The sequence below is a fragment of the Brevundimonas goettingensis genome (assembly GCF_017487405.1).
Lineage (GTDB): Bacteria > Pseudomonadota > Alphaproteobacteria > Caulobacterales > Caulobacteraceae > Brevundimonas > Brevundimonas goettingensis.
In genome coordinates this window covers 438,881-549,698 of record NZ_CP062222.1, presented here as the reverse complement: position 1 = coordinate 549,698, position 110,818 = coordinate 438,881, and the positions used below count along the sequence as shown (strand labels likewise).

The window sequence follows — 110,818 nt, the reverse complement described above, 5'->3', positions numbered from 1 at the left end:
ATAGCGCGCCATGACTTCCTTACCGACGCCGCTTTCCCCGGTGATCAGGATCGAGGCTTCCGAGCGGGCGACCTGGTCGGCCAGCTTGACCACCGCCTGCATCGACGGATCGGCCGAGATCATCGGGCGCTCGTCGTCGGCGACGGCCGACAGGACCGCGGCGATCAGATCGGCCTCGGGCGGCAGGGGGATGAACTCCTTGGCCCCGGCCCGGATGGCGGCGGCGGCCTTGTCCGCGTCGTTATCGACGCCGCAGGCCACGACCGGAACGAAGATCCGCTCGGCGTCATTGGCCGCGATCAGGCCGGAGATGTCGAGGTTGTAGTCGACCATCAGCAGGTCGGCCCCCTGCCCGCGCCGGAGCTGCTCCGTCGCCTGATCGGTGCGCTCGACGTGCTGGACCTTGGCGCCGTGCGCCATGGCCATCTTCACCGCCGCCGCGAGCTGTCCGCTCAGCCTGCCAACCACCAGAAGCCGCATCGGTCTTCTCCTTTAAACTCTTACGCAGAACCGGCGGCCTAGGCCGCCGAGTCCTCGGTCTTGATGATTTCCGTCATGGTCACGCCCAGGCGGTCCTCGACGACGACGACCTCCCCGCGGGCGACCAGACGGTTGTTGACGAAAATATCGATGGCCTCGCCGACCTTGCGGTCCAGCTCCAGCACGCTGCCGCGGTTCAGCTTGAGCAGCTGCGCCACGGTCATATGGGCCTTGCCCAGCACGGCCGAGATGTTGACCGGCACGTCGAAGACGGGGGCCAGGTCGACGGCGCTCTTGTCACCGCCCTCGTCCATCGTCGCCAGTGCGGTGGAGGTCCCGAACTCCTCCAGGGCGAAATCCTCGGCCATCAGAAGTTGCTCCCATTGATGTTTTCAGCGTGCCCGGCCTCGGCGGCCAGGGCGGCATGCAGGGCCTCGCTCATGCGCGCGGCGGCCTCGGCGGGGTCGAAATCGGCGCGGCCGTCGGCCCATTCCAGCTGGAAGGCGGCGGCCGCCATGCCGGGCTCGTCGCGGAAGGCGACCAGACCGGTGAAGCCGGCGTCGACGCAGATGGACTGAAGCTTCGCCTGAACACTCTCGTCCAGACCGCGGGCGCGGATGACCAGACGCGGCGTGGCGTCGATCTCGGAGCCCAGGGCCTCGAGCGCGGCCTGGATCGGGCCGGCGGGGAAGCGTTCCAGGGCGCCGGCGGCCAGGACGCGGGCCGCGGCCAGGGCCAGTTCGGCCGACTGTTCGCGGTGGGTCTGGGCCACGGCGCCGAGCGAGGGGGCGGCGGCCGCGACAGCCTGGCCCAGGGTGACCAGGGCCATGGCGTGCAGGCTCTCGACCTCGGCCAGAGCCGTCTCGCGGCCTTCCAGCCGGGCCTGGGCGATCAGGGCCTCGACCTCGGCCGGCAGATAGGCGCGCTTGGTCGGCTTGAAGGCCTGACCGGGGGTCACGCCACCGGCGTCGTCGAACTCGGTGTCGAAGCTGAACGGGCGGCTGTTGATGGCGGATGTGATCATGTCAGTAAATCAGCTCGTCGTCGGCGCCGCCGGCCCCGGCCAGCATGATCTCGCCCTTGGCGGCGAGGTCCTTGGCGGCCTGGACCATGGCCATCTGGGCCGCATCGACGTCCTTCAGACGCACGGGGCCCATCGATTCCATGTCCTCGCGCATAATCTTGGACGCGCGTTCGGACATGTTGGTGAAGAACATCTCGCGCAGGCCTTCGGAGGCGCCCTTCAGGGCCAGCCCCAGCTGGTCTTTCTCCACAGCGCGCAGCAGGGTCTGGACGCCGCCGGGATCCAGCTTGTTCAGGTCCTCGAAGACGAACATCAGGGCGCGGATACGCTCGGCCGCCTCGCGGTTGCGCTCTTCCAGGGCGCCGATGAAGCGGGCCTCGGTCTGGCGGTCGAACGAGTTGAAGATGTCGGCCATCATCTCGTGGCTGTCGCGCTTGGAGGTGCGGGCCAGGTTGGACATGAACTCGACGCGCAGGGTCTGTTCGATCTTGTCCAGGATTTCGCGCTGGACCGGCTCCATGCGCAGCATCCGCTGCACGCACTCCAGGGCGAAGTCCTCGGGCAGGGAGGTCAGGACGCGGGCGGCGTGGTCGGGCTTTACCTTGGACAGGACCACGGCGACGGTCTGGGGGTATTCGTTCTTCAGATAGTTGGCGAGGACGGCCTCGTTAACATTGCCCAGCTTGTCCCACATGGTCCGGCCGGCCGGACCGCGGATTTCCTCCATCAGTCCGTCGACGCGGTCGGCGGGCATGAAAGCGGCCAGCAGGCGCTGGGTCTGTTCGAACGAGCCCATGACCGCGCCCGAGCCGGTCATGCCCGACACGAACTCCAGCAGCAGCTCCTCGACCACCGTCGCGCTGACGGTGCCGAGACCGGCCATGGCCTGGGAGATTTCCTTGATCTCCTCGTCGTCGAGGTTCTTCCAGAGCTGGGTGTGCTCCTCGCCGAGCGACAGCAGAATGACGGCCGCCTTTTCGGGGCCGGTCAGCTTTTTGGCGTCGTCGACGGAAGGCTTCTTCGTGGTGGCCATGCGCGGAGCCATCAGGTGTCGTGCAGCCAGCCGCGCAGGATCGCGGTCGACTCATCGGGATGGTTCTCGACAAACTCGGCGACCTTCTTGACCGAGGACGCCTTCACCTGACCCTCGATGCGGGCGATGTCGAGCCGCTGGTCCATGTCGGACTGGGGCGCGACCAGTTGCGGCACGCCGTCGACCATCACGGTCTGCAGGTGGGTCACGCCGGGCGCGCCGCCCCCGGCCGCGCCGGCCAGGGCCGGGACGCCCGTCGTATTGGCGGTCTTGAGCAGCGGACGCAGCACGAAGAAGATCAGCAGCAGGCCGGTCACCAGCAGGACCAGCAGCTCGACGCCGCGCATGATGTCGTTCTTGTCGAAGTCCAGCAGCGAGGAGCCGGTCTCGGTGCCGCCGGCGGCCGAGGTGTCGTGGCTGAACCTGGCGTTCTCGACTTTCACCTGGTCGCCACGCTGGGGGTCGAAGCCGATGGCGGCCTTCACCAGGGCGTCGATCTTGGCGATGTCCTCGGCCGAGCGCGGCGCATAGGTCGGCTCGCCCTTGCCGTCCTTGGCCGGGGTCCAGACGCCGTCGATGGCGACCGCGACGGCCAGCTTCTGGACCTGGCCGGCTTCCTTGATCGTGGTCGTGGTGGTGTTGGAGATTTCGTAGTTGGTGGTCTCGGTATTGGCCTTGTCCGACGAACCGGCCGGGGTCGTGGTCGGCGCCGCGCCGCCCGGGATGTTGTTGGTCGCCGTCGCACCGCCCGAGGGGTCGCCGGTGGTGTCGGTCTTTTCCGAGCCGTTGGTCGAGGTCGAGCGGACGACCTGGCCGTCGGGATCGAACTTCTGTTCCTGGGTGGTGGAGCGGCTGTGGTCGATGTCGGCGGTGACCTGGACCTTGGCGGCGCCCGGACCGACGACGCCCTCGACGATGTCCATGATCCGGGCCTGCAGCTGGGCCTCGGTGGCGTTCTTGGAGTCCTGGGCCGAGGCGGCGGAGAAGCCCTCCTCGCCCGAACCGGCGGCGAGCGTCCGGTTGGCGGTGTCGGTGACGGTGACCTTTTCAGGCTTCATGCCCGGCACCGAGGAGGCGACGACGTTGCGGATGGCCTGGATCTGGTCGCCGGTCAGCGGACGGCCGCCGACCCCGACCACGACCGCGGCGGTGGGCTCCCCGGCGGCGGAGGCGAACATCTCGCGACGCGGCAGGGCGATCAGCACCTTGGCCGAGGAAATGCCCCGATAGGACAGGATGGTCCGGCCCAGCTCGCCTTCCAGGGCGCGCTTTTCGTTGAGGTTCTGCTGGAACTCGGTCTGGCCGAGCACCGACTGGTTGTCGAAGATCTCATAGCCGACCGAACCGGTGGTCACGAGTCCCTTGGAGGCCACCATCATCCGGGCGGTGCCGACGTCGTCGCGGTTGACCATGATGGTCGAGCCGTCGCCCTGGGTCTTGTACTTGATGCCGGCCTGTTCCAGCGAGGCGGTGATGTCGCCCGCCTCCTTCAGGTCCAGGTTGGAATAGAGCAGCGCGTCCGGCGCCTGACCCATGCGCAGCATGACGGCGACCAGAACGGCGGCGACGCCGGCGGCGACGCCCAGCACCGCGGCCAGTCGGCCGATCCCAAATCTCTGCAACGCCGCCGTGAAGCCGCCCACGCGTTCCCGCCTACTGAAAATCGGCGGGAAGCCCAACCACGCCCGCTAGGCAGAAACTGCCGCCTGCGTGGTAAATGGCGCGTTAATAGAGGTTACCTTCCTTTGGTTAGTGGCCTTTTTTCAACGCCGGCAGCACCGGAGGCGCCCCCGACGGCAGGGGCGCTGAGGCGTCGCGCAGATAGGCCTCGACATCGCGGTACACCCGCTCGGCGCCGAGGTTGCGGTTCAGCAGATGCCAGCCGTCGTCATAGAAGGCGGTGCGCAGATTGGGCGGCGTCCCGGCCCGCTCCAGCGCCCGCCGCATCGGCCCCGGCTCCACCACCTGATCGTGGGTGCCGTACATCAGGATCACCGGCGCCTTGATCAGGCCGATGCGGTTCGAGGCGCTCTCCATCAGATCGACCAGACCCGAGATGGCGTCGAACCGGGTCGACAGCAGGCTGTCAGGATCGCGGCCGTTGCGGATCAGCTCCAGCACATTGTCCGAGGCCAGGATATGGCGGGCGATGAAGTCCGGCGGCTCGACCGACAGGTCGCCGACGACGCGCGAGGTGATCCACAGACTGGTGCGGTTGAAGATGTTCTGGCTGGACCAGCCCCAGACGCCGGGGGCCAGCAGGACCACGCGGTCGGCGTCCGGCGGACGGTCGGAGCCGAAGGCGGCGGCGGTCACCGACCCGCCCATGCTCTCGCCGACGACGGCCAGGGTCGCCTCGGGACGCCGCGCGCGAACCAGGGCGGTGATGGTGCGCAGATCCTCGGTCATCAGGGCCTCGCCGCCCCAGACGCCCTTCTGCGGCGCCTGGCCGAAGCCGCGCTGGTCGAAGCTCCAGACCTCGATCCCGTGCGCCGCCCACCAAGGCCCGGCGAGGCGGAAGGAGGCGTCGTGGTCGTTCATCCCGTGCAGGGCCACGATGGTCGCCCACGGCTTCCCGTCGGCGGGGGCCCAGTGCAGGAAGGGCAACCGCGCTCCGTCCTGAACGATAAAGGCGCCGGTCATCCCGGGCGCGGGCGCGTCCTCGATGCGCGGCCCCGAAAAGCCCGCCGGCGGCGTCAGCGGCGACTGGACCAGAGGCGTGGCGCAGGAGGCCAGGGCGAGCGCGGAAAGGGCGGCCGCGATCAGCCCGGATATGCGAAAGGTCATGATCTCAGAATATCCGACACGCGTCGGCGCAAGTAAGGCACGATCTCCGCCTCGAACCACGGATTTTTTCTGAGCCAGGCCGTGTTTCGCCACGAGGGGTGCGGCAGAGGCAGAATGTCGGGCGCGAAGGCCCGCCAGTTCCGGACCGTCGCGGTCATGTCGCGGCCGAAGCCATCGCCCAAAGCCCACTTCTGGGCATGGCCGCCGACCAGCAGGGTCAGCTCCATCCGCGGCAGGGCGTCGAGAAGCCGGGGCCGCCACAGCTCGGCGCAGCGACGCGGCGGCGGATAGTCTCCACCCTTGGGCGCCGTGCCCGGATAGCAGAAGGCCTGGGCCGCCACCCCGATGCGGTGATCGGCGTAGAAGGTCGCATAGTCGACGCCCAGCCACTGGCGCAGCCGGTCGCCGGACGGATCGGTGAAGGGCAGACCACTCTCGTGCACCCGCCGCCCCGGCGCCTGGCCGCAGATCAGCAGCCGGCTCTCGGGAAAGACGCGGACGACAGGTCGTGGGGTGTGCGGCAGTTCGCCCAGACAGGCGCGGCAGGCGCGGATGTCGGAAAGGACGTCGTCCAGATCGGATCCCGAAGGATCAGGCGAAGTCGCCATCGTCCTCGTCGGTGACGGGCGGCAGCGCAGCCTTCGCAGCGGCGGCTTCCTCGGCCGTCGGCAGGCGCAGACGGACGACGCCCTTCATGGCGTTCGGATCGATCGCCTTGCCCTTCTTGGTGATGGTCAGCTTGCCCTGACGCATCAGGCCCAGGGCCACGGCGCGCACCTTGGGCAGCATCCGCTGCCACTGCTCGGGCTGCAGATCCTTGGCCACGTCGGAGGGCTCGATGCTCTTGCCGTTGTCGCCCTTGGGGTCGATCCGGGAAAGTTTTTCGAAGATTGCGGTTTCGATGGGGTCGCTCATCGCGCCTGTATGCTGCATTGCAGGTCCGGAAAGAAGGCGGAGTTCAAAATGGTCGCGAAAATTACCGTAGAGGAAGGCGAGTTCGCCGGCTGGCAGACCTATGACCTGCACGGGACCTTCGACCAGACTGTGGGTCCCTTCTACTTCAAGCCCGACCCCGACGGCCGGATGCGCTGCGCCTTCCGGGCCGAGGGCAAGCACATGAACGCCGGGCATCGGATGCACGGCGGCTGCCTGATGACCTTCGCCGACATCGCCCTGTTCCAGACCGCCTATCAGGAGATGGAAGGCAAAAGCGGCGTCACCGTACAGCTCGATTCCACCTTCATCGACGGCGCCCGTGTCGGCGAACTGGTCGAGGCGACAGGGGAAGTGGTCCGCGCCGGCGGTTCGCTGATCTTCGTGCGCGGCCAGATCACCACCGGCGACCGGACCCTGATGACCTTCTCGGGCGTGATCAAGAAATTCACGCCGCGGGTCTGACTGCGCGGCCGGTCAGGCCAGCAGGACGGAGACGCCGTACTCCAGCAGGATTCGGTCGCCGGTGACCAGGGTCATCTCCTCCACCATCGCTTGGGCGACGATGATCCGGTCGAACGGATCCTTGTGGATCGGCGGCAGGTTCTGAACCAGCAAAGCATGCTCAGCCTCCACAGGCAGCCAGGTCGAGATCGTCTGCAGATCAGCCAGCATCCCTGCTGTGAAGTTGAGCCGTCCCGTCGCAGCCTTGGCGGTGATTTCCAAAAGTGACGCGGTGCTCACAAACACCGCATTGTCTTCCGACCGGATTTGGTCACGCACCGTCTCCCGAACGCGTGCCGGCGCAGACAGAAGCCAGATGACGATGTTCGCGTCGAGCAGAAGCCGCATCAGCGCTTGAAGGGCTTGCCGTCTTCAGCGGCATGCGCCGGGGCGGTCTCCTCATCGCCGAACCATTTCCGCTCCATCTCGGCGTCGAACGGAGAGTCCTCCCAGTCGTCAGACAAGATCATTTGGCCTTCGTACTTGCCGAAGATCGCCCCGCGATCCACCGCCACCGGCTTCTCGACCGGCACGAGCCGCACGGTCGGCTTGCCTGCCTTGGCGATGATGACCTCTTCACCCGCGAGGGCGCGTTCGATCAGCTTCGACAGGGTGGTCTTGGCTTCGTGGATATTCGCGGTGACGGCCATTCGCCTAAGCTAACCTAGCTAAGGCGAAACTTCAACCACCGGATGCAGCCTTAGATCCCCGCCGCCGCCGCCGGACGGGCCCGGCAGGTCTCCAGCCAGCGCGCCAGATGGGTCAGCTCCGCCGGCGGCCGGTATTTGACCAGACGGGCGAAATCCAGCCCGATCACGGCGACGATGTCGGCGATGGTGAAGCGATCGAGGGCGATGAACTCATGCTCGGCCAGACGGTCGTCCAGGGTCTGCATGAACCGCTCGGCCCACAGGCGGTTGTAGGCGGCCACCTCGGCGACCTGGGCCCCTTCCAGCGCCGCCATCAGCGGATGGGTGTGGCGCACGTTCAGCATGATCGGATTGGCGAGGTAGAACTCGTTGCGGCGCGTCCACATCTCGACGATGGCCTGTTCGCGGGCGTCGACCCCGAACAGGTTGGGCTCGGGATAGAGGGCCTCAAGATAGCGGCAGATGGCCACCGATTCCGAAATGGTGGTCCCGTCGTCGAGCTCCAGGGCCGGGACGTGGGGCACGCCGACCCGCTCGCGGTATTCCGCCGTCTTGTGGTCGCCGGCCATGATGTCGACCTCGACCAGTTCGACGTCGGTGATGCCCTTCTCGGCCATGACCCAGCGGACCCGACGCGGATTAGGCGCGCGGTGGGAGGTGTAGAGCTTCATCGGCGTTTCCTGTCCCGGATGACCCGGTGTTGTGTCAGCCGAAGATAATCGCCGGCATGGCTCCGACAATGGCCGCCGTCATCAGGGTCGACAGGAAGCCGGCGAACAGGGCCTTCCAGATCAGGCCCAGAACCTCTTCCCGGCGCTCGGGCATCAGGACCGACAGGCCCGAAACGGTGATGCCGACCGAGCCGATGTTGGCGAAGCCGCACAGGGCGTAGGTCATGATCATCCGGGTGCGCTCGCTCATCTCGGCGGCGGGCACCTTGCCCAGGTCGATGAAGGCCACGAACTCGGTCAGGGTCAGTTTGACGCCCAACAGCCAGCCCGCGCGGCCCGTCTCGGACCACTCGACACCCGTCAGCCAGGCCACCGGCATGAAGATCCAGCCCAGCATCCGCTCCAGCGTCAGCGGGGCGTCCATGATCACGATGCCGCCGATCATGATGTTCACCAGGGCGACCAGGGCCACGAAGACGATCAGCACCGCCGAGATGTTCATCACCACCATCAGGCCGTCGGCCGTGCCCTTGGAGATGGCGTCGATGGCCGAGTCATATTTCAGCGCGGTGTTGTAGTCGGCGACCGCCCCGCCCTGCCCAGGCTTCTCAGGGATGATGATCCGGGCCAGCAGCACCCCGGCCGGCGCCGAGACGATGGAGGCGACCAGGACGTGGCCCGCGGCGTTGGTCAGGACCGGCGACAGGATGGCGGCATAGGCGACCATGGTCGATCCGGCGACGGTGGCCAGACCCACGACCATCATCAGGAAGATTTCCGACCGGGTCAGCTTGTCCAGATAGGCGCGGATGACGATCGGGCTCTCGATCATTCCCAGGAAGATGTTGGCCGCGACCGCCAGAGCCGAGGCGCCGCCCAGACCCATGGTCTTCTGGAAAAGGAAGCCGAAGCCGTGGGTGATCCACTTCAGGATCTTCCAGTGCCACAGCAGGGCCGACAGGGCCGAGATCACCAGGATCATCGGCAGGACGTTGAAGGCGAAGGTGAAGGGCGCCGTGACCTTGGGGTCGGCGTTGGTCAGGTAGTAGGGCGCGTCCTGCTTGCCGTCGACGAGGAAGCCGAACACGAATTTGGCGCCTTGGGCCGTAGCGACCGACAGGCCGTCGACGGCGCCGGTGATGGCCGCCAGCACGACCTGCGAGCCCGGGATGGCGAACAGGGCCAGCACCAGAAGCGCCTGAACCCCGATGGCGCCGAGGGTCAGCCGCCAGGGGAAGGCCTTGCGGTCCTCCGAAATGGCCCAGCAGGCGAAGACGATGACCACGAGCCCGAACAGGCTCTGAAGGTTCAGCAGGCTGAACATGAAACGACAATCCCTGACCTCTCCCCCTCGGAGAGCCATTTCCCGCTTGAACGCGAAGGCGCGCCGGGCCGCAAGTCCCTGAGGACCAGGATCACCTGACAAAGGTGCGAAATCTCAGGCCGCTCGGGTTTCGCTTTCGGGCACATAGGTCATAGGCGCGTTGCTTGAGGTCCAGAAGCGCCAGCGGGACATCCACATCTCGCCGTCGCGCAGATATTGCTCGCGGCGCCGTTCGTCTGGCTCGGCGACCGCGTGAGCGAAACACTCGCGTGCCTGATCGCGGCAATCTTCGGCTGACAACTCGACGTACATAACCCATACCTGTCTGACAGGTGCACAGTCGCAGCAAACTATTAAGGTTGTATCTACGGCAGACGCCTACTCCTGGGAGAGGCGCGGGGCGGCTATGCGGCCCGTGGCGTCACAACGGCGCGAAAGCCGAAACTTGGCCTGGGACGCCGGTCCGTCGTATAGATTCGTCCGTCCGGCTGGCGCGCGGCCGGATGGCGACTGGGGTATGAGATTCGACCATGAGTACTGATTCACGGGGCGGCCGGTCGGGCCCGGTCGCTGGAGCCGGAGTGGGCCGTCATCTGCTGATCGTCGACGACGACGACCGCATTCGCGAGCTGCTGAAGGAATATCTGGCGCGCGAGGGCTATCGCACAACCGGCGCGGCCCATGCCGCCGCCGCGCGTCGCCTGATGGAGCTGATCGAGTTCGACCTGGTCGTGCTGGACGTCATGATGCCGGGCGAGAGCGGGCTGGAGCTGACCAGCTGGGTCCGCAACAAGGCGCAGCTGTCGCGCACCCCGGTGTTGCTGCTGACCGCCCGCGGTGAAGCCTCGGACCGGATCGAAGGCCTGTCGCGCGGCGCCGACGACTATATGTCCAAGCCCTTCGACCCGAAGGAGCTGTCGCTGCGCGTCGACGCCATCCTGCGCCGGACGGGCGGCAAGCCCCTGACCCCGCGCGAGATCAAGCTGGGGCCGGCGTCCTTCGACATGGAGCGGCTTGAGCTGACCCGCGACGGCGCCCCGATGCGCCTGACCGAGGCCGAGGCCCAGCTGCTGAAGACCCTGGCCATCCACGCCCACTCGCCCGTCGAGCGCATGGACCTGTCGCCCGACACCGCCGACATCACCGGCCGCGCCGTCGACGTCCAGGTGACCCGCCTGCGCCGCAAGCTGGAAGCCGATCCGAAGAACCCGCGCTACCTCCAGACCGTGCGCGGCGTGGGATATATGCTGGCGCCGGACTGATGCGCTTCACCCCCCTCGCCGTCTGGGGGCGTTTTCTGAAGCGCCGGGTGCCGTCGTCCCTGTGGGGACGGTCGCTGCTCATCATCGTCGCGCCGATCCTGATCATGCAGGGGGCGGTGACCTGGGCCTTCTTCGACGCCCACTGGCAGAGGGTCACCGCCCGCCTGTCCGACGGCCTGGCCGGGGACATCGCCTGGGCGTCCGAGAGCTATCGCGACGACCCGACGCCGCAGAACCTGGCCGTGATCACCGAACGGGCCCAGAAGTCGATGCAGCTGTCCGTCGCCCTGATCGAGGACGAGACCCTGCCGACCGAGCAGAGGCGCGGGGCCATCGGCATCGTCGACCGCACCCTGGAGAAGGCGCTGGACGCCCGCGTTGATCAGCCCTTCTGGTTCGATACGACCCGCTATCCCGCCTATGTCGACATCCAGGTGCAGGAGCCGAACGGCGTCCTGCGCATCATCGCCCCGCGCGAGCGGGCTGTGGCGACCCAGGCCCACATCTTCGTCCTGTGGCTGATGCTGGCGACAGTGCTCCTGATGTCGGTCGCCATCCTGTTCATCCGCAACCAGGTCCGGGCCATCGAGCGGCTGGCCGAGGCGGCCGAGGCCTTCGGTCGCGGCGAGATCCAGCCCCGGTTCAAGCCGCACGGCGCACGCGAGGTGCGTCAGGCCGCGACCGCCTTCATGGCCATGCGCGACCGCATCCAGCGCCATATCGACCAGCGCACCGCCCTGCTGGCCTCGGTCAGCCACGACCTGCGCACGCCCCTGACCCGGCTGCGGCTGGAGCTGGCCCTCGCCCCGCCGTTCAAGCGGGCCGAGGACATGAAGGGCGACATCGACGAGATGGAGCATATGATCGACGAATACCTGGCCTTCGCGCGCGGCGAGGCCGGGGAAGCGGCCCAGACGGTCGATGTCGGCGCCATGCTGCGCGCCGCCGGCGACGACGCCCGCCGGGTCGGGGCCGTGGTCGAGGTCTCCGCCCCCAACGGCCTGACGGCGGCGCTTCGCCCCATCGCCTTCCGCCGCGCCATCAACAATCTGGCGGGAAATGCGGCCTCGCATGGCGAGCATGTGCGGCTGACGGCGCGGACGTTGCCTTCGGGCGGGCTGGAGATCGCGGTCGACGACGACGGTCCCGGCATCCCCGAGGACATGTACGACGAGGCCTTCACCCCCTTCTCGCGCCTCGACGAGAGCCGCAACCAGAACTCCAAGGGCGTCGGCCTGGGCCTGGCCATCGCCCGCGACGTAGCGCGCGGCCACGGCGGCGACATCACCCTGGCGCGCAGCGACATGGGCGGGCTTCAGGCGCTGATCCGGCTTCCTGGCTAGATCATTTTGTCACGCCCTCTGGCGCAGCGAGGCCGCGAGGATCATCTTCTCCTCCGGTTGGGCCAGTCTTCAGGCTTCATGGAGTTGATCATGCGCCGCTTCGCCTTCTTCGCCCCCCTCGCCGCCGCCGCCGCCGTGGCCTCTCTGGCTCACGCCGAGCCGACCGACCAGCCCGCGGAGGTCCAGGTCTCGGTGGAGATCGGCGGCGACCTGATCAAGGACGCGCCCAAGCTGGGTCAGCGCGACGTCGACTATCAGCGCGACGAATTGGCCCAGGCCGTCAGCCGCGCCCTGAACCATGCCGGGACCTACCCGGGGGCCCAGGTCAGACTGGTCCTGACCGACCTCAAGCCCAACCATCCGACCATGCAGCAGACCGTCGATCGCCCCGGCCTGTCGATGATGGACAGCGTCTCCATCGGCGGCGCCACGATCGAGGGTGAAATCATCACCGCGGACGGCCGGCGTCTTCCGGTCCAGTACTCCCGCTATTCGACCAGCATCGCCGACGTCCACGGCTTCAACACCTGGGAAGAAGCCGACCGGGCCTATGACGACTTCGCCCGCAACCTGGTGCGCGGCCGTCTGGTCGAGCGGTAGACCTAGGGGACCTTCGCCACACGGCCGCCGCCGCTCTCGAGCGAGTCCAGCAGGTCCATGACCGAGGCCAGGGTGTCGGCCTCGCGCGCGGGCTTGTCCCAGCGGATGCGGCTGATACGCGGAAAGCGCATGGCGACGCCGGACTTGTGGCGCGGCGACCGGTTCAGCCCCTCGAAGGCGATCTCCAGAACCAGGCCGAAGTCGCGCTCGGCCCGCACCGACCGCACCGGGCCGAAACGTTCGATGGTGTGGTCGCGCACGAATTTGTCGAGTCCCTTCAACTCCTCGTCGGTGAAACCGAAATAGGCCTTGCCGACCGGGGTCAGCACGCCTTCGTCGGTCCAGACCCCGAAGGTGAAGTCGGAATAGAAGCTCGACCGCTTTCCGTGCCCGCGCTGGGCGTACATCATCACCGCGTCGATGGTGTGGGGATCGCGCTTCCACTTGAACCACGGCCCCTTGGGACGCCCCGCGACATAGCCGCTGTCCCAGCGCTTGAGCATCAGCCCCTCGGCCGCCGCCCCGACCGGCGGGTCAGCCCGCAGCAGGCCCAGCCCCTCCCAGCTGTCGTAGTCGACCACCGGCGACAGATGCAGCCGGTGACCCTCATGCACGGCGATCAGGGCCTCCAGCCGGGCGCGGCGCTCCCTGAGTGGCAGACCGCGCAGGTCCTCGCCGTTCTCGGCCAGCAAATCATAGGCGACCACCGCCGCCGGATGGGCCGCCATCAGTTTCGCATCGACCGTCTTGCGGTTCAGCCTTTGCTGCAGGTCGCCGAAGGGGGCGACCTCGCCGTCCCGCCAGACCAGCAACTCTCCGTCGATCGCGCCCTCGAACGTCAGCCCGGCCATGACGTCGGGAAAGGCGCCGGAGATTTCGTCGCCGGTGCGGGAATAGAGTTTGGCCACCCCCTGTTCGCGCACCGCCTGCACCCGGATGCCGTCCCATTTCCATTCGGCGGCATAGTCGGCGGGGCTCAGCTTGGGGAAGTCCGCCGCCTCGTCGACGGCCACGGCCAGCATGACCGGGCGGAAGCGGCCGGGCGCATCGGGGCTGGGCCGCTCTCCCCGCCCCTCCAGCCAGGCGAACAAATCGGCATAGGGCGGCTCCACCGCGTGCCAGACCTCCTCGATGTCCGAGGCGTCGACAGGCTCCAGGACCGTGACCGTCTCGCCGCCCTCGGGCTCGGGCGGTTCGGTCACCGAGGCGGGCCGGATCATGGCCGCCGCCGTCTTGGCCAGCCGCGCCGACATGCCGACGCGCAGGGCGCCGGTGACCAGTTTCAGCAGGGCCCAGCGGCCCTTGGGCGCCAGGGCGTCCAGCCAGCCCTCGATCAGCCCCTGGACCTCGCCGCGCTTCGCCGCCTTCAGGGCCTCGATCACCTCCGACAGCTCGGGCTCGCGGTTCGGCCGCCGGTCAGGGTCGCCGGGCCAGATCAGGGCGACCGTCTCGGCCAGGTCGCCGACATAGTCGTAGGACCAGCCGAACAGCACGCTGTCGACGCGCGCCTCCACCGCCCTTCGGATCATCGCCGGCTTGGCCGCGTCGAAGCTCAGATCGCCGGTCAGGGCCGCCAGGGCCCAGCCCCGGTCCGGATCAGGCGTCGCCTTCAGATAGTCGCGCAGCAGCACCAGCTTCGCATTGCGCGAAGACGTCAGCGACAAACGATCCAGAAGCTCGGCGAAGGCGCGCAAGAGGCGGGTGATCCGGACAAGGTCGCCAGTCGCGACCCGAGGCCAACGAGTCTGGCCGGTAATCGTTTCGGATCAAGGTGCTTCCCCCTTCTCCAGGCTCATCCCGGCGAATGCCGGGATCCAGATACAGACACCGTAAGGGCCGCAAGAACGCCAACTGCACACAACTTCACACACCGCATGTGCATCTGGATACCGGCATTCTCCGGGATGAGCGGTGGGAGGGTGAAGACCAAGGCCCAGCTGCGCATTCGCCGGTCGCCGAAATCCTTCCTGATCAATCCCCTGCGCGTTTCTCAACCCCGCCGACCTGGCGCCCGCCCACGCGGGTGTATCCTGGCCCATTCCGGTCTTTGACATGGCTGTTCGCGGACGAACCGAAATGCACGCGCGTGCATGCGAGTGCAAAGGACGCCCGAAAATCGTACCCGGAGGAGTTCTGATAATTCAGGTTTCTACAGACGGAATCTAAGGTCCCGCTTCCGAATTGCACTTTTTGCACTCGTGTTTCTGGAGTGCAAACGCCGCCTGCGGAAAGACGAGGTCGGCGGCCCGGGCGCACGGCTTGGAGGGAGAGCGATCCGGGCCGCCTGCGATCACCCGGGATCAGTCGGGTGATCGGTCTGGAGACCCGGCGACCGTCCCGTCGCCGAGTCGAAATAGGGCTGGCAGACGCGGCGCATCTCGCGCGTGGCCAGGGCGGCGTCTTCGAGATTGTCGCGCTGGGCGACGCGGACGGCAAAGTCCTGGGCCTCGGAACAGGCCATCAGGGCGTCGGCGTGGGATACAGGCGCGGCCTGCGGAGCGCGCCCCTGACGCAGGACGGCCAGGCGCGCCTCGATCGCCGCGTCTTCAGGCCCGCCCTGCAGTCGCGCCATCAGGCCTTGGGGCCAGCCGGATTTGAACAGGATCAGGACCAGCGCCGCGATGACGATGACCACGACGGAGAAGATGACGCCCGGCGGAATCTCCGGGACCTTGAAAGCCCTGCGACGCATCCCTGTCCTGACACAGTCTTGCGGAAACTGATGAGTGGTCTCGCTGCGCGAACCTCAGCCCGAGGCGGCGCGGCGATGAGGGGGCTTCTATCCGACCAAAGTGATAGGCGTTGTAAAATGGTGTAAAACTTCAGGCAGTTGATCCGCCCCCTTCAGCGAGAAGCGAGCCTGACGGCCGTCAGCCCGGCCCTCCCCTCGCGGGCAGGACCGGGCGACGCGGGCCTCATCAGTTGAACAGGCCGGCGATGACGGCGGTGATCAGGCCGGTGGCGACGGCGGTCAGGACCACGTCATTGCCGCTGCGGACATACTGGTAGCCGCGCGGCGGGGCGCGCAGACCGTAGTGGCCGTAGTCGGTCACGACATAGGTCCGCGTCCGGTACTGGGCGGGCATCCGCTGGCCGTAGCTCCAGGCCCGGGCCTGAGAACCACGCGGGGCGACATAGCGGGGCGCCGAGTAGCGACGCGGTGCCTGTTGCCAGCGACCGTAGGCCTGGGGCGCCGGGGCCGGACGAACCGCCGGCGGCTGCGGGTGAGCCGGCTGGGCGTGCGCCGGAGCGCGGTGCTGGGCCGGGGCCGGGGCGGCCGAGGCGACCCCGAAGCTGGCGCTCGCGATGACGGCGGCGAGCGCGGCGGTGATGACGGTCTTGTTCATGGCGATCTCCTTTGTTCCAGAGCCATGAACAGACCTTGGGACCCGCCACCTGAGCCGTTCCTGAGGCCGCCGTTTTTCTCGGTTCAGCGGAGGACCGAACATCCGCCCCTCTGTTTCCGGACGGACAAGTGCGGACATAGAGCGACACACGCCAACCGCCCCCTACCCGTCATCCTCGGGCTCGTCCCGAGGACCCAGGGGTCAGCAAGCGGGACGCTGGATCGAGGTCACCGCCCTCACCATCTTCCGTGTGGCGGAACGATGGGTCCTCGGGACAAGCCCGAGGATGACGGACGGGAAGGCATACGAAAACGCCCCGGAGGCTTCCCTCCGGGGCGCTTCTTCAGGCTTCAGGGGCGACAGGCCCTGGTTCCGGGCCTCAAGTCGCGCTCAGCGCGGCAGGCCCTAGTTGAACAGACCCGCGATCACGGCGGTGATCAGACCCCCGGCGACGGCGGCGAGGACCACGTCATTGCCGTTGCGGACATAGTGGTAGCCGCGCGGCGGAGCCCGCAGGCCGTAACGGTTGTAGTCGTTCACGACATAGGCGTTGTACGAGCTCGGCAGGCGCTGGCCGTAGCCATAGACCTGATAGCGGGTGCCACGCGGTTGCTGCCAGCGACCGGCGTTATAGCGGCGTTCGGCCCGTTGATAGCGGTCATAGGCGCGCTGGTCCTGACGGTACTCGCGACGGTCGTCACGACGGTCGTCACGGACGTCCCGCCGGTCATCGCGACGGTCGTCGCGGTGATCCTGGCGCTGTTCCTGACGGTGGTCATTGCGCTGATCGGGGCGGCCATACGACTGGGCGCTGGCGGCCGAGGCCAGGCCCAGCGAACCGGCGGCGATGGCGGCGGCGACGGCGGTGGTGATAAACTTCTTCATGGTGACGAGATCCTTGGACAGCCGAACCTTCGACCTGCCCTCAGACTAGTCACCGGCCCTTGAGCCGGGTCTGAACACCTCTGGTAAGGTTAGGTTCAGGCGGCCGCCGCGGTTTCGCCCTGTTCACTGCCGGCGCGCACGGCGGACCGACCGCCGCCGACCCTGTTCATCAGAACGGCCAGGGCGGCGAAGTCGATGGGTTTGTTCAGATAGGCGTCGGCGCCGGCGTCCAGACCCGCGGCGTGATCCTCGCTGCGGGCCGAGGCCGACAGGACGGCGATCGGGGTCTCGGCATTGGCGCCGCCCTCGCGGATCAGGCGGGTGGCGCTGAGGCCGTCCATCACGGGCATGTTGACGTCCATGATGATCAGGTCGAACGCCTGGTCGGCGGCCATGTCCACGGCGATCTGGCCGTTCTCCGCCGAGGCGGTGGTATGGCCGGCCGAGCCCAGCCAGGCCTCCAGGATCATGCGGTTCACCGGGTGGTCCTCGACCACCAGCACATTCAGGGCCTGGCCCTCGTCGATCTCGGCGGCGATGGCCACGGCAGCTTCGACCGCGCTCCATTCGACGACCTCGGCCTGGACCGAGAAGGTGAAGGTCGAACCCTCGCCCACGGTCGATTCCACAGTGATGTCGCCGCCCATGATATTGGCCATGCGCCGCGCGATGGTCAGACCCAGCCCCGTGCCGCCGAAGCGGCGCGTGGAGGAGGCGTCCACCTGGGTGAAGGGCTGGAACAGCCGCGCCAGGTCCTCGGGGCTGATGCCCGAGCCGGAATCGCGGATGGCGAAGTCGAAGGCCACGCGCCGGTCCGACAGGCGGGTCGAGCGGATGGTGTAGGTGATCGCGCCCCGTTCGGTGAACTTCACGGCGTTGGACAGCAGGTTCTGGATCACCTGACAGACGCGCAGCGGGTCGCCGCGCACGATCGACGGGGCCTCGCCCTCGAACTCGGACACGAACTCGATGCCCTTGGCCTCGGCCTGGGCCATGAAGGGCCCGGTGACGCGGCGGTGCAGGTCTTCCAGCGAGACGTCGACCGTCTCGAAGGTCATCTTGCCCGCCTCGATCTTGGTCATGTCGAGGATGTCGTTGAGCAGGCTCAGGAGGTTGTCGCCCGAGTTACGGATGATCGACAGATAGTCGCGCTGGGTGGTCTCGAGGCGGGTGGCGCTGAGCAGCTGGGCGGCGCCTAGGACACCGTTCATCGGGGTGCGCAGTTCGTGCGAGATGACGCCCAGGAAGCTGGACTTGGCGTTGTTGGCGGCGTCGGCCTTGTCGCGGGCGCCCTCGAGCTCCTCGATCAGATGGGCCTGATGCTCCTGGAAGGCGCGGATCCGCTCTTCGCGCAGCATGTTCATGGTCACCAGGACGAACATGCCCGCGGCCGTGAACGGCAGGACGCTGAGGAAGGGCCAGAACAGCGGGCCGCCCCACAGGCTGGCCAGGATCACCAGGCCGGCGACGCCATAGGGCGAGGAGATGACGATGGCCTGACGCGGCGCGCCGCGCAGCTGGGCGAACACCAGGACATAGCCGGAAATCAGCAGGGCGACGGCCAGGGCCTGGCCGAAGGGCTCGCCCGAGAACCAGGCGAGAAGGGGCGCCGAGGCCCAGGCGCCCGTGGTCACGGTGGCGACCGCCGGAAAGACGAAGCCCCAGCCCGCCCCGACCTTGTCGGCCATGCGCTTTTCAAAGGCGCCGCGGATGGCGCCGGCGGCCAGGGTGACCGCGAACCAAGCCAGCGCCGTGCGCCAGCCGACGGTCCCCAGCAGGCCCACGGCCCAGCTGGCGATGATGAGGTAACGCAGATACTGGGTCTGCAGGATCGCGGTCAGGGCCTGGGCCGCGTCACCCGCGCCCCCGCCAAGCCCTTTGCCGATACCCTCGGATCCGACCATTGATATTCCCGGAAAACTGAACCGCCCGGGCAGCACGCTACGTAAAAGTGTCTAAGACGAAGTGAACGCTTTGTTTTCGGTTTCGGAAGGCGTCAGGGCCCGGATCGAAAGCGCGTGCACGGGCCCGGCCAACTCTTCGGCTAGCAGGGCGTTGATGGTCCTCTGACGCGCCACACGCCCCTGCCCCTCGAAAGATTCGGAGACCACCGTCAGGTTGAAGTGGCTCTCGCCGCCGGGTTTGGCGTCCATGCCGCCCTCATGATGGTGACCGGCGTGCCGCCAGCTGTCGTCTTCGAGCTCCAGATGGGTCGGCGACAGGGCTGAAACCAATTTTTCCCGGATAATCGTCGCGATAGGGCCGTCCGGCATCGATGTGTCCTTGATGAGGTCCAAATCCACCCTACACTTGGGACAATGGCTGCGTCATTCGAATACAAACCCCGTTTCAAGGACATGCGGATCAAGCCGTCGAAGCCCGGAGAGGCTGAGGCGGAACAGGATGTGCTGCGCCTCAAGCCCGGCGAGAAGCCGTGCGACCACCCCGACTGCTCCAAGGCGGCGACCGCGCGCGCCCCGAAATCGCGCGAGCGGCTGAACGACTTCTATAATTTCTGCCAGCCTCACGCGGCCGAGTACAACAAGGCCTGGAATTTCTACGCCGGGATGAACGAGGCCCAGATCCGGGCGGCCAAGGAAAACGAGGCCATGACCGGCGGGCGGCCGACCTGGGACATGAAGGCCTCCAAGAACTCCCGCGAGGCCGCGACCTTCGCCGCCAAGATGGGTACGGCCAACACGACGGGCGAAGGCTCGTGGCGCGACAGCTACGGCCTGTTCGGCCGGCGCGGCGAACATGCGCCCGCCCCGGCCGAGCCGGTCCACCGCGTCGGCAAGATCGAGGGCGGCGCCCTGCGCGACCTCGACCTCGAGCCCGGCGCGACCAAGGAAGAGATCAAGGCCGCCTATCACGCCCTGCTCAAGCGCTGCCACCCCGACCACAATGGCGGCGACCGCGGCGCCGAGGCCAAGCTGGTCCGCGTCATCAAGGCCTACAAGACGCTGAAAAAGGCGGGCCTCGCCGCCTGAGGACGGGGCGGCTTAAGCCTCGGCCCAGGTCGCGTTCAGGAGCCTGAGCGCGATCTGGTCCATGACCTGCTGGGACATGTCGGTGTTGTTGAGCACCACCACCGTCCTGTGGTCGTCGAACAGATGGCCCAGCACCGAGCGGTAGCCGTCGGTGCGCCCGGTCTCCCAGCCGCCGCGCCTCACCTGGCCGTCGATATTCACCACCGCGACCCGCCCGCCGAGGGAATAGTGCTGATCGGGCACGGTGATCCGCGCCATCTCCTCGCGTGAGGATGCGGACAGCAGGTCGCCGTCGAACACCCCGTGGGCGGCGCGCAGCAGATCGGCGGCGGTGCTGTAGAAGCCGCCCGCCGCGGCGATGAAGGTCGGGCGCGGCCACATCTTGAGCACCGGCGGCGACAGGGTCTTGTAGGCCTTGGCCACATCGCCCGCCTCCAGGAAGGCCGCGTCGCACAATCCGGTGTCCGGCAGGCCCAGGGGCGTGATCACCAGCCGGTCCATGAGGGCCGGATAGGCCTCGCCGGTCGCCGCCTCCATGATCGCCATGACCAGGATCCAGTTGGTGGGGACATAGTCGAACCGGGCGCCGGGCGCGAAGATCGGGTCGCCCGAGCAGAACCGTTTGACCGCCTCGGCGGCAGGCATGGTCGAGGTGTTGAGCGTCGGATCGGCCCCGACGGCGGCGTTGAGCAGGTTCGGAATGCCGCTGGTGTTGTTGAGCAGGTGGCGCAGGGTGACCGTGCCGCCGGTGTCCGTGCGATAGTCCGGCAGCCAGGTGTTGATCGGCGCATCCAGCGCCAGCCTGCCCTGATCGACCAGCTGCAGGATCGCGGTCACCGTCAGCCATTTGGAGATGGAAGCGATGGCGTAGCGGTCGCCGACCGAGGCCGGCCGCCCGGTGGCGACGTCGGCGACGCCGTAAGCCTTGCGGAACTCCGGCCGCCCGGCCCGGCCCAGCAGGATCACCCCGTTGAAGCCGAACTCCTGAGCGATGGCGTCGACGCGAGTGTCTTCGGTAGGATCGGGACGCAACACCGAACGGGCGAAGGCCGGGGCGGTGATCAGGGCCGAGGCGCCGACGGCGGTCAGCAGGGCATGGCGGCGTGTGAACTGGGTCATGACAGGTCTCGGGGGAGGACACCGGGGGAGACCCCGACCATCGCCGCCGACGTCGCGCCGACCCAGTGAATTCGCGGTAAGGCGGCCACTTCCCGCCTCAGGCCGCCTCAGGCCGCCACCTTGCCCCGGAACTCGCGCACCAGATCGCGCAGCCTGCCCAGATCACTCACGGCCATGTCCGACTTGGCCAGCAGGGCCTCGGCGAGACAGGTCGAACGGGCGATGACGTCCCTGCCTGTTTCGGCCAGCCGCACCTGAACCTCGCGCTCGTCCTTGAGGCTGCGCGTGCGCGTGACCAGGCCCGCCGCCTCCAGCCGCTTGACCAGGGGGGTGATGGTCGAGGGCTCCAGCGCCAGCCGTGACGCCAGGCCGCCGACGGTCAGGAAGCCGTCCTCATTCGCGCCGACATCTTTCAGGGCGTTGAGCACCAGATACTGGGGATAGGTGATGCCCAACTCGTCCAGCATGGGCTTGTAGAGCCGCGTCACCGCCATGGAGGCGGAATACAAGGCGAAGCACAGATGGTCGTCGAGCGACATCGAAGCAGGCGAAAGGGTTTGGGACGTCTCCATACCCAATCATTTATCACAATAACGGTTAGCGTCACAAACTTTCGCTGGACTCGGCGAGAGCGCAGGCCTAGAAGATGTTTATCGCGATAAACAACTCGCCGCCGCGACGGCCACGACAGGAGATCCCCCGATGAACGTTCTGTACAAGGCGCACGCCACCTCCACCGGCGGCGGCCGCGACGAAGGCCGCTCGGCCACCGACGACGGCAAGATCGACGTCCTGCTGTCCCTGCCCGCCGAAATGGGCGGCAAGGGCGGCGCCGGCACCAATCCGGAACAGCTGTTCGCGGCCGGCTACGCCGCCTGCTACATGGGCGCCCTGCGTCTGGTCTCGGGCAAGGCGGGCACGCCGGTCGGTCCGGACACGAAGATCCACACCACGGTCGGCATCGGCCCGAACACCCGCGGCGAGGGCTTCAACCTGGACATCGCCATCAAGGTCACCGACCACGGCCTCGACAAGTCGACCATCGACGGCCTGATCGCCGCCGCCCACCAGGTCTGCCCCTACTCCAACGCCACCCGCGGCAATGTGGACGTGGACCTGACCGCGGAATAACCTCCGGCGCATGAGCGCGCCCGGCCCGCAGGTCCTGATCGTCGGCGCCGGTCCCACGGGACTGGCGGCGGCGCTGTTCCTGACGCGGGCTGGCGTCGCCGTGCGCATCGTCGATGCGGCACCCGCGCCGACGACGACCTCCAAGGCCCTGGCCGTCAATCCGCGCACGCTGGAACTGCTGCAGCCGACGGGGGTCGCCGACCGCATCCGCACGGAGGGCCAGAGGATCAGCACGATCCGCGTCGCCCACGAGGGCCGGGTCAGCGCCACGATCCGTCCCGACTGGGATCGGGTCGCCCCGGGCCGGCCCATGACCATCCTGCCCCAGGCCGAGACGGAACGGCTGCTGGCCGAGGCGCTGGCCGACCTCGGCGTGCGTCCTGAACGCGGCGCGGGCCTGACCGGCCTTACCCAGACGGACGACGCCGTCATCGCCGTCCTGTCGACCGGCGAAACGGTCACCGCCGCCTTGCTGCTCGGCGCCGACGGAGCCCATTCGGCTGTGCGCCACGCCCTGGACCTCGGCTTCCCCGGCGACGCCTCGGACCTGCCCTGGCATCTGATGGATGTCGATATAGCGGGCGCGGCCCCGGACGAGGCGCGCATCGACTTCCAGCGCGCGGGACCGCTGATCGCCCTGCCCTTCTCCGGCGGGACCTTCCGACTGATCGGCTTCGGCGAGCCCCTGCTGCCGCGCCTGCCCGCGAGCTGGACGGCGGAAAGGTCCGCTGGCAATCCGAGTTCAAGGTCTCGCATCGGATGGCTCCGACCATGGCCGTCGGCCGGGTCGCCCTCGCCGGGGACGCCGCCCATATCCACTCGCCCATCGGCGGACGCGGCATGAACCTGGGCATCGAGGACGGCTATGTCTTCGCCGCCTGCGCGGTGGACGCCTTACAGGGCGACCTTTCTCGCATCGCCGACTACGCCCGGCTGCGTCACGCCGTCGATGCGGCCTGGGTGAAGACGTCCCGCGGGCTGACCGGCTTCGTCACCGACCAGTCTGCGAAAGCCCGTTTCCTGAAACGCATCGCTCCCCCGATCGCCGCATCCCTGCCCGGATTGATCAATCAGGCGCTCAAGCGCGGTCTGGGTCTCGACCACCCGACGGCCGTGCGCTAATCGCACACTCATGGCCTCCCTCCTCGACGCGACTCCCGATCCCCTCCTGACGTTCGAACCGCACCGCAAGGTGACCGTGCGCGAAGCCTTCGGCGTCGATTCCGACATGGTCGTGCCGATGTTCGACACGGTCGACAGCCATGTGCCCGAGGTCGATCCGGCCTATCGCTTCGACCCGCAGACGACGCTCGCGATCTGCGCCGGCTTCGCCTACGACCGCCGCGTCATGGTCCAGGGCTATCACGGCACCGGCAAGTCGACCCATATCGAACAGGTCGCCGCCCGGCTGAACTGGCCGCTGGTCCGGGTGAACCTCGACAGCCACGTCTCGCGCATCGATCTGGTCGGCAAGGACGCCATCGTCCTTAAGGACGGCAAACAGATCACCGAATTCCGCGAAGGCATGCTGCCCTGGGCCCTGCAGCGCCCCATCGCCCTGGTCTTCGACGAATATGACGCCGGCCGTCCCGACGTGATGTTCGTGATCCAGCGCGTGCTGGAGGCGCAAGGCCGCCTGACCCTGCTGGACCAGAACCGCGTCATCCGCCCGAACCGCTGGTTCCGCCTGTTCTCGACCACCAACACCATCGGCCTGGGCGACACCTCGGGCCTGTATCACGGCACCCAGCAGATCAATCAGGGCCAGATGGACCGCTGGAACATTGTCACCACCTTGAACTACCTCGAGCACGACGTCGAAGCGGGCATCGTCGCCGCCAAGGTGCCCGAGTGGTCCGACGCCGAGGGCCTGCGCCGCATCGCGGCCATGGTCCGCGTCGCCGACATGACCCGCAACGCCTTCATGAACGGCGACATCTCCACCGTCATGTCGCCCCGCACCGTCATCACCTGGGCCCAGAACGCCATCATCTTCGGCAACGACGTCGGCCTCGCCTTCCGCCTGACCTTCCTGAACAAGTGCGACGAGCTGGAACGGCCGACCATCGCCGAGTTCTATCAAAGGGCCTTCGGGGAAGATCTCCCCGAGGCGGCGACGCGGGTGAAGGTGGGCTGAGATGCCCGCTGCGCTCCTCGCACTGATCGCCCTGGGCCTTCAGGCGGAGGCTTCGCGACCTGTGCGTCCCGGCGACGATCAGCTGATCGCCGCCGTCCAGACCGAACGGCCTGCCGGGCGGATCCTGTCGCAGGATTTCAAGGAAAGCCCGCGCGGCGGCGCCCGGATCGGCTGCGGCCTTATCGAGATCGAGGGGCATATCGAGCCCTATTCGGTCATGGCGTTCTGGGAGACCCCTTCCGGAACCACGGTCTATCTGACCTCCCCGGACGGCGCACGCCTGCCCGGTCAAGGCGACCGCACGCCCGAGCCCGCGCATTGGGACATCACCGTCAGCGCGCCGGGGCGAGCCGATAATGACGGCGACGGCGACATCGATCGGATGGACCGCAATCGTGACGTCATGAGCCGACTGCACACGAGGACGTTGTGCCGCGACCTCCATCCTCCGGCCGGTGTCGTCTGGTCGATGGAAATCGAGCCCAACCCCGATCCGGCCAAGGCGGCCGAAGCCGAGGCGCGCGCGGCCATGGTGACGAACCTGATTTTCGGGCCCGCCTCGACGCCGGGCGAACCGCACTAGCCCTCCAGGCCGCCCTTGGCGTGACATGCTCGAGGACGATCTCATCGGACCTGCCATCCACCGCTCATCCCGGCGAATGCCGGGATCCAGACTCACATGCGACGGCAGAAGTTTCGCGCTGTTCGTGACCTCCAGCGGAGATAGCGTCTGGATCTGGATCCCGGCATTCGCCGGGATGAGCGGTAATAGATGTAGACATTCCCGAGCCACACATCGTTCTTCGAAATTCCCCCGCCTCACCCCCTAGGAAACCGGTGTCATCGGTGCTTGTATCCGCGCCGTTGAAGGGCCGCCAAGAGCTCTCCCCGGGAAATGGAAACACCGTCATGCAGATGAATCGCCGCGCCCTCCTGTCCGCCGCCGCCGCCACCGCGGTCGCCTCGGCCACCCCCGCCCTCGCCCGCACCGTCCAGACCGCACCGCCCGCCGACCGGGCCGCCGTGCTCGCGGCGATGAAGAAGGCCACGGCCTTCATGACCGACAAGGTCGCCGTGGGCGGCGGATATGTCTGGCAGGTCTTGCCCGACTTCTCGCGTCGCTGGGGCGAGCTGGAGGCCAAGCCGACGATGATTTGGGTCCAGCCTCCGGGCACCGCGACCGTCGGTCACCTCTATCTCGACGCCTATCACGCCACCGGCGACGAGCAGTTCTACAATGCCGCCAAGGCCGCCGCCGACGCCCTGGTCGCGGGCCAGCATCCGCGCGGCGGCTGGAACTATGTCATCGACACCGCCGGCGAGGAGAGCCTCAAGGACTGGTATGCGAAGATCGGCGGCAACGCCTGGCGGCTGGAGGAATTCCAGCGCTACTACGGCAACGCCACCTTCGACGACGCCGGCACGGCCGAGGCCTCGCAGCTGCTGCTGCGCGTCTATCTGGAGAAGCGCGAGCGGAAGTATCGCGCCCCGCTCGACAAGGCGATCCAGTTCGTCCTCGACGCCCAGTATCCGAACGGCGGCTGGCCGCAGCGCTTCCCCTTCGTCGAGAACGGCGGCCTGCATGGTCACGCCGACTACACGCCCTACATCACCTTCAATGACGATGTGGCGGGCGAGAACCTGGAGTTCCTGCTCTATGCCCATCAGGCGCTCGGCTCGAACGACGCCCGTCTGGTCGACGCCATCGAGCGCGGCATGGACATCTATGTGAAGACCCAGCAGCCCATGCCGCAGCCGGCCTGGGGTCTGCAGCATTTCCCCGACACCCTGAAGCCCGCCCCGGCCCGCACCATCGAACCCCAGGCCTTCGCCACCCACACGACGGCGGCCAACATCCGTTCGATGATCGGCTTCTACAAGCTGACGGGCGACCGCAAATTCCTGGAGCGCCTGCCCGAGGCCCTGGACTGGCTGGATCAGGTCAAGACGCCCCAGAACCTGATTGCGCCCGGCCGGACCCATCCGACCTTCATCCTCGAAGGCTCGAACACCCCGGTCTATATCCACCGCAAGGGGTCCAACATCGCCAACGGCCACTATTACGCCGACGCCAACCCCAATAATCTGATCGTCCACTACGGCTCGTTCCGCAGCATCGACACCGCCGCCATCCGCCGCGAGTACGAGGCCGCCTTCGCCATGGATCCGGCCGCCCTGATCGCCGCCTCCCCGCTCAAGGCCAAGGCCGGGACGCTGAAGCTGCCGAAATACTTCACCCTGCGCGACGTCAGCGTCTGGGACATGTCGACCGACGCCCGCCGCGAACGCGCCCCGGCGCCCGAGGCGATCGCCGCCGTCCTGTCGAAGCTGGATGACAACGGCGCCTGGATCACCCCCCTGACCACCACCTCCAACCCGTACAACGGCCCCTCGCCCGAAGCCGTGACCGGCGGAGAGTATCAGACCACCCGCGTCGGCGACCTGTGGGACGTCTCGCCCTACAACACCGACTTCCCGGTCGACGGCATCTCGACCGCCGTCTTCATCAGAAACATGGGCGACCTGATCGAGGCGCTTGAGGCCTAGAGCATGATCGCCTTGGAGGAGCCGCCGCGCGGCTCCGGCACAAGCGTGAATCATGCTCTCACTTCCCATCCGGAGCCCGTGGGGCTCCGGTGGCCCTTGACGGCGCGTCCTGTTCCCGCCCCATGGGCTGACTGAGGGGATCGGACATGGACGCGTCGGGCAGGCTGGAGATCGCGGCGGGGTTCGCCACCGCCCTGGGGCCGCGCGCGGACAACCAGGACTTCGGCGCCGTCCATCTGGGCACGCCGTCGGAACAGGCGCTGCACGGCATCGTCGCCGTGGTCGCCGACGGGGTCTCGGGCTCGAAAGGCGGCCGTATCGCCGCCGAACTGGCGACCCGCAGCTTCATCGACGGCTATCTGTCGAAAAGTCCGCTGGGCGGGATCGCGGCCGCCGGCGTCGCCTCCCTGCTCGGCTTCAACCGCTGGCTCCATTCCAAGGGCCGCACCGATCCCGAGATGAAGGGCGCCGCGACCACCTTCACCGCCCTGGTCCTGCGCGGCCGCGAGGCGACCGTCCTCCACGTCGGCGATAGCCGGGCCTGGCATTTCCGCGACGGCGTCCTGACCCAGCTGACCGAGGACCACGTCCTGGCCCAGCCCGGGCTGAGCCACGTCCTGTACCGCGCCGTCGGCATCGAGGCCGATGTCCGGCTGGACGTCCGGCCGGTGCCGCTCAAGCCCTACGACCGGCTCCTGCTGACCTCAGACGGGGTCCACGGCGTGGTCGACCCGGAGACCCTGACCCGGCTTCTCGGTCGCATGGCCTCGCCCGACGCCGACGCCCAGTGCGTCGTCGATCAGGCCACCGCCAACGGCGCGACCGACAACGCCACGGCCATCGTCATCGACGTTATCCGCCTCGGCCCGCTCGACTCGGAGGCGATCGGGGTCGAGGCCGAGGGTCTGCCCATCCTCCCTCCCCCCGACGCTGGCGACAACGTCGACGGCTTCCAGATGGAGCGGCTGTTGTCGGACGGCAAATACACCCGCGTCTTCCTGGCGAAGGACGGCGCAGACCCGACGCCGATCGTGCTGAAATTCCCCAAGCCGGCCCTGCTCAGCGAGCACGGCGCCCGGCTCTCCTTCCTGCGCGAAAGCTTCATCGGCCGCCGCATCGACAGCCCCTATGTCGGCAAGACCCTGACGCTGGATCCCGGCCGCCAGAGCCGGCTCTACATCGCCCAGCCCTTCTATGAGGGCCGCACCCTGCACGCCCGTCTGGCCGCCGACGGGCCCCTCGACATCCAGCCGGGCGTGCGCGAGGCCATCCGCCTGTCACGCGGCGTCGCGGCCCTGCACCGTCAGGGCATCGCCCACCGCGACATCAAGCCGGACAATGTCATCCTCGAGAAGAATGGCGGGTTGAAGCTGATCGACCTCGGCGTCGCCCGGCTGCCCAAGGTCGAGGACTTCACCGAGGGCGAGGCGCCGGGCACGGCCGGATACATGGCGCCCGAGCTGTTCGACAGTAGTCCCGGCGACGCCCTGACCGACCAGTACGCCCTGGGCGTCACCCTCTACCGCCTGTTCGCCAAGGACTATCCGCGCGGCCAGGTCGAGCTGCCGCAGCGGCCGAAGTTCGAAAAGCCCATCCCGCCGACCCAGCTGCGTCCCGACATGCCCGCCTGGCTGGAGGCCGCCATCCTGCGCGCCATCGCCGTCGATCCCGCCGACCGGTTCGCCGACGTGGAGGAGCTGATCCATGTGCTGGAAAGCGGCAGCGCCGTCGCCGTCACCCCGCCCCAGCCGCCGTCCCTGATCGAGCGCGACCCGGTGCGCTTCTGGCAGGGCGTCTGCATCCTGCTGGTCATCGCCCTGATGGTCTCGCTGGCGACCCGCTAGGAGGCGACCCGGTGGCTACTCTGACGGCGCCGGCGGCTCCCCTGCCCCGGCCTCGTCCCGATTGATCCGGCGATGGACGCGGACGATGGATGAGGCGATCTCGGTGCGCGCCGCACCTGGATTGCGGTTGATCCGCAGGGAGTCGTAGAGCCCTTCCAGATAGGCAATGTCCCACTGGGTCAGCCCTTCAACCTGGTCCGGCTCGCGGAACAGGTTGAGCACCGTCGCATAGCCCGAGGTGTCGGCGTCCGGGTTGACCTGGGCCAGGGAGACCATGGCCAGATAGTCGGCCAGCTGGGTCAGGCTGACCCCGGCGACCCGGTCCATGTCGACGATGACGAAAGCGCGCTTGCTGTCGTCGACGATGGTCGTGGTCAGCAGCCCGCCCGCACCGCGCAGGTTCAGCTGCGGCGCATTCTCCCCGGGCAGGCGCACGGCGATCGTGCCGGTGTCCTCCTCGACCGGGACGCTGACGTTCCACCAACGCACGGGCCGGTCGGTCGTCTGGAACCGGCGCAGGGCGTTGTGGCCCTGATCCATGCCGGAGCCGCCGACGATGAACAGCCGGGGCCGCATGGCCACGAACTCGCTCGTGAAGGCGTTGGCGTCGACCGTGGCGATGATGATGACGCTGGGCCGGCAGCCCGGCTGCCCGGCGCGCAGCCCCAGATCCCGCGCCACGGTGGAGACGCGGTCGACGATATACTGGGCGGTCTCCGGCTGGAGATTGACCACCCCGACACAGACCCCGTTGCGCCAGCGAGCGAGACCGCGGCCGCGCGCGGGCGAACCGACCTCGCGCACGAAGGTCTCGGTCGCCTCCTGCAGCCTCTGCCCCTCGACGACGATGTCGCCCAGGTCGGTCGGCGCGCCGGTGTCAGGGACCTGTGTCTGGACCTGCGGCGCTGCGCGCGACGCGGCGGGCAGGTCTTCAGCGAGCGGAGCGGTCGCCAGAACGGCGGCCAGAGACGTAGCCAGAGCGAGTGCGAGCATCCCGAACCCTTCCAATCAGACCTGGACGATAACACCGGTCGATTTCATCAGCCAGCGGTCGATCCCGCGACCAGAGAACGCAGCGGACCTTGAGCCCTAAAGCTTCGGACGGGGCGGCGGCGGCAGGGGCGCCGGCGGCGAGGACGGCCCCGCGACCCAGGGCTGGCTTGGCGGGCTATAGCGGCCCGAATGGTGGCGGCGCCCATAGTCAGCGCACCCGGCCAGGGTTGCGGCGGCGACCACGACCGTGATCGACAACTTGGCGAGGGCGGCGAGGCGGCGCTGGGTCATAGGGTTAAAGAACACCGCTACGGTTCGCCGTCAACGGCGCCGGCGTCCTAGAGATAGGCGCCGACCGCCCAGGGCACGAACTCGTTGTCGCCGATGCCGAGCGCCTCGGACTTGGAGGGCTCGCCCGACGCGACCGCCAGCATGCGCTCGAAGATCTCGCGGCCCACCTCGGCCATCGGCGTGCCGGTCAGGACCGGCGAGGCGTCGATGTCCATGTCCTCATCCATCCAGCTGGCCAGTCTGGCGTTGGAGGCGACCTTGATCGAGGGCGCCGGCTTGGCCCCGAAGACCGAGCCCCGACCCGTGGTGAAGACGATCAGATTGGCGCCCGAGGCGATCTGGCCGGTCGCGGAACAGGGGTCGTAGCCCGGGCTGTCCATGAAGGTCAGGCCTTGCGTCTTCAGCGGCTCGGCATAGCCGATGACGTCGGTCAGGGGCGTCGAGCCCGACTTGGCCACGGCGCCCAGGGACTTCTCCAGGATGGTCGTCAGACCGCCCTTGAGATTGCCCGGCGACGGATTGTTGTTCAGCTCCATCCCGTGCTTGTCGGCATAGGCGCGCCACCAGTCGAGGCGGGCGTTCAGCTTGTCGGCGACGCCTTGCGAGGTCGCGCGGCGCAGCAGCAGATGTTCTGCGCCCCAGATCTCGGGCGTTTCCGACAGCATGGCCGAGCCGCCGTGGGCGACCAGCAAATCGACGGCGGCGCCCAGGGCCGGGTTGGCCGTGACGCCGGACCAGCCGTCCGAACCGCCGCACTGCAGGCCGACGGTCAGGTGCGACGCCGACACCGTCTGGCGCTCGACCTTGGACGCCTCCTCGACCAGTTCCCTGACGATCTCGATCCCGGCCTCGATGGCGCGGGCGGTGCCGCCGGCCTCCTGGATGGTCATGGCGCGCAGGGTGGTTCCGGTCTCGAGCTCGGACTTCCTGAGCCAGTCGGGAATCTGGTTGGCCTCGCAGCCCAGGCCGACGATCAGGATGGCGGCGAAGTTGGGATGGCGGGCGTAGCCGGCCAGGGTCCGCTGCAGCAGTTCGACATCGCTCGACAGGGATGACCCGCCGCAGCCGCCCTGATGGGTGAAGGCCACAACGCCGTCGACGCCCTTGGGCAGGCTGGAATCGGGGAAAGCGTCGGCGACGCGCCGGGCGACCGTCGCCGAACAGTTCACGCTGGTCAGGACGCCGATGTAGTTGCGCGTGCCGACGCGGCCGTCCTTGCGCACGATGCCCTGGAAGGTCGCACCGTCGAGGGCTTTGGGCGGATGGACGTCGGCGCCGACCTCGGCCTCGCGCCCGTCGTCGGCCATGGCCAGGTTGTGGACGTGGACGTGGTCGCCTGGTTCGATCGCCGTCTTCGCCCGGCCGATGACCTGGCCGTAGCGACGGACGAGACCGCCCTCGGCGACGGCGTGACGCGCGATCTTGTGGCCTTGGGCGATGTCGGCGCGGGCGGGGGCGTCCAGACCCTCGGGCGTCTCTCCGGCAGTGATGTCGTCAAGGGCGACCGCGATGTCATCGGCGGGGTTCAGGATAAGGACGCGGGACATGGCTTACTCCGTCACCAGACGGGCGGCCTCGACCGCGCCGTGGGTGCTGAGCGAGAGATAGGCAGCCGTCACCGCTTTTACGAACGCCGGGTCAGCGGCCAGGGCGGGCGGGAAGACGGCCGAAAGGGTCAGCAAGGCCGCGACGCGAGCCTCGTCTGTGTCGGCGCCGGCCAGAAGTTCGGCGGTCTTCGCCGCCAGCGGATCGTCGACGACGAAGGTCTCGCCGGTCTCGGTCACGCCCGACTGCCACTTCATCCAGGCGGCGACGCCCAGGGCGAGGGCCTCGATCGACTGCCCCGCCGCCAGACGTTCGGCGGTCCCGGCCAGCAGGCGCTGCGGCAGTTTCTGCGAGCCGTCCATGGCGATCTGGCGCGTGCGGTGCATCAGGGCCGAGTTGGAGAAGCGGGCCATCAGCTCTTCTCGATAGGCGGCGATGTCGAGCCCGGGCGGCGGGTTCAGCGTCGTCTCCGCCTCGTCCCACAGGGCCTCGACGAAGGCCTTGAGCACCGGATTGGCGACGGCCTCATGCACATGTTCGTGCCCCGACAGGGCGCCGAGATAGGAGACGGCCGAATGGGCGCCGTTGAGCAGGCGCAGCTTGGCGTCCTCCCAAGGGGCGACGGCGTCGGTCAGTTGCACGCCGAGCGCGGCGAAGTCCGGACGCGGACCGGCGAAGCGGTCCTCGATCACCCACTGGGTGAAGGGCTCAGCCTTAACCATGCCTTCGTCGCGGACCCCGATCCGGCCCGCCAGCTTGTCGATGTCCTCGGGGATGGTAGCGGGCACGATCCGGTCGATCATGGTCTGGGGAAAGGCCCCCTCGGCGGCGACCCAGTCGGCCAGTTCGGGGTCGATGCGCTTGGCCATCTCCAGCACCCCGGCGCGGATGCGGGCGCCGTTGTGCGGAAGGTTGTCGCAGGAGATGACGGTGAAGGGCGCAAGCCCCACCGCCTTGCGAGCCCGCAGCGCTGCCACGACAAAGCCGGGCGCGGTACGGGGCGCGGAAATGTCGGCGAGGTCGGCGGCGACTTCCGGGTCCTCGACCATCACGTCGCCGGTCGCGGGATCGAGGCGATAGCCCTTCTCGGTCACCGTCAGGGTGACGATGTGGACGTCCGGATGCGCCATGGCCGCGACGAGGGCGGCAGGGTCCTCCGGCCCGACCAGAACCCCCTGCCCCGCCCCGATGACGCGCAGATGTTCGTCGGCGCCGTCGCGGACCACCAGCGTATAGAGGCCGTCCTGCGGGTTCAGCTGATCGCGTACGCCCGGCGATCGCAGCGAGGCGCCGAGCACGCCCCAGCGCAGGTCGCCGCTCGCCAGAGCATCGTCGAACACCACCGCCTGGTGCGCCCGGTGAAAGGCGCCGATGCCGAGGTGGACGACGCCGGTCTTCACCGCCGCGCGGTCATAGGCGGGTTTGGCCGCGGGCGTCGCGGCCAGAGTGGCGTCGGAGAGCCGTGTCACAGCTTGTAGGCCGCCTTGACCAGACCATAGGTCAGGGCGTGGGCCAGTTCGTGGGCCTCGTCCTCTTCCATCCGGTGTTCGACCACCAGCTTGGCGAGGAAGCCGCAGTCCATGCGCCGGGCCACGTCGTGACGGGCCGGGATCGACAGGAAAGCGCGGGTGTCGTCGTTGAAGCCGACGGTGTTGTAGAAGCCCGCCGTCTCCGTGGTCTGCTCGCGGAAGCGGCGCATGCCCTCGGGGCTGTCGTGGAACCACCAGCTCGGGCCCAGTTTCAGCGCCGGATAATGGCCCGCCAGCGGGGCCAGTTCGCGGCTGTACGAAGTCTCGTCCAGGGTGAACAGGATCAGGGTCAGGCGGGTGTCCGAACCGAACCGGTCCAGCAGCGGCTTGAGCGCCCGGACGTAGTCGGTCTGCGTCGGGATATCGCAGCCCTTGTCGCGGCCGAAGCGGTTGAACACCGTCGCCGAGTGGTTGCGGAACGAACCCGGGTGCAGCTGCATCACCAGACCGTCCTCGACCGACATGGCGGCCATCTCGGTCAGCATCTGGCCGCGGAACAGCTCGGCTTCGGCGGCGGAGACCGGGCCGGTCGAAACCTTGGCGAACAGAGCCTCGGCCTCGGCCTTCGACAGGTCGGCGGTAAAGGCGGTCGGGTGGCCGTGGTCCGTCGAGGTCGCGCCAATCTCAGCGAAGAAGGCGCGGCGGGCGCGAAGGCTGTCGAGATAGCCGGCCCAGGTGGTGGTGTCGCAGCCGGTCTGTTCGGCCAGGACCTTCAGATTGTCGCGGAAGCCTTCGTAATCCGGGTCCAGCACCGGGTCGGGGCGATAGGCGGTCAGCACCCGGCCCTTCCAGCCCGAGGCGCGGATGGTCTTGTGGTGCTCCAGCGTATCGGTCGGGCTCTCGGTCGTGGTCAGGACCTCGATGTTGTAGCGATCGAACAGGGCGCGGGGCTTGAACGCATCCGTCTTCAGCGCGGCGTCGATGACGTCATAGTAGTGGTCCGCCGTCTCGGCCGAGAGGCGCACGTCGATGCCGAAGGCCTCGGCATAGACCCAGTCGTGCCACATGCGCGACGGCGTGCCGCGGAACAGGTGATAGTTCTCGGCGAACCGGCGCCAGATGGTGCGGGGATCGGTCTCGACCGGACCGCCGTCGGCGCGCGGAACCCCCAGATCCTCCATCGCCATCCCCTGCGAGTGCAGCATGCGGAAGACATAGTGGTCGGGCGTGATCAGCAGCTCGGCCGGATTGGCGAAATTCTCGTTCAGCGCAAACCACGACGGATCCGTATGGCCGTGCGGGCTGATGATCGGCAGATCCTTGATCTCGGCATACAGGCGACGGGCCAGGCCGCGCGTGTCGGCGTCGACCGGGAACAGGCGGTCGGGGTTCAGCTTCAGCGGATGGCTCATCGGTACGGCTCTACTGCGCGGCCGGCGCAGGGCGCGCGCTTCCTGGGGTGATCGCGGCGACGGCGAAGGACCGTGTCTGACGACGGTCTCGACGGTTCGTCGGGTGTCTATGACACCGGTGGCATTCCTTTGGCAAATGCGTATGACGCATCGGTCGCGCCATGTTGCGCGAAGGGCGGACGGAACGCCAGTTTCGAGACGTCAGATGGGCTTCAGCTGGCCGCTGGCGACGACGGGGCCGGTCGGCAGGCCGGTGGGCGAGCCGCCCAGCGGCTCGACGGAGACGGCCAGGGTGGCGCGCGAACCGTCAGGTCCGATCAGCTTGTCGGTGTCGATGGTCACGACCTCCTTGCCGTCCATGACGCCCAGCGAAATCGGGTTCTGACCCTCGGGCAGGACCCACATCTCGAACGACTTGTCGTTCAGGCCATCCGAACTCACCGGCGCGATGGTCAGGCGTCGGTTGGCGCGGTCGAGGGTGACGACGAAGCTGGCGGGCCCCTCCTCGCCCTTCAGCAGGCCGACCGAGGTCAGGGAGGCGTCCTCGACCGCCGGCGGGGCAACCGTCGGCGTCGTGGTCGGGGTGGGTGTGATCAGGACGATGGCAACAGCCGCTGCTGCGGCCACGCCGAAGACGCCGGTCGCGGCGCGCCACAGATTGATATTGCCCCAGGCGGTGGGCTTGCTCGGCGCCAGACCCAGCTGGGCCGCGATCCGCATCCAGACCACGCGCGGCGGGGTCTTCTCCGGAATGGCGTCGATCAGGGGGGCGAACCGCTCGTCCCAGGCGCTGACCAGGCCAGCGAAGGCGGGGTCCGAGGCAATGCGGCGCTCGGCCTCGCGGCGCTGGTCGGCCGTGGTCACGCCCAATGCGTATTCGGCGGCGTCCTGGTCCGGGGTCGAGGCAGTCGGTTGAATGTCGGTCATCCGCCGAGACAAGCCTTCAGCTTGATCAGGGAGCGGCGGATCCAGCTCTTCATCGTGCCGGTCGGCACGCCGAACAGGGTCGCCACGTCCTCATAGGTGCGGCCGTCGAAGAAGGCGGTCTTGAGCGCCTTCTGCTGCTGGTCCTCCAGCTCGGCGATACAGCCGTCCAGCCGGGTGGAGGTTTCGGCGCGCAGGACGGCGTCGAGACCGTCCTCGCCGTCATCGGCGACCTCGCCCGCATCCTCGATCGGGCGGCTGACGCGGCGGCCCACCTGACGCTGCCGGTCGATGGCGCGGTTGCGCGCGATGGCGGCCAGCCAGGTGATCGGGCTGGCCCGACTTTCGTCGAACTGACCCGCCTTGGTCCATACCGAGATGTAGACTTCCTGCAGCACGTCCTCTGCCTCGCTTCGATCGTTCAAGATACGAAGCACCACCCCGAATAGTTTCGATGAGGTGGCGTCATACACCGCCTGCAGGGCGCCCCTGTCTCCACCGGCCACGAGCCTGAGGTTGGCGTTCAGGGCCTGGCGGCTGAGGTCGGCGTCCATGCGTCGGCTTTTACACTGCTTTCAAGACGATGCATCGGTCGCACGGCTTCGCATTCGCCGCAAGACGCCGCCCGAAACAGAGCCGTGATCACTTCACCAGAAGGCGCGATCCGTAGTAGCCGGCGGTGGCCGCCGTCAGGCTCAACACCGTGCCCCAGGCCATGTCGGCCAGGGTGATGGTCGTGCTCCACCGCGTCAGGGTCGCCTGGTTGGTGAGGTCATAGGTCGCATAGGCGACGAAGCCGAAGACGGCCCCGTTGACGACCGCCCGCATGACGGAAGCCTCACGCAGGGCCGGAACGGTCGCCAGGAAGGTCAGGCCCGCCAGATAGATGAAATAGAAGGCGACGGCGGCCGGCAGATTGACGGACTTGGCCATGAAGTCGCCGAGCACGGGCCGGTACAGTTTGTCGCCCATCACCGTCAGCCAGACCCAGTCCATGACGAGGACGACGAGGGCCGAACAGCCGTAGGCGGCGAGATATTTCAGCATGCTCAGGCCCTCTTCAGACGATAGTGGCTGACGCCCCAGACCTGGCCGTCGCTGTCGCCGAACAGGCCGGCGGTAGCCATGAAGAATCGCCGCCAGCGACGCATCCACAACGGCGCGTTGGCAGGGCCGTAGACCGAGGCCATCAGCCCCCGGATCTCCTCCTCGTGCATGTCGAAATTGTCGAGCCAGTCATCGGCGGTGCGCTGGTAATGGGTCCCCGACCAGCGCCATTCGTCCTCGACCGTCAGCAGGTCGCCGTACTGGCGCATCAGGCCGTGGCTGGGCATGACGCCGCCGGTGAAGAAATGCTGGGCGATGAAGTCGCTCTGGTCCGAGACCTCGAACCGGTACGGCGCGTCGATATGGCTGAAGACATGGATGAACATCCGCCCCTCGGGCTTCAGCCAGCCGCGCGCCTTGCCCAGCAGGGCCCGCCAGTTGGCCATATGCTCGAACATCTCCACCGAGACGATGCGGTCGAAGGTCCGGTCGATCATGAAGTCGTTCATGTCGGCCGTGATGATGGTCAGGTTGGTCAGGCCGCGCCGCCGGGCCGTCTCGTCGATCGAGGCCTTCTGGCTGTGCGAGTTGGAAACGGCGGTGATGTTGGCGTTCGGGTAGCGTTCGGCCATCCACAGCGACAGCGAGCCCCAGCCGCAGCCCAGCTCCAGAATGCTCTGGCCGTCCCGGATGTCGGCATGCTCGCAGGTGATCCGAAGGGCGCTGGCCTCGGCCTCGCCAAGGGATGCGTCGTCGCTCTCGTAGAAGCAGCTGGAGTATTTGCGGTGCGGGCCGAGGCAGAGCTCGAAGAACCGGGCCGGCAGTTCGTAGTGCTGCTGGTTGGCGGCGTCGGTGTGTTCGGCGACCGGGCGTTCGGCCATTTCACGGGCAAAAGTCGCCTCGGCGTCGGCGGGTGGGGTCTTCAGCGCCTTGCGCGCATTGGCGACCAGGAGGGCGATGGCCGGCCGGGTGAGGAAGTCCGGAAAGGGCGCGTCCTGAAGCTTGTTCACGCTGTTGGAGATCAGGCTCACCGGGTCGCTCCTGCGGATGTCGGGGATTTGCGGGCGGGTCGGGGGAAGAAGGCCCCGACGCGGTTCTGGTAGTCGACGAAGGCCTGGCCCCGGGACTTGAGCATCGCCTTCTCAAGCGGCGGCACGCCGGTCAGCCGCGTCAGGATCAGATACATGACGACGGGGGCGATCAGGCTGAGCCAGCCCAAGGGCCAAGGTCCGGGCCATGAGCCCGACAGGTCAATCGCGATGACCGGGTACGCGACCCAGCCCAGCCATTCGAAGACATAGTTGGGATGGCGCGACAGGCCCCACAGGCCCCGATCCATGATCTTGCCGTGATTGGCGGGATCGGCCTTGAAGGCCTTCATCTGGCTGTCGGCCCGGCCCTCGCCGAGAATGGCGATCAAGAGGATGGCGGCGCCGATGAAGTCTTCAGGCGTCAGCCCGGCGCCGGGACGCAATGCCGCGGCGGCGATGGAAGCGCACAGCAGGGTCGTCGCCGGGGCCTGCACGATGGCCAGGCCGAATAGATTGGCGTTGAAACGACGGCCCCACTCCTCCTTCATCATCACATAGCGCGCATCCTCGGCGCTCCGGGCGACGCGGACGGCGATGTAGGAGCCCAGCCGGATCGACCAGATGGCCACCAGAATGGCGACGAGAATCTGGCGTTCGGACGGCGCTCCGGCCCATGGGCTCAAGGCCACCACCACACCGCTGATACCGGTGCCGAAGGTCCAGAAGACGTCGATCCAGCCGGTGTTGTCGGTCTTCAGCGAGACGGCCCAGGCCGTCACCATGACGACGACCATGAAATGGAAGGCGAAGAGGAGCGCGATCAGCATGATCAGCGGCCCGAGGGTTCGAGCTGACGGGTCGGCAGACCCAACTGCCCCATGCGCGCCGTCAGCCGGGCCTGTTCGGCGGCGGACATGGTCGCGCTGCGCGACAGCAGGGCCGGGAACTGACCGTCGGCGGTGGTGGCGATCATCCAGCTGTAGTCGGGCGCGACCTCGATGACCCAGTAGCGCTGACGGATCAGGCCGCCGAAGAAGCTGGCCTCGAACTTGGCGTTGGTCGTGCTGTCGAGGACCCGGGCGCTGGTGTTGACCGTCGAGGCCCGGCCCGTGCGCGAGCCCTGATGGCAGGTCTGGGCGATGGAGAAGCGGTCCGCGCCGCGCCGCGACCAGACCTGACTGGCGGCCCAGCAGTTGCGCTGATGGTCGTTCGGCGTACGCAGGATCTCGTACCAGCGACCCATGAAGCGATCGAGATCGACATGGCTGCGCGGCTGGGGCGCCTCGGCAGAGGAGGCGGCGGGGATGGCGAGGGCCAGAGCGAGAGCCATGGCGGCGGTGCGAAGGTTCAGCATGGGTCTCAGCTTCCTTGTGTCGCCGGGGTCGGGTGACCGACCGTGACGGGCGTCGCCGGCACGCGACCGGAGCGCAGGCGAAGACCCTTGAGGATCAGCAGGATGGCCTCCCAATGGATGCCGGCGATGACCTTCAACGTGAGCAGGGGATGGGCGATCCAGGCCCGGATCAGATTGCGGTCGGTCAGCGGCGCCCGCTCTCCGAAGAAGCTGGTCAGCAGCATCGGCCCCTCCCCGTCCTCGACGGTGATGGAGACGCCCGCGATCTCCTCATCGGCGCCGGTCGGCGGAACGACCGAGAAGCGGTAGGTCAGGTCCATGTTCATGAAGGGCGAGACGTGGAACTGTTTGGCGACCGACTGGCGCACGGCCCCGTCCGTCGTGACCACCGGCATCAGGTAGGAGTGCCGCTGGCCGAAGGTGTTGGACACCTCGTACAGGATGGCGCTGAGCCGCCCCTCGCCGTCGTGGCAGAAGAAGACGCTGAGCGGATTGAAGCCATAGCCGAGGATGCGCGGCATGGTCAGCAGACGGATCGGCCCGCCGCCCCGGATGTTCGCCTCGGCCAGGCTGCGCTCGATCTGGTCGCGGAGCGGCGTCTGCGACCGGTCGCCGAAGTCCGACAGGTTCAGCGACATCAGGCCGAACTTGCCGCGCGTCAGCCACCGCAACCGGCCGGTCAGACTGGCCGCCTCGTCGAGGTCGATCAGCAGCATGAAGATGCGGTACTTCAGCGCATGGACGCGCGGGCGCAGGCGGCGGTGCGAGACCGTACCGGTGTAGATCCCCGATGCGATCGCGTCCGCCGTCATGCGGGGGCCGCCTCCGAGCCGGTCGTGACTGCAGCGGCCGTCAGCGGAATGCGGCCGCTCTCGTTCTCGACGTTCCACGGACGGCGCACCCCTCCGATGGCCTCGGCGACCGCCAGACCGGCCTGCAGCCCGTCCTCGTGGAAGCCCGAGCCGAACCAGGCGCCGGCGAACCAGGTGTCGTTGACGCCCTGCAGCGACCAGAGTTCCTGCTGGGCCGCCAGGGCCGCACCGTTGAAGATCGGATGGTCGAAATCGTGGTCGGCGATGATCGTCGCCGGATCGGGTTCGACCTCGGGGTTCAGGGTGACGAAGACCGGATCGCCGGGCAGGCCCTGCAGCAGGTTCATCCAGTAGGTGACGCTGGGATGGCCCGTCCCGCGCCGAGACGCCTCGCCGCCCACATAGTTCCACGCAGCCCAGGCCGCCCGCCGTTTGGGCATCAGGGCGGTGTCGCGGTGCATGACCACGCGGTTGCTCCCATAACGGATGGCGCCGAGCAGCCGCGTCTCCTCGGCGGTCGGCTGGTCCAGCAGGGCCAGGGCCTGATCGGAATGGGTGGCCAGGACGACGGCGTCATAGACCTCCTGCTTGCCGGACGTCGTATGGACGATCGTCCGTCCCGAACGTCGCACGATGCGGGCGACCGGATCGCCGACCGAAAGCGCGCCCCGGAACTCGCGGGCCAGGGCGTCGACATAGGCGCGGCTGCCTGTATCGACCGTCTTCCAGTTGGGCTTCAGATCAACTTCGAGCAGACGGTGATTGCGGTAGAAGCGTATGAAGGCAGCCGCCGGATAGTCGGCCATCTGGCAGGACGAAGACGACCAGATCGCCGCCGCCTGGGGCAGCAGATGCCGGTCGCGGAAGGCCGCGCCGTATCCGCCCTTGTCCAGATAATCGCCCAGCGAACACAGGGAGACGTCAAGGTCGCCGAGATCGGCCTCCGCCGTCCGGTGAAACCGTTTCAGGTCGATCAGCATCCGCCAGAAGGCGGGGCTGAACAGATTGCGCTTCTGGGCGAACAGGCCCTTGGCCCCATGGCTGGAATATTCGAACCCGCCGCCGTCCATCGAGACGGCGAAGGACATGTGCGCGGCCTTGGACGGCACGTCCAGATAGTCGAGCAGGGCGGTGAAGTTCGGGTAGTTGGGCTCGTTGAAGACGATGAAGCCGGTGTCGACCGGCATGACGCCATCCTTCATCGGCACGTCGATCGTGCAGGCGTGGCCGCCGAGCCGGTCACCGGATTCATAGAGCGTCACGTCATGCGCCTGCGACAGCAGCCAAGCCGCCGACAGCCCGGATACGCCTGACCCCACGACGGCGACACGACGCCGTGATTTCGGGGGTTCTTGAACGGGCGAAGGTCGATCGTACATGACAGCTCACGAGCAGACCGGCGTTTGGCCGGACGAAGTCAGCTACGAAGCTGCACGGCGTCTGGATGTTCCAAAAAAAGGCGCATCCTTTCCGCGGCTAATCCGTAGCTTCACCGTCCGACCGGACGCGTGAACGCGCGGAGATCACCATGACGGCCCCTACAGTCCACGACAGCCTCGACGTCCGCGCGATCCACGCGCCGAGGCCCGGCAGGCTTCTGCTCTGGGTGCTGGGCAAGGTGGGTCAGGACTGGAAGGGGCGCGGGCTGGTGATCCAGGCGCCGGACCGTCAGGAATACCGCTTCGGCCCGCCCTCCCCCGATCCCGCCCGGCTGATCGTCCACGACTGGAAGATGATGGGCCGGGCCCTGGCGGCCGGAGATATCGGTCTGGCCGAGGGCTATATGGCGGGCGAGTGGGACACGCCGGATCTGGCCGCCCTGCTGGCCGTCTTCGCAGACAATTTCGAGCGCCTCGACCAGTTCGCCAGCGGCAATGTCGTCGGCCGGGCGATCAACTGGGTCGTCCACCGGATGGGCAAGCTGAACACCCGGCGGGGATCGAAGAAGAACATCATCGCCCATTACGACCTGGGCAACGCCTTCTATGAGCGCTGGCTCGACCCCAGCATGACCTATTCCTCGGCCCTGTGGACCCGGCCCGACCAGTCGCTGGAAGCCGCCCAGCGCGAGAAGTATGCCGCCCTGGCCTCAAGCATCGACCTGAAACCCGAACATACGGTGCTGGAGATCGGCTGCGGCTGGGGCGGGTTCGCCGAATACGCCGCAGGCGAGATCGGCTGCCGGGTCGTCGGCCTGACCCTGTCGCCGTCCCAGCAGGCGTATGCGGTCGAGCGGATGGTAAAGGCGGGGCTGTCGGACAAGGTCGAGATCCGGCTGCAGGACTATCGCGATGTCACCGAGACCTTCGATCGCGTCGTCTCCATCGAGATGTTCGAGGCCGTCGGAGAGAAGTGGTGGCCCACCTATTTCGACGTCGTCCGCAGCCGGCTGAAGCCGGGCGGTCAGGCGGGACTGCAGATCATCACCATCTGCGACGACCTGTTCGCCGGCTATCGCGGGCGCGTGGACTTCATCCAGAAATACGTCTTCCCCGGCGGGATGCTGCCTTCGGAGGCGGTGCTCAAGGACGTCATCGAACCTCACGGCCTGACGATCGGCGCCGTCACCCGCTTTGGTCAGGACTATGCCCGCACCCTGCATCTGTGGGCCCGCCGGTTCCGCGAGGCGGACAGCGGCATGAACACCGTCTTCGACCGGCAATGGCTGTTCTACCTCGCCTATTGCGAGGCCGGGTTCGCGACAGGCCGAACCAATGTGGTGCAGCTGAGCCTCTCCGCGGCCTGACGGGCGCTCCGACCGACCGCCAGCCGGAGCGATACGATTAATCAACATCTCTGACGCAACCTATACGTGCAATCACGAAGGATGCGCGAATGGTCGAGCTGAGCGGAGATCAGGGGGGCGGGGCGCCGGGGGGCGCATCGCGCTCGCCTCCGACCGAACTGGTGTCGGTCCAGTACCTGCGCGCCGCGGCGGCGCTGGGCGTCGTCGTCTGGCATGCCCAGGGCCAGATGGGCCTGAAGGAGACCATCGTCCTCCAGGCCGGGATCGAGGTCTTCTTCATCATCAGCGGCTATGTGATGTGGCTGATCCTGTCGCGGCGGCCGGTCTCGCCCATGACCTTCCTGAAGAAGCGGCTGATCCGGGTCGTGCCCCTCTACTGGGTCCTGACCAGTCTGATGGTCGTCCTGCTGCTGGTCGCGCCGCAGCTGTTGCAGAGCGCCCGGTTCGACCCGGCCCACATCATCGCCTCCTATCTGTTCGTCGCCTGGCCCAACCCGGCCGAGGGCGCGGGTCTGAAGCCGGTGATGATCCCAGGCTGGACCCTGAACTATGAGATGTTCTTCTATCTGGCCCTGGCCGCGACCCTGCCGCTGGCGGCGCGAAGACGCGCGCCTATCCTGTTGGGTTTCCTCGGACTTCTGGGCGCGGCCTCGCTGCTGCCGCTGCCGCCCATCGCCCATTTCTACGCCTCGCCCTTCATGCTGGAGTTCGCGCTGGGCATCTTGCTGGCGTTGGGTCTGGAGCGGCTGCCGGAGCCTTGGAAGCGTCAGGGGCCCTACGGCGTCATCACCGGTTGTTCGCTGCTGTTTATCGGCGGCCTGCTGATCGACCCGCAGAACCATGCGCGACTGCTCGCCTTCGCCCTGCCTGCGACGCTGTTGATCGCGGGTCTGGTCTGCTGGGAGACGCACGGTCGACTGCCGGCCCTGCCCTGGCTCAAGCGGATCGGCGACGCCTCCTATCCCCTCTACATGATCCACCCGGTGCTGCTCTCGGCCATGGCCCAGGCCTGGCGCGCGGCGGGCCTCACCATCCTGTCGCCCTGGCTGTTCGTGGCGGCGGGGGTGGTCGTTACCTCCCTCGTCGGCTGGGTCCTGCACGTCACCCTCGAACGCCCCCTGCTGGCCGCCTTCAGCCCGGCCCGGAAGACGGCGGGCCGCCCCGCGACACCACCCCTGATTGTTTCATAACGATCCGCGCCATGACCTCCTTTCCCCTCCGCGACGCCCTGACCGGCGCCGACGGCCTTCCCGCCGCCGACCGCCGACGGCGCGCCCGGCGCCCCGTGCGCCCCTCGACGCGGTTCATCCGGGTCTCGCTGGGGATGATCAACCGGCTGGTCAGGGTCGCTGACGCCGCGACCATCCTCGGGGTCACCCTGATCTTCTGGCTGATGGACGCACCCCATCCGGCGCCCCTGTCCCTGCTGCAGATCCTGATTGCCGCCGCCGTCGGCGCCGCCGTCTTCGTCGCCGTGGTCCAGATATGGGGCGGCTATCGGGTCGAGCGCTATCACCGGGTGCGGTCCCAGGGGCTAGACATCGCCCTGGGCCTGATCGCCGCGACCGCGACAGACCGGCTGGTCGTCTGGGCCTTCGCCCCGGCGGCGCTCAACTCCAACCACTGGCTGCTGGTCTGGCTGCTGGGCGTGCTGGCCGGGCTGACCATGGGCCGGATCGGGTCTGCGATGAGCATAGACGTCCTGCGCCGCCGGGGCCTGCTGCGCCGCCGCGTCGCCGTGGTCGGGGCGACCCTTCTGGCGGGCGAGGTCATCCGCAATGTGCGCAAGGCCGAATGGCACCGGGAGTTCGAACTGGCCGGCCTGTTCGACGACGGCTCCCCCTCTCCCATGGTGGGCCGCATCGCCGACCTGCGCACCTTGGCCCAGACCAGCCGTATCGACCTGATCGTCCTGGCCCTGCCGTGGAGCCAGTCGGACCGGATCTTCGCCCTCGGCGACCAGTTGCAGTGGATCTCCGCCGATGTGGTGACGCCGCTGGAACATCCCGGCTTCCTGACGCGGTCCAGCCTGCTGACCGAGGTCGCCGGCCTGCCCGCCCTGCAGCTGACCCGCCATCCGTTCCGTGGGACGCAAGGACTGGTCAAGACCGCCCAGGACTATGCCGTCGCGGCCATCGGCCTGATCGCCGTGTCGCCCATACTGATCGGGGCGGCTGTGGCGCTCAAGCTCTGCGGCGGCGGCCCCGTCCTGTTCCGCCAGGATCGGATCGGCTTCAACGGCCGACCCTTCAGCATCTACAAATTCCGCACCATGACGGTGGACACCGCCGACGACGGCGCGGGCGGACAGGTGCGCGACAACCCCCGCATCACCCGGCTGGGCGCGCTCCTGCGCCGCACCTCGATCGACGAACTGCCCCAGCTGCTCAATGTCCTGCGCGGCGAGATGTCGATCGTCGGCCCCCGCCCCCACGTTTCGGGGATGCGCGTCGGCGACGGCGCTTACTCCGACGCGGTGCGCAGCTACGCCGCCCGCCACCAGATCAAGCCCGGCATCACCGGCTGGGCCCAGATCAACGGCATGCGGGGCGGGATCGATACGCTGGAGAAGGCCCGGCGCGGCGTCGATCTGGATCTCCACTACATGCGCAACTGGTCGCTGCAGCTGGATCTGCGGATCATGATCAAGACCCTGACCCTGCACATGGCCGGGCCGAAGGTGTTCTGAGCCACCATCCCAGCGCCAGCACCGTCGCCAGCTCGCCCGGCGACAGCACCACCGACACGATCGGCGAGACGACGATCAGGAACAGGGCATAGTCGAACAGGGCCCGCTCAAGCGTCCCGCCCTCGCCTCCCTCCCCTTGGGCCGCCCGCCAGGCCTGCCGCACGGCCCACAGATGCAGCCCCAGCATCAGCCCGGCGCCGATCAGGCCGTATTCGAACACCACTCCCAGCCAGCCCAGATCCGAGGGGAAGAAGAAGGGCGTGCCGACGATGTCGCCCAGGGTCACCCCGCCGATCCGGGTCGCCGAGCCCACGCCGGTGATCCAGCGCCAGGGCTGGTCGTTGAGGAAGCGCAATGCGGCTTCCGCCTCCGTCTGGCGCATGGTCAGGGAGCCGCCCAGCCCCTCGGCCGCCGCCCCGCCCTGAAGCCAGAGCAGCGCGGGGATCAGGGCCGCCAGCCCCGCCGCCGCCGGTCCGATCAGGGCCGGTCCCCGCCAGCGACCCAGGCTGAGGGCCGCGCCCAGCACCAGCACCAGTCCGGTTCCGGCGATCTGGGCCCGCTGCTTGTAGATACAGACCATGGCGAGCAGCCCCAGACCGATCAGCACCGGCTTCCAGGTCGCCGGCCGCGACCAGAACGACCGGTTCAGAACGAACAGGCCGAGGACGCCGAACATCATCGGCGCATTGATCCGCCGCCCGCGCTCGATATCGGTGAGGAAGAGCTTGGTGGTCTCGATGGTGCCGTTGAAGGCCGCGTCCGGGGCCAGGAACCACGCCCCGACCAGAAAGGCGAAGGTCAGGCCGCACAGGATCATCGCCGCACGCGCCAGCTCGCGCCCCGATGGCCGGAGCAGATTGAGCCCCGCCGCCCCGGCCAGCGCCCCGCTCAGCGGCCAGATCTTCGCCGTCGTCGCCAGAGCGCCGAAGCCGTCATTGCCGAGCTGGGCCATGCTGATCAAGGGAACGACGGCAAGTAGCCACGCGAGGGCCGCGAGCAGCAACGGCTGATATCCGGGTTTCGTCTTCAGCGCCCCGATCAGGGTCAGGGGCAGAACCAGCACCGGCCAGGTTTTGGACAGGCCGTAGAGAACCGGCGCGTCGATAACGTACTGGAACAGGCCCGCGAACATCGGCAGGGTCAGAACCAGCAGGGCCGTGCGCCCCCATGAGCCGGGCCAGACGGGACGCGGGGGCCCCTCCCTAAGGACGCCCAGCACCCGTCCGCGTAAGGGCGCGTTCACGCCGGCGAGGGTCCGGTCCCGGCCTCGCGTCCCGCCTTCAACCGCTCCTTCAGCGCGATCCACAGAATCGGGGCGGACTCGATGAAAACCCGGCGGAAATGACCGCGCGGCCGCTGCGCCAGCCGCCACGCCCACTCCAGCGTCGCCGCCCGCACCCACCAGGGCGCTCGCTTCACCCGCCCGGTCAGGAAGTTGAGGGCGCTGCCGACGCACAGGCCGACGCCGCTGATCCCCTCCATCTGCGTCAGGCGCAGGGCCAGCATCTCGCTCTGCGGCGCCCCGGCGATCAGGAAGACATAGCGGGCCGGATGGTCGAGCACGAAGCGCAGGCACTGCTCCACCTCCGCCGGATCGCGCCAGAAGCCGAACGACGGGGTAAACCGGGCGATGCGGCTCAGGCCGAACTGGCTGCGCAGCCGCGCCTCGACCTCGGCGTCGCCGCCGATCAGGGTCACACGCGCGTCCCAGGGCACGCCCAGTTCGAACAGACGCGCGGTCAGGTCGCTGCCCGCCGCCAGCGGAAAGTCCCGTCCGAACAGCCCCAGCGACAGCAGCCTCAGGATCCGGCTGTCGTTCAGCACCATCCAGGCCGCCCCCTGCGGCCCGCGAAACCGCGCCTCGCCCGAATAGGCGGCGACCACATGCTGGGCGTTGGGTGTGACCACGAAGGCGAAAGGCGCGGTCTCGGGCCGGTCCGCCACCGCCCGGGTCGCCGCCTCCAGCGTCAGGGGGGTGAAGGCGACGCCGAGGAAGCGGCGGCGGGGCAGATCGCTCATCGCACCCCCTCCAGACTGTTGGCGTAGGAGACGTTGCGGCTGAACGGCAGCATCCGGTTGACGTACTGGTCGATCCATAGATTGACCTCGGCGACGCGGCTGCGCGGCACGAAGACGATGTCCTCAGAGGCCAGCATCAGGCTCTCGCCGGGCGCGCCGTTCGAGACAAAGCGGCGCAGATCGACGGTTCTCAGCATCGGCGCTCCGTCGGGCCTCTGGCGGATGATCACCACCTGATCCATCCGGCTCTCGGAGCTGAAGCCGCCGGCCAGCATCACCGCCTCCAGCGTCGAGGCCCGCGCCGGCAGGGGATAGACGCCCGGCCGCGACACAGCCCCGCCGACGATGATCCGCGCCGCCCGGGCCTCGGTCACCGACAGGGTCACGACCGGGTGGCGCAGACGGGGTTCGGCGGCGGCGGCGACCGCGGCCTGAAGCTCGGCGGCCGTGCGATTCTGGGCCTCGACCCGGCCCGTCGCCCTCAGGCTGATGAAGCCGTCGGGCTCGACCGCCGCCTCCTGTCCCATCTCGGGCGTCATCAGGAAGTCGATCTTCAGCCGATCGCCGACGCCGAGCCGATAGCCGGGCGCCGACTCGCTCCAGGGCGCGAAGCCCTGCGGCTCCCGCTCGACGGGACGGATGTCCTGTGTCGTGCCGCAGGCCCCCAGAAGCAGCAGCGGCAGAAGTCGTTTCAAAGCCATCGGTAGATCGCCTCCGGAATATGTTTGCGGCGGCCGGTGAAGACGAAGCCCAGGAGGTCGCCGCCCGCCGCCAGCACCGCCTCGCGCATCCTGAAAGCTACAGGCCCCCGGGTGCGTTCGGCCGCGATCAGCATCACCGTCGCATCGACCAGCGGATGCAGACGGCGGGCGTCGGGCGCCTCCACATCGGTGCGGCCGACCACGACGATCCGGCCGAAGGCGCCGCGTAGGACTTCCATCAGCATCTCGGGCGCCGCCTCCGCGGCGGTGACGCCGCCCACGACGTTCAGGCTCCCCCCCTCTGCCAATGGGGCCTCTCCGGTCGCGACCCACAGGCCCGGCAGGCTGGAGCGGGCCACGTCCAGATGATGCGGGCCGATCGGCAGCCGGCGCAGGGTCGTCGCCGAGGCCTTGCGTCGGTAGTGGTCCGCCGCATCCAGATCCAGCAGCAGCACGGCCTCGCGCCGTCCCGAGGTGGCCAGGGCCTGGGCCAGGGCGAGGCCGATGCGGCTCTTCTGTGGGCCTTCGCCGACGATCTGGACCACCCGCGCCGGCCGCCCGTCTCCGCCTTCGGTCAGCAGGGAGGCCAGCCTCCGCACCGCCGCCTGGCCCTCGGGCGAGCCTGGATCGGCCGCCTCGCTCTCGAAGATCATCAGCCCGGGCAGGCGCAGCGCCCCCTCGGCCTCGTCCGGGGTGACGAAGGTCTGGCGCAGAACCACGGCCAGGGTCACCGCGACCGCCGCCGCCGCCAGACCGGCGAATAGTCCCGCCAGCACCAGCGCCGGCCTCAGCTCCCGCCCGGCCATCGGCGCCGTCGGCGGCTGGACGATCCGCAGGGTCGTATTGTGATCGTCGACCGCCTGATCCTCCAGCGAGGAGCCCGCGCGGCTGACCAGAAGGGTGCGATAGATGGTCTCCGCGGCGCCACGGCTGCGCTCCAGATCGTGCAGCCGCATCTCGGCCTGGGCCAGGTCGCGCACCCGCGCCTCGGCCGCCGCCACCTGAACCGCCAGCTCGGATGACTGCCGCGTCAGGGCCGCCTGTTCGACGCTCAGGGCCGCGCGGCGCTGGGCCAGCATGTCGGCGACCGGATTGCGCACCGTACGGTCGGAGAAACGGATGTCCTGGGCGTTCTCGATGATCTGGGCCTGGGCGGCGGCGATCTTGGCGTCCAGCTCGATCAGGCCGGGCCAGTCGGCGGCATACTGGCCCGCCACATGGGCTCGCTCCTGCCGGAGCCGCAGCAGGGTATTGCGCGCCTCGTCATTGGGCGTCGAATTGGTGCGTTCCTGACTGTCCAGAACCCGGTCCGCCGTGGCGGCCAGTGTCCTGCCCGTCGCCGCCAGTTCGGCCCGGACCACGCCCAGCCGTTCGCGCGTCTGGGCCGCCCTCTGGCTCAGCCCGTCCAGCCGGTCCGACGCCAGCCGGATGTCGGTCTCGACGTCCAGAACCCCGTGATCGGCGCGCACCGTCTGGATGTCGGCCTCGGTGGCCTTCAGGGCGGCGACATAGCGGTCGATCTCCTGATCCTGCCGCGCCCGCGCCCCGTTGACATAGAGGCCGGCGCGGCGCGCCACATAGCCGTCGACCACGGCCTGAACCGCCCGCAGCGCCCGCGCCCGGTCCGGGTCGGCGAAGGCCACGCGCAGGATGTTGGTGCCGGGATCGACCTCGACCTTGAGCGCCCTGGAGAATTTGGCCATGGCGCGGGCGGAGGGTTGGGTGGTTCCGTCGGTCGCCTCCAGCGCCGCGCGGATCACCGGCTCGCTGTGCAGGATGCGGGCGTCGGACTGCAGCACCCGCTGCACGGCCTCCGCCCCCTGAAAGGCCTGGGGGCCGTTCAGCCCCTCCTGCGCGGCCTCGGTCGCCCCGACGCGCAGCAGCAGCAGGCTCTCGGCCGTGAACCGGGGCGGGGTCACGAGCGCGACGACCAGCCCCAGCGCCAGCCCTCCGGCCAGACAGGCCAGCACCAGCCGTCCTTCGCGGAACAGATGGGTCAGACCGTCGCGCAGGGACCAGGCGCCGTGCAGGCCCTGTGGCCCCACACCCCACACGACGTCCTCCGTCCACGTTCCAGCCGCTGCGACCAAGACCCAACCCCGGATCGTCGCCCGGTTGCGGACGACTCATTGATACACGTTCTGGTAGCATCGAGAAGGTAAACGAGTTGCATCCAGCCGCCGGAGCCTTCGCTCGTGACCGCGACCACCCTGCCTCTCGTGACACGCGCCCGGGTCCACCTCGTCCTGTCGCTGGGCGCACGGGCGCTGGAGGCGGCGGCCAAATTCGGCCTCTACGCCCTGGCGGCCCGGGCGCTGGGCGGGCACGATGCAGGACGCTTTTTCCTCGCGCTGAGCGTCGTGCACATCGTCTCGACGGTCGCCCGGTTGGGACTCGAGCGCCCCCTGACCCGCCATGTCGCAGCCGAGCTGGCCGTCGGCGACGGGGCCGCGGCCGGGCGCGCCATGCTGACCGGATCCGCCGCCATCGGGGCCGCCAGCGCGGCGGCGGGGGCTCTGCTCTTCCTCGCCGCCCCCGTCGTCGCCCACGACCTGCTGCGCCAGCCGGACATGGTCGCGGCGCTGCGGCTCGCGGCCCTGATCGTCCCGCTGCAGAACCTGGCCTACGCCCTCGCCTATGCCCTGATCGGGCTGGAGCGGGGGGCGGCGGGGCAGTTGGTCATGAACGCCCTGGCCCCGACGCTCAGTCTGACGGCCCTGATGCTGGGCGCCGGCGACCTGGCCCGACTGCTGATCGCCTATGCCGCCGCCTTCGGCCTGTGCGTCCTGCTGGGTCTCGGGTGCATACTCGGCGAGCGGCGGCGATTGACCACACCGCCCGGCTGGACCCCGCCTACTGAAGCTCTGCCGAGCCTCTGGCACGGCGCCCGGCCCCTGCTGGTGGTCGAGGTTTCGCAGGCCAGTCTGCTCAGCCTGCCGGTCCTGATCCTCGGCGCCCTGGCCGACCCGGTTTCCGTCAGCGTCTTCAGCCTGTGCAGCCGCCTGTCCATGCTGGTGACCACTGTGGTCCTCAGCCTCGGCGCCCTGTCGGCCCCGGTGTTCGCCCGCCACTATCGCCTCGCCGACTGGTCCGCGCTCAGGGCCGCCGTGCGCCACAACCGCCGCCTTACCCTGGCCTTCTGCCTGCCTCTGATCGCGGTCATGGCGGTCGGTGCCGCCCCCGTTTTGGCCCTGCTGGACGTCGAGGCGGCGCTGGGCGTGCCGGTGCTTCTGATCCTGCTCTGCGGCCAGCTGATCTTCTGCCTCCTGCCCTCGCGCGACGTCCTTCTGGCCATGGCCGGAGAGGGGGGGATCCTCCGCCGGCTCAGCCTGTGGCAGCTGGCGTTCTGCACCATCCTCTGCCTCGCCGCCATTCCGCCGTGGGGCGCGGTCGGGGCGGCTCTGGCCAGTGCGACGATCTGGATCGGCGGCGCCGTCGCCCTCGCCGTCACGGCTCGACGAAGGCTGCCGCAGGTGTAGCCCCCTCTACCGCTCATCCCGGCGAATGCCGGGACCCAGATCCAGACCCCTGCCCGCCGCAAGGCGTCCATCTCGCCGGACTTCAGACGCCACATTTGAATCTGGATCCCGGCATTCGCCGGGATGAGCGGCGTGAGATAAGGTTCTGAAATCATCAGACTGCGAGCCTGGCCCGGATGACCGCCCCAACTCCCTCCGAACTCATCGACGGCCGTATCGCGGCCCTGAGCGACTGGCGGGGCGAGACCTTGGCCCGCTGCCGCGCCCTGATCCTCGAAGCCGATCCGGACATCACCGAGGACTGGAAATGGCGCGGCGTCCCGGTCTGGTATCGCGACGGCATGATCTGCACCGGCGAGACCTACAAGGCCGTGGTCAAGCTGACCTTCGCCAAGGGCGCCGCCCTTCCCGACCCGACCGGCCTTTTCAACGCGAGCCTCGAAGGCAACGTCCGCCGCGCCATCGACATTCCCGAAGGCGCGGTCATCGACGCCGATGCGTTCAAGGCCCTGGTCCGCGCGGCTATCGCCCTGAACCAGTCCAAGCCGGCGAAGAAGAAGTAGGCCTCACCGGTCGAACGGCGGCCGTTCATCCCGGTGTACGGCCAGCACATTGCAGAAGTCGGCGGGCGACGTCGCGATCTCGCGAAACAGCCCGTCCTTCAGGCGGAAGAAGCGGTAGTTCGCCTCCGCCAGCATGTCCCAGGTCTCGCCGGCCGCGCCCGAAGCCCCGCCGGCGTTGATCCAGGCATTGCATTCGAAGATGACCGCCGGCCGCAGTCGGGCGAGGGTCCGCGTGGCGCCGGCGATGACCATGGGCTCGGCGCCCTCGACGTCGATCTTGATCAGGTCGATGCGCCAAAGGTTCTCCAGCGCGACCAGACTGTCCAGGGTCAGGGTCCGCACCGTCTCGCCGTCGCTCGTCTTCGCATTGGCGATCAGGGAGAAGGCCTGGGGGTCGTCGCCCAGCGGCACGTGATGCAGGACCGCCTCCCCGTCCCGGTCCGAGGCCGCCAGCTTGAGCGGCTTGGCCCACGGATAGGCGTTCATGGCGAGGTTGGAGGTCAGGTGCCCGAACGCCGCCTTGCCCGGCTCCAGCGCCAGCACACGCCCAGTCGGCCCGACGAGCCGCGCCGCCTTCAGGGCGTAGAGGCCGATATTGGCGCCCACATCGATGAAGACGTCGCCGGGCCGCAGCAGCCGGTCCAGCTCGCGCAACTCGGGTTCGACCCAGTCGCGCAGCAGGAAGGCGGTGATGGAGGTGTATTTCAGGTCCGCCGGGGTGCGCATCCGCTCCCCGCCCTTGCGGGTCAGGTCGAAGGCGGCGCCCCGCCCCATGGCCACCGAGGCGGCCAGCATCCCCGCCCGCGCCAGCACCCGGGCAGGCTCCGCGCGGAACGCCGGTTGCGAGGTCAGTTTGCGCACCCGTCGCATCAGGCTCATCGAACAAGCTCCAGTCTGGACGGGCCAGCCCGCCCTTGCCCTGCCTCAGCCGCAACTCTGAGCGCGGCCTGGATCTCGGCCAGCCGTCGGGGCGTCATGCAGATCATGTTCTCGCTGTCGGTATGGCCGCGCGCGAAGCCCTTCGCGTCCGGCCGCACCTCGACATAGCCGAGCGAGGCCAGCATCGGCTCCAGCGTCGGATTGTCGTGAAACCGCTCGACCATCAGCACCGGCTCATGGGCGATCAGGGTGAAGGCGGCGCCGGCCAGAACCTCGTGCTCCAGCCCCTCGACGTCGATCTTGATGAAGGTCGGCTTCAGGTCGAAGGAATCGAGGGTGCGGGTCTCGCACTCGGCCTCGTCGACGGTCAGTTTGGCCGGATCGAAGCCATAGAGGGTCTCCGGCGACAGATAGGCCCGCGCCGCCGCCGCCGAAAACGTCGCCAGCCCGTCATAGGCGAAGCCGCCGTAGCGCGGCGTATAGAGGGTGCGCCGCTCCGCCCGCCGCCCGAGGCCGACATTGACCAGCCGCACTCCCGCCCGCCCGCCGAACCGGGCCACCAGCCAGCGGAACATGGCCGGATTGGGCTCGAACGACACGACGGCCGCCTCGGGCCGCACCCGCTTCAGCGACAGGATGCTCTGGCCCCGGTTGGCTCCGATGTCGAGAAACAGGTCGTCCGCCCGCACCGGCAACCGCCCCACCAGGGCGAAGTCCCGATCATGCAGCAGCCCGAAGGTCGAACGCGACCAATGGTAGAATCGGTTCTTGGCTTCCCTCAGTCCCGGAAACCAGTTCTGCGCTGTCCTGACGGCCTTGCGGTACATCTCGCTCCCTCGTGACTGACGAAGTCATACACGCGGAAGTTTAACCATAGGTTGTGCGGGGACGCGTGCGCGCGGCGGCAGGGAACTATGGTGGTGATGAAGGGAGGACGGGCGAACCCGGCCGGATCAGCCGACCTCGGCCAGCTCCGGCACGCGGACGACTTCGCGCCAGCTCTGCGGATTGGCCAGCAGGGCGCGGACCAGCAGGTTGTTGACGGCGTGACCGGCCTTGTAGCCTTCATAGCGGCCCAGCAGGGGCGCGCCGAGGACGTACAGGTCGCCGATGGCGTCCAGGGCCTTGTGCCGGACGAACTCGCGTTCCATCCGCAGGCCGCCCGGGTTCAGGATCTCGTCGCCGTCGATGACGACCGCGTTTTCCAGCGAACCGCCGCGGGCCAGACCCGCCTTGCGCAGGGCGTCGACCTCATGGGCGAAGCCGAAGGTGCGGGCGGCCATGATCTCGGTGCGGAAGGTTTCCTCGTCGACGACGAAGTCCACCACCTGATTGCCGATGACGGCATTGTCGAAGTCGATCTCGAACCGCATCTCATAGCGGTCGCAGGGCAGCAGGGCCGCAGTCTTGTCGCCTTCCGTGACGCGGATCGGCTCCAGGATCTCGATATAGCGGACCGGGGTCGACTGACGGCGGAAGCCGGCGCGGTCCAGCAGCTGGACGAACTGCAGGGCCGAACCGTCCAGGATCGGCAGCTCGGGCCCGTCGACCTCGACCACGGCGTTGGAGATGCCCAGCGCCGCGAAGGCGGCCATCAGGTGCTCGATCGTCGACAGACGAACGCCCTCGGCGTTCTCGATCATGGTGTTCAGGCGGGCGTCGATGACGGCGTCGCCCGAGACCGGGATCCGGTTGTCGCGGTCGGTGATGTCGGTGCGGACGAAGACGATGCCCACGCCAGGCGCGGCCGGACGGATGGCCAGGCGCACGCGCTCACCGGTGTGAACGCCGACGCCCGCGATAATGGCGGGGGCGACGATCGTCCGTTCGCGATGATCATGGCGTGGCGGCAAAGGCGGTGACTCGTTTCAGGAAGGCCCCAGACCTGGACGCAAGACGGTCCGGGTCATCGATCTGTTTAAAGGACGTCTCGCAAGCGTTAAACGAAACTCGAGTTTCGGATTGTTTCCGTGGTTAACAGAACGCCGAAATGCAGAACGCCCCGGATGTCTCCGGGGCGTTCGTCAGGTCAGTCGCTTTTGGGGGCAGCCCTTCAGTTGGCCAGACGCCTCAGAAACGAAGGGATTTCAAGATCGTCCTCGGCGGCCGGTTGCGGCTCGGGCATCGGCTGGGCCGAGGCGTTCGAGCGCATCTGCGGGGCCGGCTGCTGCACATAGGTCGGCTGAGGACGGGCGGGCTTCTTGGAGCCGAACAGGCTCCAGCCGCTCTTGCGGTGATCGCGGTCGTCATAGGCCGGTTCGGCGTAGTCGGGCTCGGCGGCCGGTTGCGAGCGCTCCATATAGAGGTCGCCCTGGTCGGCCTGAGCCGAGACGGCCGGACGGCGGGTGCGGTCGGATTCGAACTCCTCGACCCAGGGATCGACGATCGGCGCCAGGGTGCGTTCCTCGGCGACGTGGTGGATCACCGGCTCGGGAGCGGGCGCGGGGGTCGGCTCGGGCGCGCGCGCAGCAGTCGGGGCTACGGCCGAAGCCGTCGACTGAAAGCTGGGAACGACGGGCGCGGGCTCGGGCGCACGATAGGCCTCGGAGCGGACAGGCTCACGCACCGGCTCACGAACGGGTTCGTGGCGGACCGGCTCGGCGCGGCTGGCGGCATAGGGGGCGGCCGGGCGGCGGGTGTCGGCGAAGGTCGGGGCGGCGGTCGGCTCGATGCGGGCGGCGACGCCCTCGTCCATGCCGGTGGCCACGACCGAGACGCGGATCTTGCCGTCCAGGGCCGGGTCGAAGGCCGCGCCGAAGATGATGTTGGCGTCGCCGTCCACCTCGGCAGAGATGGCGTTGGCGGCCTCGTCGACTTCCAGCAGGGTCATGTCCAGACCGCCGGTGATGTTGACCAGCACGGCCTTGGCGCCCTTCAGGCTGGTCTCGTCCAGCAGGGGGTTGGCGATGGCGTTCTGGGCGGCCAGCAGGGCGCGGTCGTCGCCGGTGGCCTCGCCCGTGCCCATCATCGCCTTGCCCATTTCGGACATGACGGCGCGGACGTCGGCGAAGTCGAGGTTGATCAGGCCCGGCAGGATCATCAGGTCGGTGATCGAGCGCACGCCCGAGTGCAGGACCTGGTCGGCCATGCCGAAGGCGTCGGCGAAGGTGGTCCGCTCGTTGGCGACGCGGAACAGGTTCTGGTTCGGAATGACGATCAGGGTGTCGACGTAGCGTTGCAGCTCGGCGATGCCCGCATCGGCCAGACGCATGCGGTGGCGGCCTTCGAAGGTGAAGGGCTTGGTCACGACGCCGACGGTCAGGATGCCGCGGTCGCGGGCGCATTTGGCGATGATCGGGGCGGCGCCGGTGCCGGTGCCGCCGCCCATGCCGGCGGTGATGAACACCATGTGCGCGCCGTCCAGGTGCGCGTGGATCTCGTCGGCGCTTTCCTCGGCGGCGTTCATGCCGACTTCGGGGTGGGCGCCGGCGCCGAGGCCCTGGGTGATCGTCTCACCCAGTTGGATGCGGCGGTCGGTCTTGGCGAAGGACAGGTGCTGGGCGTCGGTGTTGGCCACGACGAATTCAACGCCTTCGAGGCCGGCGTCGATCATGTTGTTGACCGCATTGCCGCCTGCGCCGCCGACGCCGAAGACGACGATCCGGGGTTTCAGTTCCGTGGCCTGAGGCCGCACCAACGAGAGAGTAGACATGTTCTTTTTCCGACCTTCCGACCCTGCCCCCTGAACGGCCACTGCGAAATCCCCGCCGATTCGCAGTGGTTAACGGGCGTGTTAAGGAAACACCCGCCACCGTTAAGAGAAGGTTACCGACTAGCGTGAGTCGGGTGGCCGTCGAACGATTTCGTTAACCTGAGCAGCAGGAAGGGCGGGGATAATCGTCATTTCTCGCCCTTCCGGCGAGCTTGGCCGCCGGGCCGAAAACCCCGTCGCACAATTGAAAAGGGCGGCTCTTGCGAGCCGCCCTTTCCGTTCGGGATCGGTTGATCTTACCAGACGCGCCAGTTCAGACCGACGTTGAAGCGACGACCGTAGGGGTCGAAGTTCGAGTAGAGGGTCGTGCCCAGCCACGGAGCCTGCTCGGCGTCGAAGACGTTGGTCACGCCGGCGCGCAGCGTCACGTCGTCCGTCAGGTCGTAGCGGACGGCGAAGTCGTTGCGGACGAAGTTTCCGGTCTCGCGGTATTCGATCGGCTGCGAGTCGAGGTTCGAGATGAAGCTGCGGAGCTGGCTCAGGTCTTGCGACGATTGCCAGTCAGCGGTCCAGGTCAGGGTCAGGGTGTCGATCGGCTTCCAGGCCAGGGCCGAGGTGAAGCGAACGCGCGGATAGAAGACCGTGCTCGACAGTTCGTTGAAGGTATTCGGGAAGGCGATGTCGGTGAACTGCTTCTGTTCGATCAGCCACGAGCCGTTCAGCGAGTAGCTGAACTGGCCGAAGTCGCGACCCAGCATTTCTTCGGTGTCGAAGGAATAGCGGGCCGTGAAGTCCAGACCGCGAACGGTCCGCTTCGCGTAGTTGATCGAGCCCTGGATGAAGCCGCCGAACGGATCGCCGGCCGGGGCGCCGACCTTGAAGGCCTCGGAGCGCAGCACCGCCGTCGTGCCGGCCACGGCCGGATTGTTGCGGAAGATGGTGGCGCAGGCCGCGGTGTTGAGACCCACGTTGTTCACGCAGTTGGTCGCGGCGACAGGCGCCGTAACCGACTGGATCACGTTGGTGATTTCGATCTCGTAGTAGTCGAGCACGACGGACAGGTTCGGGATGAACCGGGGCTGGAACACGGTCGAGAACGTGAAGGAGGTCGACTCTTCAGGTTGCAGGAACGGGTTGCCGCCGTTCACGCCCGCGACGCCCGACGAATACAGGGGATTGTAGTCGTCGTCCGCCGAGGCGGTGGTGCCCGCGAAGTCGTAGCTCAGGCCCTTGGCCGCCGCCAGGGTGGTGCAGTTGGTGATCCGGTTGGCGCGGTTCTCGGCGGTGTAGGTCGCGGTCAGGGCCGCCGTGATGTTACGCGTGTCGCAGGGATCCGAGAAGCTGTTCGCGAAGGTCTGCGAGAGCGGCGCGAAGTTCTCGCTGAGCGACGGAACGCGGATCGAGGTGTTGTAGCTGGTCTTGAACGCCAGGTCGTGGACCGGACGATAGACGAAGTTCACGCCGTACACTTCGGTTTCGCCGACGGTGCTGTAGTCCGCATAGCGATACGAACCGCTCAGTTCGGCGTATTCGCCGAGGAAGCTGTCGCGCATCAGCGGGACCGAGAGTTCGGCGAAGGCTTCGTTCGAGGTGTACGAGGCCAGACCGAAGTCAGCGCCGGTGTTCAGGAACAGGACGCGATCACCGGTGCCGGCCGAGCGGCCGACGCCTTCGGTTTCTTCCTTGCGGTACTCGTAACCGACGGCCAGGCCGATGGCGCCGGCGCCCCAGAAGTCCCACAGCTGGCCGGAGACCGAGGCGATGGCGTCCGACTGGCGGTTGTATTCATTGACGGTGATGAAGGTGTTCACATAGTCGAGGCCGGCCTGCGACTGGTTGCCCGCCCCGAAGATGTTCAGCGGCTGGCAGGTGTCGATGGCCTTCTTGCCCTCGACGCTGGAACGGATGTCGCCGCCACGGGCCGAGTCGTACAGGGCGCCGGCGGGGCCGGTCGCCAGGGCCGGGTTGCCGGCGGCGATCAGCTTGACGCGGCAGACGATGGCGCCGGGGGTGCCCAGGACGCCCGCGGTGTCGACCACGGAGTCCGCGGCGAACTGGAAGCGTTGGACGTCAACACCGTACTCTTCGTTGGTGTTGTGGACCTCGCCGTAGGTATAGGAAACGTCCCAGTCGAAGTTCTTGATGAACAGGACTTTGTCATACGAGCCGTTCAGATCGACGACGTAGCGCTGCAGATCGCGGTTGTTGTCCTGGTAGCGCTGCGGACCGAACATACGGTGGTCGGCGAAGGCCGCGGCCGTCGTCGTGCCCGTCGGGGTGCTGGGCAGCGAGGTCGGGTTCGTTGCGGTCGGCGTGGTCGGCGCGTTGTAGTTGATCAGGACGTTGGACGCGATCGCCGCCTTCACATTGGCCGGCAGATAGGCGTTGTCCGAATAACGCATCTGGAAGGACGAGGTCGCGATCGTGTTGGTCGCGTTGCCCGAACCGTTGACGACGTTGGCCGCGCGGTTGTCGGCCAGATAGACGTCGAAGAAGGTCGGCTGCGACGCATCGATCGTTTCTTCGGTGACGTATTTGGCTTCACCGTAGAGGTTGATGTTGTCGGTGATCTTGAGGTTGCCGCCGACCTGATAGCGCTGCGACTCCGAGGAGGGCAGACGGTTTTCGGTCGAGAACAGGACGGGCGACTCGCCGTCGCCGCCGATGGTGTACGGGCGGCTGGCGCCGGTGTTGCCGACGCGCTGGCCGAAGTTGGCCAGACGGGCGGTCGTGCCGTCGAACCAGTAGGTCTTGGCCGGGTCCACCGAATAACAGGCCGCGGCGTTGTAGCCGGTGCAGGTCGACTGGGTGACGTCGGGATCGTTCAGCGACGAACCGGGCTGGTTGTTCGCGATGGTCAGCGAACCCCAACGCGGACGGTCCAGACGACGCAGCTCGTTGGACGAAATGATGAGGTTGTCGATGACGCCGTCATCGTTCGGACCGTTCAGGATCGCGGTGGGGTCGGCGTCGATGCCGAACAGGGTCGGAGAACGACGCAGCCAGTCCATGTCGGTCGAAACGACTTCGTCCAGCTTCTCGTATTCGCCGTGGGCGTACAGGTTCAGACGGTCATCGAAGAAGTTCTTGCCGATCAAGGCGCTGAAGCGCTTCGAGGTCTGGCCGTCCTCGTTGATCATGGCCAGGTTGCCGTCGATTTCGAGGCCTTCGAAATCCTTGCGCAGGACGAAGTTCAGCACGCCGGAGACGGCGTCAGCGCCGTAAACCGACGAGGCGCCGCCGGTGACGATTTCGATGTTTTCGATCAGCAGACGCGGAATGGTGTCGATGTCGACGGCCAGCGAACCCGGGGTCTGAGAGCCGACGTGGCGGCGGCCGTCAACCAGGGTCAGGGTGCGGCCGACGCCCAGCGAGCGCAGGTTCGGCAGCGACAGGCCGCCGTCGTTCAGGCCCGAGCCGGTGGTGTCCGAAGGAACGACCGAGTTGGACAGGGCCGGGATGGTGGCCAGGTAGTCGATGACGGTCGACAGACCGGTCGACAGCAGCTGCTCCTGGGAAACCTGGATCAGCGGGGTCGGCGCCGTGGTCGGGTCGCGGCGGATCCGCGAACCGGTGACGACGACTTCTTCGACCTGGGTCGATTCACCGTCCTGGGCCGGAGCCGATTGAGCGAAGGCCGGAGCCGCGGTGGCGGCGATCACACCCGCCAGGATCGTAGTACCGAAGAGATACTTGCGCTTCAGAAGCATTTTTATTGGCCCCAACCAAAGGAAAACAGAGGTCGTTCGCCGAGGAGAGTCGGAGAACGCGCTGCTGGTTGGATTAGAGGAAAACGACGCTCTCGCAAGCATTGCGACCGCAATACGGCCACTGTGCGGAACTTCTGTTACAGTGGGGACACAGTCTTGCCACGAGAGTGCGACGCCCTGAACACTGAAATGTTTGGGTTTTTTGCGGCGAAGGCCGCGTCACTGTCACACTCGCGCGACGTGCAGAGGTTAACGGTGACCGGATCGCGTTCCGTGAACGTCGTACTGGCCACAATCTCGCCGCGTAAAAGGCGGGCCTGAAATGGAGCGCTGAATCACCTCGTCACCCCACCGGGGAGGGTCAGAGATTCTCGCGCAACCAGCCGGCGGCCCGGGCGACGATGTTGCCGCGGTGGACCTTGGGGGCGTCGGCGGCGGTGATCTGGCGCGACATCAGCTTGCGCGCGGAGACCGCTTCGCGCGGACCATAGGCGGCCCGCAGCAGGACGCCCGCCGAAGAGCAGAAGGCCGGGCCCGAGGCGGCGTCGGCCAGGTGGGGCGCACGCTGGGGCCGGCCCAGACGCACCGGGCGGTCGAACACCCGGATGGCCAGTTCACGCACGCCGTTCAGCTGGCTGGCGCCGCCGGTCAGGACGATGCTGGCGCCGGGATCGAGCGCCACCCCGGCGTTGCGAAGGCGATCGCGCAGCAGCTCCAGCGTCTCTTCCACCCGCGGAGCGATGACGGTCTTGAGCATGGCGCGGGGCACGATGACGGGGCCGGCGGCGGGATCCTCGCCGCGCGGCGGGGCCTCCAGCATCTCGCGGTCCTCATTGGCCGAGGCCATGGCCGACCCGTGCAGGGTCTTGAGCCGCTCGGCGCCCGCCCTGGAGGTCGACAGGCCGCGCGCGATGTCGGCCGTGACGTGATCGCCGCCGACGTTGACGGATTCGATGTGCAGCAGCGACCGGCCGCTCCAGACCGCAGCGCTGGTCGAGCCGCCGCCCATGTCGATACAGACGCAGCCCAGGTCCATCTCGTCCTCCTCAAGGGCGGCGAGGGAGGACACGACCGGCGCGGCGGCGACGCCCTGCAGGTCGAGGTGAGCGAGTTCGAGACAGTGGCTCAGCGAGGCGAAGGCGCTCTCGGCCATGGACACGACCAGCAGGTCGAGGCCCAGCGAGCCCCCGCGCATCGAACGCGGATCATGGACGCCACGCGCCCCGTCCACCGACCAGGCGATCGGCAAGACGTGGATCGGACGGCGGTTGGGCAGACGGATCTGCGCCAGGGCCATGCCGATGGCGCGGGCCAGGTCGGCGTCGCCGATGGGATGGGCGCCGATGGACACCCGGGCCTGGACGCGGTGGCTGGCCATCTGGCCGATGGCCGTCGAGACGATGACGCCGGACACGGGGGCGCCCGAGGCGCGCTCGGCGCGCTCGACGGCATGGCCGATGGCCTGGGCCGCCTCGTCCATATTGATGATGGAGCCGCCCTTCACGCCCTTGGACTGGACATGGCTGGCGCCGGCGACGCGAATGGTGCGGTCGGCATGGCGCACGCCGTCGGGCTTCATGATGAAACAGGCGACCTTCGACTGGCCCAAATCCAGCGCGGCCACGACCGGCGCGCGGTTGGCCTTGGCGGCGTCGGCCACGGCGTCGTTCTTGCGTCCGGTCATCGTCCCTGCCCTACCCTACTCTGCTCAGACGTCGTCTTCGGCCGTAGCCGCATTCTGCACGGCGGCGACCGCGCGGCCCGGACGGACGGCGACGGAATCGTCGGCGCGCAGGTCCACCCGCGAGAAGCCGAGGTCCAGCAGCCGCTTGCGCTGGTCCAGCGCGTCCAGACGGATCAGGGCCGAATCCAGCCCCATGGCCGGAAGCATGATGATGCTGCCGTCCTTGAGCCTCAGGTCCCAGCGGCGCTCGTCGACGCGGATCAGGGCGTCGATACGGCCCATCAGGCGCGGACGCTGGGCCAGCAGCGGCAGAAGTTCGGCCGCAGCGACATCGGCGCCCTTGCCCACCACCAGCGGCAGGGCCGGATAGCGGCCGGCGTCGGCGCCGGGGATGGTCTTGCCGTGGCTGTCGATGACATAGTTCTGGCCGCCGGTCTGCCACACGGCCAGACGGTCGTGTTCCTTGACCTCGATGATCAGGGTATCGGGCAGCAGGCGCACGACGCGCGCCTCCTCGACCCAGCCCACGCCCTGCACCCGGTCGCGCATGGCGGCCAGATCCAGGCTGGTGATCGGCTGTCCGGCGTGGACATCGAGCGCCGCGCGAATGGCGGGCGTGGCCTCGGCCGAGGCGCCGGTGATGTGCACGCGGCGCAGCGACAGACCCATGCCGGTCGTCAGGGAGTCCATGCCCCGCCCCATGGAGGCGTGGATGCGCTCGGCGCGCGCGCCGGTGGCCAGAACCGCGCCGAGCACGACGACGCCGGCGACGATGGAGATGACGACTGCGCGGGGGGACAGATCGAGCTTGCCGACCGCGGCGAACTTGCCGGCGACGACGGGAGCGTTGCGGGCCCCGCGCTGGCCGCCCTTCTTCGCAGAAGAGGACGCGCCGCGCTTCGGAGCCGAATTCGAAATCTGTCGCCGACCGCCGCGTACTACCGCGGGCATGAGGCGTCCTCCACGATCCACCGGACAAGGTCTTGATAGGACATCCCGACGTAGGCGGCCTGCTCTGGAACCAGAGAGGTCGGCGTCATGCCGGGCTGCGTATTGACCTCCAGAAAGACCAATTCGTCCTTAACATCGTCATAACGGAAGTCGCTTCTCGAAACCCCCCGGCAACCCATGGCGACATGGGCCAGCTCGGCCTGACGCAGGGCCTTGTCGAACACGTTCGCTGGCAAAACCGCAGGCAATTCATGCACCGAGCCGCCCGGGGCGTATTTGGCTTCGTAGTCGTAGAAACCTTTCGTGGGCGTGATGTCGGTGACGGTCAGGGCGCGCGGGCCCGACTTTTCCCCAACAACGGCGACGCAGAGCTCCTTGCCGGGAATGTAGGGCTCGACCATCACCGTCTCGCCATAGGTCCAGCTGTCCTCGCCGACCTCGGCGACCGGACGGTTGGCGCCCTCGCGCACTAGGAAGACGCCCACCGAGGAGCCCTCGGCGTTCGGCTTGATCACATAGGGGGGCGGGATGACGTGTTCGCGCGCCACCTGATGCCGGTCATAGAGACCGCCGCCGGGCACGGCGACGCCCGCCGCCTTGAGCACGGCCTTGGACTTGTTCTTGTCCATCGCCAGGGCCGAGGCCAGGACGCCGGAGTGGGTATAGGGAATGCCGAGGGTCTCCAGCACGCCCTGGACGCAGCCGTCCTCGCCCCAGGCGCCGTGCAGGGCGTTGAAGACGACGTCGGGCTTGAGCGCGGTCAGGACGGCGGCCAGATCGCGGCCCGCGTCGACGCGCGAAACCTTCGCCACCTGCCCCTCCAGGGCGTCGGCGCAACCCTTGCCCGAGACCAGCGACACCTCGCGCTCGGCCGACAGCCCGCCCAGCAGGACGGCGACGTGCAATTCGGAAAAGGGTTTTGACGACGGCATGGAGAGCTCCGGGACGTCAGAACTCAATGCGCGAACGTCCTTAACACCTCGTCAATGAAGACGACGCGAAGAGGGCCTTAGGACGAAAGATGCAGGCCGGCGCCGTAACCCACCTCCGTCATCCTCGGGCTCGTCCCGAGGATCCAGGGTTCGACGAAATCGGAAAGCGACGGCGGACGCCGAAGCGTCACCATACGCAATCAATAGCCTGCACGCTGACATATGGGTCCTCGGGACGAGCCCGAGGATGACGGTGTCAGGCAGACCACCGCGACCCGAAACGCCCCGGTGGGCGGACGCGCCTGATGTCGGCTACGGGAGCAAAGTGAACGCTAGCGGACTTCCCATCGGGCACGGGCGTAGTAGGCATCGCCGGCTGGAGGAGCGTTGCCGTCGGCGTCTTGCACAATCGCCTTGAGTTGAACTCGTGTAGCCCACACGCCGAACGAAGAGCCCGGCTCCGACTCTTCGACAAGACGGCACGCAGTCGTGACACCACCTTCGCCGAGGTCGCATCTCAACAGCGCCCATCCCTTGCCGGCGGCATCCACGGGCATCGTGGACAAGAGGCGTTGTGGAACGCCCCCTCTCAGTTCGGCCGGGCACCAAAGCCGGGATCCTGTCGCGGGGTCACGCTCGGATCGTTCGCAAACGACCGGTTCAGGTCGCGGCGAAATGGGGAGGGCTGACTGGCCAAGAACCAGGAATATCGAGGCGCCGATCATGACTTCTTTTATCGTTTGGTCGCCAGCGTCCGCAACGGGTCGTGAGCAGGCCTCGGAACCGGAGCGCCACCGCCGCCGCCGCCAGCGATGCTTCTGTGAGCGGACGGGCTTGGTGTCAGCTCTGGGTGGGAAGCTGACGTTCAGCGCAGCGCAGCAATTGCTGCGCGATGTGTTGCGATACTGCCTTTTGCGGCGGAGACGCATTCCTGCATCGTCCGCGTCACCCCACTGTCGTCGCTTTTGATCTCTTCGACGTAAGCCTTCACGGCAGGTTCGAAGCCACCTTGGGGAAACTGTTGGTCCAGTCTGCCGAGGTAGTAGAAAACGCCTGCGGTATTGTCCGCTGAAGGGTGGGTCTTTTGGAGAATGGTGAAAAGGACGAGGCAACGGACATTGGTATCATTGGTGGCATCGGTCGCAGTTGGCTGGCTAGCCGAACAGGCGGTGAGGCCCACCGTTGCCGCCGACAAAATAGCTGCTGCTCTGCGCATGAGGTCACACTCGCCCTGAGCCGTTGAGGTCGGCCACAACCTAGGGAGTTTCGAGTTAACAACTCTGGCTGCTACGAGAAGGCTAGTGACCAACGTCGGCAACGGGTCGTAAGCCGACCTTGGCGCTCTCCCGGACTTCAGACCCCCAGCGACCGTTCACGCAATCCCCGCCTGAGGCTGACAGATCAGCCGGGCCGCCCGATCCGCTTGATCTCCCAATCCAGTTGGACCCCGGTCTTGGCCAGAACGTCGGCGCGGACGGCCTCGCCCAGACCTTCGATGTCGGCGGCGGTCGCCCCGCCGGGGTTGATCATGAAGTTGGAGTGCAGGTCCGAGAACATGGCCCCTCCCCCGGTCACGGCGTGCAGCTTGCCGCGCCATCCCGCCTCGTCGACCAGCTTCCACGACGAATGGCCGGGCGGGTTCTTGAAGGTGGAGCCGCCGGTCTTCTCGCGGATCGGCTGTGTGGTCTCGCGGCGCGAGGTGATCTCGGCGATGCGGGCCGATACGGCCTCGGGCGCGTCGGGCGCGCCGCGATAGACGGCCTCGATCCAGATGATGTCGGCGGGCGCCTCGGAGTGGCGATAGGTATAGCCGAAGTCGGCGAGCGCATAATCGACCCGCTCACCCGCCCGCGTCAGGCCCCAGGCCGAAACGAGAATGTCCTTGGTTTCCGAACCGTAGCAGCCCGCGTTCATGGTCAGGGCCCCGCCGATCGTGCCCGGAATGCCCGCATAGAACTCCAGCCCGGCCAGCCCGGCCTTGGCCGAGGCCTTGGCGACCATGGCGTCCAGCGCCCCCGCGCCGGCGGTGATGGTCTCGCCCTCGGTCGTCACGCCCGCGAACGGACGGCCCGCCAGACGAATGACAACGCCCTCGACCCCGCCGTCGCGCACGATGACGTTGGAGCCCACGCCCAGCACCAGAACCGGTACGGCGGCGTCGAGCCCCTTCAGGAAGTCCGCCAGATCCTCAGCGTCCGCCGGAATGAACAGGACCTCCGCCGCCCCGCCGACCCGGAACCAGGTGAAAGGCCCCAGCGGCTCGTCGCGCAGCAGCTTGCCGCGCACGGAAGGAAGGGTGTCTCGCCAGTCGCTCATCGGCCTGCGATGCCCGCTCGGGCTCGCCAAGGCAAGAGGTCAGACATCAGACGGCGGTTTGGTCATCCGCCGGATAGGGGAAGTACAGTTGGTTGCCGTCCGGATCGGTGACGATCATCAGCGGATAGCCCCAATGGCCGTCCGTGACCTCCACCCCGCGCCGCTCGAACTCGGCCCGCGTCGCCGACAGCAGGTCGAGGTCCAGCGAGACGAAGACCAGACCGCCGCCCACCTTGTCGGGCCATTGCGAGGACAGGATCAGTTCGCACTCCTGCCGGCTGACCTGAACGATCATCCGCTCGCCGCCCTCGTCGTAACGCCAGTCCTCGCGAAACCCGAGCTGGCCCCGGTAGAAGGCCACCGACCGTTCGATGTCCGCAACGAACAGGACCGGACGGGAATACCAGTCGGTCACTTTACCCCAGCGCTTCGAGCTGCGCCGGCAGGGCATAGGCCCAGCTGGTGATGTCGCCGGCGCCCAGCAGGACGACCACGTCGCCGGCCGAGGTCGCCTCGGCGACGATGCGCGGCAGGGCGGTGACGCTGTCGAGCGCCGAGACCTGGCGGTGGCCATAGCGGCGCACGCCGTCGACCAGCGCGTTCTTGTCCACCCCCTCGATCGGGGCCTCGCCCGCCGGATAGACGTCGGCGATCAGGACCACGTCGGCGTCCGAGAAGCTGGTCGAAAACTCTTCCATCAGGTCGCGCAGCCGGGTGTAGCGGTGCGGCTGCATGACGGCGACCACCTTGCCCTCGGTGACCTGACGCGCGGCTTTCAACACGGCGGCGATCTCGACCGGGTGGTGGCCATAGTCGTCGACGATGCGCACGCCGCCGACCACGCCTGTGGTGGTGAAGCGCCGCTTGACCCCGCCGAAGCCGGCCAGACCCGTCTTGATCGCCTCGTCCGAGACATCCAGTTCGCGCGCCACGGCGATGGCGGCCAGGGCGTTGGAGACATTGTGCCAACCCGCCATGGGCAGGTGCAGGCCCTCGATCCGGGTCGGCTCGACCGACGGATCGCCGGACTGGAAGACCACATCGAAGCGGCAGCCGTCCGGCCCCATCTCGCAGCCCTCGGCCCGCACCATCGCCTGCGGGTTCAGGCCATAGGTGACAAGACGCCGGTTATCGATAGAGGCGACCAGACGCTGGACCTCGGGGTGGTCGAGGCAGACGGCGGCGAAGCCGTAGAAGGGGATGTTCTCGACAAAGTCCACGAAGGCGGCCCGCACCTTGTCGAAGTCGCCGTAGTGATCGAGGTGTTCGGGGTCGATATTGGTGACGATGGCCACCGTCGATTTCAGGCGCAGGAAGCTGCCGTCCGACTCGTCCGCCTCGACCACGATCCAGTCGCCGTCCCCGACCTTGGCGTTGGTGCCATAGGCGTTGATGATGCCGCCGTTGACCACCGTCGGATCGAAGCCCGCCGCGTCCAGCAGGGCCGCGACCATCGAGGTGGTCGTCGTCTTGCCGTGGGTGCCGCCGACCGCGATCGAGAACTGCAGCCGCATCAGCTCGGCCAGCATCTCGGCGCGGCGGACCAGCGGGATGCGGCGCTCGCGGGCCGTCATCATCTCCGGATTGGAGGCCTTCACCGCCGTCGAATAGACCACGGCCGAAACGCCCTCGATCACATGGGCGGCGTCATGGCCGATGAAGATCTTCGCGCCCAGCTTCTCCAGCCGGTCGGTATTGGCGCTCGACTTGGCGTCCGAACCCTGAACCGAATAGCCGATCTTGAGCATGATCTCGGCGATGCCGCTCATGCCGATGCCGCCGATGCCGACGAAGTGGACGGGACCGAGGTCGAACGGGACGGGGCGAAGTCGAGCGATCATCCCAGCGGATTAGCAAGGGTCGCCCCGGAATGCGAGACGCCTGTTCAGACCCCTGGTTTGGGCCCCGGTTCAGGCTGTCATTCTCCGGGCGAAACGGCTCCGGCGGCCGGCCAGGCGCTGTCGCCGATCCGGGTCAGGTGCATCTCGATCACCTTGAACGGCGGCCGGCCCTCCATGACGAATTCCCCGACCTCATGCCAGGTCCCGTTCTCCAGCGTCGTCACATAGCGGATTTGCCCGCTCGGCACGGTCATGGTCCACCGGAAGCCGTTGGCGTCGCCCTCGAACGGCACCTCGACCACGCCGCCCTGGGCATAGGACCGCATGGTGTAGGCCTTCTTCTCATTGTCCCAGCTGAGGATGGCGACAGCGTTGAAGGCGGTCGTGCCGTCGGGATTGTAGGAATGGCCCTCGATCACCCGGATCGAGCCGCCCAGCAGGGTCCCGATCCGTTCGGTGTGGCGCAGGGTCTGCGTCCCGGCCCGCGTCGTCATCACCGCCGTGCCCCGCCACTCTCCGTCCAGCCAGGCCACCTTCTGCATGGCCTCCCGCTGCTCGGGCGTCCCGGCGGGCAGGTTCTGCTGGGCGCTGGCGACCGTCGGCGCGGCAATGGCGAGACCGAGGGCGAAGATCAGACTGGCGACACGTTTCATGGCATTTCCCTCCATATGCACTTTGCATCATAAAGTGAAAACACCGTTCGACCATGCGACATTTTGGGGCGCTACCGCCGTCGACGCGGTCGCCAGCTGCTTGAGCGCCGCCACGCACCAATCCGCGCTCAAGCAGCGAGCCGCCGCTGGGCGAGCGATAGAGCCCAAAACAAAAAACCCGCCGGAGCATTGCTCCGGCGGGCTGATCATTCCGAGAGGCGTAGACCCTAGTGGGCCACGTTCTTCCAGATGCGGCGATAGCTGACGTAGGTCACGCCGGCGAACAGGGCCAGGAAGGCCAGCACGCCCAGACCCGCCTGCTTGCGCTCGACCGCGTGGGGCTCGGAGGCCCAGGCGATATAGGCGGCGACGTCCTTGGCCATCTGGTCCTTGGTGGCGCGGGTGCCGTCGTCGTAGGTGACCAGACCGTCTTGGGCCAGCGGCGGCGGCATGGCGATGAAACCGCCCGGAGGGGTCGCGGCGCCTTCCGGCATGAAGGGCTTCAGGTCGCCCGACATATAGGCGTTGTAGTGCTGGGTGTTGGTCATCTTCAGACCCGCCGGCGGCGTGTGGTAGCCGGTCAGGATCGAATAGATGTAGTTGGCGCCGCCGTGGCGGGCCTTGGCCATCACCGACAGGTCAGGCGGAGCCGCCCCGCCGTTGGCGGCCGCGGCCGCCGTGTGGTTCGGATAGGGCGACGGGAAGGCGTCGGCGGCGATGCCGGGACGCTGGATCGGCTCGCCCGTCTCATTGTCGATGTCCGAGACCTGGATCTCGGCGGCCAGCGCCTTGACGTAGCGGTTCTCGGCCGGGTTCGCGGCGTGCGGGTCGTAGAAGGGCCCGCCCTTCTCGCCCAGGGTCCGGAAATGCATCAGGCTCATCGAGTGGCAGGCCGCGCAGACCTCCCGATAGACCTTGTAGCCGCGCTGCAGCTGGCCTTGATCGAAGGTGCCGAACGGCCCCTCGAAGCTGAAGCCGCCGTCGCGCAGGTGGTGGGCGCCGCCTTCGGCCAGAGCCGGGGCCGCAGCGACGGTCAGGCCGGCGAAGGCCGCGACCGCGATCAGGGTGTTACGGATGGAAATCGTCATCGCGATCAGCCCTTCTTCTCGGCCTGGGCCGGAGCCGCGGCGGTCATGGCGTCCGAACCGCTCAGCACGGGCTCGGAGATGGAGGCCGGGATCGGCAGCGGCGTCTCCTTCAGTCCCACCAGCGGCAGGATGATGAAGAAGAAGGCGAAGTAGTAGGCCGTCAGCAGGCGCGTCAGCCACAGGTAGGAGTTCAGGTCCCCGTCGATCAGGTTGAACGTCGTCATGTTCGGGATGACGTGGCTGTCGGGCAGCTGACCGCCGCACCAGCCCAGACCGAGGCCGACCAGGCAGAAGACCACGAAGAAGGTCCGCATCGTCGGGCGATAGCGCATCGAGCGCACCTTGGACGTATCCAGCCAGGGCAGGATGAACAGCACGCCGATGGCGCCGAACATCGCCACCACGCCGCCGAACTTGTCCGGGATGGCGCGCAGGATCGCGTAGAAGGGCAGCATGTACCACTCGGGCACGATGTGCGCCGGGGTCTGCAGCGGGTTGGCCGGGATGTAGTTGTCGGCGTGGCCCAGGGCGTCCGGCATGAAGAAGACGAACAGCGAGAACAGCATCAGGAACAGGATCAGGGCGAAGCCGTCCTTGACCGTGTAGTAGGGGTGGAAGGGCACCATGTCCTTCTTCTCCCGATCCTTGGGGATCAGGATGCCGACCGGGTTGTTCTGGCCCGAGGTGTGCAGCGCCCACAGGTGCAGCACCACCACGCCGAAGATCACGAACGGCAGCAGATAGTGCAGCGAGAAGAAGCGGTTCAGCGTGGCGTTATCGATGCCCGGACCGCCACGCAGCCAGATCAGGATCGGCTCGCCGATCAGCGGGATGGCCCCGATCAGGTTGGTGATGACCTCGGCGCCCCAGTAGGACATCTGGCCCCACGGCAGGACGTAGCCCAGGAAGGCCGTGGCGATCATCAGGAAGAAGATCACGCAGCCCAGGATCCAGATCATCTCCCGCGGAGCCTTGTACGATCCGTAATAGAGACCGCGCAGCATGTGGATATAGACCGCCATGAAGAACATCGACGCGCCGTTGGCGTGGATGAAGCGGATCAGCCAGCCGCCGTTCACGTCGCGCATGATGCGCTCGACCGAGGCGAAGGCCAGGGCGGTGTTGGGGGTATAGTGCATGGCCAGGACGATGCCCGTGATGATCTGGATCATCAGGCAGACCGTCAGGATGCCGCCGAAGGTGTACCAGTAGTTCAGGTTCTTCGGGGTGGGCAGCGACAGATAGTCGGCGCCGAAGCGGACGATCGGCAGGCGGGCGTCAAGCCACTTCTCGATGCCGGTCTTGGGGACGTAGGTGGATTCGTGATCGCTCATGGTCTGGTCTGGCCTCAACCGATCTTGATGCGGGTGTCAGTCAGGAAGGCGTAGTCCGGAACCACCAGGTTCTTCGGCGCCGGTCCCTTACGAATGCGGCCCGAGGTGTCATAGACCGAGCCGTGGCACGGGCAGAACCAGCCGCCGTACTCGCCCGAACCGAAGGTCGGGATACAGCCCAGGTGGGTGCACGAGCCGATGACCACCAGATATTTGGAATGGCCGGGCTTCACGCGGGCGCTGTCGGCTTCCGGATCCTTCAGCGAGCCGACCGGATTGGCGGCCTCATTGATTTCCTTGGCCGTGCGGTAACGCACGAACACCGGCTTGCCCTGCCAGGTGATGACGACCTGCTGGCCTTCCTGGACCTTGGACACGTCGAACTCGATGGTCGAAAGCGCCAGGGTGTCCGCGGCGGGGTTCATCTGGTTGATCAGCGGCCAGGCCACCATCGCCCCCGCGCCGACGGCCATGGCCCCGGCTGCGATATGGATGAAGTCACGGCGGGTGGCGTCAGACTCGACGCCCTCTGTAACGACCGGTTCGGCCAACGTTTCACCCTCTTATTGGCCGTCGTCCCCGGACACCCGAAAGTGGAGCCGTCACGTCGGCAGTATGTCGTTTGCGAGTCACGCGGGTTAACCCGGCCCTCCCCCGCGGTCGGTCACCGCAAGTCGCTGATGCTTCTTGCGAAACAGTCGCAAATTGGACCGCGACAAGCCCCCAGGCCACGCGTATTAGGGGCTTAGAATGCGTCTCGCCCTTTTTCAACCGGACATCCCTCAGAATGTCGGCGCCTGCATCCGGCTGGGCGCCTGTTTCGGCGTCCAGCTGCATGTGATCGAGCCGGTCGGCTTCCGTTTCGACGACCGCGCCATGAAGCGCGCCGCCCTCGACTACGGCCCTCTGGGCCATATGACACGGCATTCCGACTGGGATGCGTTCCAGCGCGACCGCGCTCCGGGCCGGCTCGTTCTCTTCACGACGAAGGGCGCGACCAGTCTGTCGAACTTCGTTTTCGAACCCGACGACGTGTTGCTGTTCGGTCGCGAGACGGTCGGCGCCCCCGACTATGTCCACGCCGCCGCCGACGCCCGCGTCTTCATCCCGATTCGCCCCGAGACGCGTTCGCTGAACCTGTCGGTCAGCGCCGGGATCGGGCTTTGGGAGGGGTTGAGGCAGGTGCGGTAGGGGTTTCGCCCTATCGAACCCCGTCTACCGTCAGGCCCTTCCGGATCAAAATCCCAAGCTTCTAGTTCAGTCCCATCTTCTTGATGATCCATGCTCCCAAAACGGCGAGCAGAACCGAACCGGCTCCCCCCGCTAGGGAAACTCCTGCCCATTTGAAAAACGGATGTCGTTCAACCCAAGTCTTCGCCCCCAAGGTCCAACCCGCGAAATGATCATCGGCCTTACGCAATAGCCGGCCCCTAGCTCCCTCAAGCAGCCGCTCGCATTCCTTCAGCGCGTCACCTTCGATCTTGAGCTTCTTCACCGCATCAAGTGTGACTTCGGCCAGCCGTCCTATGCCTTTGCTCACCTCGTCCCTGGTAATGCCTTTGAGTTGGCTACGGCTCACCCATGCCCCTCGGCAGGCCAACTCCAGCTTCTCAAGCCCACTGGCGACCAGCTTTTCTCCGAGAGCCTCGGCGGAGCCGATAGCGCGCTTGGCTGTCGCACCGCTGAACAGCAACCCTTTGGCGGCCTGATCGGCCCATATTTGCCGAATGGCTTCCTGCTGCTCAATCACGAGGCAGGCGGTCTCATAATGGATTTGGTCAGCGAGTTCGGCCCGCCTGCCGCCGCCTAAAGCCATCATACGCGCGCCCAGTCCCGGTCTTGGTCAATCAACAGCTGCGGTTCGATAGCCCCTTAGTCAAATTCTACAGTCAGTTTTCTCGATCTGACGCACGGCTGCTTGGAAAACGTCTCGGAGGAAATAAACCACCCAATTGGGTTAGCGGCAGCTACAAGGTGGTGCCGATCGGATACCCAATCTCCTCGGCGTACTCGAAACCTGCGTTGGTTACGGCGAATAGCTGCCCCTTGTGACCTCTGTCAGAGAGGAATCCCCTTTTTACTAGTTCCTCAACCGCTCCTGTCCAGCGCGCGGTGTCTCGGGGACTGTTGTCGCCAAAAGTCTCCCGCCCAGCTTGGACGTGCGTTCCGCCTAGCGTCCGAAGGACCATTATGGTCCCGTCCTGAACGGCGCTTCGGAGCAAGGCCGCAGCGGCTTCTGACAGAGAAGGCTCCGCCGACCGGAAAGAACCCATATCCGGGTCAAGATTCACCGTAACATAACCGCCCTCGGCGGCCCCAATAACCGACTGCAAATAGGGGTTTTGCTGAAGCGCGAGCGGAACTTGTCGCTGAAGTTTCATCCTAAAGTCGTCGAGGCTTTGATAGGTCTGAACGAGTCCTTCAGTCATCGCCCAGCTTTTGAACTCCTTCAGCTTCTCATACTGTTCACGATCTACGCTGTCCGGACGCACAGGAGCTTCGGAAAAGTAGATCATAACGGGCTTACCTGCCTTTCTGTGGCGATCTATCTCTTCGATTGACCCACTGATAGCCTTGCCAGTGTCACTGCCCACCCGTGTCCAGAATATCCCAATTAGAAGGTCTGCATCAGCCAGTAGACGCTCGTTGATCATGTCTTGGGGGCGTCCCGATAGCTCGGGCGAGGAATGCGTTTCCCAGCCAACCGGCATCAGAACAAGGGCCTCTCGCTTCGAATAGACGTCATTCCATTCGGTCAGGATTTGGCGAACGAGCGCCCTCTCGGTGGGCACATCGCTGGGAGAAGCGATCATGACGGAAACGACGTTCGCTTTGTAAGCCATCATGCCCCTCAACCTAGGACTGCCAAGATAGGGCAGATTCGCGGGACGAATCCTAGAGGCCAATCAAGCATCGACTTCGTAAGCTCGGAGCGCCCGAATACCGGCGCGTTTCGGACCAGAGAATGTGCTCTGACGGCAGCGGCTAGCTGTTGAGGGACCGGACGGCGAGGTAAGGAATTTATTCCCATATACACCTTGCGCCCTCGCCCTTACCCTCCCACCTCCAGCGCGGTCTTTGACATCAAGCCCCCTCCCGAACCGTCCTCAGGTCCGGCGTCCGAATTTCGCATAATCTGGCGGTCCGCCAGGCGCCCGAAACCCTAACCCGTTGAAATCGCCTGATGGTGTTGGCGGGATTTGGCGGTGTGGCGGTGTTTTTCGCGGACTGACTCCGCCACTTCCGGCACGGTTTGGCACGGTGGCACTGTTTTTTCAGGGCGGCGCCGTGCCACTTCACCCGGCCGCGGCGGCCGCCCCCATCGCCGCATTCACCGCCATCCCCGGCCGTTCGTCGGCCTTGGACCGGGCCACGGCCTCGACCGCCCGCATGACGCGCAGCAGGTTCTCGCCGGCCAGTTTGCGGATGTCGGCCTCGCTCCATCCGGCGGCCATCAGGGCGGCCAGGATTTCCGGATAGGCGTCCACGCCGGTGATGCCGTCGGGCAGGCTCTCGACCCCGTCGAAGTCGCCGCCCAGCCCCACATGGTCGATGCCCGCCACCTCGCGCACATGCTGGATGTGGGCGACGACGTCGGCGACCGTGGCGTGGGGGCGCGGATGGGCTTCGGCCCAGGCGGCCAGGGCGGGGTCCAGAGGCTCGGCGCCCGGGTCTACGCCGAGGCGGGTCGCCTCCTCGCCCATCTGCCGGTTCCAGTCGGCGATGGCCGCGCTCACGAAGCCCGGCACGAAGGTGACCATGACGATGCCGCCGTTCGCGGGCATCAGCCTCAGCACCCTGTCAGGCACGTTGCGCCGGTTGTTGGTGACCCCCCGCGCCGAGGAGTGGGAGAAGATCACCGGCGCCTCCGACACCCGGATGGCGTCCAGCATCGTCTCTTCCGACACATGGGACAGGTCGACCATCATGCCGATGCGGTTCATCTCATGGACCACCGCCTCGCCGAACGGATTGAGCCCGCCCCATTTCGGCGCGTCGGTGGCGCTGTCGGCCCATGAGGTCGTCTTCGAATGGGTCAGGGTCATGTAGCGCGCGCCGGCGGCCTGAAACTCCCGCAACAGGCCCAGGGAGTCGTCGATCGAATAACCGCCCTCCATGCCGATCAGGCTGGCGATCTTTCCGGCCTTGTGGATGCGCTCGATGTCGGCGGCGGTCGTGGCCAGTTCGAACACGTCCGGATGGGCGGCGACGATCCGGCGGACCGTGTCGATCTGTTCGAAGGTCTCCTTGACCGCCTCGGCGGGCGTGATGTCGGCGGGCACATAGACCGACCACAGCTGGCCCCCAACCCCGCCCGCGCGCAGCCGGGGGATGTCGGTATGCAGGCCCGTCGCTGTCAGGTCGGTGGTCAGGTCCACGGCATAGGGATCGTTGCTGTGCTTCTCGCGCAGGGCCCAGGGCAGGTCGTTGTGCCCGTCGATCAGGGGCGTGGTTTTGAGGATCTCCAGCACCCTCGCCTCGCCCGCAGGGTCTGCAGTCTGGGCCATCGCGGCGGACGCCATCACGGCGGTGGAGACGACGGCGAGGCCGAGGCTGCGGATCATGAGGGAGGCTCCGAACGGTGAGGGTCGAAGGTCCCCCGCGCGCCGCCCGGCCTCAAGTGAAATCGACGCAAGGCGGGGCCGCGATCACGCAGCCCCGCCCTTCCGTCGGGTCGGCTTAACGGATGTCGTAGACGCCCGTGATGTCGATCTTCACCGACAGCTCGCCGGCCGAGACCGGAGTCGAATCGGCGCCCGCGGACTGCATCCGCGCCATGGCGAAGACCGGCATCGGCGGCTGGGGCGTATAGCCGCCACCCTCGTTCAGCGAGCGGATGCCGCCCAGCTGGACGCCGAGCGCCTCGGCATAGAGCCGCGCCTTGGCCTGCAGGGCCTGGACGGCCAGACGGCGGGCCTGATCCTCGGCCGTCTTCGGGTCCTTGAGCCCGAACGAGATGCCGTCGATCTGGTTGACCCCGGCGGCGACGACGGCGTCGGCGGTGGTCCCGACCCTGGTCAGGTCGTTGATGTTGACCGTGACCCGGTTGGTCGCCTGATAGCCGCGCAGCTTCGGCGGTTCGTTCTGGACGTAGTCGTACTGGGCCTGGAGGTTCAGGCCCGAGGTCTGGATGTCGCGCTCGGCGATGCCGGCCCGGCGCAGGGCGGCGGCGACGCGCGTCATCTGCGTCGCGTTCTGGGCCATGGCCTCCTGGGCCGTCTGGGCCTCGGTGACCACGCCGAAGGTGATGGTGGCCATGTCGGGCGCGACCTTGACCTCGCCCGTCGCCGACAGGTTCAGCGACGGCTGGGTCTGGACCATCTGGATGGTGCTCGAGACGGGCGCATTGCCCACGGACTGGGCGAAGGCCGCCGGGGCCGTCAGGGCGGTCGCGACCATCAGGGCGCCGCCGACGGCCAGTGTGCGAAATTTGAGGGTCATCTGGGGTCTCCTGGGAACGATCCTGCAACGGCCCGCGAAATGCGTGACCGTCCTGAGCGTTCCTTTGGACCCTTCCTCCTGAACGACGACGTCAGGACTACGGTCAGGCTTTGTTCATCGGGATGAAATCGCCGACAGACTGCAGGCGGCTTTGCAGCCGGCCCATCCCCTGCTAGGCCCACCGTTCGACCTTGGGGGCCTGTAGCTCAATGGTTAGAGCCGACCGCTCATAACGGTCTGGTTGGGGGTTCGAGTCCCTCCAGGCCTACCAGTCGCCCTCAGCGCGGATCGCGATCCTGCTTGCGCACCCGATGTCGGCCGTAGAGGCGGTCGTGGATGATCAGGGTGTCGCGGATCGTCGGCAGGATGAAGCAGGCGACGACCACAGGCGCGATAACGGACATCAGAATCAGCATTTTTTAGTCCTCCCGACGAATACCTGCCCACAAGCGGAGCCGTTGAGGAACAGGGTTAATCAAAACCCATACCAAAGTTATAAGAACCCAAACGGGTGTCTTCCGGCCTTGAAACCGGGGCGTTCCCGGGCTTCGTTCGTCCCATGCGCTTCCATCCCGTCTTCCAGAACATGCCGGTGACCGTCTTCGAGACTATGTCGGGGCTGGCGAGGACGCACAGCGCGATCAACCTCGGCCAGGGCTTCCCCGACGCTCCGGGGCCGGAGGATCTGAGGCGGGCGGCGGCCGAGGCGGTGATCCACGGCTCGAACCAGTACGCCCCCTCGCGCGGCCTGCCCGAGCTTCAGGCCGCCGTGGTCGAACACTATGGGCGGCTACAGGGCGTTCCCCTGACGCCCGAGGGGGTGCTGATCACCTCGGGCGCGACCGAGGCCATCGCCGCCTCGGTACTGGCGGTGGTCCAGCCCGGCGACGAGGTGGTGGTCTTCGAGCCCGTGTATGACGCCTATGTGCCGCTGATCGAGCGGGCCGGCGGGGTCGTCGTGCGGGTGCGGCTGAGCCCGCCGGAGTGGCGCATCACCGAGGGCCTGCTGGCCGGGATCGCGGGGCCGAAGACCCGGGCCCTGATGTTCAACAACCCGCTGAACCCCGCCGGCCGGGCCTTCGACGCGGAAGAGGTGGCGACCGTCGCCCGCTTCTGCGTCCGGCACGACCTGATCGCCATCAGCGACGAAGTCTGGGAGCATGTGATCTTCGACGGCCGGACGCACAGATCCTTGCTGGCCGAGCCCGGGATGGCGGAGCGCACCCTGAAGATCGGCTCGGCGGGCAAGATGTTCGGCCTGACCGGCTGGAAGATCGGCTTCGTCTGCGGCGCGCCCGAGGTCGTCGATCCGGTCGCCAAGGCGCACCAGTTCCTGACCTTCGCCACCGCCCCCAACCTGCAGAGCGCGGTCGCGCAGGGGCTGGCCTGGCCCGCGGACCGGTTCACGGCCATGCGCGCCGAACTGCAGCAGTCGCGCGACCGGCTGGCCTCGGGTCTGGCGGCCCAGGGTTTCATCACGACCGCCAGCGAGGGGACCTACTTCCTGTGCGTGGACCTGAGGGCCTCGGGGATCGATCTGGACGACGAGAAGGTCTGCCGCCGGCTGGTGACGGAGTTCGGGATCGCGGCCATCCCGGTCTCGGCCTTCATGACCGGCGCGGACCGCCCCACCGGCATCATCCGCCTGTGCTTTGCCAAGGCCGACGCCGTGCTGGACAAGGCGATCCTGCGGCTGGGCCGGGCGCGAGACGCGATGGGCGGCTGAGCCCATCGCTTCGCGGATCAGTAGGGCGTCACAATCGGCGCGACCGGATTGAGCAGGCCGAAGCCGCCACGGCTCGGGGCGCTGCACCAGGTCTCGCGCAGACGCTCCTGCTGGCGGATCCAGCCACGGTCGTATCGGGGGTCGTTGGCATAGGGCAGCGGCGGGTTGCGCCGACCCCAGCGGGCTTCGCCGTAGTAGCGGGTGTCGTCGATGAAGCCGCCGTCGCGGGTGTACCAGCCGCAGCCGGAGTTGAACCGCCCCATGCCCGGCAGGACGTAGGCGTCATTGACATAGGGCAGGCCCATCGCCCCCTCCTCCTCGGCCCACCACTCCTGCGGATAGGGCCGGGTCATGCAGGAGAAGCGGTCGTCACGGCGGCGGCCGCCCCAATCGGGGCTGTAGCGGCCGCGATACTCGTCGCGGAAGTCAGGGCGGCAGATGTCGCTGCGCGACCACAGGCGGTTGTTGCTGGCGTCGACGTCACCGCGCGGACCGGATTCAAAGGGCCGGTCGACGCCGGAGAAGATGCTGGCGGTCACCACCGCACGGCCGGCGTCGGCATAGACCCCGACGTAGCGGGCGCGGACGCGGGAATCGTCGAGCTTCAGCTCGCCGCCATAGACGACCAGACCCTTGTCGGCGAGGCAGACCTTTGAGCCCTGGACATTGACGCGCACGCCGTCGACGGCGACGCCCTCATTATAGCCGCAGATCCGGCTGTTCACGATGTTCAGCTCGCCGAGCGAACGACGCGAACGAACGTTCACCCCGATGGAGCGCGGGCCGAAGTTGGACGGGTTCTTCTCACCGGTCAGATAGACGGAGTTGATCAGCGAGGGGCCGCCCGAGCCGGGCGCGACCTCGATGCCCGACTGGGCGTTGATCACATTGACGCTGACGGCCGTCAGGGTGCCGTCCTCGACCAGGATGGCGGGCGACATGGTCTGGGCGTCGATCGAGGCGTTGCGGATGTCGAGGATGCCGCCCCGGATCAGGAAGGGCGATTCATTGCCGACGTAGCGCAGGGAGACGCGGTCCAGCACCACCGTCGCCTCGTCGCCCGCCACGCAGGGAGCCTCGCCGGCGGTGGGCGCGGCCATGGCCAGGTCCTGGATCACGGCGCGCACGCCCGGCGCCACGGTGATGCAGGGCAGGCCTTCGGGCGCCTGGAGCGTCACTTGGCCGGCATAGGTTCCCGAGCCGCGCACCGTCATGGGCTTGTCGATATTCAGCCAGCCGACGCAGGCGCCGCCGTTGGAGCGGATGGTCAGGGTGCCGCCCGCCGGGACGCGGCGCACCGCGTTCTCGATGGCGCCGCTGCCGGGATTGCCGCCGCACTGGACGATGACCTCGTTCGGTCCCGCGCCCGGGCCGTAGCCGGGGCCCCAGCCGCCGTCGGGACCCGGACGCCAGTCGGGCCGGTAGTCCGGACGGTGGTCCCGGTAGTTGTATCGGCGGTGGTTGCGGTTCCGCGTCCCCGCCGAGGGGCTGAGCAGCAGGCCAAAGTTCGGGCGCGTCTGGGCCTCGACCCGCGCAGCCGTCTGGGCGGCGGCCGGGGCGGCGTCAAAGGCGGTGAAGACCACGGCCGTCGCGGCGGTGGCCAGGGTCAGGAGGCGGAGGGCGGAAGCCGGCGGCGTCTTCATCGGAAAGTCGCCTCCTAGCGGCGCGGTGAGCGGGAGACCTGGGCCAGGACGGCTTGCAGGCGCGAGGCCGAGGGGCCGAAGCCCGCCAGCGCGGAATCGATGCGGTAGGCGACGGCCTCGGCCTTGTCCTGATCCGCCACCCCGGCGACGCCGAGGGCGAAGAAGGTGGACATGGCGAACTTGGCCTCCGGGTTCCCCTGTTTGTCGGCCAGTGAGTACCAGTGGAAGGCGCGGGCGTAGTCGGCGGGGACCCCGATGCCCTCGGAATACATGACCGCCAGCACCAGCTGGGCCTCGGACGAGCCGTTCATGGCCGCCAGCTGGATAGCCCGAACCTTCTCGAGCGGCGAGAGGAAGGAATCCATCGGATGGCCCAGCATGGCCTCGAAGGATTCGATCTCGTGCTTGGTCAGGCGGTTCGGCTCGATCGGAACGACCGTGACCACGCCCAGATATTTGAGCGCCCGCCCGACATGGACGAAGGGCATTTCGGTCTGCATCCGCGACAGGGCGTAGTCATAGGCGTCGCCGCGCGGACGGCTCTCGTCCGAGAAGGGCACGCCCGAGGCCGGGGCGTCGTTGGGATAGAATTCGTAGGGCGGCACCCACTGGCGCGCCTTGGCCTCAACGAAGGCGCCCGAGGCGGCGCGGCTGGGCGAGGACCGCTCGAAATCCTTGAGCAGGACATAGGCCCCGACGTCACCGGTCTGGACCGCGAGGTAGTTGTAGAGATAGGCGTCGACGTCGTTTCGCTGGAACAGATTGACCGCCGAATAGCGGGCGCCGCGCCATTGCTCGTCGCGGCTGGCCCCGTCCTTGCGGCCGTAGGCCTCGCGTCCCTGTGGGTTGTCCTCGGGCTCGCCGAAGGGGCCGAACAGGGAATCGTGCAGCCGGGCCAGGGTGCGGAAGCCCTGGGCGTCCTGGGTCGACAGGATGTAGATCATCCGGTCGCGCACCTCTTCCTGCTCGTCGCGCGACATGCGCGACAGCTGGGCGTCCAGACGATTGTAGGCCTCGTGCCGTTCCCAGGCGCGGCAGTCATCATAGCGCGACAGCGAGCGCAGCCGGCCGAACATGCCCCGGCGTTCGACGCGATTGATCGGCGAATAGCCCTGGTCGTTGGCCAGGGCCATGCCGGTCCAGACCGAGCTTTCGATCGGATCCTCGATATTCTTGTCGGTGGCGCGGACGGCGGCGTAGCGCTGACCCAGCTCCAGCTGGGCGAAGAAGTCGCCGCGGAAGGCCGCACGGCGCAGGGCGCGCAGGCCCGCCTCCTGGGCGTTGAACTCCGAACCGGTCAGGGAGGCGGGGCGCGGACAGGCGTTGGCGTTGGCGCCGCCGCTCTGACGCCAGAAGGTCGGACCGCGATCGCCGCAGCTCGCGACGGTTCCGGCCACCACGGCCAGGGCGAGAATGGCGGCGACAGCCGTCAGCGGCCCGCGCATGTTGCGCGAACCTGATCCGGCCCGATGCTTGTCGTCCCCCTCGCTCATCCCCGACCCCGAATCCCCATTCGCCACGCGACCTTAGCCAAACTGGCGGCGTTAACCATTCCGCAAACCGACGTTCGGGTCTAGTGACTTTGCAGTATGGTTAACGCGCTTTTGCAACAAAGCGTTGCCGCATAACGACCAAATTGCGTCGCCCCGCGACTTCTCCCCTGATTTCATAGACTTGCACGGCTCGCCTGACAGGCGAGTGCGTCAAGACGCGCACAGGTCGCGGAGCGCGCCGAAGAGGCCTATATGCGCCCTTCACGCCCCCTTTCGACGCCTGCGAGCCTCCCGATGTCCTATGTCGCCCGATCCGACCGCCCCGCCGACAAGGCCCAGGCCTATGCCGAGGTCGAGGCCGAAATCCTGGCGGTGCTGGACGGAGAAACCAACCGCACGGCTCGGATGGCGACGGTCGCCTCCATGCTCGCCGACGCCTTTGACGCCTATTTCTGGACCGGCTTCTATGTCGTCGACGCCGACAAGCCTCGCGAACTTGTGGTCGGTCCCTATCAGGGCACCCTGGGCTGTTTGAGGATCGCTTTCGGGCGCGGCGTCTGTGGCGCGGCGGCCGAGACGCAGCTGACCCAGCTGGTTCCCGACGTCCACGCCTTCCCCGGCCACATCGCCTGCGACAGCCGCTCGGAGAGCGAGATCGTGGTCCCGGTGTTCGACGCCTCGGGCGAACTGATCGCCGTCTTCGACGTGGACGCCACCGAAAAGGCCGCCTTCGATGAGGTCGACGCCGAGGCCCTGGAGCGTTTGCTCAAGGCCGTCTTCGCCGCATAGGTTCGACCGGCGGGAGGAAGACCGAATGACGACCCAACTCTGGAGAAGCCTCCTCTATCTGCCGGCGTCGAACGCCCGGGCGATCGAGAAGGCGCGGACGCTGGATTGCGACGTCGCGGTGCTGGATCTGGAAGACGCCGTTGCGCCGGAAATGAAGGCCGAGGCGCGCGCCGCTGCTGTCGAGGCGGTGCATTCGGGCGGCTTCGGGCCGCGTCTGGGCGTGCGGATCAACGGTCTGGACACCGAATGGGGCGCCAAGGACCTGAAGGCGCTCTCGGAAACGAATGTCGGCCTGATCGTCGCGCCCAAGGTCGAGAGCGCCGAGGCCGTGCGTGAGTTGAACGCCGCCCTGCCTGCTTCGGCCGCCCTGATCGCCATGATCGAGACCCCGGCGGCCCTGATGCGGCTGGAGAGCATCGCCGGCGTCGGCGGAGCCCTGGCGGGGCTGATGCTGGGCGTCAACGATCTGGCGGCGACGCTGGGGACGGGCCCGGCGGCGGACCGCGAACCGCTGAAGCCCTGGCTGGCGGCGACAGTGGCGGCGGCGAAGATGCATGGGCTGATCGCCCTCGACGGGGTGTTCAACCGCATCGAGGACGGCGACGGCCTGGCCGCCGAATGCGCGCAGGGACGGCTCTATGGCTTCGACGGCAAGAGTCTGATCCATCCGTCGCAGATCGCGGCGGCCAACGCGGCCTTCGCGCCCTCGCCCGCAGAGGTGGAGCAGGCCGAGGCCATCGTCGCCGCCTTCGCCGACCCGACCGCCGACGGCAAGGGCGCGATCCGCGTGGGCGGCGCCATGGTCGAACGGCTTCACCTGGCCTCGGCCGAGCGGCTGCTGGCGCGACATCGGATGGCGACGGGGGGCTAGGCGCGCCACGCGACCGCCCCTAGACACGACCGGTGACCTCTTCGCTCCCTGAATCGTCAAACGTGACACCGGCCCCCACGTCGGCATGGGTCTGCGCGCCCGGCGTGCTCAAGGTCCCGTTCCTGGCGGAGTTCCTGCCCGACTACGCCCTCGGCGCCCTGCCCGGTCCGGATGTGAAAGCCGTGCTCGGCTGGGGGATGAAGCCGACGGCGGCGGCGGGACGGCGGCTCGCCGAGAGGCGGGGCATCCCCTATGTCGCGCTCGAGGACGGCTTCCTGCGGTCGGTGGGTCTGGGCGAGAGCGGGGCGACCTCGCTGAGCCTGATCGTCGACGATCTCGGGGTCTATTATGACGCGACCCGGCCCTCGCGGCTGGAGGACCTGATCCGGACCGCCCCCGACTGGTGCGACGCCGGCCTGACCGCCCGGGCGCGCGACCTGATCGCCGGGATCGTGGCCTCGGGCGTGTCCAAGACCAATATGGGCGGGCCGCTGGATCAGGGCCAGCTAAAGCCCGGCCGCCGCGTCCTGATCGTGGACCAAACGCTCGGCGACGCCTCGATCGGTTACGGCTTGGCCTCGACACAGTCGTTCAGCGACATGATCGCCGCCGCGCGCCGCGACGAGCCAGACGCCCAGCTGATCGTCAAACGCCATCCGGCGGTGGCCGCAGGGCGCAAACAGGGCTGTATCGCCGCCGCCGACCTGACCGGCGTCACCCTGATCGACACCGACGTGCGGCCCGCCGATCTGCTGGCCCATGTCGACGCCGTCTATGTCGTGACCTCGGCCCTCGGGTTCGAGGCCCTCCTGCGCGGCCTGCCGGTCCGCTGTTTCGGCGCGCCCTTCTATTCAGGGTGGGGCCTGACCAGGGACGCGGTGGACACGAACCGCCGGGGCGAGGCGCGGTCGATCGAACAGGTCAGCGCCGCCGCCCTGGTCCGCTACACCCGCTATGTCGATCCAATCACCGGCAAACGCTGCGAGGCCGAACAGGCGCTGGACCGGCTGATCCGGCTGCGCGACCGGGCCGAGCGGCTGCAGGGCTTCTGGGCCGCCGCCGGTTTCGCCCCGGCCAAGCGGCCTCCGATCCGCAAACTGCTCAACTCGCCGCGCGGCGAGGTGCGCTATCACTGGTTCGCGAAAAACGCCGCGAAGGCTGCGGAAGAACGGGGTGGCAAGCTGATCTGGTGGGCCGGCAAGGAGAGCCCGCCGATCCTCCAGGCCGCCGCCGCGAGCACCGCGCCGACGGTTCGGATGGAGGACGGCTTCATCCGCTCGCGCGGCCTCGGCTCGGACTTCTTCGGCGCCCTGTCAGTCGTGCTGGACGATCTGGGCGTCTATTACGACGCGACCGGGCCGAGCCGTCTGGAGACGCTGATCGCGACGAAGGAATACGACGCCACGGCCCTGACGCGCGCGGCGCGGCTGCGGGACCGGATCGTCGAGGCGGGGCTGTCGAAGTACAATCTCAAGGGCGAGCCGCCCGCCGGATGGCCTACGGATCGCGAGAAGCTTCTGGTCGTAGGCCAGGTCGAGAACGACCGGTCGATCCGGCTCGGCTGCACCGACATCCGCACCAACACCGGGCTGGTTGAGGCGGCGCGGCGGGACTTCCCCAATGCCTTCCTGATCTATCGCAACCACCCCGACGTCACCGCCGGCAACCGGCCGGGCCTGCTGGACGCGGGGGCGATGGATGCGGTGGACGCCGTCGCCGACGATCTGGACATCATCGACTGCCTGAACGCCTGCGACCGGCTGGTCACCCTGACCTCCCTGTCGGGGTTCGAGGCCCTGATGCGCGGCAAGGCCGTGACGACCTATGGCCGGCCCTTCTACGCGGGATGGGGTCTGACCGAAGACCGGACCGGGCCGTTCGAGCGGCGCGGCCGAAAGGTCTCGCTCCAGGCCCTGATGCACGCGACCCTGATCGACTATCCGCTCTACGTCACGCCCACGGGCTGGCCCTGCGAGGCCGAGGATCTGGTCGAGGCCCTGATCGCGGCGCGCGATACGCCCCTGCCCGCCCCGCCGCGTGGCCGGATAAATCGATGGTGGAGAGGGATCAGAGCCTCTCTCGACCGGACGCCTCCACCGGCCTATTAGACGGGTCCAGAAAAAGAACGGACCGCCCCCTCGTGCCCGAGGCGCCGCCCGTCGAGCGTCAGGGTAGAGTCCATATGATCCCGTCCGTCATCGCCGCCACCGGCCTGTTCACCCCCGAACAGTCGATTTCCAACGAGGAACTGGTCGAGGCCTACAATGCCTGGGCCGACCAGTGGAACGCCGACCATGCGATGGAAATCGCCGAGGGCGATGTCGCGGCCCTGACCCATTCCTCGGTGCCGTTCATCGAAAAGGCCTCGGGCATCAAGTCCCGCTTCGTGCTCGACAAGGCCGGGATCATCGATCCGAAGCGGATGGCGCCGAACATCCCGGAGCGCGGCAATGACGAGCTGTCGATCATGGCCGAGATGGCCGTCGCCGCCGCGAAGCAGGCGATCGAGGCCTGGGGCAAGCCGGTGTCGGAGATCGGCGCCGTGCTGTGCGCCGCCTCCAACATGCCCCGCCCCTATCCGGCCCTGGCCGTCGAGATCCAGCAGGCCCTGGGCATCGAGGGCTTCGGCTTCGACATGAACGTCGCCTGCTCCTCGGCGACCTTCGGCATCAAGACCGCCGCCGACTTCATCGGCTCGGGCTCGGTCAAGGCGGTGTTGATGGTCAACCCCGAGGTCTGCTCGGCCCACCTGAACTTCAAGGATCGCGACAGCCACTTCATCTTCGGCGACGTCTGTACCGCCGTGATCGTCGAGGCGAAAGATCAGGCCGGTCCGGGCGGCTGGGACATCCTCGGCACGCGGCTGAAGACCGTTTTCTCGAATAACATCCGGAATAATTTCGGCTTCCTGAACAACGCCGCGCCCGAGGGTATCGGCAAGCCGGACAAGCTGTTCATCCAGCAGGGCCGCAAGGTGTTCAAGGATGTGGTGCCGATGGTGTCGGACATGATCGTCGACCACGCCGGCGAGCTGGGCCTCGACCCGCATGAGCTGAAGCGCCTGTGGCTGCACCAGGCCAACATCAACATGAACGAGTTCATCGGCCGCAAGGTGCTGGGCCGCGACCCGACGCCGGAAGAGAATGTCATCGTCCTCGACGAATACGCCAACACCTCCTCGGCCGGTTCGATCATCGCCTTCCACCTGCGTCACGACGGCTTCGAGCCCGGCGACACCGGCCTGATCTGCAGCTTCGGCGCGGGCTACTCGGCGGGCACGGTGTTCGTGCGCAAGCGCGGCTGATGGTGGATCGCAGCGACATCGGCGCCGTCGTCGACGCCATGTACGCCTGTATCTCGGGCCCGGCCGGTCCGCGCGACTGGGCGACCCAGCGCGAGATCTTCCATCCCGACAGCCGTCAGGCCCGCACGGGTCTGGACGCCGAGGGCCGTCCGACCATGTTGGTGATGGGCCGCGAAGAGTATCAGGCCAATGTCACACCCTTCTTCGACGCCAACGGCTTCTTCGAGGTCGAGATCGAGCGGCGCATCGACGTGTTCGGCAATATGGCCCAGGTCTGGAGCGTCTATGAGGCCCGGACCGCGCCGACGGACGCGGAGCCCGAGCGGCGCGGCGTCAACTCGATCCAGCTGGCCCGCGGTCAGGACGGACTTTGGTCCATCCTGCATATGATCTGGGACAACGAACGCCCCGGCCTCACTGTCCCGAAGTAGGGGCCTTCGAAGCGGGCGCGCCCGCCGGATGGGTCGCTTTCCACACCATGGCGGCGTGGATGCGGTTGCCGACGCTGGGGTGGTCGTAGAACAGGATCTCCTCCAGCTTGCCCGGCGAGGGCGCGCGGTATTCGGCGGTCTTGATCAGGGCCTTGGACAGGCCGTCGGGCTCGTTGGCGTGGACCATGGAGAAGTGATCTGCGTCCGCCTCGGTGACGCGGGTGAGGGTGTTCATCAGCGGGGTGCCGATGAAGCCGAGGAAAGCCAGCACCCCCATGACGATCGGCAGGCCCGCCGGGTCGCGAATGTCGCCGACCTTGTTGGCGCCCAGCAGCTTCCTCGCCACCGGGTAGAGACGGTCGGTCAGCCAGAAGGCCAGGGCGACCAGTACGATCATGACGCCGACGATCCAGAGAATGTGGCCACGCACATAGTGGCCCATCTCGTGACCCACGACGCCGCGCACCTCGGCGAGGTCGGCGCCCTTGGCGAACATGACGTCGCTCATCGCCACCCGGGCCGACCCGAAGAGCCCAGAGACATTGGCGGTATAGCGATCCGACTGTTTGGAGCCGTTGTAGATGTAGATCTTGTCCGACGGGGTCCCGGTCTCCTTCGCGAGCGCCACGACGGCGTCGCGCACCGGGCCGTTCGGGGCGGGCGTATAGGTGTTGAACAGGGGCTCGATCAGGATCGGCGAGACCACCAGGCCGATGACGATGACCACCGCCATCAGGGCCGCGCCCCAGGCCCACCAGAGCGTCCTCGCCCGCCGGATCAGGGCATAGAGCGCGACCACAACCAGCGACATCACCACCGTCGAGATAGCCGCGCTGATCAGACCCTCGACGAACCAGCCCATGAAAGGCTGTTCGGTCAGGCCGTACTGCCCCTCGCGATACCAGCTCGTGTAGATCGACCACGGCAGGTTGAGCACCCAGCTGAACACCAGATAGACGAGGCCCACGACGAAGGAGGCCAGCACCGGCCGGGCCTTGCGCTTCTCGATGCCCTCGCGGATCCGCCCCAGCAGATTGGTGCGCACGATGATCCAGGCGACCACGAGGGAGACCACGAAGCCCCACAGGATCAGCCAGTGGCCGCCCTGGGTATAGGCTACCGCCTTTGCTGTATCGGCGGGCGAGAGTGTCGCCAGCCAGACGGCGGTCGCCGCTTCCGGGTTGAATGTCGTCATGTCTAAGCCCCCTCTTTGAAAGAGCAGAGGACGCCCGGCCGGCAGGTTTGTCAGCTAAATTCGACGAAAGTTATGGCGGCTGTTCACGAAGTTTCTACTGCAAAGCCCCCTGCCCCGCTTGCACGCAGGGGGCGAGTTTGCGAGGAAGGCGTTCAATCGAGACTGTGCACTGTGGGGTGACCTGACCGATGAGCCAGAGCCAGAAGAAATCTGTATCGCCGAACGACAAGCTGTCGTTCCTGGAGTCCCTCGCCCGCGATGTGGCGCAGGTGCTCAAGAGTCTCGGCGGTTCAGCCCATCAGAATGTGGTCATCGACTGCGTCGCCGCCATGAAGCGCAATCGTGGGGAGGCCGTCGCGCCGGACCTGCGCAACGCTGTAGTCGAAGCCTTCGAACGCTATTCCCAGTGGTTCACCCGCCCGTTCGGCGAGGGATCGATGCGCTGGGCCCTCGTCGCCGAACCCGGCTGACGCCACACACATCCGGATACGCAAAAGGGGCGGCCTGCGAAGGCCGCCCCTTTGTCGTTCCGATCTCCCCGGATCAGAACTTGCGCACGTAGCTCAGCGCATAGGTGTCTGCGCCGCCCTGGTCGTGCTGGAAGTCACGATAGGTGTAGTCGGCGCGGATGCCGTTCTGCGCATCCAGGTTGTAGGTCGCGCCAGCGCCGTAGTTCCAGCTGGTCAGGTGGTCGCTGGCGGCGATGCCTGCGGCGGAACCCTTGACCTCGGTCACGCCGTAACCGGCACGGGCGAACAGGTCGATGTTGGAGGTCACCGGCAGGCTGGCGACGGCATAACCGGCGACGTCGTACCGGTGCTCGACCTTGCCGTCGACGCCGGCGACGTTGACGTCGTCATGACCGACCCCGAACGAGGTTTCGGCCTCGACGCCGAAGTTCGGGTGCAGCTTTGCGCCCACGCGACCGGTCACCGCGCCGAGATCGGCATTGTCGGTATCCAGTTGAGTGTAGCCCAGCGTTCCGTAGTAGGTCGGCGAAGTCACAGTCTGCGCCATGGCAGGAACAGCAAACAGAGAGAGAGCAGCGGTAGCGAGAAGAATGTTACGCATTGTTTCTTATTAACTCCTAGATGTGATGACTTGCGAGGTCATCAGCCCCATCCAGCGGGTTGTTAAATGGGCAGGCGGCTTGGCCGTTCCAAGGCCAATCCATTACAGTCCGGTAAGTGTGCGCCAACTGGCACAGACCGCGTTCGCGGAAGGCCGTTACACAATCGTCGCAAAATCCGGACGCGCCTCGTCAGGATCGGAGCTGCCATCCGACCGCGGCCAGGAGGGTCGAGGCCATGCCGTTGGCCGGGGTCTCGATGCCGTGGAGCTCGCCCAGGCGGACGATGACGCCGTTGCGCGCGTCCCATTCCATCGGCCGACCCGCCAGCCGATCCCCGAGGATTGAGTTCACCGAGTCCGCCGGGGAGGTCATGGCCCGCTCCACCACCCAGTCCGGGATGTGGTCGCCGAGGTCGGCGCCGACCGCGCGGCCGACGCGCACGCACTCCCACACCAGTTCGCGGGTCAGGTCGGCGACGCCCTCGGCCCGCACCACTCCGCCCGGCTCTCCGGTCAGGGCGTTGATGGCGCCGGCGCAGTTCAGCGACAGCTTGGTCCATGCGGCGGTCAGGAAGTCGTCGGTGACGATCCCCTCGATCACGCTCCCGGCGAACAGGGCGACGAAGGCCTCGCCCGCCTCCCCGGCCGGCGCGGTGACCGTGCCGTTGCGGCGGTGCTGGATGCGGCCCGGCCCCGTCCGCTCCGCAGGCACGTCAACGATCACGGGCACGATCCGGTCCGCGGGCAAGAAGGGCGTGAAACGCTCGACATGCTCGACCCCGTTCTGGAGCACCGCGACGCGGGTCCGGGGCCCCAGCAGCGGCTTCAGCCAGGCGGCGGCCGCGGCGACGTCGTAAGCCTTTGTCGCGACCAGCACCCAGTCGACCGGCGCCGTGATCTGGCCGGGGTCAGTGACCACGCGCGGCGCGGCCTCGATGATCGCGCCGTCCGGCGCCTCGACCACCAGCCGGTCCAGCGGCGAGCGGGCGCACAGGGTCAGGTCGCCGACCAGAGGGCTGAGTGAGATCCAGGCCGCGACGGTTCCGCCCACGGCCCCGGGACCAACGACGGCGACGGACAGTTTCGATGCGGTCATGACGGGGCTCCGGCTTTCCGGTCCAGCTAACGGCGCCGGTGGACATGCACAACCGGCAGGCCGAAGAACGCCGCTATGGCCTCGATCCGTCTTCGGGGCTAGCGTGGCCGCTCTGGCGTTTCGGGGGAGACCTGCCGTGAAGACCGTTCTGATCGTGACCGCCGTCGCGGCGGCCCTGTCGCTGCAGGCCTGTTCCCGCGCAGAGGAGAAGACCGCTGCTCCGGCCACTGCGCCCGCTCCCGCCGCACCGGTCGCGGAACCCACGCCGATCGTGGTGACCGGAGCCGCCATCACCATCGGCAGGACCATCTTCCCCATCGGAGCGCCCAGGGATCTGGTTCTCGCCGCCGCGACCGAGGCCGGGGGTGCGCCCAAATCGACCGGACCATTCGCGGAATGCGGCGCGGGACCTATGGATCACGCCGACTGGTCGAACGGCCTTCAGCTGCTGTTCCAGGACGAAAAGCTGGCCGGCTGGCAGACGCAGACGCCCGCCATCTCGACCGACAAGGGCATCCACGTCGGCTCGACCCTTGCGGAACTGAAGGCCGCCTATCCGACCGCTTTGATCGAGGACAGCACCATCGGCTGGACCTTCGCCTCGGGCGAGCTGATGGGGCTGCTGGGCGAGGACAAGACCGCAGTCCAGCGCATCAATGTCGGGGTGACCTGCGACTTCACCTGACCGCCGGAAGCGGTCAGCGGTCCTTTTCGCGTTCCGTGCCCGAGCGGACCGACAGGGCGGCCTGGGCGGCGGCCAGACGGGCGATCGGCACGCGATAGGGCGAGCAGCTGACATAGGTCAGGCCCACGGTCTCGCAGAAGGCGATCGACGATGGATCGCCGCCGTGCTCGCCGCAGATGCCCATCTTGATGTCCGGACGCACCGTCTTGCCGCGCTCGGCGGCAATACGGATCAGGTCGCCGACGCCGTCCTGATCGAGGCGGACGAAGGGATCGGTCTCGAAGATGCCCTTGTCCATATAGGCCTGCAGGAACCGGCCGGAGTCGTCGCGGCTGATGCCGAAGGTCGTCTGGGTCAGATCGTTGGTGCCGAAGGAGAAGAACTCGGCGTGCTCGGCCAGATCGGCGGCGCGCAGGGCGGCGCGCGGCAGCTCGATCATCGTCCCGACGAGATATTCCACGGTATCGCCGGCCTCGGCGAAGACGGCCTTGGCGGTCTTGTCGGTCAGTTCGCGCAGGAACTTCATCTCCAGACCCAGGGCGACCAGCGGGTGCATGATCTCGGGGATCGGAGCCTCGGCCGCAGTCTTCTTCACCTCCAGCGCGGCTTCCAGAATGGCCCGGACCTGCATCTCATAGATTTCCGGATAGGCGACGCCGAGGCGGGCGCCCCGGTGGCCCAGCATCGGGTTGGTCTCGTGCAGTTCGCGCGCCCGCTTCTTCAGCTTGGCGGCATCGATGCCCGAGGTCTCCGCCAAGGCGTCGATGTCCTCGTCCGTGTGGGGGATGAACTCGTGCAGCGGCGGGTCGAGCAGACGGATGGTGACCGGCAGGCCGGCCATGATGGTGAAGAGCTCGACGAAGTCCGACTTCTGGAAGGGGGCGATCTTGGCCAGGGCCACGCGGCGGCCGGCCTCGTCGTCGGAGAGGATCATCTCGCGCACGGCGGCGATCCGCTCTTCGTCGAAGAACATATGCTCGGTGCGGCACAGGCCGATGCCCTCGGCGCCGAAGCCGCGCGCGGTGCGGGCGTCGAGCGGGGTCTCGGCATTGGCGCGGACCTTGAGGCGGCGGACCTTGTCGGCCCAGCCCATCAGGGTCTGGAAGTCGCCGGTCAGCTCGGGCTCGATCATGGCCACGGCGCCGTCCAGCACCTCGCCCTTGGAGCCGTCGATGGTGATCACCTCGCCGGCCTTGAAAGTCCGACCGCGCGCCGTGAAGGTCTGGGCGGCTTCGTCGATGTGGATCTCGCCGGCGCCGGAGACGCAGGGGCGGCCCATGCCGCGCGCCACGACGGCGGCGTGGCTGGTCATGCCGCCGCGCGCCGTGACGATGCCGCGGGCCGCATGCATGCCGTGGATGTCCTCAGGCGAGGTCTCCTCGCGGACGAGGATGACGGCGTCGCCCATCTGGCTGGCCTTTTCGGCGGCGTCGGCGTCGAAGACGATCTTGCCGGTCGCAGCGCCCGGCGAGGCCGGCAGGCCGGCGGCGACGACCTTGCGCTCGGCATTGGGGTCCAGGGTCGGGTGCAGCAGCTGGTCGAGCGCGGCGGGCTCGACGCGGCTGACAGCTTCTTCTTCCGAAATCACGCCCTCGCCGGCCAGGTCGACCGCGACCTTGAGCGCCGACTTGGCGGTGCGCTTGCCGTTGCGGGTCTGCAGCATCCACAGGCGGCCCTGTTCGACCGTGAACTCGATATCCTGCATGTCGCGATAGTGGCTTTCCAGCCGCCCGACGACCTCGACGAACTCGGCGAATACGCCCGGCATGGCCTCTTCCATCGAGGGCGCGGTCTCGCCCATCTCCTCGCGGCCGACCCTGGTCAGCGACTGGGGCGTGCGGATGCCCGCGACCACGTCCTCGCCCTGGGCGTTGATCAGGAACTCGCCGTACAGGCGCGCCTCGCCGGTCGAGGGGTTGCGGGTGAAGGCCACGCCCGTCGCCGAGGTCTCGCCCATATTGCCGAACACCATCGACTGGACATTGACCGCCGTGCCCCAGCTTTCGGGGATGTCGTGCATGCGGCGATAGAATTTGGCCCGGTCGTTCATCCAGCTGGCGAAGACCGCCGAGACGGCGCCCCACAGCTGGTCCTGCGGATCCTGCGGGAAGGGCTGACCCAGCTCGCGCTCGACCACGGCCTTGTAGTCGGCGACGACCTTTTCCCAGTCGGCGGCGGTCAGGTCGGTATCGACGGTGACGCCCAGACGGTCCTTGTGGTCGTCCAGAACCTCTTCGAAGTCGTCGTGGCTCAGGCCCAGAACCACATTGGAATACATGGTGATGAAGCGGCGGTAGCTGTCAAAGGCGAAGCGCCGGTCGCCAGACAGTTTCGCCAGCCCCTCGACCGTGTGGTCGTTGAGGCCCAGGTTCAAGACGGTGTCCATCATCCCCGGCATCGAGGCCCGGGCACCCGAGCGCACCGAGACCAGCAGGGGGTTGGCGGCGTCGCCGAAGGTCTTGCCGACGATGCCCTCGACGGTCTTCAGACCGGCGGCGACCTGATCACCGAGGTCGGCGGGATAGGTGTTGGCGTTAGAGAAATAGGAGACACAGGCCTCGGTCGTGACGGTGAAGCCGGGAGGAACCGGCAGGCCCAGCCTGGCCATCTCGGCCAGGTTCGCACCCTTGCCGCCGAGAAGGTTCTTCATCGACGCGTCGCCGTCGGCGGACCCGCCGCCGAAGCCGTACACCCACTGAGTCATGCCTTAGCCCCTGAGTTAGCCAGTCTGTCGTGTCGTCGGCGGGTTGCCCCCGCTCCTGCCCGCCTGACTACATTGCTGCGACTGCGAAGGCGAGCCCGGGCTGTAACAAAGCGTGAGGAAAATAGCGGTTCCCGTAACAATTTATGGGCCGACCTGTCGGCGAGAGCCAATCAATTCCTTGCCCCGCAAGGGTAATTCCGTGAGTTCGGCGCTCGCGTTCCTCATGCGAGACAATGCGTCACCTTGTCCAAACGCCCCCTAGGCCCCAACTGAGAGCTTCACCACAACGAGAGCCACCCCGCCCGACAAGGAGCGCCGATGCCGCATGCCGACAGCCTGATCCTCACCCTGGTCGGGGGCTTTGTCCTCGCCTTCGTGTTCGGCATGGCGGCGAACCGGCTGAAGCTGTCACCTCTGGTCGGCTATCTGGTCGCCGGGATCGTCGTCGGGCCGCATACGGCGGGCTTCGTCGCCGATACGGAGCTGGCGCCCCAGTTGGCCGAGATCGGGGTGATCCTGCTGATGTTCGGCGTCGGCCTGCACTTCTCTCCCGCCGATCTCATGAAGGTCCGCAAGGTCGCCGTGCCCGGGGCTCTCGTACAGATCGGCGCCGCAACGGCGCTCGGCTGGGCGTTGGGCCGGCTGCTCGGCATGGGCGATCTGGAGGCGGCGCTGATGGGCTTCGCCCTGTCGGTCGCCTCGACCGTCGTCCTGCTGCGGGCGCTGGAGGAGCGACGTCAGGTCAAGGGCGAGATCGGCGGCATCGCCGTCGGCTGGCTGATCGTCGAGGATCTGGTCATCGTCATCGCCCTGGTCATGCTGCCCCTGCTGATCGTCCAGCCCGGTCAGGCGCTGGGCGCCGCCGAACTGGCGAAGTCGATCGGCTGGACGCTCGGCAAGGTCGCGGTCTTCGTCGGCGCCATGCTGTTCATCGGCCCGCGCGTCCTGCCCTGGGTGCTGGTCCGCATCGCCCACACCAAGTCGCGCGAACTGTTCACCCTCGGGGTTCTGGCCATCGCGCTCGGCATCGCCTGGGTGGCCTATGCGATGTTCCACTCCTTCGCCCTCGGGGCCTTCCTCGCCGGGCTGGTGCTGAACTCGTCGCCGTTGGGGCACAATGCGGCCGAGCGGTCGCTGCCCCTTCGCGACGCCTTCGCCGTGCTGTTCTTCGTCTCGGTGGGGATGCTGTTCGATCCGTCGATCCTCGTGCGTGAACCCCTTACCGTGCTTGGCATCCTCGGCATCGTCATCGTCGGCAAGGCGCTGGCGGCGCTGGCCATCACCTTCGCCTTCAAGCTCGACAAACCGACCAGCCTGACAATCGCCGCCAGCCTGGCCCAGATCGGGGAGTTCAGCTTCATTCTGGCCGCGCTCGGCGTGTCGCTGGGCGCGCTCAGCCAGCAGACCCACGACCTGATCCTGGCGGCCGCCCTGCTGTCGATCTCACTGAACCCCTTCGTCTTCGCCCTGACCGACCGTCTGGGCGGCAAGCCCAAGCCCCCTGCCCCGCCGACCGCGCAGCCGGTCAAGCTGATCGACGTAGTCTAGCTGGCAAAGGGCGCGCGCCCGTTCGGAAGCGCGCCCTCGTTGTTTCAGCCGTAGCCCGGCGTCAGAGGACGCCGATCATGCTCGCGACCAGCGGGTGGCGGACGATGTCCTGTTCGGCCAGGCGGACCACCGAGATTTCCGGCACGGCTTCCAGACGCTGGGCGATGTCGGCCAGGCCCGAGAGCGAGGGCAGAAGGTCGGTCTGGCCCGGGTCGCCGGTGACGACCATGGTCGAGTGCCAGCCCAACCGCGTCAGCAGCATCTTCAGCTGGGTGTAGGTGCAGTTCTGGGCCTCGTCGATGACGATGAAGGCGTTGTTCAGGGTGCGGCCGCGCATATAGCCGACCGGGGCGATCTCGATCAGCCCCTCGGCCATCAGGGCCCCGACCCGCTTCATCGACAGCCGATCCGACAGGGCGTCGTAGAGAGGCCGCAGATAGGGGGCCAGCTTGTCCTCCATGGCGCCCGGCAGGAAGCCGATCGATTCCCCGGCCTCGACGGCTGGGCGGCTCAGAACGATGCGGCCGACCTTGCCGGCCTCCAGCGCCTCGACCGCCTTGGCCACGGCCAGATAGGTCTTGCCGGTGCCTGCCGGGCCGAGCGCCACACAGAGGTTGGAGGTGTCGATAGCGTTCAGAAGCTCGGCCTGCCCTTCTGATTTGGGTTTCAGGGTCTTCAGATAGCCCTGGTCCCGATCGTTCGAGGGATGGGGCGACCAGGCGCCTTGATGACTGTTGTTGTGCGATGTCGGCAGGCGGCGGATTTTCGAATCCTCGATGAACGAACTGGAATCGAAAACGCCTTCGCGGGCCTGGCGCTTCAGGGCTGCACGCTTGGTCATGATTGCCTCCAGGGCATTAAAAAAGGCGATGCTTCAAAAGCATCGCCTCGAACGACGGTGGGGAGGAGAGAGGAAACGGCAACAGGCCGTCCGGGGTCGGAAGAAGGGCCAACTTCCAGCGGAAAACACCGCTGCCGAACCGAACGCGTCACTCACGTTCCCCGTAGCTTGACCGGACCGGGCTTGATCCGGTTACGGATCCGGAGCCAGAAAGACCGGCTTCGAATCGCATCAACACTTTGATGCTAACGTGGTTTACGAGACCTTAAAGCGCTCTTTTTGCTTAGATATGACGGTGTTGTGATGACTGTGTATTCGCTCGGCGACAAGAAACCGCAGCTTCCGCCCGAGGGGGAATACTGGATAGCGCCCAATGCTGTGGTGCTAGGGGACGTGATTCTGAAACCGGGCGCCAGCGTCTGGTTCGGATCGGTCCTGCGCGGCGACACGGATACGCTGACAGTGGGTGAAAACAGCAACATCCAGGATCTCAGCGTCCTGCACGCCGACGCCGGCGTGCCCCTGACCATCGGGGCGAACGTCACCGTTGGGCACAAGGTCATGCTTCACGGCTGCACCATCGGCGACAACACCCTGATCGGCATCGGGGCCGTGGTTCTGAACGGGGCGGTGATCGGGAAGAACTGCCTGATCGGCGCCAACGCCCTGATCACCGAGGGCAAGGTCATCCCCGACGGCTCCATGGTCGTGGGCCAGCCGGGCAAGGTCGTCCGTGAGCTGAACGAGGGCCAGATCGCGGCCCTCGAGATGTCGGCCCGGCACTATGTCCAGAACTGGAAGCGGTTCGCGGCCGAGCTGAAGCCGATCTGATTACTGAGTCCGGGCGGCCAGCGGATAGGCGATGATCAGGATCAGGGGCTCTTCCCCGACCTGTTTGATGCCGACGTCGGCGCCTTCGTATAGATAGGCGGCGGTCTCCGGCCCCATGGTCTCGGTGCGGCCGTCCGAGGCCACCTCGCCCTGGCCGCTCACGACATAATAGATTTCGTCGTGGGTCAGGACGTGCAGGCCGATGGTCGCGCCCGGGTGCAGGATGCGTTTCCGGAACTCGAAATTGCGGCCCGGGGCGGCGTCCGACAGGCGGAAGGCGGTGCTGCGGCCCACGCCGTTGTGGGGCGGCGGCGACTGCTCGACCTGGACGTCAGCTTCCTTGACCACGACCATCGGACGCGGCGCTACCGGCTCGGCGGTTTGCGGAAGGGCGATCAGGGCGGCGGCGAACAATCCGGCGAGGATCATGGCGGGTCTCCAGAGGCTATGCCGCCAGACTAGACGCTGATGACACCGGTGGACAGTGCGACCGGTCGCCCTACTGGCCGGAAGCTGGCGGCGGCGCGACCTCATAGGCCGAGACGTGGTTCAGGGCGATGACCCAGCGGCCGTCGACCTTGCGGAACAGTCGGGTGTTGATCCCCTCCATCGGCCGCTCGGGCCGGTCCAGCCGGTAGTGGCCGATCAGCTGGGCCGCGTCGGGGGCCAGGAACTCCACCGTCATGTCGTAGAAGGTCAGGGTCCCGCGGCTCTCCGGCGTCGGACCGTAGTTGCGGATGTAGTCGTCCAGCGCGCCCTGCCAGCCGTTCTTGATCTTGCCGCCCGAGACGAAGACCACGTCCGGATTTTTGAAGCCCTGCATATATCCCCGGTAGTTGCCCCGGTTCCACGCGGCCTGCATGTCGGCGACGACGGTCAGGATGGCCGCCCGCTCCGTCGCCTCGTCGAACGCTTCCTTCGCCCGCAGCGGCAAAGCGAAGGCCAGACACAGGGCGAGCGCGGTGAACAGGGTGCGGATCATGGGACAGGCCTCAGTTGGGTCTTCAACCAGCGGGCGGCCGCCGCCGGGGACTGCTTGTTCGTATCGCCGTCGACCTGCTGGTTGGCCTGCCGCATCGCCTCGACCGAAACGGCGCCGATCAGGGGCTGGAGCGCGGCGCGCAGCCGGGCGTCGTTCGCCCGCTTCGGCGCGATCAGGATCAGGGCGTCATAGGGCGGGATCGCCCCCTTCGGATCGGCCAGCACCACCAGATCGTCCGCCGCGATCCGCCCGTCGCTGGAAAAGGCGGAGATGACGTCGACGTCGCCGTCGACCACCGCCCGGTACATGAAGGTCGACTGGTACTGTTTCTGTCGGCCGAAGTTGAGGCTGTAGCCGGTCTTCAGCGCCGTCCACTCCGGGCGGGAGAAGAACTCGTAGTCGGCGCCGATGGTCAGGCTTCCCGACCGGGCGCCAAGGTCGGTCAGGGTGCGGATATTCAGCGCCGCCGCCCGGTCGCGCCGCATGGCCAGGGCATAGGCGTTCTCGAAGCCCAGCCCGCCGAGAACGGTGATCCCGTGTTTGTCCTTGAGCCACTGCGTCACCTGCCGCGTCACTTCCTCCCGGCCCGGATTGTAGGTGTGGCCCATGGCCGTGCCCCAGACGGTGCCGGAGTATTCGACATAGACGTCGATGTCGTTCTGGCTCAGCGCGCGCAGGATGACGGTGGAGCCGAGGCCGCTGCGCTCTGACGCATTCAGTTCCTTCGCCTTCAGTTCATCGGCCATCAGGGCCGAAAGGATGAACTGTTCGGAGAAGGTCTTGGAGCCGATGACATAGGTCTGGGGTTTGGGGATCAGAGCCGGAGCCACGGCCAGGGCAAGGCCAGCCAGCAGGACGGCGGCGCCGACGATCACGCGCGGTCGGCTGCGCTTCGCCAGTCCGGATTCGATCAGGCCCAGCAACTGGTCGACGACGAGGGCCAAACCGGCCGAGGCCAGACAGCCGAACAGGACGAACACCCAGTTCTCGGTCTGAAGCCCGGTGAAGATGTAGTTGCCAAGCGAGGTCTGGCCGATGGGCGTCGACAGGGTCGCCGTGCCGATGACCCAGACGGCGCTGGTCCGCACCCCCGCCAGGATGACCGGCGCGGCCAGGGGCAGTTCGACCCGCAGCAGGGACTGGGCCCTCGTCATCCCCACGCCCCGCGCTGCCTCCAGCACCGCCGGGTCCAGCCCCGTCAGGCCCGCGACCGTGTTCCGCACCATCGGCAGCATCGAATAGAGGGTCAGCGCCAGAAGGGCGGGCAGGAAGCCGAGGGCCGAGAAGCCGACGCCGAACACGCTCTTTGTCAGACCCGACAGCCCCAGCAGCAGGGGATAAAAGAGCGCCAGAAGCGCCAGACTCGGGATGGTCTGGATCAGGCCCGATCCGGTCATCAGCGGCCAGCGCAATGCGGCGCGACGACTGGCCAGCACCGCCAGCGGCAGGCTGATCAGGGCGCCGAGCAGAAGCGCCAGGGCGCTGAGGATCACATGCTGGCCCAGATAGTCGGGCAACCGGGCCCAGGCGGCGGCGACGGGACTATCCATTCGCGCCCCCGAACTTCGAGGCGATCCGCGCGGCCTGCCGACGCGGGGCGTCCAGCAGGTCGTGGACATAGGGGTCGGCGCCCTGCGTCATCAGCTCGGCGGGCGGGCCCGAGGCGACCAGCCGCCCCTCCTTCATCACCCCCAGCCGGTCGGCCGTAAGCAGGGCCTCGTTGACGTCGTGGGTGACCATGACCGTGGTGAGGCCGAGGGTGTCGTGCAGACGACGGTAGGCCTCGGCGATGCCGTCGCGCGACAGGGCGTCCAGCGCCCCGAACGGCTCGTCCATCAGGACCAGCAACGGCCGCGCCGCCAGCGCCCGGGCGAAGGCGACGCGCTGCCTCTGGCCGCCCGACAGGCTGGCCGGAAGCCGATCACCCCAGGTCGCGACGGGCAATTCGACCAAATCCAGCAGCTCGGCGACCCGCGCTTCGATCTCACTCCGCTCCCAGCCCAGCAGGCGCGGCGTCACCGCGACATTCTCGGCCAGGGTCATATGCGGAAACAGCCCTGCCCCCTGGAAAACATAGCCGATGCCGCGCCTCAGCTCAGGCGCCGGCGTCGCCGTGTTCAGCGCGCCATCGATCCGGACCTCGCCCGCGTCGGGTTCGATCAGCCGGTTGATCATCTTGAGCAGGGTCGTCTTGCCTGAGCCCGAACCGCCGATCAGGGCCAGGAACTCCCCCTTCGCCACCTCCAGCGACAGGTCCTTCACGGCCCATGTCTTGCCGCCGTCGAACGACTTGCCGAGGCCGGACAGGATCAGGGCTGACGTCATCGGCGGCCTTTGCGACGGGAGGCTTCACAGTGGGCGAGGACGCGCCCGAAAGCGAGTGTTGTCGGAACGGTCCCGTCGTGGTGAATGGCGGCATGCGTATTTCGTTGCCCGCCGTCCTTGTCCTGTGTCTCGCCATGGCCGGCTGTTCGACGGCCAGTCAGGTGCAGCAGGGTTTCGGCGACGCCGTGACTGCGCCCCTTGTCGATCTGAACGTGCGTCGCGACCAAATCCCGACAGTCCTGCTGCAGGCCCAGGCCAATCCCTACGACCGGCGCAATCTGAACCAGTGCACGACCGTCGCCGCCGAGGTGATCCGGCTCGACGAGGCGCTCGGCCCTGACCGCGACGAACCGCCCGCCCCGAACGGCTCGACCCTGAACGAGCAGGCCCAGGACGCGCTTGCCAAGGCGGCGCTCGACGCCATCAAGGATTCGACGACGGACTTCATCCCCTACCGGAACTGGATCCGCATCCTGACTGGCGCCCAGGCGCGCTCGAAGACGGTGCAGGACGCCATCGAGGCCGGCCGCCTGCGCCGCGCCTTCCTGAAGGGTCTGGGCATGCAGCTCAACTGCGCCCCGCCGGCCTCGCCGGCCTGGTTCCGGCCGCGGGGCGGGAGCCAGCGCTAGCGGCGGCGGACGGTATCGCTGCGGTCCCCGCGGATCTGGACCGTCCCGTCCTTGGCGAAGGCTTCGAAGGATCGCTTCTCGATATTCCGGAACTCGCCGGTCCTGTCCCAGTCCCAGTCGAAGGAGATCTTCTCGCCCTTGTGCGCGAACTTGCCGGACCAGCGAGCGAAGAAGGAATATTTGTCGCCGCCGATGATGATGACGTGCCGGTGCAGCGCCGTCTCATTGCCTTCCGGCCGGGGCGACTCTTCCAGATAGGTGGTGTAGGCGTGGAAGCCTGACTTCTCGATGCGCATGTCAGTTCCCCCCGTCAGTTGGACGTGTGCCGGGCGTGGAAGTCGCGGCGGAACTGTTCGAAGCGGCCGTGGGCGATGGCGTCACGCATGGCGGCGGTCAGGGCCTGGAAGAAGGCGATATTGTGCCAGCTCAGCAGGACCTTGCCGAGGATCTCGTCGGCCCGGACCAGATGGTGCAGATAGGCCTTGGAATACTGTGACGACGGCCCGGCGATGGTCGGATCCAGCGGGTCCTGGTCCTCGGCGAAGCGGGCGTTCTTGAGGTTGATCGGTCCGTCCCAGGTCCAGGCCTGGCCGTGCCGCCCGGCCCGGGTCGGCAGGACGCAATCGAACATGTCGACGCCGCGCCAGACCGCCTCGACCAGATCGATAGGCTTGCCCACCCCCATCAGATAGCGCGGCCGGTCGGCGGGCAGCATCTCGGGCGCATAGTCCAGCACCTCGCACATGGCCTGATGCCCCTCGCCCACGGCCAGACCACCGATGGCGTAGCCGTCGAAGCCGATTTCCTGCAGCTGTTCCGAGGACTGGCGGCGCAGGTCCTCGAAGGTCGAGCCCTGCTGGATGCCGAACAACCCCTGCGTCTCGCGCGTCCCGAAGGCGGCCTTGGAGCGCCGGCCCCAGCGGATCGACAGCTCCATCGCCTTGCGCGCGGCGTCCTTCTCGGCCGGCCAGGAGACGCACTGGTCCAGCTGCATGGAGATGTCGGCGCCGATGCGGTCGGCCTGGATCTCGATCGACCGCTCCGGCGACAGGACATGCTTGGAGCCGTCGATATGGCTGGAGAAGGTCACCGCCTCCTCCTTCACCTTGGAGATGCCCGCCAGGGACATGACCTGGAAACCGCCCGAGTCGGTCAGGATCGGCTTGTCCCAGCCCATGAACTTGTGGAGGCCGCCCAGACGCTCCATCCGCTCCGGCCCGGGGCGCAGCATCAGGTGGTAGGTGTTGCCCAGGATGATGTCGGCGCCGGTCGCCTTGACCTGATCGACCGTCATCGCCTTGACCGTGGCCACGGTGCCGACGGGCATGAAGGCGGGGGTGCGGATGTCGCCCCGCGCGGTCTTCAGTACGCCGGTGCGGGCGCGGCCTTCGGTGGCGGAAATCTCGAACGGAAAGGGCAAGGCGGGATCCGGCGTATCGTATGGGCCAAATCGCCCAAGGTTGGGCGTCATACAGGATCGCGTGGGGCGAAACTGTGAAAAAGCGCCCCAAGGGCGTCGAGAGCGGCCGCCTGGAGACTGATTCGCATTTCTGCCAGACGAGCAGGCTCTAGGGGTTCCGCACGCGTTCGCAGTGACCGGCGAAGCCCGCCAGGAAGGCGACGAGGCGGCGGCGGATGGCCTCGTCGGTCAGTTCGCCGTTCTCGTTGAAGACCGAGCCGGCACGGGCGACCATCAGCCGTTCTCCGGCCCAATGATCGGCGCCTAGGGTTCGGAGCACGGGAAGCCAGGCCGCCTGGCTCAAAATGGTGCCAAAGCCGCCCGGCGAGGCGCCCAGCACCGCTACGGGCCGTCCGCCGAAGATGCGACCGATGTCCGACGACGGGCGGCTCAGCCAGTCGATGGCGTTCTTGAACACCCCGGGAATGCCGTTGTTGTACTCTGGCGTGAACAGCATCAGGCCGTCGGCCCCGGCAATCAGATCTTTCAGCGCCTTGACGGCCGGAGGTATGCCCTCATCCCGTTCCAGATCGCCGTTGTAGAGGGGAATACCCTCGATCGAGCCGGCGACCAGCTCCACGTCCGTCGGCGTCATGGTCTGGGCGGCGCGCAGCAGGGCGGTGTTGAAGGAGCCCGCCCTCAGACTGCCGGAGACGCCGATCAGACGCACGGTCATTTGCGTTTGCCCTTTCTGACGCCCTTCAGCCCACCGGAGGGCTTGCCGCCGCCCCTGCCGTCGTTGCGCGGCTTGGGTCCGCCGGGACGGCCGGAGCCGCGCTTCGGCGGGCCATTGCCGCCGGGGCCGCGATCGCGGGCGCGGACGCCGTAGCGGGGACGCGGGGCGTTGGGGTCGCGCGGCTCGGGATCGGACAGCATCTCGAACAGCAGGCCGCCGGTGACCGGTGTGGCCTCCTTCAGCTTCACCTGCACGGCGCGGCCGAGGGTGTAGCGTTGGCCCGAGCGCTCGCCGACCAAGGCGTGGGCGCGGTCGTCGTGGGTGAAATATTCATCGCCGAGCGAGGAGACGGGCACCAGGCCGTCGGCGCCGGTCTCTTCCAGCCGCACGAACAGGCCGAAGCGGGTCACGCCGGTGATCCGCCCGTCGAAGGTCGCCCCGACCCGGTCCTCCAGGAAGGCGGCGACATAGCGGTCCATGGCGTCGCGCTCGGCGGCCATGGAGCGGCGCTCGGTCTGGGTGACCTGTTCGGCGATGGCCTGAAGCTCGGCGATTTCCTTGTCGGTCAAGCCGTCCGAACCCAGCTTCAGCGCCCGGATCAGGCCGCGGTGCACGATCAGGTCGGAATAGCGGCGGATCGGCGAGGTGAAGTGGGCGTAGCGATCAAGGTGCAGGCCGAAATGGCCCACATTGTCCGGCGAATAGACCGCCTGCATCTGGCTGCGCAGCACGACTTCGTTGACGACGTCGGCGTGGGGGCCGTCGCGGGTCTGGTCCAGCAGCTTGTTGAACCGTTTGGTCGTCGCCGGCTCGCCCTTGTTCCAGGGCATGGCGATGGTCGTCAGGAAGTCGGCCAGGTTGAAGATCTTCTCCTGACTGGGCGCTTCGTGAACGCGGTAGATCAGGGGGACCTTCTTCTGCTCCAGGGTCTCGGCGGCGCAGACATTGGCCTGGATCATCATCTCCTCGATCAGCCGGTGGGCCTCGAGGGATTTGCGCGGGACGATGGCGGCGATACCGCCATCCTTGCCCATCAGGATGCGGCGTTCGGCGCTCTCGATCTGCAACGGGCTGCGCTTCTCCCGGCCCTTCAGCATGGTGTGATAGGCGTTCCACAGCGGATACAGGATCGTGTCCATGATCGGACCCGTCGCGTCGTCCGTGCCGCCGCCATTTTCGACACCGTCGATGGCGGCCTGCGCCTGTTCGTAGCTGAGCTTGGCGTGGCTGCGCATCAGGCCGCGGTGGAACTTGTGCCCCGTCTTCTTGCCTTCCTTGTCGAAGACCATGCGCACGGCCAGGGTGGCGCGGTTCTCGCCTTCCTTGAGGCTGCACAGGCCGTTCGACAGCCGCTCGGGCAGCATGGGCTCGACGCGGTCGGGGAAGTAGGTGGAGTTGCCCTTGGCCCGGGCCTCACGGTCCAGGGCCGTGCCGGGGCGGACATAGGCGGCGACGTCGGCGATGGCGACCCAGACGATCCAGCCGCCGGGGTTCTTCTCGTCCTCATCGCGCTGGGCGAAGACGGCGTCGTCGTGGTCGCGGGCGTCGGCCGGGTCGATGGTGACGAAGGGAATGTCGCGCAGGTCGTCACGGCCCTTCAGCGTCGGCAGGTCCTGATTTTCGGCCTCCTTCTCGACGGCCTCGGAGAAGCCGGTCGGGACGCCGTGGGCATAGATGGCGATCAGGGAGGCGGCGCGGGGATCATCCTCTTTGCCGATGACCTCGAGGATCTTGCCGCGCTTCGGACCGTGGCGATGTTCGGACTTCTCGGCCGCGGCCAGAACCAGGTCGCCGTCACGCAGGTCCTCGGCGAGCAGGGGCGGGATAAACAGCAGATCCTTTGAGCGCCGATCGACGGGCTCGACCCGGGTCTCGCGGTTGGATTTGCGGATGACGCCGAGGATGCGGCTGTTTCCGGCGTCCAGCTTCTTGACGACGCGGGCTTCCCAGCCCTCGTTTCCCCGTTCGAACTTGACCAGCAGCCGGTCGCCCATGCCGGGCGCCGGGCCCGTCTTGCCGGACTTGTCGGGGATCAGGATGGCGCGCGGGGCGTCGGCGGCGGCCTCGACCAGCCGAACGTACATCTCGCCGTCGATATCCTTCTCGACCACATCGACCACGCCGACGGGCGGCAGGGAACCGGCCTCGGAGAAGCCCTTGCGGCCGCGTTTGCCGAGTTTGCCCTCGGCTTCCAGCTCGCGCAGCATTTCGCGCAAGGCCCGGCGTTCCGCGCCTTTCAGGCCGAAGGCGCGCGCCAGATCGGATTTGTCGGCTTCACCCGCTTCGCGCAGGAAGCGCAGCAGGGTTTCCTTGTCGGGAAGGCCGCCGGTCGAGGGACCGGACGGGCGGCGGGGAGGTTTGACCATGAGTCGAGGTTAGCGCGGATCGCCCGCGCGCACCACGGAGCCTTGGGTCTGGGGCAGGCTTAAGACCGGAAGGCGGCTTCCAGCATGCCCAGCTGGCTGAGGACCGGGTTAGCCTCGGCCTCGGCGGGGGCGTCCAGATACATGCGGCGGTCCAGATAGAGGACCCGGTCATGCAGCTTCTCGGCCCGGACCACATATTCGATCAGGGCGATGGGCAGTTCGGCGTGGCTCGGCTCGCTCTCCAGCGGGCGGGCGGTCAGGCGGTAGCGCGGGTCGCAGGCGGCTTCCGGCTCCATGTCGCCCTCGCGGACGGCGCGCTGGATCAGCAGCCAGGAGGCGACCTGCATCAGCCGGGTCGTCAGCTTCATGCTTTCGGCGGCATAGGCCAGGGCCGCGGCGCGCGACAGCAGCTTGGATTCGCGGCGGCCGTCGCCGTCCAGATAGGAGGCGGTGTCCTCGACCAGCTCCATGCCTTCGCGGAAGGTGCGCTCGAACAGCTCCGAACGGGCGAAATCATGGATCTCCGCCGCACGGCTGCGTGCGCGGATCGGGTCGCCGGACTGGGAATCGTCGCTGGCCATCAACTCAATCATACTCATGGAATACGTACGCGTCCGTCCCGTTCTCGCCCCTGACAGGCGCTGTGACGTTCAGGTCTGCAACCGCCATGCCATGAACGGGGGCGTCGGAAAACCATTCCGGGACGCCCATCCCCATCAAAACCGTCATCTGTGTCCTGTCAGGGGCGGAAGTTGAACAGGGCGTCTGCGGCGTTCTTCTTGGCCTGTTTGCCGTCTATGGCGGCCCTGGCCCGGGCGATCTCGGCCTGCAGGGCCTCAATCCGCTCGTTCAGCTCTTCCACCGAATAGAGGTCCAGATCCTCGCGCGACAGGGCGGTCAGGGTCGCGCCGCGTCCCGAACGGGGCTCCAGATCTTCGAACGTCATCGTCGCCTCCATGGCCAGGACCGGTCAGGGCGACTATCTCAGCGCCTGGATATCCACGATTGCAAGGTTTGCCCCGAATGCGGACGATCGAGATCACCGGCGGCGCCGGTACCGCGGAGGCCCTGAGGCCGGCCGAACGGCCCGATCCGCAGGCCGGTCCCGGACAGATCCGCATTCGCGTCCGGGCCGCCGGGGTCAATCGACCGGACCTGCTGCAACGCCTGGGCTACTATCCCGCCCCGCCCGGCGCGCCCGACATCCTGGGACTGGAGGTCGCCGGCGAGGTGGATCAGGTGGGGGATGGGGTCACGCGCTGGCACGCCGGCGACCGTGTCTGCGCCTTGCTGGGCGGGGGCGGCTATGCAGAGTTCGCGGTGGTCGACGCCCGGCACGCCCTCCCCATCCCGGACGGGCTCGATTTCGTTCAGGCGGCGGCCCTGCCCGAGACCGTCTTCACCGTCTTCGCCAATGTCTTCGAGGGCGGGGCGCTGAAGGCGGGCGAGACCCTGCTGATCCACGGCGCGACCAGCGGCATCGGGGTCACCGCCATCCAGATGGCGAAGGCGGCGGGCGCCCGCGTCATCGCCACCTCGCGCGGACCGGAGAAGGCGGCTGCGGCGAAGGCCTTGGGTGCGGACATCAGCCTGGACGCCAGGACTGACGATCTGGCGGCGGCCCTGGCCGAGGCGGGCGGGGTCGATGTGGTGCTGGATATGGTCGGCGCCGACTATGCCGCCCTGAACCTGAAGGCGCTCAAACCCTTCGGTCGCTGGGTGGTGATCGCAACCCTCTCGGGAGCGAAGGCCGAGGTGAACCTGTCGGAGCTGATGATGAAACGGATCGTCCTGACCGGCTCGACCCTCAGGGCGCGGCCCGCCGACGAGAAGGCCCGTCTGGCGGCGGCGGTCGAGGCGACGGTCTGGCCGTGGGTCGCGTCCGGCGCGGTCCGGCCGCCGGTGGAGGCGACCTTCCCGCTGGAACAGGCCGATCAGGCCCACCTCCGGCTGGAGGCGGGCCATCATATCGGCAAGGTGGTCCTGACCCTTTAGGGCTTACCAGCCGCGAACGGGGCGCAGCGAAGAGATCCGGTCGTTGATCAGGGTGTTGTTCAGATTGCGGACGTCGCCGGAGAAGGTCTGGCAGGTGCCGCGGAAATAGGGGTCCGAACAGGCTTCCCAGGTTCCGTTCATCTGCATCGACGAGATGTTATCGTTCAGCTGGCGACGGCCGAGGTTGGGCATCTCGCCGTTGAAGGTCGCCGAACCGCCGCGGAAGTTCGAATCCTCATAGACGGTGATGGAGTTGCGGCCGCCCCAGCCGCCGCCGGGGCCGCCATTGCCGGGTCCGCCGTTGCCGGGGCCGTTGCCGCCACCCCAGCCGCCGCCGTTATTGCCGCCGCCGGTTCCGGGACGACCGTCGTTCTCGAACCGGCCGGTCGCGCCGTTGCAGCTCAACAGACCGTTGATGTTGTTGATGTCGCTATTGCAGCGGCCATATTCGATCGAGCTGAGATTGCGGTTGCCGCGGACATCCTGGCACTGGGCGTAAAGGCGTCCGCCCTCGGTGCGGATGTTGTTGCAGCTCTGGGTGAAGCTGCCGGTCGGCTGGCGTCCGCCGCCGTTGTTTCCGCCACCGGTGTTGCCGCCGCCGTTACGGCTTTCGAGCCGGCCCTGAGCGCCATTGCAGAAGAGCATGCCCCGATTGTTGGCGACGTCGCCGACGCAGCGACCGTATTCGATAGAGCTGTAGCGCGTATCCCGACCGATACCGGTGCCGCATTCGGCGTAGAGACGGCCGCCGTCAACGCGGATGTCGGAGCAGCTCTGGGCATAGCTGCCGGCCGGCTGGCCGCCACCGCCGCCACGCTGGGCGCTGGCCGACATCGGGGTCAGCAGGGTCAGGGCGGCCAGGGCCGCGGCGGAAATTGAAACGGTGGTCTTGATCGACATGGTCTTCCCTCCAGAACGACTGTGCGGCCGGGGGGGCCGCCTTGATCCTCACGCTCGTCTACTCAACCTGAACCGTAGCTGTACGACGATGACAGTTCTTGTCACGCAGCGTTTTCTTTTGCGGCGAAACGGCCTATATCCCGACCATCGCGCCCGGCCGAAAGGTCGGGCGCCGTTGTATCCAGAACCCGTCAAACCGGGTCGAACCTCCGGGACTTACGCCCATGACCGACATCCTCATGCCCAAGGCCACCGCGGTCTGGATGGTGGATAACACCTCTCTGACCTTCGAGCAGATCGCTGATTTCTGCGGCCTGCACCCGCTGGAAGTGCGCGGCATCGCCGACGGCGACGTGGCCCGCGACATCCGCGGCGTCGACCCCATCACCGGCGGCCAGCTGACGCGCGAAGAGCTCGACAAGGCCCAGGACAACCCCGACTACCGCATGCAGGCGGTCGTCAGCCGTCACGCCGAACTGCTCAAGTCCAACAAACCGGCCCCGAAATACACCCCGGTCTCGCGCCGTCAGGACCGTCCGGACGCCATCGCCTGGTTCGTGCGCAACCACCCCGAGGTGACCGACGCCCAGATCGCCAAGCTGCTGGGCACCACCAAGTCCACCATCGAGAGTGTGCGCAACCGCACCCACTGGAACAGCCCCAACATCAAGCCGGTCGATCCGGTGACCCTGGGTCTGGTCGGCCAGCTGGTTCTCGACGACCTGATCTCCAAGGCCGCGGCCAAGAAGAACAAGGACGACCTCAAGAAGGGCGGCGGCGTCCTGCAGCCGGTCGAGCCGGAAGTCGTCGAGGAAGAGTTCGTCCCCGAAGCCGCCGAGCGCCGCACCGCCGAGCCGACCGCCGCCTCGGTCTTCGGCACGAAGGACTAGGGGGTTAGCCCCTCCACCACGGCGCAATCGCGCCGTGGTCCCCCTCCCCACTGCGTGGGGAGGAAAAAAGGCCCCGGAAAGCAGTCTCCGGGGCCTTTCCAATTCTGATTTTGGTACTCCCCCGGGCTACCCTGCCCGGGCCTCGAGACTGGTAATCTCCTCCTTCAATCGGAGCTTTCTTCGCTTGAGCTCCCTGACCTGCAGCGGATCCGATGACGGGTGGATCAGCTCCCGCTGGATATTCTCATCCAGCTGACGATGCCGATTTCCCAACTCCCGGATACGAGCTTCGATGGTCATGGCTTGCGCCTCCATGTCTAAGGGACCACACAGTGAGCGCCCGGATCGGCGGTCTGGGAAATCACGGTTGAGTGACGTCGCCAAGACCTTGAAACTGTTCCGGACCCGGTGAGTCTGACCCCCAAAATGGACCCTGATGTGAACGGAGCTGTACGGAACCCTGCGACCTCCGGTCGCCCCCAGGATCGGGCCCGGCTAGTGGTCGGAATTTCGGGGGCTTCGGGCGTGATCCACGGCGTTCGCGTGCTGGATGCCCTGAGGGAGCTGGACGTCGAAAGCCATCTGGTCGTGACCCGCGCGGCCCTGCTGACCCTGTCGCAGGAGACGGACTTGACGCCCGATGACCTGACCGGACGCGCCGATGTGACGCACCGGCTGAATGATGTCGGCGCTTCGATCGCCTCGGGCTCGTTCCGGACCCTGGGGATGATTGTCGCCCCCTGTTCGGTCCGGACCATGAGCGAAATCGCCACGGGGGTGACCTCGTCCCTCCTGACCCGCGCCGCCGACGTGGTGCTGAAAGAGCGGCGGCCGCTGGTGCTGATGGTGCGCGAGACGCCGCTGCACCTGGGTCATCTGCGGACCATGACGTCTCTGGCCGAGATGGGGGCGACCATCGCCCCGCCGCTGCCGGCCTTCTACGCCAAACCGACCTCCATCGCCGAGATGGTGGATCAGTCGGTCGGTCGGGCGCTGGACCTGTTTGGCCTCGACTGGTCGCCGGTGAAGCGCTGGGACGGCCTGAAGGGGCCCGCCGAGGCATGAGCGACGGCCTCTGGGACTGGGCGCTCAAGGCCTATGCGGCGCCGGGCGTGGCGGACGCCTGCCTGCACCTGCAGGACGCGGCCGAACAGAATGTGCCCCTGCTGCTCTGGGCCGCCTGGGTCGCCGAGACCGGGCGGCGGCCGGTCGAGGACGACATAGAGGCCGCCTGCGACACGGCCCGGGCCTGGGACGGCAGCGCCGTCAGCCCCTTGCGCGCCATTCGCCGCACTCTGAAGGCGCCCATCCCCGACATCGACGATGCCGCGCGCGAGGCCGTGCGTGAACAGATCAAGGCGGTCGAGCTTCTGGCCGAGCGCAAGCTGCTGGAGGCGCTGGAGGCCCTGGCGCCCGCGCCGTCCGGCTCGCCGCGCCGCGCCATCGAGGGACTGGTCGAGACCGCGCGTCTCTGGGCCCGCGTCATCCCCCGTCCGGCGCTGGTTGTCCTGTCAGAGCGCCTTCCGGCCTGAGCTGCGGTCGGGTATAAATCCAGCGGCCGTTCCTGGGGGGAAGGGCAGGACTGATTCATGAACGACGACCAACCTTTCCTGACTGACGACGAGCTGGCGCTGCACGACGAGGTCAAGCACCTGCGGCAGGAGCACGCCGACCTCGACGCCGCCATCGAGGCCTTGGGCCACATGCCGATCCCGGACCAGCTCCGCATCGCCCGGCTGAAGCGCAAGAAGCTGCAGTTGCGCGACGAGATCGTTAAGATCGAGAGCCAGATCCTGCCCGACATCATCGCCTAGGTGTCGAAGCCCTGATCGGTTGAGGTCGTCGTCGTCCGTCCCGGGTCCGAACGCGCGCCCGACCACCCTTCCCGGAAACGAAGCCTAGGCCAGCCGTTCCGTCAGATAGTCGATGAAGACCCGAACCCGCGCCGGCATATTGGCCCCGCCGACGAAGACCGCATGGATCGGCTCGCGGTCGCCGGGGTTGAAGGCCTCCAGCAGGGGGACTAGCCGCCCATCGCGGATATCGTCCACGGCGCTGAAAGCGCCCACCCGGGTGATGCCGACCCCGTCCCGCGCCAGCTGGGTCAGGGTCTCGCCGTTGTTGGCCTCTACCGGCCCATGCACCGTCAGGGCGAAGTCGCGGCCGTCGCGCCGGAACGGCCAGACCGGCTCGGCCCGGC

The 110,818-nt window shown here is 67.6% G+C and carries 113 protein-coding genes and 1 tRNA gene (2 of these 114 cut by a window edge); 35 read left to right on the top strand and 79 right to left on the bottom strand.

Translation table 11 applies throughout. The features are described 5' to 3' along the window. From flbD to IFJ75_RS02820, 8 genes are all read right to left on the bottom strand, one after another. A protein-coding gene (flbD, locus tag IFJ75_RS02855) for a sigma-54-dependent transcriptional regulator FlbD (protein WP_207871088.1) crosses the window boundary here: on the bottom strand, positions 1-480 show its 5' end (the start). Its footprint begins 912 nt before the window's first position; the window shows 480 of its 1,392 coding nt (coding positions 1-480); the start codon lies at positions 478-480; the stop codon falls past the left edge of the window. A 38-nt stretch (positions 481-518) separates the two neighbouring features. Beyond that, positions 519-848: a flagellar motor switch protein FliN gene (gene fliN, locus IFJ75_RS02850; RefSeq protein WP_207871086.1), complete on the bottom strand. Its 330-nt coding sequence runs from the start codon at positions 846-848 to the stop codon at positions 519-521. Next, positions 848-1,504, bottom strand: coding sequence for a FliH/SctL family protein (locus tag IFJ75_RS02845; RefSeq protein ID WP_207871084.1), 657 nt, complete (start codon positions 1,502-1,504; stop codon positions 848-850). Before IFJ75_RS02845 ends, fliN begins: the two co-directional genes overlap by 1 nt. A 1-nt stretch (position 1,505) precedes the next feature. Next, positions 1,506-2,537 (bottom strand): flagellar motor switch protein FliG, encoded by a 1,032-nt coding sequence (fliG, locus tag IFJ75_RS02840; protein WP_225896954.1) that lies wholly within the window; start codon positions 2,535-2,537, stop codon positions 1,506-1,508. An 11-nt stretch (positions 2,538-2,548) separates the two neighbouring features. Continuing rightward, positions 2,549-4,180, bottom strand: a complete 1,632-nt coding sequence (gene fliF, locus IFJ75_RS02835; RefSeq protein WP_207871080.1) for a flagellar basal-body MS-ring/collar protein FliF — start codon at positions 4,178-4,180, stop codon at positions 2,549-2,551. Between the two features lie 106 nt (positions 4,181-4,286). Next, positions 4,287-5,324: an alpha/beta fold hydrolase gene (locus IFJ75_RS02830; RefSeq protein WP_207871078.1), complete on the bottom strand. Its 1,038-nt coding sequence runs from the start codon at positions 5,322-5,324 to the stop codon at positions 4,287-4,289. Continuing rightward, positions 5,321-5,932, bottom strand: a complete 612-nt coding sequence (locus IFJ75_RS02825; RefSeq protein ID WP_207871074.1) for a uracil-DNA glycosylase family protein — start codon at positions 5,930-5,932, stop codon at positions 5,321-5,323. The genes IFJ75_RS02830 and IFJ75_RS02825 overlap by 4 nt, the downstream gene beginning before the upstream one ends. Beyond that, a complete protein-coding gene (locus IFJ75_RS02820; RefSeq protein WP_207871072.1) occupies positions 5,916-6,239 on the bottom strand; it encodes a DUF3253 domain-containing protein in 324 nt (107 codons plus the stop codon). Before IFJ75_RS02820 ends, IFJ75_RS02825 begins: the two co-directional genes overlap by 17 nt. 48 nt (positions 6,240-6,287) lie before the next feature. Between IFJ75_RS02820 and IFJ75_RS02815 the strand changes: the two genes are divergently transcribed. Beyond that, positions 6,288-6,722: a PaaI family thioesterase gene (locus IFJ75_RS02815; protein ID WP_207871070.1), complete on the top strand. Its 435-nt coding sequence runs from the start codon at positions 6,288-6,290 to the stop codon at positions 6,720-6,722. A gap of 12 nt (positions 6,723-6,734) precedes the next feature. Here IFJ75_RS02815 and IFJ75_RS02810 read toward each other — a convergent pair whose 3' ends face one another. From IFJ75_RS02810 to IFJ75_RS02790, 5 genes are all read right to left on the bottom strand, one after another. Continuing rightward, complete coding sequence (locus tag IFJ75_RS02810; RefSeq protein ID WP_207871068.1) at positions 6,735-7,109, bottom strand: type II toxin-antitoxin system VapC family toxin; 375 nt, start codon at positions 7,107-7,109, stop codon at positions 6,735-6,737. After that, positions 7,109-7,411 carry a type II toxin-antitoxin system Phd/YefM family antitoxin gene (locus IFJ75_RS02805; protein WP_207871066.1) on the bottom strand — a complete coding sequence of 101 codons (303 nt, stop codon included), beginning with the start codon at positions 7,409-7,411 and terminating at the stop codon, positions 7,109-7,111. The genes IFJ75_RS02810 and IFJ75_RS02805 overlap by 1 nt, the downstream gene beginning before the upstream one ends. Before the next feature lie 50 nt (positions 7,412-7,461). Continuing rightward, on the bottom strand, positions 7,462-8,082 hold the full coding sequence (locus tag IFJ75_RS02800) for a glutathione S-transferase family protein (RefSeq protein ID WP_207871064.1): 621 nt from the start codon (positions 8,080-8,082) through the stop codon (positions 7,462-7,464). 34 nt (positions 8,083-8,116) lie between these two features. After that, the gene (locus tag IFJ75_RS02795; RefSeq protein ID WP_207871062.1) at positions 8,117-9,406 is read right to left on the bottom strand and encodes a NupC/NupG family nucleoside CNT transporter; all 1,290 of its coding nucleotides are present in this window, start codon (positions 9,404-9,406) and stop codon (positions 8,117-8,119) included. A 114-nt stretch (positions 9,407-9,520) separates the two neighbouring features. Continuing rightward, entirely contained in the window at positions 9,521-9,718 is a 198-nt protein-coding gene (locus tag IFJ75_RS02790) for a hypothetical protein (protein ID WP_207871060.1), read from the bottom strand. A gap of 218 nt (positions 9,719-9,936) precedes the next feature. Between IFJ75_RS02790 and IFJ75_RS02785 the strand changes: the two genes are divergently transcribed. The 3 genes from IFJ75_RS02785 to IFJ75_RS02775 all read left to right on the top strand — a co-directional run bounded on the left by IFJ75_RS02785 (position 9,937) and on the right by IFJ75_RS02775 (position 12,611). Beyond that, entirely contained in the window at positions 9,937-10,668 is a 732-nt protein-coding gene (locus IFJ75_RS02785) for a response regulator (protein ID WP_207871058.1), read from the top strand. Then, on the top strand, positions 10,668-12,011 hold the full coding sequence (locus tag IFJ75_RS02780) for an ATP-binding protein (protein ID WP_207871056.1): 1,344 nt from the start codon (positions 10,668-10,670) through the stop codon (positions 12,009-12,011). Before IFJ75_RS02785 ends, IFJ75_RS02780 begins: the two co-directional genes overlap by 1 nt. A 90-nt stretch (positions 12,012-12,101) precedes the next feature. Beyond that, positions 12,102-12,611 carry a hypothetical protein gene (locus IFJ75_RS02775; RefSeq protein WP_207871054.1) on the top strand — a complete coding sequence of 170 codons (510 nt, stop codon included), beginning with the start codon at positions 12,102-12,104 and terminating at the stop codon, positions 12,609-12,611. 2 nt (positions 12,612-12,613) lie between these two features. Here IFJ75_RS02775 and IFJ75_RS02770 read toward each other — a convergent pair whose 3' ends face one another. The 6 genes from IFJ75_RS02770 to IFJ75_RS02745 form a co-directional block, all read right to left on the bottom strand. Next, entirely contained in the window at positions 12,614-14,305 is a 1,692-nt protein-coding gene (locus IFJ75_RS02770) for a cisplatin damage response ATP-dependent DNA ligase (protein WP_207871052.1), read from the bottom strand. Between the two features lie 596 nt (positions 14,306-14,901). Beyond that, positions 14,902-15,303 (bottom strand): hypothetical protein, encoded by a 402-nt coding sequence (locus IFJ75_RS02765; protein WP_207871051.1) that lies wholly within the window; start codon positions 15,301-15,303, stop codon positions 14,902-14,904. A gap of 226 nt (positions 15,304-15,529) precedes the next feature. After that, positions 15,530-15,958, bottom strand: coding sequence for an RcnB family protein (locus tag IFJ75_RS02760; protein ID WP_207871049.1), 429 nt, complete (start codon positions 15,956-15,958; stop codon positions 15,530-15,532). Positions 15,959-16,363: 405 nt separating this feature from the next. Beyond that, a complete protein-coding gene (locus IFJ75_RS02755) occupies positions 16,364-16,843 on the bottom strand; it encodes an RcnB family protein (protein WP_207871047.1) in 480 nt (159 codons plus the stop codon). A gap of 95 nt (positions 16,844-16,938) precedes the next feature. Further along, positions 16,939-18,747 (bottom strand): ATP-binding protein, encoded by a 1,809-nt coding sequence (locus tag IFJ75_RS02750; RefSeq protein WP_207871045.1) that lies wholly within the window; start codon positions 18,745-18,747, stop codon positions 16,939-16,941. A 51-nt stretch (positions 18,748-18,798) separates the two neighbouring features. Continuing rightward, positions 18,799-19,116 carry a BolA family protein gene (locus IFJ75_RS02745; protein ID WP_207932438.1) on the bottom strand — a complete coding sequence of 106 codons (318 nt, stop codon included), beginning with the start codon at positions 19,114-19,116 and terminating at the stop codon, positions 18,799-18,801. Positions 19,117-19,161: 45 nt separating this feature from the next. Between IFJ75_RS02745 and IFJ75_RS02740 the strand changes: the two genes are divergently transcribed. Continuing rightward, positions 19,162-19,833: a J domain-containing protein gene (locus IFJ75_RS02740; protein ID WP_207871043.1), complete on the top strand. Its 672-nt coding sequence runs from the start codon at positions 19,162-19,164 to the stop codon at positions 19,831-19,833. 12 nt (positions 19,834-19,845) lie between these two features. Here the strand turns inward: IFJ75_RS02740 and IFJ75_RS02735 are convergent, their stop codons facing one another. Continuing rightward, the gene (locus tag IFJ75_RS02735; RefSeq protein WP_207871041.1) at positions 19,846-20,952 is read right to left on the bottom strand and encodes a serine hydrolase domain-containing protein; all 1,107 of its coding nucleotides are present in this window, start codon (positions 20,950-20,952) and stop codon (positions 19,846-19,848) included. 107 nt (positions 20,953-21,059) lie between these two features. Beyond that, positions 21,060-21,524 (bottom strand): MarR family winged helix-turn-helix transcriptional regulator, encoded by a 465-nt coding sequence (locus tag IFJ75_RS02730; protein WP_225896953.1) that lies wholly within the window; start codon positions 21,522-21,524, stop codon positions 21,060-21,062. A gap of 130 nt (positions 21,525-21,654) precedes the next feature. On the opposite strand from IFJ75_RS02730, the gene IFJ75_RS02725 reads away from it, so the two are divergent. The 7 genes from IFJ75_RS02725 (at position 21,655) to IFJ75_RS02695 (ending at position 28,611) form a co-directional block, all read left to right on the top strand. Continuing rightward, a complete protein-coding gene (locus IFJ75_RS02725; protein ID WP_207871039.1) occupies positions 21,655-22,083 on the top strand; it encodes an organic hydroperoxide resistance protein in 429 nt (142 codons plus the stop codon). A 10-nt stretch (positions 22,084-22,093) separates the two neighbouring features. Next, a complete protein-coding gene (locus tag IFJ75_RS20160) occupies positions 22,094-22,927 on the top strand; it encodes an FAD-dependent monooxygenase (protein WP_207871037.1) in 834 nt (277 codons plus the stop codon). Next, complete coding sequence (locus IFJ75_RS20155; protein ID WP_404822071.1) at positions 22,843-23,205, top strand: FAD-dependent oxidoreductase; 363 nt, start codon at positions 22,843-22,845, stop codon at positions 23,203-23,205. Before IFJ75_RS20160 ends, IFJ75_RS20155 begins: the two co-directional genes overlap by 85 nt. A gap of 10 nt (positions 23,206-23,215) precedes the next feature. Further along, positions 23,216-24,220: a cobaltochelatase subunit CobS gene (gene cobS / locus IFJ75_RS02710; protein WP_207871035.1), complete on the top strand. Its 1,005-nt coding sequence runs from the start codon at positions 23,216-23,218 to the stop codon at positions 24,218-24,220. A gap of 1 nt (position 24,221) precedes the next feature. Next, positions 24,222-24,803: a hypothetical protein gene (locus IFJ75_RS02705; protein ID WP_207871034.1), complete on the top strand. Its 582-nt coding sequence runs from the start codon at positions 24,222-24,224 to the stop codon at positions 24,801-24,803. Positions 24,804-25,129: 326 nt separating this feature from the next. After that, positions 25,130-26,767, top strand: coding sequence for a pectate lyase (locus tag IFJ75_RS02700; protein WP_207871033.1), 1,638 nt, complete (start codon positions 25,130-25,132; stop codon positions 26,765-26,767). Positions 26,768-26,913: 146 nt separating this feature from the next. Beyond that, on the top strand, positions 26,914-28,611 hold the full coding sequence (locus tag IFJ75_RS02695) for a bifunctional protein-serine/threonine kinase/phosphatase (RefSeq protein ID WP_207871032.1): 1,698 nt from the start codon (positions 26,914-26,916) through the stop codon (positions 28,609-28,611). Between the two features lie 15 nt (positions 28,612-28,626). On the opposite strand, the gene IFJ75_RS02690 is transcribed toward IFJ75_RS02695, so the two are convergent. The 13 genes from IFJ75_RS02690 to IFJ75_RS02630 form a co-directional block, all read right to left on the bottom strand. After that, positions 28,627-29,604 carry a hypothetical protein gene (locus IFJ75_RS02690; RefSeq protein ID WP_207871031.1) on the bottom strand — a complete coding sequence of 326 codons (978 nt, stop codon included), beginning with the start codon at positions 29,602-29,604 and terminating at the stop codon, positions 28,627-28,629. Positions 29,605-29,700: 96 nt separating this feature from the next. Then, entirely contained in the window at positions 29,701-29,895 is a 195-nt protein-coding gene (locus tag IFJ75_RS02685) for a hypothetical protein (protein WP_207871030.1), read from the bottom strand. A gap of 47 nt (positions 29,896-29,942) precedes the next feature. After that, complete coding sequence (locus IFJ75_RS02680; RefSeq protein WP_207871029.1) at positions 29,943-31,442, bottom strand: UxaA family hydrolase; 1,500 nt, start codon at positions 31,440-31,442, stop codon at positions 29,943-29,945. A gap of 3 nt (positions 31,443-31,445) precedes the next feature. Continuing rightward, on the bottom strand, positions 31,446-32,909 hold the full coding sequence (locus IFJ75_RS02675) for a mannitol dehydrogenase family protein (protein WP_207871028.1): 1,464 nt from the start codon (positions 32,907-32,909) through the stop codon (positions 31,446-31,448). Then, positions 32,906-34,321: a glucuronate isomerase gene (gene uxaC / locus IFJ75_RS02670; RefSeq protein ID WP_207871027.1), complete on the bottom strand. Its 1,416-nt coding sequence runs from the start codon at positions 34,319-34,321 to the stop codon at positions 32,906-32,908. The genes IFJ75_RS02675 and uxaC overlap by 4 nt, the downstream gene beginning before the upstream one ends. Before the next feature lie 201 nt (positions 34,322-34,522). Further along, positions 34,523-35,248, bottom strand: coding sequence for an anti-sigma factor (locus IFJ75_RS02665; RefSeq protein ID WP_207871026.1), 726 nt, complete (start codon positions 35,246-35,248; stop codon positions 34,523-34,525). Continuing rightward, on the bottom strand, positions 35,245-35,799 hold the full coding sequence (locus tag IFJ75_RS02660) for a sigma-70 family RNA polymerase sigma factor (RefSeq protein WP_207871025.1): 555 nt from the start codon (positions 35,797-35,799) through the stop codon (positions 35,245-35,247). The genes IFJ75_RS02665 and IFJ75_RS02660 overlap by 4 nt, the downstream gene beginning before the upstream one ends. A gap of 88 nt (positions 35,800-35,887) precedes the next feature. Further along, the gene (locus IFJ75_RS02655; RefSeq protein WP_207871024.1) at positions 35,888-36,292 is read right to left on the bottom strand and encodes a DUF2177 family protein; all 405 of its coding nucleotides are present in this window, start codon (positions 36,290-36,292) and stop codon (positions 35,888-35,890) included. 2 nt (positions 36,293-36,294) lie between these two features. Continuing rightward, on the bottom strand, positions 36,295-37,323 hold the full coding sequence (locus IFJ75_RS02650) for an SAM-dependent methyltransferase (protein ID WP_207871023.1): 1,029 nt from the start codon (positions 37,321-37,323) through the stop codon (positions 36,295-36,297). Then, entirely contained in the window at positions 37,320-38,150 is an 831-nt protein-coding gene (locus IFJ75_RS02645) for a DUF1295 domain-containing protein (RefSeq protein ID WP_207871022.1), read from the bottom strand. Before IFJ75_RS02645 ends, IFJ75_RS02650 begins: the two co-directional genes overlap by 4 nt. A 2-nt stretch (positions 38,151-38,152) precedes the next feature. Further along, positions 38,153-38,677, bottom strand: a complete 525-nt coding sequence (locus IFJ75_RS02640) for a lipocalin family protein (protein ID WP_207871021.1) — start codon at positions 38,675-38,677, stop codon at positions 38,153-38,155. Positions 38,678-38,682: 5 nt separating this feature from the next. Beyond that, on the bottom strand, positions 38,683-39,489 hold the full coding sequence (locus IFJ75_RS02635) for a DUF1365 domain-containing protein (protein ID WP_207871020.1): 807 nt from the start codon (positions 39,487-39,489) through the stop codon (positions 38,683-38,685). Then, positions 39,486-40,868 carry an NAD(P)/FAD-dependent oxidoreductase gene (locus IFJ75_RS02630; RefSeq protein WP_207871019.1) on the bottom strand — a complete coding sequence of 461 codons (1,383 nt, stop codon included), beginning with the start codon at positions 40,866-40,868 and terminating at the stop codon, positions 39,486-39,488. The genes IFJ75_RS02635 and IFJ75_RS02630 overlap by 4 nt, the downstream gene beginning before the upstream one ends. 149 nt (positions 40,869-41,017) lie before the next feature. Here IFJ75_RS02630 and IFJ75_RS02625 point away from each other — a divergent pair, with 149 nt between their 5' ends. The 3 genes from IFJ75_RS02625 to IFJ75_RS02615 all read left to right on the top strand — a co-directional run bounded on the left by IFJ75_RS02625 (position 41,018) and on the right by IFJ75_RS02615 (position 44,924). Beyond that, a complete protein-coding gene (locus IFJ75_RS02625; protein WP_207871018.1) occupies positions 41,018-42,235 on the top strand; it encodes an SAM-dependent methyltransferase in 1,218 nt (405 codons plus the stop codon). Between the two features lie 89 nt (positions 42,236-42,324). Then, on the top strand, positions 42,325-43,425 hold the full coding sequence (locus IFJ75_RS02620) for an acyltransferase family protein (protein ID WP_207871017.1): 1,101 nt from the start codon (positions 42,325-42,327) through the stop codon (positions 43,423-43,425). A gap of 11 nt (positions 43,426-43,436) precedes the next feature. Further along, positions 43,437-44,924, top strand: a complete 1,488-nt coding sequence (locus tag IFJ75_RS02615) for an exopolysaccharide biosynthesis polyprenyl glycosylphosphotransferase (RefSeq protein ID WP_207871016.1) — start codon at positions 43,437-43,439, stop codon at positions 44,922-44,924. Here the strand turns inward: IFJ75_RS02615 and IFJ75_RS02610 are convergent. Genes IFJ75_RS02610 through IFJ75_RS02595 form a run of 4 tightly spaced genes read right to left on the bottom strand, consistent with a single transcriptional unit; the run spans position 44,881 to position 49,689 of the window. Beyond that, a complete protein-coding gene (locus tag IFJ75_RS02610; RefSeq protein ID WP_207871015.1) occupies positions 44,881-46,167 on the bottom strand; it encodes a hypothetical protein in 1,287 nt (428 codons plus the stop codon). The genes IFJ75_RS02615 and IFJ75_RS02610 overlap by 44 nt on opposite strands. Then, positions 46,164-46,943: a WecB/TagA/CpsF family glycosyltransferase gene (locus IFJ75_RS02605; RefSeq protein WP_207871014.1), complete on the bottom strand. Its 780-nt coding sequence runs from the start codon at positions 46,941-46,943 to the stop codon at positions 46,164-46,166. The genes IFJ75_RS02610 and IFJ75_RS02605 overlap by 4 nt, the downstream gene beginning before the upstream one ends. Next, positions 46,940-47,644, bottom strand: a complete 705-nt coding sequence (locus tag IFJ75_RS02600) for a polysaccharide biosynthesis/export family protein (protein WP_207871013.1) — start codon at positions 47,642-47,644, stop codon at positions 46,940-46,942. Before IFJ75_RS02600 ends, IFJ75_RS02605 begins: the two co-directional genes overlap by 4 nt. Continuing rightward, positions 47,635-49,689 (bottom strand): GumC family protein, encoded by a 2,055-nt coding sequence (locus tag IFJ75_RS02595; protein ID WP_207871012.1) that lies wholly within the window; start codon positions 49,687-49,689, stop codon positions 47,635-47,637. Before IFJ75_RS02595 ends, IFJ75_RS02600 begins: the two co-directional genes overlap by 10 nt. Positions 49,690-49,839: 150 nt before the next feature. Here IFJ75_RS02595 and IFJ75_RS02590 point away from each other — a divergent pair, with 150 nt between their 5' ends. Further along, on the top strand, positions 49,840-51,123 hold the full coding sequence (locus IFJ75_RS02590; protein WP_207871011.1) for a lipopolysaccharide biosynthesis protein: 1,284 nt from the start codon (positions 49,840-49,842) through the stop codon (positions 51,121-51,123). A gap of 176 nt (positions 51,124-51,299) precedes the next feature. Next, positions 51,300-51,686 (top strand): DUF1801 domain-containing protein, encoded by a 387-nt coding sequence (locus IFJ75_RS02585; RefSeq protein WP_207871010.1) that lies wholly within the window; start codon positions 51,300-51,302, stop codon positions 51,684-51,686. Between the two features lie 3 nt (positions 51,687-51,689). Here IFJ75_RS02585 and IFJ75_RS02580 read toward each other — a convergent pair whose 3' ends face one another. The 16 genes from IFJ75_RS02580 to petA all read right to left on the bottom strand — a co-directional run bounded on the left by IFJ75_RS02580 (position 51,690) and on the right by petA (position 71,277). Continuing rightward, entirely contained in the window at positions 51,690-52,565 is an 876-nt protein-coding gene (locus IFJ75_RS02580; RefSeq protein ID WP_207871009.1) for an FkbM family methyltransferase, read from the bottom strand. After that, positions 52,562-53,392, bottom strand: a complete 831-nt coding sequence (locus IFJ75_RS02575; protein ID WP_207871008.1) for an FkbM family methyltransferase — start codon at positions 53,390-53,392, stop codon at positions 52,562-52,564. Before IFJ75_RS02575 ends, IFJ75_RS02580 begins: the two co-directional genes overlap by 4 nt. 126 nt (positions 53,393-53,518) lie before the next feature. Beyond that, complete coding sequence (gene lpxC / locus IFJ75_RS02570) at positions 53,519-54,418, bottom strand: UDP-3-O-acyl-N-acetylglucosamine deacetylase (protein ID WP_207871007.1); 900 nt, start codon at positions 54,416-54,418, stop codon at positions 53,519-53,521. A gap of 200 nt (positions 54,419-54,618) precedes the next feature. Continuing rightward, positions 54,619-56,217: a cell division protein FtsZ gene (gene ftsZ, locus IFJ75_RS02565; protein WP_207871006.1), complete on the bottom strand. Its 1,599-nt coding sequence runs from the start codon at positions 56,215-56,217 to the stop codon at positions 54,619-54,621. Positions 56,218-56,513: 296 nt separating this feature from the next. After that, positions 56,514-59,927, bottom strand: coding sequence for a TonB-dependent receptor domain-containing protein (locus IFJ75_RS02560; protein WP_207871005.1), 3,414 nt, complete (start codon positions 59,925-59,927; stop codon positions 56,514-56,516). Between the two features lie 361 nt (positions 59,928-60,288). Further along, a complete protein-coding gene (ftsA, locus tag IFJ75_RS02555) occupies positions 60,289-61,611 on the bottom strand; it encodes a cell division protein FtsA (protein WP_207871004.1) in 1,323 nt (440 codons plus the stop codon). Between the two features lie 24 nt (positions 61,612-61,635). Further along, a complete protein-coding gene (locus IFJ75_RS02550) occupies positions 61,636-62,562 on the bottom strand; it encodes a cell division protein FtsQ/DivIB (RefSeq protein ID WP_207871003.1) in 927 nt (308 codons plus the stop codon). After that, positions 62,550-63,494, bottom strand: coding sequence for a D-alanine--D-alanine ligase (locus IFJ75_RS02545; protein ID WP_207871002.1), 945 nt, complete (start codon positions 63,492-63,494; stop codon positions 62,550-62,552). The genes IFJ75_RS02550 and IFJ75_RS02545 overlap by 13 nt, the downstream gene beginning before the upstream one ends. Positions 63,495-64,359: 865 nt before the next feature. Continuing rightward, on the bottom strand, positions 64,360-64,710 hold the full coding sequence (locus IFJ75_RS02540; protein ID WP_207871001.1) for a hypothetical protein: 351 nt from the start codon (positions 64,708-64,710) through the stop codon (positions 64,360-64,362). 185 nt (positions 64,711-64,895) lie between these two features. Beyond that, on the bottom strand, positions 64,896-65,810 hold the full coding sequence (murB, locus tag IFJ75_RS02535; protein ID WP_207871000.1) for a UDP-N-acetylmuramate dehydrogenase: 915 nt from the start codon (positions 65,808-65,810) through the stop codon (positions 64,896-64,898). A 46-nt stretch (positions 65,811-65,856) separates the two neighbouring features. Then, positions 65,857-66,225, bottom strand: coding sequence for a VOC family protein (locus IFJ75_RS02530; protein WP_207870999.1), 369 nt, complete (start codon positions 66,223-66,225; stop codon positions 65,857-65,859). Between the two features lies 1 nt (position 66,226). Next, positions 66,227-67,651 (bottom strand): UDP-N-acetylmuramate--L-alanine ligase, encoded by a 1,425-nt coding sequence (gene murC, locus IFJ75_RS02525; protein WP_207870998.1) that lies wholly within the window; start codon positions 67,649-67,651, stop codon positions 66,227-66,229. Positions 67,652-67,728: 77 nt separating this feature from the next. Continuing rightward, positions 67,729-68,304 carry a DUF1579 domain-containing protein gene (locus tag IFJ75_RS02520; RefSeq protein ID WP_207870997.1) on the bottom strand — a complete coding sequence of 192 codons (576 nt, stop codon included), beginning with the start codon at positions 68,302-68,304 and terminating at the stop codon, positions 67,729-67,731. A gap of 227 nt (positions 68,305-68,531) precedes the next feature. Beyond that, complete coding sequence (locus tag IFJ75_RS02515; protein WP_207870996.1) at positions 68,532-69,392, bottom strand: cytochrome c1; 861 nt, start codon at positions 69,390-69,392, stop codon at positions 68,532-68,534. A gap of 5 nt (positions 69,393-69,397) precedes the next feature. Continuing rightward, positions 69,398-70,726, bottom strand: a complete 1,329-nt coding sequence (locus IFJ75_RS02510; protein WP_207870995.1) for a cytochrome b — start codon at positions 70,724-70,726, stop codon at positions 69,398-69,400. 14 nt (positions 70,727-70,740) lie between these two features. Beyond that, positions 70,741-71,277 (bottom strand): ubiquinol-cytochrome c reductase iron-sulfur subunit, encoded by a 537-nt coding sequence (petA, locus tag IFJ75_RS02505; protein ID WP_207870994.1) that lies wholly within the window; start codon positions 71,275-71,277, stop codon positions 70,741-70,743. Between the two features lie 199 nt (positions 71,278-71,476). Here petA and IFJ75_RS02500 point away from each other — a divergent pair, with 199 nt between their 5' ends. Beyond that, positions 71,477-71,917 (top strand): tRNA (cytidine(34)-2'-O)-methyltransferase, encoded by a 441-nt coding sequence (locus tag IFJ75_RS02500; RefSeq protein ID WP_207870993.1) that lies wholly within the window; start codon positions 71,477-71,479, stop codon positions 71,915-71,917. A 61-nt stretch (positions 71,918-71,978) separates the two neighbouring features. Here the strand turns inward: IFJ75_RS02500 and IFJ75_RS02495 are convergent, their stop codons facing one another. The 4 genes from IFJ75_RS02495 to IFJ75_RS02480 all read right to left on the bottom strand — a co-directional run bounded on the left by IFJ75_RS02495 (position 71,979) and on the right by IFJ75_RS02480 (position 76,168). Beyond that, the gene (locus IFJ75_RS02495; protein WP_207870992.1) at positions 71,979-72,545 is read right to left on the bottom strand and encodes a hypothetical protein; all 567 of its coding nucleotides are present in this window, start codon (positions 72,543-72,545) and stop codon (positions 71,979-71,981) included. 148 nt (positions 72,546-72,693) lie between these two features. Beyond that, positions 72,694-73,572: a hypothetical protein gene (locus IFJ75_RS02490; protein WP_207870991.1), complete on the bottom strand. Its 879-nt coding sequence runs from the start codon at positions 73,570-73,572 to the stop codon at positions 72,694-72,696. 450 nt (positions 73,573-74,022) lie between these two features. Then, positions 74,023-75,291 (bottom strand): dipeptidase, encoded by a 1,269-nt coding sequence (locus IFJ75_RS02485; RefSeq protein ID WP_207870990.1) that lies wholly within the window; start codon positions 75,289-75,291, stop codon positions 74,023-74,025. 115 nt (positions 75,292-75,406) lie between these two features. Further along, a complete protein-coding gene (locus IFJ75_RS02480) occupies positions 75,407-76,168 on the bottom strand; it encodes an SIMPL domain-containing protein (RefSeq protein ID WP_207870989.1) in 762 nt (253 codons plus the stop codon). 195 nt (positions 76,169-76,363) lie between these two features. Between IFJ75_RS02480 and IFJ75_RS02475 the strand changes: the two genes are divergently transcribed. Next, positions 76,364-76,439 (top strand) — tRNA-Ile (locus tag IFJ75_RS02475). 7 nt (positions 76,440-76,446) lie between these two features. Here the strand turns inward: IFJ75_RS02475 and IFJ75_RS02470 are convergent. Beyond that, on the bottom strand, positions 76,447-76,584 hold the full coding sequence (locus IFJ75_RS02470) for a hypothetical protein (RefSeq protein ID WP_207870988.1): 138 nt from the start codon (positions 76,582-76,584) through the stop codon (positions 76,447-76,449). Positions 76,585-76,727: 143 nt separating this feature from the next. Between IFJ75_RS02470 and IFJ75_RS02465 the strand changes: the two genes are divergently transcribed. After that, positions 76,728-77,894, top strand: a complete 1,167-nt coding sequence (locus tag IFJ75_RS02465; protein WP_207870987.1) for an aminotransferase — start codon at positions 76,728-76,730, stop codon at positions 77,892-77,894. Between the two features lie 17 nt (positions 77,895-77,911). Here the strand turns inward: IFJ75_RS02465 and IFJ75_RS02460 are convergent, their stop codons facing one another. Further along, positions 77,912-79,537 carry a hypothetical protein gene (locus tag IFJ75_RS02460; protein WP_207870986.1) on the bottom strand — a complete coding sequence of 542 codons (1,626 nt, stop codon included), beginning with the start codon at positions 79,535-79,537 and terminating at the stop codon, positions 77,912-77,914. A gap of 14 nt (positions 79,538-79,551) precedes the next feature. After that, a complete protein-coding gene (locus tag IFJ75_RS02455) occupies positions 79,552-81,030 on the bottom strand; it encodes a tetratricopeptide repeat protein (protein ID WP_225896951.1) in 1,479 nt (492 codons plus the stop codon). 294 nt (positions 81,031-81,324) lie between these two features. Between IFJ75_RS02455 and IFJ75_RS02450 the strand changes: the two genes are divergently transcribed. The 5 genes from IFJ75_RS02450 to IFJ75_RS02430 all read left to right on the top strand — a co-directional run bounded on the left by IFJ75_RS02450 (position 81,325) and on the right by IFJ75_RS02430 (position 86,425). Continuing rightward, positions 81,325-81,819 carry a GAF domain-containing protein gene (locus IFJ75_RS02450; RefSeq protein ID WP_207870985.1) on the top strand — a complete coding sequence of 165 codons (495 nt, stop codon included), beginning with the start codon at positions 81,325-81,327 and terminating at the stop codon, positions 81,817-81,819. Between the two features lie 25 nt (positions 81,820-81,844). Next, positions 81,845-82,690 (top strand): HpcH/HpaI aldolase/citrate lyase family protein, encoded by an 846-nt coding sequence (locus IFJ75_RS02445; protein ID WP_207870984.1) that lies wholly within the window; start codon positions 81,845-81,847, stop codon positions 82,688-82,690. A gap of 62 nt (positions 82,691-82,752) precedes the next feature. Beyond that, positions 82,753-84,798 (top strand): capsular polysaccharide biosynthesis protein, encoded by a 2,046-nt coding sequence (locus IFJ75_RS02440; RefSeq protein WP_225896950.1) that lies wholly within the window; start codon positions 82,753-82,755, stop codon positions 84,796-84,798. 74 nt (positions 84,799-84,872) lie between these two features. Beyond that, positions 84,873-85,994: a beta-ketoacyl-ACP synthase III gene (locus IFJ75_RS02435; protein ID WP_207870983.1), complete on the top strand. Its 1,122-nt coding sequence runs from the start codon at positions 84,873-84,875 to the stop codon at positions 85,992-85,994. Continuing rightward, positions 85,994-86,425 carry a Cif family virulence factor gene (locus IFJ75_RS02430; protein WP_207870982.1) on the top strand — a complete coding sequence of 144 codons (432 nt, stop codon included), beginning with the start codon at positions 85,994-85,996 and terminating at the stop codon, positions 86,423-86,425. The genes IFJ75_RS02435 and IFJ75_RS02430 overlap by 1 nt, the downstream gene beginning before the upstream one ends. On the opposite strand, the gene IFJ75_RS02425 is transcribed toward IFJ75_RS02430, so the two are convergent. Beyond that, on the bottom strand, positions 86,409-87,620 hold the full coding sequence (locus tag IFJ75_RS02425) for a M48 family metallopeptidase (RefSeq protein WP_207870981.1): 1,212 nt from the start codon (positions 87,618-87,620) through the stop codon (positions 86,409-86,411). The genes IFJ75_RS02430 and IFJ75_RS02425 overlap by 17 nt on opposite strands. A 188-nt stretch (positions 87,621-87,808) precedes the next feature. Between IFJ75_RS02425 and IFJ75_RS02420 the strand changes: the two genes are divergently transcribed. Continuing rightward, positions 87,809-88,090: a hypothetical protein gene (locus IFJ75_RS02420; protein ID WP_207870980.1), complete on the top strand. Its 282-nt coding sequence runs from the start codon at positions 87,809-87,811 to the stop codon at positions 88,088-88,090. A gap of 73 nt (positions 88,091-88,163) precedes the next feature. Here the strand turns inward: IFJ75_RS02420 and IFJ75_RS02415 are convergent, their stop codons facing one another. Both IFJ75_RS02415 and IFJ75_RS02410 read right to left on the bottom strand, forming a co-directional pair. Further along, complete coding sequence (locus tag IFJ75_RS02415) at positions 88,164-88,637, bottom strand: porin family protein (RefSeq protein ID WP_263973010.1); 474 nt, start codon at positions 88,635-88,637, stop codon at positions 88,164-88,166. Positions 88,638-88,881: 244 nt separating this feature from the next. Continuing rightward, a complete protein-coding gene (locus IFJ75_RS02410; protein ID WP_207870978.1) occupies positions 88,882-89,787 on the bottom strand; it encodes a 2-dehydropantoate 2-reductase in 906 nt (301 codons plus the stop codon). A gap of 136 nt (positions 89,788-89,923) precedes the next feature. Between IFJ75_RS02410 and IFJ75_RS02405 the strand changes: the two genes are divergently transcribed. After that, entirely contained in the window at positions 89,924-90,472 is a 549-nt protein-coding gene (locus IFJ75_RS02405) for a hypothetical protein (protein WP_207870977.1), read from the top strand. A gap of 13 nt (positions 90,473-90,485) precedes the next feature. Here the strand turns inward: IFJ75_RS02405 and ppdK are convergent, their stop codons facing one another. Further along, positions 90,486-93,176, bottom strand: a complete 2,691-nt coding sequence (ppdK, locus tag IFJ75_RS02400) for a pyruvate, phosphate dikinase (RefSeq protein ID WP_207870976.1) — start codon at positions 93,174-93,176, stop codon at positions 90,486-90,488. 318 nt (positions 93,177-93,494) lie between these two features. Here ppdK and IFJ75_RS02395 point away from each other — a divergent pair, with 318 nt between their 5' ends. Then, the gene (locus IFJ75_RS02395; RefSeq protein WP_207870975.1) at positions 93,495-94,724 is read left to right on the top strand and encodes a cation:proton antiporter domain-containing protein; all 1,230 of its coding nucleotides are present in this window, start codon (positions 93,495-93,497) and stop codon (positions 94,722-94,724) included. Between the two features lie 61 nt (positions 94,725-94,785). Here the strand turns inward: IFJ75_RS02395 and IFJ75_RS02390 are convergent, their stop codons facing one another. Then, positions 94,786-95,577, bottom strand: a complete 792-nt coding sequence (locus IFJ75_RS02390; RefSeq protein ID WP_207932434.1) for a PhoH family protein — start codon at positions 95,575-95,577, stop codon at positions 94,786-94,788. 291 nt (positions 95,578-95,868) lie between these two features. On the opposite strand from IFJ75_RS02390, the gene IFJ75_RS02385 reads away from it, so the two are divergent. Next, the gene (locus IFJ75_RS02385; RefSeq protein ID WP_207870974.1) at positions 95,869-96,396 is read left to right on the top strand and encodes a gamma carbonic anhydrase family protein; all 528 of its coding nucleotides are present in this window, start codon (positions 95,869-95,871) and stop codon (positions 96,394-96,396) included. Here the strand turns inward: IFJ75_RS02385 and IFJ75_RS02380 are convergent, their stop codons facing one another. The 4 genes from IFJ75_RS02380 to IFJ75_RS02365 form a co-directional block, all read right to left on the bottom strand. Then, the gene (locus IFJ75_RS02380) at positions 96,397-96,825 is read right to left on the bottom strand and encodes a cupin domain-containing protein (protein WP_225896949.1); all 429 of its coding nucleotides are present in this window, start codon (positions 96,823-96,825) and stop codon (positions 96,397-96,399) included. Between the two features lie 70 nt (positions 96,826-96,895). Further along, on the bottom strand, positions 96,896-97,378 hold the full coding sequence (locus IFJ75_RS02375) for a YybH family protein (protein WP_207870973.1): 483 nt from the start codon (positions 97,376-97,378) through the stop codon (positions 96,896-96,898). Further along, positions 97,375-98,928 (bottom strand): ABC transporter permease/substrate-binding protein, encoded by a 1,554-nt coding sequence (locus IFJ75_RS02370; RefSeq protein WP_207870972.1) that lies wholly within the window; start codon positions 98,926-98,928, stop codon positions 97,375-97,377. The genes IFJ75_RS02375 and IFJ75_RS02370 overlap by 4 nt, the downstream gene beginning before the upstream one ends. Further along, the gene (locus IFJ75_RS02365) at positions 98,921-99,703 is read right to left on the bottom strand and encodes an ATP-binding cassette domain-containing protein (RefSeq protein WP_207870971.1); all 783 of its coding nucleotides are present in this window, start codon (positions 99,701-99,703) and stop codon (positions 98,921-98,923) included. The genes IFJ75_RS02370 and IFJ75_RS02365 overlap by 8 nt, the downstream gene beginning before the upstream one ends. A gap of 92 nt (positions 99,704-99,795) precedes the next feature. Here IFJ75_RS02365 and IFJ75_RS02360 point away from each other — a divergent pair, with 92 nt between their 5' ends. After that, positions 99,796-100,332, top strand: a complete 537-nt coding sequence (locus IFJ75_RS02360; protein ID WP_207870970.1) for a hypothetical protein — start codon at positions 99,796-99,798, stop codon at positions 100,330-100,332. Here IFJ75_RS02360 and IFJ75_RS02355 read toward each other — a convergent pair. From IFJ75_RS02355 to IFJ75_RS02330, 6 genes are all read right to left on the bottom strand, one after another. Further along, on the bottom strand, positions 100,329-100,628 hold the full coding sequence (locus IFJ75_RS02355) for a hypothetical protein (RefSeq protein ID WP_207870969.1): 300 nt from the start codon (positions 100,626-100,628) through the stop codon (positions 100,329-100,331). The genes IFJ75_RS02360 and IFJ75_RS02355 overlap by 4 nt on opposite strands. A gap of 14 nt (positions 100,629-100,642) precedes the next feature. Next, the gene (gene tgt / locus IFJ75_RS02350) at positions 100,643-101,803 is read right to left on the bottom strand and encodes a tRNA guanosine(34) transglycosylase Tgt (protein WP_207870968.1); all 1,161 of its coding nucleotides are present in this window, start codon (positions 101,801-101,803) and stop codon (positions 100,643-100,645) included. A gap of 97 nt (positions 101,804-101,900) precedes the next feature. Then, the gene (locus IFJ75_RS02345; protein WP_225896948.1) at positions 101,901-102,467 is read right to left on the bottom strand and encodes an NADPH-dependent FMN reductase; all 567 of its coding nucleotides are present in this window, start codon (positions 102,465-102,467) and stop codon (positions 101,901-101,903) included. After that, positions 102,464-104,833, bottom strand: coding sequence for a ribonuclease R (gene rnr / locus IFJ75_RS02340; protein ID WP_207870967.1), 2,370 nt, complete (start codon positions 104,831-104,833; stop codon positions 102,464-102,466). Before rnr ends, IFJ75_RS02345 begins: the two co-directional genes overlap by 4 nt. 59 nt (positions 104,834-104,892) lie before the next feature. Next, positions 104,893-105,414, bottom strand: a complete 522-nt coding sequence (gene rcdA / locus IFJ75_RS02335; protein WP_225896947.1) for a protease adaptor protein RcdA — start codon at positions 105,412-105,414, stop codon at positions 104,893-104,895. 158 nt (positions 105,415-105,572) lie between these two features. Next, positions 105,573-105,779, bottom strand: a complete 207-nt coding sequence (locus IFJ75_RS02330; RefSeq protein WP_207870965.1) for a DUF1192 domain-containing protein — start codon at positions 105,777-105,779, stop codon at positions 105,573-105,575. A gap of 77 nt (positions 105,780-105,856) precedes the next feature. Here IFJ75_RS02330 and IFJ75_RS02325 point away from each other — a divergent pair, with 77 nt between their 5' ends. Continuing rightward, positions 105,857-106,828, top strand: coding sequence for an NAD(P)H-quinone oxidoreductase (locus IFJ75_RS02325; RefSeq protein WP_207870964.1), 972 nt, complete (start codon positions 105,857-105,859; stop codon positions 106,826-106,828). A 3-nt stretch (positions 106,829-106,831) separates the two neighbouring features. On the opposite strand, the gene IFJ75_RS02320 is transcribed toward IFJ75_RS02325, so the two are convergent. After that, positions 106,832-107,728: a beta/gamma crystallin-related protein gene (locus IFJ75_RS02320; RefSeq protein WP_207870963.1), complete on the bottom strand. Its 897-nt coding sequence runs from the start codon at positions 107,726-107,728 to the stop codon at positions 106,832-106,834. Between the two features lie 224 nt (positions 107,729-107,952). Here IFJ75_RS02320 and IFJ75_RS02315 point away from each other — a divergent pair, with 224 nt between their 5' ends. Further along, entirely contained in the window at positions 107,953-108,618 is a 666-nt protein-coding gene (locus IFJ75_RS02315; RefSeq protein WP_207870962.1) for a DUF1013 domain-containing protein, read from the top strand. A 126-nt stretch (positions 108,619-108,744) separates the two neighbouring features. Here the strand turns inward: IFJ75_RS02315 and IFJ75_RS02310 are convergent, their stop codons facing one another. Then, entirely contained in the window at positions 108,745-108,918 is a 174-nt protein-coding gene (locus tag IFJ75_RS02310) for a YdcH family protein (RefSeq protein WP_207870961.1), read from the bottom strand. Between the two features lie 126 nt (positions 108,919-109,044). Between IFJ75_RS02310 and IFJ75_RS02305 the strand changes: the two genes are divergently transcribed. The 3 genes from IFJ75_RS02305 to IFJ75_RS02295 are packed head-to-tail and all read left to right on the top strand — an operon-like array spanning position 109,045 to position 110,432. Next, positions 109,045-109,683 (top strand): UbiX family flavin prenyltransferase, encoded by a 639-nt coding sequence (locus IFJ75_RS02305; protein ID WP_207870960.1) that lies wholly within the window; start codon positions 109,045-109,047, stop codon positions 109,681-109,683. Further along, positions 109,680-110,150 carry a TIGR02444 family protein gene (locus tag IFJ75_RS02300; protein WP_207870959.1) on the top strand — a complete coding sequence of 157 codons (471 nt, stop codon included), beginning with the start codon at positions 109,680-109,682 and terminating at the stop codon, positions 110,148-110,150. Before IFJ75_RS02305 ends, IFJ75_RS02300 begins: the two co-directional genes overlap by 4 nt. A gap of 57 nt (positions 110,151-110,207) precedes the next feature. After that, positions 110,208-110,432 carry a YdcH family protein gene (locus IFJ75_RS02295; protein ID WP_207870958.1) on the top strand — a complete coding sequence of 75 codons (225 nt, stop codon included), beginning with the start codon at positions 110,208-110,210 and terminating at the stop codon, positions 110,430-110,432. A gap of 84 nt (positions 110,433-110,516) precedes the next feature. On the opposite strand, the gene IFJ75_RS02290 is transcribed toward IFJ75_RS02295, so the two are convergent. Next, positions 110,517-110,818, bottom strand: partial view of a LysR family transcriptional regulator gene (locus IFJ75_RS02290; RefSeq protein WP_225896946.1) — the 3' portion only. It continues 604 nt past the right edge of the window; only the last 302 of its 906 coding nucleotides appear in the window; its start codon lies beyond the right edge, outside the window — the gene reads right to left on this strand; the stop codon is at positions 110,517-110,519.

Bases quoted from the DNA above. Each gene is read 5' to 3' on its own strand.
- IFJ75_RS02360 (WP_207870970.1), top strand. From the start codon at position 99,796: ATGCGTATTTCGTTGCCCGCCGTCCTTGTCCTGTGTCTCGCCATGGCC.
- IFJ75_RS02585 (WP_207871010.1), top strand. From the start codon at position 51,300: ATGACCGCCCCAACTCCCTCCGAACTCATCGACGGCCGTATCGCGGCC.
- IFJ75_RS02435 (WP_207870983.1), top strand. From the start codon at position 84,873: ATGATCCCGTCCGTCATCGCCGCCACCGGCCTGTTCACCCCCGAACAG.
- IFJ75_RS02470 (WP_207870988.1), bottom strand. From the start codon at position 76,584: ATGCTGATTCTGATGTCCGTTATCGCGCCTGTGGTCGTCGCCTGCTTC.
- ftsA (WP_207871004.1), bottom strand. From the start codon at position 61,611: ATGACCGGACGCAAGAACGACGCCGTGGCCGACGCCGCCAAGGCCAAC.
- IFJ75_RS02575 (WP_207871008.1), bottom strand. From the start codon at position 53,392: ATGTACCGCAAGGCCGTCAGGACAGCGCAGAACTGGTTTCCGGGACTG.
- IFJ75_RS02365 (WP_207870971.1), bottom strand. From the start codon at position 99,703: ATGACGTCAGCCCTGATCCTGTCCGGCCTCGGCAAGTCGTTCGACGGC.
- fliN (WP_207871086.1), bottom strand. From the start codon at position 848: ATGGCCGAGGATTTCGCCCTGGAGGAGTTCGGGACCTCCACCGCACTG.
- IFJ75_RS02480 (WP_207870989.1), bottom strand. From the start codon at position 76,168: ATGACCCTCAAATTTCGCACACTGGCCGTCGGCGGCGCCCTGATGGTC.
- IFJ75_RS02330 (WP_207870965.1), bottom strand. From the start codon at position 105,779: ATGACGTTCGAAGATCTGGAGCCCCGTTCGGGACGCGGCGCGACCCTG.
- IFJ75_RS20155 (WP_404822071.1), top strand. From the start codon at position 22,843: ATGGCTCCGACCATGGCCGTCGGCCGGGTCGCCCTCGCCGGGGACGCC.
- IFJ75_RS02450 (WP_207870985.1), top strand. From the start codon at position 81,325: ATGTCCTATGTCGCCCGATCCGACCGCCCCGCCGACAAGGCCCAGGCC.
- IFJ75_RS02830 (WP_207871078.1), bottom strand. From the start codon at position 5,324: ATGACCTTTCGCATATCCGGGCTGATCGCGGCCGCCCTTTCCGCGCTC.
- IFJ75_RS02735 (WP_207871041.1), bottom strand. From the start codon at position 20,952: ATGACCCAGTTCACACGCCGCCATGCCCTGCTGACCGCCGTCGGCGCC.
- IFJ75_RS02620 (WP_207871017.1), top strand. From the start codon at position 42,325: ATGGTCGAGCTGAGCGGAGATCAGGGGGGCGGGGCGCCGGGGGGCGCA.
- IFJ75_RS02495 (WP_207870992.1), bottom strand. From the start codon at position 72,545: ATGATGGCTTTAGGCGGCGGCAGGCGGGCCGAACTCGCTGACCAAATC.
- IFJ75_RS02305 (WP_207870960.1), top strand. From the start codon at position 109,045: ATGGACCCTGATGTGAACGGAGCTGTACGGAACCCTGCGACCTCCGGT.
- IFJ75_RS02455 (WP_225896951.1), bottom strand. From the start codon at position 81,030: ATGAGCGAGGGGGACGACAAGCATCGGGCCGGATCAGGTTCGCGCAAC.
- IFJ75_RS02615 (WP_207871016.1), top strand. From the start codon at position 43,437: ATGACCTCCTTTCCCCTCCGCGACGCCCTGACCGGCGCCGACGGCCTT.
- IFJ75_RS02800 (WP_207871064.1), bottom strand. From the start codon at position 8,082: ATGAAGCTCTACACCTCCCACCGCGCGCCTAATCCGCGTCGGGTCCGC.
- IFJ75_RS02345 (WP_225896948.1), bottom strand. From the start codon at position 102,467: ATGACCGTGCGTCTGATCGGCGTCTCCGGCAGTCTGAGGGCGGGCTCC.
- IFJ75_RS02325 (WP_207870964.1), top strand. From the start codon at position 105,857: ATGCGGACGATCGAGATCACCGGCGGCGCCGGTACCGCGGAGGCCCTG.
- IFJ75_RS02580 (WP_207871009.1), bottom strand. From the start codon at position 52,565: ATGAGCCTGATGCGACGGGTGCGCAAACTGACCTCGCAACCGGCGTTC.
- IFJ75_RS02655 (WP_207871024.1), bottom strand. From the start codon at position 36,292: ATGCTGAAATATCTCGCCGCCTACGGCTGTTCGGCCCTCGTCGTCCTC.
- ftsZ (WP_207871006.1), bottom strand. From the start codon at position 56,217: ATGTCTACTCTCTCGTTGGTGCGGCCTCAGGCCACGGAACTGAAACCC.
- IFJ75_RS02320 (WP_207870963.1), bottom strand. From the start codon at position 107,728: ATGTCGATCAAGACCACCGTTTCAATTTCCGCCGCGGCCCTGGCCGCC.
- IFJ75_RS02625 (WP_207871018.1), top strand. From the start codon at position 41,018: ATGACGGCCCCTACAGTCCACGACAGCCTCGACGTCCGCGCGATCCAC.
- IFJ75_RS02605 (WP_207871014.1), bottom strand. From the start codon at position 46,943: ATGAGCGATCTGCCCCGCCGCCGCTTCCTCGGCGTCGCCTTCACCCCC.
- IFJ75_RS02845 (WP_207871084.1), bottom strand. From the start codon at position 1,504: ATGATCACATCCGCCATCAACAGCCGCCCGTTCAGCTTCGACACCGAG.
- IFJ75_RS02500 (WP_207870993.1), top strand. From the start codon at position 71,477: ATGCGTCTCGCCCTTTTTCAACCGGACATCCCTCAGAATGTCGGCGCC.
- IFJ75_RS02465 (WP_207870987.1), top strand. From the start codon at position 76,728: ATGCGCTTCCATCCCGTCTTCCAGAACATGCCGGTGACCGTCTTCGAG.
- IFJ75_RS02780 (WP_207871056.1), top strand. From the start codon at position 10,668: ATGCGCTTCACCCCCCTCGCCGTCTGGGGGCGTTTTCTGAAGCGCCGG.
- IFJ75_RS02515 (WP_207870996.1), bottom strand. From the start codon at position 69,392: ATGACGATTTCCATCCGTAACACCCTGATCGCGGTCGCGGCCTTCGCC.
- IFJ75_RS02385 (WP_207870974.1), top strand. From the start codon at position 95,869: ATGACTGTGTATTCGCTCGGCGACAAGAAACCGCAGCTTCCGCCCGAG.
- IFJ75_RS02690 (WP_207871031.1), bottom strand. From the start codon at position 29,604: ATGCTCGCACTCGCTCTGGCTACGTCTCTGGCCGCCGTTCTGGCGACC.
- IFJ75_RS02795 (WP_207871062.1), bottom strand. From the start codon at position 9,406: ATGTTCAGCCTGCTGAACCTTCAGAGCCTGTTCGGGCTCGTGGTCATC.
- IFJ75_RS02765 (WP_207871051.1), bottom strand. From the start codon at position 15,303: ATGCGTCGCAGGGCTTTCAAGGTCCCGGAGATTCCGCCGGGCGTCATC.
- IFJ75_RS02635 (WP_207871020.1), bottom strand. From the start codon at position 39,489: ATGACGGCGGACGCGATCGCATCGGGGATCTACACCGGTACGGTCTCG.
- IFJ75_RS02510 (WP_207870995.1), bottom strand. From the start codon at position 70,726: ATGAGCGATCACGAATCCACCTACGTCCCCAAGACCGGCATCGAGAAG.
- IFJ75_RS02805 (WP_207871066.1), bottom strand. From the start codon at position 7,411: ATGGCCGTCACCGCGAATATCCACGAAGCCAAGACCACCCTGTCGAAG.
- IFJ75_RS02410 (WP_207870978.1), bottom strand. From the start codon at position 89,787: ATGACCGCATCGAAACTGTCCGTCGCCGTCGTTGGTCCCGGGGCCGTG.
- IFJ75_RS02810 (WP_207871068.1), bottom strand. From the start codon at position 7,109: ATGCGGCTTCTGCTCGACGCGAACATCGTCATCTGGCTTCTGTCTGCG.
- rnr (WP_207870967.1), bottom strand. From the start codon at position 104,833: ATGGTCAAACCTCCCCGCCGCCCGTCCGGTCCCTCGACCGGCGGCCTT.
- IFJ75_RS02545 (WP_207871002.1), bottom strand. From the start codon at position 63,494: ATGCCGTCGTCAAAACCCTTTTCCGAATTGCACGTCGCCGTCCTGCTG.
- IFJ75_RS02370 (WP_207870972.1), bottom strand. From the start codon at position 98,928: ATGGATAGTCCCGTCGCCGCCGCCTGGGCCCGGTTGCCCGACTATCTG.
- cobS (WP_207871035.1), top strand. From the start codon at position 23,216: ATGGCCTCCCTCCTCGACGCGACTCCCGATCCCCTCCTGACGTTCGAA.
- IFJ75_RS02430 (WP_207870982.1), top strand. From the start codon at position 85,994: ATGGTGGATCGCAGCGACATCGGCGCCGTCGTCGACGCCATGTACGCC.
- IFJ75_RS02310 (WP_207870961.1), bottom strand. From the start codon at position 108,918: ATGACCATCGAAGCTCGTATCCGGGAGTTGGGAAATCGGCATCGTCAG.
- IFJ75_RS02775 (WP_207871054.1), top strand. From the start codon at position 12,102: ATGCGCCGCTTCGCCTTCTTCGCCCCCCTCGCCGCCGCCGCCGCCGTG.
- murB (WP_207871000.1), bottom strand. From the start codon at position 65,810: ATGAGCGACTGGCGAGACACCCTTCCTTCCGTGCGCGGCAAGCTGCTG.
- tgt (WP_207870968.1), bottom strand. From the start codon at position 101,803: ATGACGCCCAACCTTGGGCGATTTGGCCCATACGATACGCCGGATCCC.
- IFJ75_RS02695 (WP_207871032.1), top strand. From the start codon at position 26,914: ATGGACGCGTCGGGCAGGCTGGAGATCGCGGCGGGGTTCGCCACCGCC.
- IFJ75_RS02660 (WP_207871025.1), bottom strand. From the start codon at position 35,799: ATGGACGCCGACCTCAGCCGCCAGGCCCTGAACGCCAACCTCAGGCTC.
- IFJ75_RS02640 (WP_207871021.1), bottom strand. From the start codon at position 38,677: ATGCTGAACCTTCGCACCGCCGCCATGGCTCTCGCTCTGGCCCTCGCC.
- IFJ75_RS02825 (WP_207871074.1), bottom strand. From the start codon at position 5,932: ATGGCGACTTCGCCTGATCCTTCGGGATCCGATCTGGACGACGTCCTT.
- murC (WP_207870998.1), bottom strand. From the start codon at position 67,651: ATGATCGCTCGACTTCGCCCCGTCCCGTTCGACCTCGGTCCCGTCCAC.
- ppdK (WP_207870976.1), bottom strand. From the start codon at position 93,176: ATGACTCAGTGGGTGTACGGCTTCGGCGGCGGGTCCGCCGACGGCGAC.
- IFJ75_RS02685 (WP_207871030.1), bottom strand. From the start codon at position 29,895: ATGACCCAGCGCCGCCTCGCCGCCCTCGCCAAGTTGTCGATCACGGTC.
- fliG (WP_225896954.1), bottom strand. From the start codon at position 2,537: ATGGCCACCACGAAGAAGCCTTCCGTCGACGACGCCAAAAAGCTGACC.
- IFJ75_RS02445 (WP_207870984.1), top strand. From the start codon at position 81,845: ATGACGACCCAACTCTGGAGAAGCCTCCTCTATCTGCCGGCGTCGAAC.
- IFJ75_RS02730 (WP_225896953.1), bottom strand. From the start codon at position 21,524: ATGGAGACGTCCCAAACCCTTTCGCCTGCTTCGATGTCGCTCGACGAC.
- IFJ75_RS02380 (WP_225896949.1), bottom strand. From the start codon at position 96,825: ATGATCCTCGCCGGATTGTTCGCCGCCGCCCTGATCGCCCTTCCGCAA.
- IFJ75_RS02520 (WP_207870997.1), bottom strand. From the start codon at position 68,304: ATGAAACGTGTCGCCAGTCTGATCTTCGCCCTCGGTCTCGCCATTGCC.
- rcdA (WP_225896947.1), bottom strand. From the start codon at position 105,414: ATGGCCAGCGACGATTCCCAGTCCGGCGACCCGATCCGCGCACGCAGC.
- IFJ75_RS02815 (WP_207871070.1), top strand. From the start codon at position 6,288: ATGGTCGCGAAAATTACCGTAGAGGAAGGCGAGTTCGCCGGCTGGCAG.
- IFJ75_RS02415 (WP_263973010.1), bottom strand. From the start codon at position 88,637: ATGGCGCAGACTGTGACTTCGCCGACCTACTACGGAACGCTGGGCTAC.
- IFJ75_RS02745 (WP_207932438.1), bottom strand. From the start codon at position 19,116: ATGCCGGACGGCCCTATCGCGACGATTATCCGGGAAAAATTGGTTTCA.
- IFJ75_RS02300 (WP_207870959.1), top strand. From the start codon at position 109,680: ATGAGCGACGGCCTCTGGGACTGGGCGCTCAAGGCCTATGCGGCGCCG.
- IFJ75_RS02420 (WP_207870980.1), top strand. From the start codon at position 87,809: ATGAGCCAGAGCCAGAAGAAATCTGTATCGCCGAACGACAAGCTGTCG.
- IFJ75_RS02460 (WP_207870986.1), bottom strand. From the start codon at position 79,537: ATGAAGACGCCGCCGGCTTCCGCCCTCCGCCTCCTGACCCTGGCCACC.
- IFJ75_RS02630 (WP_207871019.1), bottom strand. From the start codon at position 40,868: ATGTACGATCGACCTTCGCCCGTTCAAGAACCCCCGAAATCACGGCGT.
- IFJ75_RS20160 (WP_207871037.1), top strand. From the start codon at position 22,094: ATGAGCGCGCCCGGCCCGCAGGTCCTGATCGTCGGCGCCGGTCCCACG.
- IFJ75_RS02395 (WP_207870975.1), top strand. From the start codon at position 93,495: ATGCCGCATGCCGACAGCCTGATCCTCACCCTGGTCGGGGGCTTTGTC.
- uxaC (WP_207871027.1), bottom strand. From the start codon at position 34,321: ATGAGCCATCCGCTGAAGCTGAACCCCGACCGCCTGTTCCCGGTCGAC.
- IFJ75_RS02485 (WP_207870990.1), bottom strand. From the start codon at position 75,291: ATGATCCGCAGCCTCGGCCTCGCCGTCGTCTCCACCGCCGTGATGGCG.
- IFJ75_RS02540 (WP_207871001.1), bottom strand. From the start codon at position 64,710: ATGCGCAGAGCAGCAGCTATTTTGTCGGCGGCAACGGTGGGCCTCACC.
- IFJ75_RS02705 (WP_207871034.1), top strand. From the start codon at position 24,222: ATGCCCGCTGCGCTCCTCGCACTGATCGCCCTGGGCCTTCAGGCGGAG.
- IFJ75_RS02760 (WP_207871049.1), bottom strand. From the start codon at position 15,958: ATGAACAAGACCGTCATCACCGCCGCGCTCGCCGCCGTCATCGCGAGC.
- IFJ75_RS02665 (WP_207871026.1), bottom strand. From the start codon at position 35,248: ATGACCGACATTCAACCGACTGCCTCGACCCCGGACCAGGACGCCGCC.
- IFJ75_RS02680 (WP_207871029.1), bottom strand. From the start codon at position 31,442: ATGTCCCGCGTCCTTATCCTGAACCCCGCCGATGACATCGCGGTCGCC.
- IFJ75_RS02725 (WP_207871039.1), top strand. From the start codon at position 21,655: ATGAACGTTCTGTACAAGGCGCACGCCACCTCCACCGGCGGCGGCCGC.
- IFJ75_RS02425 (WP_207870981.1), bottom strand. From the start codon at position 87,620: ATGACGACATTCAACCCGGAAGCGGCGACCGCCGTCTGGCTGGCGACA.
- IFJ75_RS02550 (WP_207871003.1), bottom strand. From the start codon at position 62,562: ATGCCCGCGGTAGTACGCGGCGGTCGGCGACAGATTTCGAATTCGGCT.
- IFJ75_RS02785 (WP_207871058.1), top strand. From the start codon at position 9,937: ATGAGTACTGATTCACGGGGCGGCCGGTCGGGCCCGGTCGCTGGAGCC.
- IFJ75_RS02700 (WP_207871033.1), top strand. From the start codon at position 25,130: ATGCAGATGAATCGCCGCGCCCTCCTGTCCGCCGCCGCCGCCACCGCG.
- IFJ75_RS02790 (WP_207871060.1), bottom strand. From the start codon at position 9,718: ATGTACGTCGAGTTGTCAGCCGAAGATTGCCGCGATCAGGCACGCGAG.
- IFJ75_RS02560 (WP_207871005.1), bottom strand. From the start codon at position 59,927: ATGCTTCTGAAGCGCAAGTATCTCTTCGGTACTACGATCCTGGCGGGT.
- IFJ75_RS02740 (WP_207871043.1), top strand. From the start codon at position 19,162: ATGGCTGCGTCATTCGAATACAAACCCCGTTTCAAGGACATGCGGATC.
- IFJ75_RS02315 (WP_207870962.1), top strand. From the start codon at position 107,953: ATGACCGACATCCTCATGCCCAAGGCCACCGCGGTCTGGATGGTGGAT.
- IFJ75_RS02490 (WP_207870991.1), bottom strand. From the start codon at position 73,572: ATGATGGCTTACAAAGCGAACGTCGTTTCCGTCATGATCGCTTCTCCC.
- IFJ75_RS02820 (WP_207871072.1), bottom strand. From the start codon at position 6,239: ATGAGCGACCCCATCGAAACCGCAATCTTCGAAAAACTTTCCCGGATC.
- IFJ75_RS02755 (WP_207871047.1), bottom strand. From the start codon at position 16,843: ATGAAGAAGTTTATCACCACCGCCGTCGCCGCCGCCATCGCCGCCGGT.
- IFJ75_RS02645 (WP_207871022.1), bottom strand. From the start codon at position 38,150: ATGCTGATCGCGCTCCTCTTCGCCTTCCATTTCATGGTCGTCGTCATG.
- IFJ75_RS02355 (WP_207870969.1), bottom strand. From the start codon at position 100,628: ATGCGCATCGAGAAGTCAGGCTTCCACGCCTACACCACCTATCTGGAA.
- IFJ75_RS02750 (WP_207871045.1), bottom strand. From the start codon at position 18,747: ATGGTCGGATCCGAGGGTATCGGCAAAGGGCTTGGCGGGGGCGCGGGT.
- IFJ75_RS02295 (WP_207870958.1), top strand. From the start codon at position 110,208: ATGAACGACGACCAACCTTTCCTGACTGACGACGAGCTGGCGCTGCAC.
- IFJ75_RS02600 (WP_207871013.1), bottom strand. From the start codon at position 47,644: ATGGCTTTGAAACGACTTCTGCCGCTGCTGCTTCTGGGGGCCTGCGGC.
- IFJ75_RS02375 (WP_207870973.1), bottom strand. From the start codon at position 97,378: ATGATCCGCACCCTGTTCACCGCGCTCGCCCTGTGTCTGGCCTTCGCT.